Origin of the sequence: Bradyrhizobium sp. SRL28 (assembly GCF_018596315.1) — a bacterium.
Lineage (GTDB): Bacteria > Pseudomonadota > Alphaproteobacteria > Rhizobiales > Xanthobacteraceae > Bradyrhizobium.
Genome location: NZ_JAHEAG010000001.1, coordinates 568,192 through 674,035 on the forward strand (window position 1 = coordinate 568,192; position 105,844 = coordinate 674,035).

143 protein-coding genes, 1 tRNA gene and 1 pseudogene (2 of these 145 running past the window's edge) are annotated in these 105,844 nt (G+C 62.6%); 65 read left to right on the plus strand and 80 right to left on the minus strand.

Annotated features, from left to right (window positions below; genetic code table 11):
* Positions 1-1,311, plus strand: the 3' portion of a protein-coding gene (locus tag KIP88_RS02620) for a TROVE domain-containing protein (RefSeq protein WP_214486274.1). The gene continues 36 nt to the left of window position 1, outside the view; 1,311 of the gene's 1,347 nt are visible here — the last part of the coding sequence; its start codon lies off the left edge, out of view; its stop codon occupies positions 1,309-1,311.
* Positions 1,312-1,372: 61 nt separating this feature from the next.
* On the opposite strand, the gene KIP88_RS02625 is transcribed toward KIP88_RS02620, so the two are convergent.
* From KIP88_RS02625 to KIP88_RS02790, 34 genes are all read right to left on the minus strand, one after another.
* Positions 1,373-1,729, minus strand: coding sequence for a YfaZ family outer membrane protein (locus KIP88_RS02625; protein WP_214486275.1), 357 nt, complete (start codon positions 1,727-1,729; stop codon positions 1,373-1,375).
* A 1-nt stretch (position 1,730) separates the two neighbouring features.
* Positions 1,731-2,570: a hypothetical protein gene (locus tag KIP88_RS02630; protein ID WP_214486276.1), complete on the minus strand. Its 840-nt coding sequence runs from the start codon at positions 2,568-2,570 to the stop codon at positions 1,731-1,733.
* Between the two features lie 194 nt (positions 2,571-2,764).
* Positions 2,765-2,941 carry a hypothetical protein gene (locus KIP88_RS02635; RefSeq protein WP_214486277.1) on the minus strand — a complete coding sequence of 59 codons (177 nt, stop codon included), beginning with the start codon at positions 2,939-2,941 and terminating at the stop codon, positions 2,765-2,767.
* Between the two features lie 5 nt (positions 2,942-2,946).
* On the minus strand, positions 2,947-3,129 hold the full coding sequence (locus tag KIP88_RS02640; RefSeq protein WP_214486278.1) for a hypothetical protein: 183 nt from the start codon (positions 3,127-3,129) through the stop codon (positions 2,947-2,949).
* Positions 3,126-4,196: an N-acetylmuramoyl-L-alanine amidase gene (locus tag KIP88_RS02645; RefSeq protein WP_214486279.1), complete on the minus strand. Its 1,071-nt coding sequence runs from the start codon at positions 4,194-4,196 to the stop codon at positions 3,126-3,128. The genes KIP88_RS02640 and KIP88_RS02645 overlap by 4 nt, the downstream gene beginning before the upstream one ends.
* Positions 4,193-4,420, minus strand: coding sequence for a hypothetical protein (locus KIP88_RS02650; RefSeq protein WP_214486280.1), 228 nt, complete (start codon positions 4,418-4,420; stop codon positions 4,193-4,195). Before KIP88_RS02650 ends, KIP88_RS02645 begins: the two co-directional genes overlap by 4 nt.
* Complete coding sequence (locus KIP88_RS02655) at positions 4,420-4,686, minus strand: hypothetical protein (RefSeq protein ID WP_214486281.1); 267 nt, start codon at positions 4,684-4,686, stop codon at positions 4,420-4,422. Before KIP88_RS02655 ends, KIP88_RS02650 begins: the two co-directional genes overlap by 1 nt.
* The gene (locus KIP88_RS02660) at positions 4,683-5,756 is read right to left on the minus strand and encodes a hypothetical protein (protein ID WP_214486282.1); all 1,074 of its coding nucleotides are present in this window, start codon (positions 5,754-5,756) and stop codon (positions 4,683-4,685) included. Before KIP88_RS02660 ends, KIP88_RS02655 begins: the two co-directional genes overlap by 4 nt.
* Before the next feature lies 1 nt (position 5,757).
* Positions 5,758-7,284: a hypothetical protein gene (locus tag KIP88_RS02665; protein WP_214486283.1), complete on the minus strand. Its 1,527-nt coding sequence runs from the start codon at positions 7,282-7,284 to the stop codon at positions 5,758-5,760.
* Positions 7,281-7,625 (minus strand): hypothetical protein, encoded by a 345-nt coding sequence (locus KIP88_RS02670; protein ID WP_214486284.1) that lies wholly within the window; start codon positions 7,623-7,625, stop codon positions 7,281-7,283. Before KIP88_RS02670 ends, KIP88_RS02665 begins: the two co-directional genes overlap by 4 nt.
* Positions 7,626-7,632: 7 nt before the next feature.
* Positions 7,633-8,181, minus strand: coding sequence for a DUF4376 domain-containing protein (locus tag KIP88_RS02675; protein ID WP_214486285.1), 549 nt, complete (start codon positions 8,179-8,181; stop codon positions 7,633-7,635).
* On the minus strand, positions 8,174-9,517 hold the full coding sequence (locus KIP88_RS02680; RefSeq protein WP_214486286.1) for a hypothetical protein: 1,344 nt from the start codon (positions 9,515-9,517) through the stop codon (positions 8,174-8,176). The genes KIP88_RS02675 and KIP88_RS02680 overlap by 8 nt, the downstream gene beginning before the upstream one ends.
* Before the next feature lie 74 nt (positions 9,518-9,591).
* The gene (locus KIP88_RS02685; RefSeq protein ID WP_214486287.1) at positions 9,592-10,365 is read right to left on the minus strand and encodes a YmfQ family protein; all 774 of its coding nucleotides are present in this window, start codon (positions 10,363-10,365) and stop codon (positions 9,592-9,594) included.
* A complete protein-coding gene (locus KIP88_RS02690) occupies positions 10,362-11,468 on the minus strand; it encodes a baseplate J/gp47 family protein (RefSeq protein WP_214486288.1) in 1,107 nt (368 codons plus the stop codon). The genes KIP88_RS02685 and KIP88_RS02690 overlap by 4 nt, the downstream gene beginning before the upstream one ends.
* Positions 11,469-11,471: 3 nt before the next feature.
* The gene (locus tag KIP88_RS02695) at positions 11,472-11,984 is read right to left on the minus strand and encodes a phage GP46 family protein (protein ID WP_214486289.1); all 513 of its coding nucleotides are present in this window, start codon (positions 11,982-11,984) and stop codon (positions 11,472-11,474) included.
* Positions 11,977-12,996, minus strand: a complete 1,020-nt coding sequence (locus KIP88_RS02700; protein ID WP_214486290.1) for a phage baseplate assembly protein — start codon at positions 12,994-12,996, stop codon at positions 11,977-11,979. Before KIP88_RS02700 ends, KIP88_RS02695 begins: the two co-directional genes overlap by 8 nt.
* 5 nt (positions 12,997-13,001) lie before the next feature.
* Positions 13,002-14,153: a phage baseplate assembly protein gene (locus KIP88_RS02705; RefSeq protein ID WP_214486291.1), complete on the minus strand. Its 1,152-nt coding sequence runs from the start codon at positions 14,151-14,153 to the stop codon at positions 13,002-13,004.
* A gap of 1 nt (position 14,154) precedes the next feature.
* Positions 14,155-14,832: a hypothetical protein gene (locus KIP88_RS02710; RefSeq protein ID WP_214486292.1), complete on the minus strand. Its 678-nt coding sequence runs from the start codon at positions 14,830-14,832 to the stop codon at positions 14,155-14,157.
* Positions 14,829-15,488, minus strand: coding sequence for a DNA circularization N-terminal domain-containing protein (locus KIP88_RS02715; protein ID WP_214486293.1), 660 nt, complete (start codon positions 15,486-15,488; stop codon positions 14,829-14,831). Before KIP88_RS02715 ends, KIP88_RS02710 begins: the two co-directional genes overlap by 4 nt.
* A gap of 3 nt (positions 15,489-15,491) precedes the next feature.
* Positions 15,492-18,101, minus strand: coding sequence for a hypothetical protein (locus KIP88_RS02720; RefSeq protein ID WP_214486294.1), 2,610 nt, complete (start codon positions 18,099-18,101; stop codon positions 15,492-15,494).
* A complete protein-coding gene (locus tag KIP88_RS02725; RefSeq protein ID WP_214486295.1) occupies positions 18,101-20,497 on the minus strand; it encodes a hypothetical protein in 2,397 nt (798 codons plus the stop codon). Before KIP88_RS02725 ends, KIP88_RS02720 begins: the two co-directional genes overlap by 1 nt.
* Positions 20,490-20,642: a hypothetical protein gene (locus KIP88_RS02730; protein ID WP_214486296.1), complete on the minus strand. Its 153-nt coding sequence runs from the start codon at positions 20,640-20,642 to the stop codon at positions 20,490-20,492. The genes KIP88_RS02725 and KIP88_RS02730 overlap by 8 nt, the downstream gene beginning before the upstream one ends.
* Before the next feature lie 8 nt (positions 20,643-20,650).
* Positions 20,651-21,058 carry a phage tail assembly protein gene (locus KIP88_RS02735; protein ID WP_214486297.1) on the minus strand — a complete coding sequence of 136 codons (408 nt, stop codon included), beginning with the start codon at positions 21,056-21,058 and terminating at the stop codon, positions 20,651-20,653.
* A gap of 24 nt (positions 21,059-21,082) precedes the next feature.
* Complete coding sequence (locus KIP88_RS02740) at positions 21,083-21,484, minus strand: phage tail tube protein (protein WP_214486298.1); 402 nt, start codon at positions 21,482-21,484, stop codon at positions 21,083-21,085.
* A 45-nt stretch (positions 21,485-21,529) separates the two neighbouring features.
* Positions 21,530-23,098, minus strand: coding sequence for a phage tail sheath C-terminal domain-containing protein (locus tag KIP88_RS02745; protein WP_214486299.1), 1,569 nt, complete (start codon positions 23,096-23,098; stop codon positions 21,530-21,532).
* Between the two features lie 58 nt (positions 23,099-23,156).
* Positions 23,157-23,600 carry a hypothetical protein gene (locus KIP88_RS02750; protein WP_214486300.1) on the minus strand — a complete coding sequence of 148 codons (444 nt, stop codon included), beginning with the start codon at positions 23,598-23,600 and terminating at the stop codon, positions 23,157-23,159.
* Positions 23,539-24,258: a hypothetical protein gene (locus tag KIP88_RS02755; protein WP_214486301.1), complete on the minus strand. Its 720-nt coding sequence runs from the start codon at positions 24,256-24,258 to the stop codon at positions 23,539-23,541. The genes KIP88_RS02750 and KIP88_RS02755 overlap by 62 nt, the downstream gene beginning before the upstream one ends.
* Positions 24,255-24,623, minus strand: a complete 369-nt coding sequence (locus KIP88_RS02760; protein ID WP_214486302.1) for a hypothetical protein — start codon at positions 24,621-24,623, stop codon at positions 24,255-24,257. The genes KIP88_RS02755 and KIP88_RS02760 overlap by 4 nt, the downstream gene beginning before the upstream one ends.
* A complete protein-coding gene (locus KIP88_RS02765) occupies positions 24,614-24,973 on the minus strand; it encodes a hypothetical protein (RefSeq protein ID WP_214486303.1) in 360 nt (119 codons plus the stop codon). Before KIP88_RS02765 ends, KIP88_RS02760 begins: the two co-directional genes overlap by 10 nt.
* Positions 24,974-24,976: 3 nt before the next feature.
* Entirely contained in the window at positions 24,977-25,603 is a 627-nt protein-coding gene (locus tag KIP88_RS02770) for a hypothetical protein (RefSeq protein WP_214486304.1), read from the minus strand.
* Positions 25,604-25,606: 3 nt separating this feature from the next.
* Positions 25,607-27,202, minus strand: a complete 1,596-nt coding sequence (locus tag KIP88_RS02775; protein ID WP_214486305.1) for a hypothetical protein — start codon at positions 27,200-27,202, stop codon at positions 25,607-25,609.
* Positions 27,135-28,562 (minus strand): phage portal protein, encoded by a 1,428-nt coding sequence (locus KIP88_RS02780; protein WP_214486306.1) that lies wholly within the window; start codon positions 28,560-28,562, stop codon positions 27,135-27,137. Before KIP88_RS02780 ends, KIP88_RS02775 begins: the two co-directional genes overlap by 68 nt.
* A 1-nt stretch (position 28,563) precedes the next feature.
* Positions 28,564-28,869, minus strand: coding sequence for a hypothetical protein (locus KIP88_RS02785; protein ID WP_214486307.1), 306 nt, complete (start codon positions 28,867-28,869; stop codon positions 28,564-28,566).
* 60 nt (positions 28,870-28,929) lie between these two features.
* Entirely contained in the window at positions 28,930-31,158 is a 2,229-nt protein-coding gene (locus KIP88_RS02790; protein ID WP_214486308.1) for a phage major capsid protein, read from the minus strand.
* Positions 31,159-31,300: 142 nt separating this feature from the next.
* Here KIP88_RS02790 and KIP88_RS02795 point away from each other — a divergent pair, with 142 nt between their 5' ends.
* The 23 genes from KIP88_RS02795 (at position 31,301) to KIP88_RS02905 (ending at position 40,841) form a co-directional block, all read left to right on the plus strand.
* Complete coding sequence (locus KIP88_RS02795) at positions 31,301-31,759, plus strand: hypothetical protein (protein ID WP_214486309.1); 459 nt, start codon at positions 31,301-31,303, stop codon at positions 31,757-31,759.
* Positions 31,760-31,906: 147 nt separating this feature from the next.
* Positions 31,907-32,095 (plus strand): hypothetical protein, encoded by a 189-nt coding sequence (locus tag KIP88_RS02800; protein WP_214486310.1) that lies wholly within the window; start codon positions 31,907-31,909, stop codon positions 32,093-32,095.
* A gap of 11 nt (positions 32,096-32,106) precedes the next feature.
* Complete coding sequence (locus KIP88_RS02805; protein ID WP_214486311.1) at positions 32,107-32,724, plus strand: hypothetical protein; 618 nt, start codon at positions 32,107-32,109, stop codon at positions 32,722-32,724.
* A 3-nt stretch (positions 32,725-32,727) separates the two neighbouring features.
* The gene (locus tag KIP88_RS02810; RefSeq protein WP_214486312.1) at positions 32,728-32,952 is read left to right on the plus strand and encodes a hypothetical protein; all 225 of its coding nucleotides are present in this window, start codon (positions 32,728-32,730) and stop codon (positions 32,950-32,952) included.
* 17 nt (positions 32,953-32,969) lie between these two features.
* Entirely contained in the window at positions 32,970-33,527 is a 558-nt protein-coding gene (locus tag KIP88_RS02815; RefSeq protein ID WP_214486313.1) for a DUF4236 domain-containing protein, read from the plus strand.
* An 8-nt stretch (positions 33,528-33,535) separates the two neighbouring features.
* Positions 33,536-33,679, plus strand: coding sequence for a hypothetical protein (locus KIP88_RS02820; RefSeq protein WP_214486314.1), 144 nt, complete (start codon positions 33,536-33,538; stop codon positions 33,677-33,679).
* The gene (locus KIP88_RS02825; RefSeq protein WP_214486315.1) at positions 33,676-33,990 is read left to right on the plus strand and encodes a hypothetical protein; all 315 of its coding nucleotides are present in this window, start codon (positions 33,676-33,678) and stop codon (positions 33,988-33,990) included. The genes KIP88_RS02820 and KIP88_RS02825 overlap by 4 nt, the downstream gene beginning before the upstream one ends.
* 99 nt (positions 33,991-34,089) lie before the next feature.
* The gene (locus KIP88_RS02830) at positions 34,090-34,242 is read left to right on the plus strand and encodes a hypothetical protein (protein ID WP_214486316.1); all 153 of its coding nucleotides are present in this window, start codon (positions 34,090-34,092) and stop codon (positions 34,240-34,242) included.
* Entirely contained in the window at positions 34,242-34,631 is a 390-nt protein-coding gene (locus KIP88_RS02835) for a hypothetical protein (RefSeq protein WP_214486317.1), read from the plus strand. Before KIP88_RS02830 ends, KIP88_RS02835 begins: the two co-directional genes overlap by 1 nt.
* Complete coding sequence (locus KIP88_RS02840; RefSeq protein ID WP_214486318.1) at positions 34,631-35,536, plus strand: hypothetical protein; 906 nt, start codon at positions 34,631-34,633, stop codon at positions 35,534-35,536. The genes KIP88_RS02835 and KIP88_RS02840 overlap by 1 nt, the downstream gene beginning before the upstream one ends.
* A 35-nt stretch (positions 35,537-35,571) precedes the next feature.
* A complete protein-coding gene (locus tag KIP88_RS02845; protein ID WP_214486319.1) occupies positions 35,572-36,132 on the plus strand; it encodes a hypothetical protein in 561 nt (186 codons plus the stop codon).
* On the plus strand, positions 36,129-36,311 hold the full coding sequence (locus KIP88_RS02850) for a hypothetical protein (RefSeq protein ID WP_214486320.1): 183 nt from the start codon (positions 36,129-36,131) through the stop codon (positions 36,309-36,311). Before KIP88_RS02845 ends, KIP88_RS02850 begins: the two co-directional genes overlap by 4 nt.
* A 71-nt stretch (positions 36,312-36,382) precedes the next feature.
* Complete coding sequence (locus KIP88_RS02855) at positions 36,383-36,889, plus strand: HD domain-containing protein (RefSeq protein ID WP_214486321.1); 507 nt, start codon at positions 36,383-36,385, stop codon at positions 36,887-36,889.
* Between the two features lie 154 nt (positions 36,890-37,043).
* On the plus strand, positions 37,044-37,316 hold the full coding sequence (locus tag KIP88_RS02860; protein WP_214486322.1) for a hypothetical protein: 273 nt from the start codon (positions 37,044-37,046) through the stop codon (positions 37,314-37,316).
* A gap of 14 nt (positions 37,317-37,330) precedes the next feature.
* Entirely contained in the window at positions 37,331-37,771 is a 441-nt protein-coding gene (locus KIP88_RS02865; protein WP_214486323.1) for a hypothetical protein, read from the plus strand.
* On the plus strand, positions 37,768-37,977 hold the full coding sequence (locus KIP88_RS02870; protein ID WP_214486324.1) for a hypothetical protein: 210 nt from the start codon (positions 37,768-37,770) through the stop codon (positions 37,975-37,977). Before KIP88_RS02865 ends, KIP88_RS02870 begins: the two co-directional genes overlap by 4 nt.
* Positions 37,970-38,500, plus strand: a complete 531-nt coding sequence (locus KIP88_RS02875) for a hypothetical protein (RefSeq protein ID WP_214486325.1) — start codon at positions 37,970-37,972, stop codon at positions 38,498-38,500. Before KIP88_RS02870 ends, KIP88_RS02875 begins: the two co-directional genes overlap by 8 nt.
* Positions 38,500-38,853: a hypothetical protein gene (locus KIP88_RS02880; protein ID WP_214486326.1), complete on the plus strand. Its 354-nt coding sequence runs from the start codon at positions 38,500-38,502 to the stop codon at positions 38,851-38,853. The genes KIP88_RS02875 and KIP88_RS02880 overlap by 1 nt, the downstream gene beginning before the upstream one ends.
* 81 nt (positions 38,854-38,934) lie before the next feature.
* Positions 38,935-39,126, plus strand: coding sequence for a hypothetical protein (locus KIP88_RS02885; RefSeq protein WP_214486327.1), 192 nt, complete (start codon positions 38,935-38,937; stop codon positions 39,124-39,126).
* 78 nt (positions 39,127-39,204) lie between these two features.
* Positions 39,205-39,528 carry a hypothetical protein gene (locus KIP88_RS02890; protein WP_214486328.1) on the plus strand — a complete coding sequence of 108 codons (324 nt, stop codon included), beginning with the start codon at positions 39,205-39,207 and terminating at the stop codon, positions 39,526-39,528.
* 117 nt (positions 39,529-39,645) lie between these two features.
* Positions 39,646-40,314, plus strand: coding sequence for an SH3 domain-containing protein (locus tag KIP88_RS02895; RefSeq protein ID WP_214486329.1), 669 nt, complete (start codon positions 39,646-39,648; stop codon positions 40,312-40,314).
* Positions 40,315-40,366: 52 nt separating this feature from the next.
* The gene (locus KIP88_RS02900; protein WP_214486330.1) at positions 40,367-40,633 is read left to right on the plus strand and encodes a hypothetical protein; all 267 of its coding nucleotides are present in this window, start codon (positions 40,367-40,369) and stop codon (positions 40,631-40,633) included.
* A gap of 4 nt (positions 40,634-40,637) precedes the next feature.
* Complete coding sequence (locus KIP88_RS02905; protein ID WP_214486331.1) at positions 40,638-40,841, plus strand: hypothetical protein; 204 nt, start codon at positions 40,638-40,640, stop codon at positions 40,839-40,841.
* On the opposite strand, the gene KIP88_RS02910 is transcribed toward KIP88_RS02905, so the two are convergent.
* Genes KIP88_RS02910 through KIP88_RS02925 form a run of 4 tightly spaced genes read right to left on the minus strand, consistent with a single transcriptional unit; the run spans position 40,828 to position 46,617 of the window.
* Positions 40,828-42,483 (minus strand): hypothetical protein, encoded by a 1,656-nt coding sequence (locus tag KIP88_RS02910; RefSeq protein WP_214486332.1) that lies wholly within the window; start codon positions 42,481-42,483, stop codon positions 40,828-40,830. The genes KIP88_RS02905 and KIP88_RS02910 overlap by 14 nt on opposite strands.
* Positions 42,476-45,985, minus strand: a complete 3,510-nt coding sequence (locus tag KIP88_RS02915; RefSeq protein WP_214486333.1) for a hypothetical protein — start codon at positions 45,983-45,985, stop codon at positions 42,476-42,478. Before KIP88_RS02915 ends, KIP88_RS02910 begins: the two co-directional genes overlap by 8 nt.
* A gap of 3 nt (positions 45,986-45,988) precedes the next feature.
* On the minus strand, positions 45,989-46,384 hold the full coding sequence (locus KIP88_RS02920; RefSeq protein ID WP_214486334.1) for a hypothetical protein: 396 nt from the start codon (positions 46,382-46,384) through the stop codon (positions 45,989-45,991).
* A 14-nt stretch (positions 46,385-46,398) separates the two neighbouring features.
* Positions 46,399-46,617 (minus strand): hypothetical protein, encoded by a 219-nt coding sequence (locus KIP88_RS02925; RefSeq protein WP_214486335.1) that lies wholly within the window; start codon positions 46,615-46,617, stop codon positions 46,399-46,401.
* Between the two features lie 131 nt (positions 46,618-46,748).
* Here KIP88_RS02925 and KIP88_RS02930 point away from each other — a divergent pair, with 131 nt between their 5' ends.
* Positions 46,749-46,961 (plus strand): hypothetical protein, encoded by a 213-nt coding sequence (locus tag KIP88_RS02930; RefSeq protein WP_214486336.1) that lies wholly within the window; start codon positions 46,749-46,751, stop codon positions 46,959-46,961.
* Between the two features lie 10 nt (positions 46,962-46,971).
* On the opposite strand, the gene KIP88_RS02935 is transcribed toward KIP88_RS02930, so the two are convergent.
* The 14 genes from KIP88_RS02935 to KIP88_RS03000 form a co-directional block, all read right to left on the minus strand.
* The gene (locus KIP88_RS02935; protein ID WP_214486337.1) at positions 46,972-47,436 is read right to left on the minus strand and encodes a hypothetical protein; all 465 of its coding nucleotides are present in this window, start codon (positions 47,434-47,436) and stop codon (positions 46,972-46,974) included.
* A complete protein-coding gene (locus tag KIP88_RS02940) occupies positions 47,429-47,755 on the minus strand; it encodes a DUF6527 family protein (RefSeq protein WP_214486338.1) in 327 nt (108 codons plus the stop codon). The genes KIP88_RS02935 and KIP88_RS02940 overlap by 8 nt, the downstream gene beginning before the upstream one ends.
* A 2-nt stretch (positions 47,756-47,757) precedes the next feature.
* On the minus strand, positions 47,758-48,435 hold the full coding sequence (locus tag KIP88_RS02945; protein ID WP_214486339.1) for a hypothetical protein: 678 nt from the start codon (positions 48,433-48,435) through the stop codon (positions 47,758-47,760).
* Between the two features lie 53 nt (positions 48,436-48,488).
* On the minus strand, positions 48,489-48,710 hold the full coding sequence (locus tag KIP88_RS02950; protein ID WP_214486340.1) for a hypothetical protein: 222 nt from the start codon (positions 48,708-48,710) through the stop codon (positions 48,489-48,491).
* The gene (locus KIP88_RS02955) at positions 48,707-48,901 is read right to left on the minus strand and encodes a hypothetical protein (RefSeq protein ID WP_214486341.1); all 195 of its coding nucleotides are present in this window, start codon (positions 48,899-48,901) and stop codon (positions 48,707-48,709) included. Before KIP88_RS02955 ends, KIP88_RS02950 begins: the two co-directional genes overlap by 4 nt.
* A 64-nt stretch (positions 48,902-48,965) precedes the next feature.
* Complete coding sequence (locus KIP88_RS02960) at positions 48,966-49,958, minus strand: tetratricopeptide repeat protein (RefSeq protein ID WP_214486342.1); 993 nt, start codon at positions 49,956-49,958, stop codon at positions 48,966-48,968.
* Positions 49,955-50,500 (minus strand): class I SAM-dependent methyltransferase, encoded by a 546-nt coding sequence (locus KIP88_RS02965; protein ID WP_214486343.1) that lies wholly within the window; start codon positions 50,498-50,500, stop codon positions 49,955-49,957. The genes KIP88_RS02960 and KIP88_RS02965 overlap by 4 nt, the downstream gene beginning before the upstream one ends.
* Positions 50,501-50,603: 103 nt before the next feature.
* Complete coding sequence (locus tag KIP88_RS02970; RefSeq protein WP_214486344.1) at positions 50,604-50,810, minus strand: hypothetical protein; 207 nt, start codon at positions 50,808-50,810, stop codon at positions 50,604-50,606.
* Positions 50,807-52,357, minus strand: coding sequence for a terminase TerL endonuclease subunit (locus KIP88_RS02975; protein ID WP_308163191.1), 1,551 nt, complete (start codon positions 52,355-52,357; stop codon positions 50,807-50,809). The genes KIP88_RS02970 and KIP88_RS02975 overlap by 4 nt, the downstream gene beginning before the upstream one ends.
* Complete coding sequence (locus KIP88_RS02980; protein WP_214486345.1) at positions 52,354-52,524, minus strand: hypothetical protein; 171 nt, start codon at positions 52,522-52,524, stop codon at positions 52,354-52,356. Before KIP88_RS02980 ends, KIP88_RS02975 begins: the two co-directional genes overlap by 4 nt.
* On the minus strand, positions 52,521-52,997 hold the full coding sequence (locus KIP88_RS02985) for a hypothetical protein (protein WP_214486346.1): 477 nt from the start codon (positions 52,995-52,997) through the stop codon (positions 52,521-52,523). The genes KIP88_RS02980 and KIP88_RS02985 overlap by 4 nt, the downstream gene beginning before the upstream one ends.
* Positions 52,998-53,600: 603 nt before the next feature.
* Positions 53,601-53,921: an HNH endonuclease gene (locus KIP88_RS02990; RefSeq protein ID WP_214486347.1), complete on the minus strand. Its 321-nt coding sequence runs from the start codon at positions 53,919-53,921 to the stop codon at positions 53,601-53,603.
* Between the two features lie 205 nt (positions 53,922-54,126).
* Positions 54,127-54,690, minus strand: coding sequence for a transcription termination/antitermination protein NusG (locus KIP88_RS02995; protein ID WP_214486348.1), 564 nt, complete (start codon positions 54,688-54,690; stop codon positions 54,127-54,129).
* A gap of 370 nt (positions 54,691-55,060) precedes the next feature.
* Positions 55,061-55,342, minus strand: a complete 282-nt coding sequence (locus KIP88_RS03000; protein WP_214486349.1) for a hypothetical protein — start codon at positions 55,340-55,342, stop codon at positions 55,061-55,063.
* Between the two features lie 125 nt (positions 55,343-55,467).
* Here KIP88_RS03000 and KIP88_RS03005 point away from each other — a divergent pair, with 125 nt between their 5' ends.
* From KIP88_RS03005 to KIP88_RS03045, 9 genes are read left to right on the plus strand one after another with little or no spacing between them, the layout of a single operon-like run.
* A complete protein-coding gene (locus KIP88_RS03005; RefSeq protein ID WP_214486350.1) occupies positions 55,468-55,776 on the plus strand; it encodes a hypothetical protein in 309 nt (102 codons plus the stop codon).
* On the plus strand, positions 55,773-56,054 hold the full coding sequence (locus tag KIP88_RS03010) for a hypothetical protein (protein ID WP_214486351.1): 282 nt from the start codon (positions 55,773-55,775) through the stop codon (positions 56,052-56,054). Before KIP88_RS03005 ends, KIP88_RS03010 begins: the two co-directional genes overlap by 4 nt.
* Positions 56,051-56,311 (plus strand): hypothetical protein, encoded by a 261-nt coding sequence (locus KIP88_RS03015; protein ID WP_214486352.1) that lies wholly within the window; start codon positions 56,051-56,053, stop codon positions 56,309-56,311. The genes KIP88_RS03010 and KIP88_RS03015 overlap by 4 nt, the downstream gene beginning before the upstream one ends.
* Positions 56,298-56,708: a hypothetical protein gene (locus tag KIP88_RS03020; RefSeq protein ID WP_214486353.1), complete on the plus strand. Its 411-nt coding sequence runs from the start codon at positions 56,298-56,300 to the stop codon at positions 56,706-56,708. Before KIP88_RS03015 ends, KIP88_RS03020 begins: the two co-directional genes overlap by 14 nt.
* Before the next feature lie 3 nt (positions 56,709-56,711).
* Complete coding sequence (locus KIP88_RS03025; RefSeq protein WP_214486354.1) at positions 56,712-56,975, plus strand: hypothetical protein; 264 nt, start codon at positions 56,712-56,714, stop codon at positions 56,973-56,975.
* Position 56,976: 1 nt separating this feature from the next.
* On the plus strand, positions 56,977-57,144 hold the full coding sequence (locus KIP88_RS03030) for a hypothetical protein (RefSeq protein WP_214486355.1): 168 nt from the start codon (positions 56,977-56,979) through the stop codon (positions 57,142-57,144).
* Positions 57,141-57,359 (plus strand): hypothetical protein, encoded by a 219-nt coding sequence (locus tag KIP88_RS03035; RefSeq protein WP_214486356.1) that lies wholly within the window; start codon positions 57,141-57,143, stop codon positions 57,357-57,359. Before KIP88_RS03030 ends, KIP88_RS03035 begins: the two co-directional genes overlap by 4 nt.
* Complete coding sequence (locus KIP88_RS03040; protein WP_214486357.1) at positions 57,359-57,700, plus strand: hypothetical protein; 342 nt, start codon at positions 57,359-57,361, stop codon at positions 57,698-57,700. Before KIP88_RS03035 ends, KIP88_RS03040 begins: the two co-directional genes overlap by 1 nt.
* Positions 57,691-58,098 carry a hypothetical protein gene (locus KIP88_RS03045; protein ID WP_214486358.1) on the plus strand — a complete coding sequence of 136 codons (408 nt, stop codon included), beginning with the start codon at positions 57,691-57,693 and terminating at the stop codon, positions 58,096-58,098. Before KIP88_RS03040 ends, KIP88_RS03045 begins: the two co-directional genes overlap by 10 nt.
* Here the strand turns inward: KIP88_RS03045 and KIP88_RS03050 are convergent.
* From KIP88_RS03050 to KIP88_RS03120, 15 genes are all read right to left on the minus strand, one after another.
* Complete coding sequence (locus KIP88_RS03050; RefSeq protein ID WP_214486359.1) at positions 58,085-59,104, minus strand: helix-turn-helix domain-containing protein; 1,020 nt, start codon at positions 59,102-59,104, stop codon at positions 58,085-58,087. The genes KIP88_RS03045 and KIP88_RS03050 overlap by 14 nt on opposite strands.
* 130 nt (positions 59,105-59,234) lie before the next feature.
* The gene (locus KIP88_RS03055; RefSeq protein WP_214486360.1) at positions 59,235-59,645 is read right to left on the minus strand and encodes a helix-turn-helix domain-containing protein; all 411 of its coding nucleotides are present in this window, start codon (positions 59,643-59,645) and stop codon (positions 59,235-59,237) included.
* A 93-nt stretch (positions 59,646-59,738) separates the two neighbouring features.
* Positions 59,739-60,062 carry a hypothetical protein gene (locus tag KIP88_RS03060; RefSeq protein ID WP_214486361.1) on the minus strand — a complete coding sequence of 108 codons (324 nt, stop codon included), beginning with the start codon at positions 60,060-60,062 and terminating at the stop codon, positions 59,739-59,741.
* Positions 60,059-60,259, minus strand: a complete 201-nt coding sequence (locus tag KIP88_RS03065) for a hypothetical protein (RefSeq protein WP_214486362.1) — start codon at positions 60,257-60,259, stop codon at positions 60,059-60,061. The genes KIP88_RS03060 and KIP88_RS03065 overlap by 4 nt, the downstream gene beginning before the upstream one ends.
* Positions 60,256-60,927, minus strand: a complete 672-nt coding sequence (locus KIP88_RS03070) for a DNA-directed RNA polymerase subunit alpha C-terminal domain-containing protein (protein ID WP_214486363.1) — start codon at positions 60,925-60,927, stop codon at positions 60,256-60,258. Before KIP88_RS03070 ends, KIP88_RS03065 begins: the two co-directional genes overlap by 4 nt.
* Before the next feature lie 81 nt (positions 60,928-61,008).
* A complete protein-coding gene (locus KIP88_RS03075) occupies positions 61,009-63,102 on the minus strand; it encodes an AAA family ATPase (protein WP_214486364.1) in 2,094 nt (697 codons plus the stop codon).
* Positions 63,103-63,113: 11 nt separating this feature from the next.
* A complete protein-coding gene (locus KIP88_RS03080) occupies positions 63,114-63,563 on the minus strand; it encodes a GcrA family cell cycle regulator (RefSeq protein ID WP_283848476.1) in 450 nt (149 codons plus the stop codon).
* A gap of 12 nt (positions 63,564-63,575) precedes the next feature.
* Positions 63,576-64,016: a hypothetical protein gene (locus KIP88_RS03085; protein ID WP_214486366.1), complete on the minus strand. Its 441-nt coding sequence runs from the start codon at positions 64,014-64,016 to the stop codon at positions 63,576-63,578.
* Complete coding sequence (locus KIP88_RS03090; RefSeq protein WP_214486367.1) at positions 64,013-64,399, minus strand: hypothetical protein; 387 nt, start codon at positions 64,397-64,399, stop codon at positions 64,013-64,015. Before KIP88_RS03090 ends, KIP88_RS03085 begins: the two co-directional genes overlap by 4 nt.
* A gap of 427 nt (positions 64,400-64,826) precedes the next feature.
* On the minus strand, positions 64,827-65,138 hold the full coding sequence (locus tag KIP88_RS03095; protein ID WP_214486368.1) for a PriCT-2 domain-containing protein: 312 nt from the start codon (positions 65,136-65,138) through the stop codon (positions 64,827-64,829).
* Positions 65,139-65,534 carry a hypothetical protein gene (locus tag KIP88_RS03100; protein ID WP_214486369.1) on the minus strand — a complete coding sequence of 132 codons (396 nt, stop codon included), beginning with the start codon at positions 65,532-65,534 and terminating at the stop codon, positions 65,139-65,141. It lies immediately after the preceding gene.
* Positions 65,535-65,539: 5 nt separating this feature from the next.
* Entirely contained in the window at positions 65,540-66,115 is a 576-nt protein-coding gene (locus KIP88_RS03105; protein WP_214486370.1) for a hypothetical protein, read from the minus strand.
* Complete coding sequence (locus KIP88_RS03110; RefSeq protein ID WP_214486371.1) at positions 66,112-66,453, minus strand: hypothetical protein; 342 nt, start codon at positions 66,451-66,453, stop codon at positions 66,112-66,114. The genes KIP88_RS03105 and KIP88_RS03110 overlap by 4 nt, the downstream gene beginning before the upstream one ends.
* Positions 66,450-67,523, minus strand: coding sequence for a hypothetical protein (locus tag KIP88_RS03115; RefSeq protein WP_214486372.1), 1,074 nt, complete (start codon positions 67,521-67,523; stop codon positions 66,450-66,452). The genes KIP88_RS03110 and KIP88_RS03115 overlap by 4 nt, the downstream gene beginning before the upstream one ends.
* Before the next feature lie 15 nt (positions 67,524-67,538).
* Entirely contained in the window at positions 67,539-67,778 is a 240-nt protein-coding gene (locus KIP88_RS03120; protein ID WP_214486373.1) for a helix-turn-helix domain-containing protein, read from the minus strand.
* Between the two features lie 405 nt (positions 67,779-68,183).
* On the opposite strand from KIP88_RS03120, the gene KIP88_RS03125 reads away from it, so the two are divergent.
* From KIP88_RS03125 to KIP88_RS47795, 13 genes are all read left to right on the plus strand, one after another.
* Entirely contained in the window at positions 68,184-69,005 is an 822-nt protein-coding gene (locus tag KIP88_RS03125) for a hypothetical protein (RefSeq protein WP_214486374.1), read from the plus strand.
* The gene (locus tag KIP88_RS03130; RefSeq protein ID WP_214486375.1) at positions 69,002-69,817 is read left to right on the plus strand and encodes a hypothetical protein; all 816 of its coding nucleotides are present in this window, start codon (positions 69,002-69,004) and stop codon (positions 69,815-69,817) included. Before KIP88_RS03125 ends, KIP88_RS03130 begins: the two co-directional genes overlap by 4 nt.
* A complete protein-coding gene (locus tag KIP88_RS03135; RefSeq protein ID WP_214486376.1) occupies positions 69,817-70,236 on the plus strand; it encodes a hypothetical protein in 420 nt (139 codons plus the stop codon). Before KIP88_RS03130 ends, KIP88_RS03135 begins: the two co-directional genes overlap by 1 nt.
* A 155-nt stretch (positions 70,237-70,391) precedes the next feature.
* A complete protein-coding gene (locus tag KIP88_RS03140; protein ID WP_214486377.1) occupies positions 70,392-70,796 on the plus strand; it encodes a hypothetical protein in 405 nt (134 codons plus the stop codon).
* A gap of 12 nt (positions 70,797-70,808) precedes the next feature.
* A complete protein-coding gene (locus KIP88_RS03145) occupies positions 70,809-71,081 on the plus strand; it encodes a hypothetical protein (protein WP_214486378.1) in 273 nt (90 codons plus the stop codon).
* Positions 71,078-71,338, plus strand: coding sequence for a hypothetical protein (locus KIP88_RS03150; protein WP_214486379.1), 261 nt, complete (start codon positions 71,078-71,080; stop codon positions 71,336-71,338). The genes KIP88_RS03145 and KIP88_RS03150 overlap by 4 nt, the downstream gene beginning before the upstream one ends.
* Before the next feature lies 1 nt (position 71,339).
* Entirely contained in the window at positions 71,340-71,495 is a 156-nt protein-coding gene (locus KIP88_RS03155) for a hypothetical protein (RefSeq protein WP_214486380.1), read from the plus strand.
* Positions 71,492-71,887: a hypothetical protein gene (locus tag KIP88_RS03160; protein WP_214486381.1), complete on the plus strand. Its 396-nt coding sequence runs from the start codon at positions 71,492-71,494 to the stop codon at positions 71,885-71,887. Before KIP88_RS03155 ends, KIP88_RS03160 begins: the two co-directional genes overlap by 4 nt.
* A complete protein-coding gene (locus KIP88_RS03165; RefSeq protein ID WP_214486382.1) occupies positions 71,884-72,141 on the plus strand; it encodes an AlpA family transcriptional regulator in 258 nt (85 codons plus the stop codon). Before KIP88_RS03160 ends, KIP88_RS03165 begins: the two co-directional genes overlap by 4 nt.
* Before the next feature lie 17 nt (positions 72,142-72,158).
* Complete coding sequence (locus KIP88_RS03170; protein WP_214486383.1) at positions 72,159-72,383, plus strand: hypothetical protein; 225 nt, start codon at positions 72,159-72,161, stop codon at positions 72,381-72,383.
* Entirely contained in the window at positions 72,373-73,377 is a 1,005-nt protein-coding gene (locus tag KIP88_RS03175) for a hypothetical protein (RefSeq protein WP_214486384.1), read from the plus strand. The genes KIP88_RS03170 and KIP88_RS03175 overlap by 11 nt, the downstream gene beginning before the upstream one ends.
* A gap of 18 nt (positions 73,378-73,395) precedes the next feature.
* Positions 73,396-74,022 (plus strand): hypothetical protein, encoded by a 627-nt coding sequence (locus tag KIP88_RS03180; RefSeq protein ID WP_214486385.1) that lies wholly within the window; start codon positions 73,396-73,398, stop codon positions 74,020-74,022.
* An 18-nt stretch (positions 74,023-74,040) separates the two neighbouring features.
* A complete protein-coding gene (locus KIP88_RS47795) occupies positions 74,041-74,313 on the plus strand; it encodes a helix-turn-helix domain-containing protein (protein ID WP_214486386.1) in 273 nt (90 codons plus the stop codon).
* 11 nt (positions 74,314-74,324) lie between these two features.
* Here KIP88_RS47795 and KIP88_RS03190 read toward each other — a convergent pair whose 3' ends face one another.
* Positions 74,325-75,677: a hypothetical protein gene (locus tag KIP88_RS03190; RefSeq protein ID WP_214486387.1), complete on the minus strand. Its 1,353-nt coding sequence runs from the start codon at positions 75,675-75,677 to the stop codon at positions 74,325-74,327.
* Positions 75,678-75,958: 281 nt separating this feature from the next.
* Positions 75,959-76,033: transfer RNA gene (locus tag KIP88_RS03195), tRNA-Gln, on the minus strand.
* A gap of 287 nt (positions 76,034-76,320) precedes the next feature.
* Here KIP88_RS03195 and KIP88_RS03200 point away from each other — a divergent pair.
* Both KIP88_RS03200 and KIP88_RS03205 read left to right on the plus strand, forming a co-directional pair.
* On the plus strand, positions 76,321-78,102 hold the full coding sequence (locus KIP88_RS03200; RefSeq protein ID WP_214486388.1) for an acyl-CoA dehydrogenase: 1,782 nt from the start codon (positions 76,321-76,323) through the stop codon (positions 78,100-78,102).
* A gap of 223 nt (positions 78,103-78,325) precedes the next feature.
* Positions 78,326-79,702: a D-alanyl-D-alanine carboxypeptidase family protein gene (locus KIP88_RS03205; RefSeq protein WP_214486389.1), complete on the plus strand. Its 1,377-nt coding sequence runs from the start codon at positions 78,326-78,328 to the stop codon at positions 79,700-79,702.
* An 87-nt stretch (positions 79,703-79,789) separates the two neighbouring features.
* On the opposite strand, the gene KIP88_RS03210 is transcribed toward KIP88_RS03205, so the two are convergent.
* The 3 genes from KIP88_RS03210 to KIP88_RS03220 all read right to left on the minus strand — a co-directional run bounded on the left by KIP88_RS03210 (position 79,790) and on the right by KIP88_RS03220 (position 81,606).
* On the minus strand, positions 79,790-80,134 hold the full coding sequence (locus KIP88_RS03210) for a GcrA family cell cycle regulator (protein WP_214486390.1): 345 nt from the start codon (positions 80,132-80,134) through the stop codon (positions 79,790-79,792).
* 90 nt (positions 80,135-80,224) lie between these two features.
* Positions 80,225-81,418, minus strand: a complete 1,194-nt coding sequence (locus KIP88_RS03215) for a hypothetical protein (RefSeq protein WP_214486391.1) — start codon at positions 81,416-81,418, stop codon at positions 80,225-80,227.
* Entirely contained in the window at positions 81,415-81,606 is a 192-nt protein-coding gene (locus KIP88_RS03220) for a hypothetical protein (RefSeq protein ID WP_214486392.1), read from the minus strand. The genes KIP88_RS03215 and KIP88_RS03220 overlap by 4 nt, the downstream gene beginning before the upstream one ends.
* Positions 81,607-82,286: 680 nt before the next feature.
* Between KIP88_RS03220 and KIP88_RS03225 the strand changes: the two genes are divergently transcribed.
* Positions 82,287-82,502, plus strand: coding sequence for a hypothetical protein (locus tag KIP88_RS03225; RefSeq protein WP_213289303.1), 216 nt, complete (start codon positions 82,287-82,289; stop codon positions 82,500-82,502).
* Between the two features lie 1,002 nt (positions 82,503-83,504).
* Here KIP88_RS03225 and KIP88_RS03230 read toward each other — a convergent pair.
* On the minus strand, positions 83,505-84,320 hold the full coding sequence (locus KIP88_RS03230) for a hypothetical protein (RefSeq protein WP_214486393.1): 816 nt from the start codon (positions 84,318-84,320) through the stop codon (positions 83,505-83,507).
* Between the two features lie 393 nt (positions 84,321-84,713).
* On the minus strand, positions 84,714-85,145 hold the full coding sequence (locus KIP88_RS03235) for a CBS domain-containing protein (protein WP_214486394.1): 432 nt from the start codon (positions 85,143-85,145) through the stop codon (positions 84,714-84,716).
* Between the two features lie 176 nt (positions 85,146-85,321).
* On the opposite strand from KIP88_RS03235, the pseudogene KIP88_RS03240 reads away from it, so the two are divergent.
* A pseudogene (locus KIP88_RS03240) lies at positions 85,322-85,732 on the plus strand (F0F1 ATP synthase subunit epsilon).
* A 151-nt stretch (positions 85,733-85,883) separates the two neighbouring features.
* On the opposite strand, the gene KIP88_RS03245 reads toward KIP88_RS03240, so the two are convergent.
* Positions 85,884-86,090 carry a DUF1737 domain-containing protein gene (locus tag KIP88_RS03245; protein ID WP_214486635.1) on the minus strand — a complete coding sequence of 69 codons (207 nt, stop codon included), beginning with the start codon at positions 86,088-86,090 and terminating at the stop codon, positions 85,884-85,886.
* 111 nt (positions 86,091-86,201) lie between these two features.
* A complete protein-coding gene (locus KIP88_RS03250; protein ID WP_214486395.1) occupies positions 86,202-87,155 on the minus strand; it encodes a ring-cleaving dioxygenase in 954 nt (317 codons plus the stop codon).
* Between the two features lie 129 nt (positions 87,156-87,284).
* Here KIP88_RS03250 and KIP88_RS03255 point away from each other — a divergent pair, with 129 nt between their 5' ends.
* The 9 genes from KIP88_RS03255 (at position 87,285) to KIP88_RS03295 (ending at position 97,613) form a co-directional block, all read left to right on the plus strand.
* A complete protein-coding gene (locus KIP88_RS03255; protein WP_214486396.1) occupies positions 87,285-88,049 on the plus strand; it encodes a crotonase/enoyl-CoA hydratase family protein in 765 nt (254 codons plus the stop codon).
* Between the two features lie 168 nt (positions 88,050-88,217).
* Positions 88,218-89,882, plus strand: coding sequence for a bifunctional UDP-sugar hydrolase/5'-nucleotidase (locus tag KIP88_RS03260; protein ID WP_214486397.1), 1,665 nt, complete (start codon positions 88,218-88,220; stop codon positions 89,880-89,882).
* A gap of 89 nt (positions 89,883-89,971) precedes the next feature.
* Positions 89,972-90,898 (plus strand): histone deacetylase family protein, encoded by a 927-nt coding sequence (locus KIP88_RS03265; RefSeq protein ID WP_214486398.1) that lies wholly within the window; start codon positions 89,972-89,974, stop codon positions 90,896-90,898.
* A gap of 72 nt (positions 90,899-90,970) precedes the next feature.
* Positions 90,971-91,222: an exodeoxyribonuclease VII small subunit gene (locus KIP88_RS03270; protein ID WP_214486399.1), complete on the plus strand. Its 252-nt coding sequence runs from the start codon at positions 90,971-90,973 to the stop codon at positions 91,220-91,222.
* 190 nt (positions 91,223-91,412) lie between these two features.
* Complete coding sequence (locus KIP88_RS03275) at positions 91,413-92,711, plus strand: hypothetical protein (RefSeq protein ID WP_214486400.1); 1,299 nt, start codon at positions 91,413-91,415, stop codon at positions 92,709-92,711.
* Positions 92,712-93,040: 329 nt separating this feature from the next.
* Positions 93,041-94,987, plus strand: a complete 1,947-nt coding sequence (gene dxs, locus KIP88_RS03280) for a 1-deoxy-D-xylulose-5-phosphate synthase (RefSeq protein WP_214486401.1) — start codon at positions 93,041-93,043, stop codon at positions 94,985-94,987.
* 64 nt (positions 94,988-95,051) lie between these two features.
* The gene (locus KIP88_RS03285; RefSeq protein ID WP_214486402.1) at positions 95,052-95,615 is read left to right on the plus strand and encodes a nucleoside 2-deoxyribosyltransferase; all 564 of its coding nucleotides are present in this window, start codon (positions 95,052-95,054) and stop codon (positions 95,613-95,615) included.
* 2 nt (positions 95,616-95,617) lie between these two features.
* The gene (locus KIP88_RS03290; protein WP_214486403.1) at positions 95,618-96,373 is read left to right on the plus strand and encodes a TlyA family RNA methyltransferase; all 756 of its coding nucleotides are present in this window, start codon (positions 95,618-95,620) and stop codon (positions 96,371-96,373) included.
* Positions 96,366-97,613, plus strand: a complete 1,248-nt coding sequence (locus tag KIP88_RS03295; RefSeq protein WP_214486404.1) for a class I SAM-dependent RNA methyltransferase — start codon at positions 96,366-96,368, stop codon at positions 97,611-97,613. Before KIP88_RS03290 ends, KIP88_RS03295 begins: the two co-directional genes overlap by 8 nt.
* A gap of 184 nt (positions 97,614-97,797) precedes the next feature.
* On the opposite strand, the gene KIP88_RS03300 is transcribed toward KIP88_RS03295, so the two are convergent.
* The gene (locus tag KIP88_RS03300) at positions 97,798-98,670 is read right to left on the minus strand and encodes a DUF1194 domain-containing protein (protein ID WP_214486405.1); all 873 of its coding nucleotides are present in this window, start codon (positions 98,668-98,670) and stop codon (positions 97,798-97,800) included.
* A 197-nt stretch (positions 98,671-98,867) separates the two neighbouring features.
* Here KIP88_RS03300 and KIP88_RS03305 point away from each other — a divergent pair, with 197 nt between their 5' ends.
* Together KIP88_RS03305 and clpS are read left to right on the plus strand one after the other, a co-directional pair.
* Positions 98,868-99,308 carry a hypothetical protein gene (locus KIP88_RS03305; RefSeq protein WP_214486406.1) on the plus strand — a complete coding sequence of 147 codons (441 nt, stop codon included), beginning with the start codon at positions 98,868-98,870 and terminating at the stop codon, positions 99,306-99,308.
* Positions 99,309-99,354: 46 nt separating this feature from the next.
* Positions 99,355-99,660, plus strand: a complete 306-nt coding sequence (gene clpS, locus KIP88_RS03310; protein ID WP_214486407.1) for an ATP-dependent Clp protease adapter ClpS — start codon at positions 99,355-99,357, stop codon at positions 99,658-99,660.
* A gap of 46 nt (positions 99,661-99,706) precedes the next feature.
* Here the strand turns inward: clpS and KIP88_RS03315 are convergent, their stop codons facing one another.
* Positions 99,707-100,891, minus strand: coding sequence for an adenylate/guanylate cyclase domain-containing protein (locus KIP88_RS03315; RefSeq protein ID WP_214486408.1), 1,185 nt, complete (start codon positions 100,889-100,891; stop codon positions 99,707-99,709).
* Between the two features lie 120 nt (positions 100,892-101,011).
* Between KIP88_RS03315 and KIP88_RS03320 the strand changes: the two genes are divergently transcribed.
* Entirely contained in the window at positions 101,012-102,709 is a 1,698-nt protein-coding gene (locus KIP88_RS03320) for a GMC family oxidoreductase (RefSeq protein WP_214486409.1), read from the plus strand.
* Between the two features lie 82 nt (positions 102,710-102,791).
* Here the strand turns inward: KIP88_RS03320 and aroC are convergent, their stop codons facing one another.
* Both aroC and KIP88_RS03330 read right to left on the minus strand, forming a co-directional pair.
* Positions 102,792-103,880 (minus strand): chorismate synthase, encoded by a 1,089-nt coding sequence (gene aroC, locus KIP88_RS03325; RefSeq protein WP_214486410.1) that lies wholly within the window; start codon positions 103,878-103,880, stop codon positions 102,792-102,794.
* A gap of 129 nt (positions 103,881-104,009) precedes the next feature.
* Positions 104,010-104,609 (minus strand): histidine phosphatase family protein, encoded by a 600-nt coding sequence (locus KIP88_RS03330; RefSeq protein ID WP_214486411.1) that lies wholly within the window; start codon positions 104,607-104,609, stop codon positions 104,010-104,012.
* Positions 104,610-104,833: 224 nt separating this feature from the next.
* Here KIP88_RS03330 and KIP88_RS03335 point away from each other — a divergent pair, with 224 nt between their 5' ends.
* Positions 104,834-105,322: an RNA polymerase sigma factor gene (locus tag KIP88_RS03335; RefSeq protein ID WP_214486412.1), complete on the plus strand. Its 489-nt coding sequence runs from the start codon at positions 104,834-104,836 to the stop codon at positions 105,320-105,322.
* Between the two features lie 67 nt (positions 105,323-105,389).
* Positions 105,390-105,844: the 5' portion of an anti-sigma factor gene (locus tag KIP88_RS03340; protein WP_214486413.1), read on the plus strand. 316 nt of this gene lie beyond the right edge of the window; 455 of the gene's 771 nt are visible here — the first part of the coding sequence; the start codon lies at positions 105,390-105,392; its stop codon lies off the right edge, out of view.

Here is a 105,844-nt window from a genome sequence, read left to right on the forward strand (position 1 = left end):
ACCCACGAGGGCGCAACCGCCCATCCGATCAACGCCGAGCAGGCGCTGCGCCGCTCGGTGCTGTCCTGCCTCCTGTTTGAAAGGGAGTTCTATGAGGATGGCATCGAGATCTCCGAGCGCATCAAGACGCTGGCCGCAAGCGTGAAGCCCGAGATCGTGGCCGCACTCGCCGTCGAGGCGCGCAACGTCATGCATCTGCGTCACGTCCCGCTGCTCTTGCTGGAGGTGCTGTCGCGCACCGCCGCCGGTCGCACCGACGCGCTGGTCTCCAAGACCATCGGCGAGGTCATCGCGCGTGCCGACGAGATGGCCGAGTTCGTGGCGATCTACACGGCAGGCGGTGACCGTCGCACGGCGAAGGCTGGCCATGGCCACCAGTTCACCGCACAGGTGATGCGCGGGCTTGATCTGGCGCTGCGCCGCTTCGATGCCTACCAGCTCGCCAAGTACGACCGGGCTGGCAAGGTCAAGCTGCGCGATGTCTTCCGCATCGTGCGGCCGAAGCCGGACAACGAAGAGCAGGCGCAGTTCTTCAAGGCGGCCAAGGACGGCACCCTGCCCTCTCCCGATACGTGGGAGGTGGCGCTGTCCGGCGGAGCCGAGACCAAGAAGGAGGTGTTCGAACGACTCCTGACCAGCGACAAGCTGGGCTACCTCGCGCTGCTGCGCAATCTGCGCAACATGCACGAGGCTGGCGTGGACCGCGATCTGGTCAACGACAAGATTGCGCTTCGCAAGGGTGCGGCCCGCGTGCTGCCGTTCCGCTACGTCGCGGCGGCGCGAGCGGTGCCGTCATTCGAGCGCGCAATCGATGCGGCCCTTCTCGCCGCCATCGTTGAGCTGCCGAAGTTCGGCGGCCGGACGGCGCTGCTGGTCGATGTGTCCGGTTCGATGGACTACAAGCTGTCGGCGAAGTCGGATCTGACCCGGATGGATGCGGCGGCCTCGCTGGCCGCGATCTTCCCCGGCGACGACATCCGCCTGTTCACGTTCTCGGACAGCGTGGTTGAGGTCCCGGCGCGGCGTGGCATGGCTGGCATCGATGCGATCAGGTCGAGCCAGTTGCACAACGGCACCTATCTCGGTCGCGCGGTGACGTATCTGGCGATGCATGTGCCGCATGATCGTCTGGTGGTCATCACCGACGAGCAGAGCCACGATGCGGTGCCGCAGCCGCAGGATGGGCACGCCTACATGATCAACGTCGCCAGCAACCGCAACGGCGTTGGCTATGGCCACTGGACTCATATCGACGGGTTCAGCGAGAACGTGCTCCGCTTCATGCACGAGCATGAGGTTCAGCAGGCCTGAAAAAGGAAGGCCCGGCGTAGAGCCGGGCCTTTCTCACAATCAATCAATGAGAAGTTTCTGATCAGGGCAGATTGAGACCAACGCCAACACCAACGCCGATGTTGTTCGACAGACCGCTCGACACCGCCGCACCGTTGCCGATGGAAGCCGCACCGGAGATCGAGTTGGACTGACCAGCCGATGCGCCGACCGCAGAGGTCAGCGAACCTGCCGGGGTCTGCGTCGCAATGCCAGCACCGATGGAGGTGTTGGTGCCGGTGGCGAGAGAGCCCGCCGCCGCCGTGCCGGTCGAAGCTGCACCCGTCTGGGTATTGACGTGACCGAAGTTGAACCCGGTACCCAGCGAGAACTGGGCAGCGGAAGCCGGAGCCGACGCGAACGCGAGCGCGGCAACAGATGCGAGAAGTAGTTTCTTCATGTTAATCATCCTTCTTGGGTTGAGCCGACGTGGCAGAATCAATGGCCTGCACGGCGGGCGAATTAGCAACGGCGGTTGCCGGTGCTAAGGGTTTGACGCTCGCCCTCGGCTTGGCAGGCGCAATTGATTTTGTTGGATTGACGGAGGCAACGCGCAGGCGCGGTGGCTCGCCAGACCAATGCAAACACTTTTGCTTCGCGGAATTGTAGGACAGGCAATCCTTCTCGACGCCGTCGCGACCGTCGATCACGCGGATCGCGCCACTTGTACCGGCGTTCGATGACATTACGATCGGGGCTGCGCCACCGCGTGCGATGACAACCGGGCGGTAGCGCTCGCAGATGTCGGGCATGCTGGCGTAGATGTCCGGGCGCTGGCACAACCGCGCCACGGCGGCGGCCTTCAATCCGAAACTTGCTAAAGTGCGTGCATCGAGCCGCGCCTGACACCCTTCGTCCGTCATGGTCGAGCCGCCGCCGAGTCCAAAACCAGCCAGACTGATCATTCCGGAGGCGCTACCCAAGCAGGTTTCGAGCCCCGCAGCAGTGAGCGTTGTCGCGAGGCTAGGGTTGCTCTTGATGGTCTGGGTGCCGCTGACGCGCTGATTGATGTTGGAGGTGGTTGTGGCGGGGGTGCCGTTGATGGTGACGTTGGAGTCACCACCCTGCCCAGAGACGGCCACCGCGCCCGATTGCGAACTTGAATTGGCGATGCCGACGCCTGTACCTGTTGCGGTTTGCGCCAGTGCCGGGCTCGCGAGCAGGACAATAAATGACGCTGTCACAAATATTTTGCATGATTTTAACATCGTTAGAACACCCCTCTGCCAACTATCGATCAATTCTGAGATCGTAGTCGCAGAGAAGACGCAATGCAGTAGTGCCGCTGCAACACTGGCTTTTGTTCAGTGGTTCAGGGGAAGCTCGTCAACATCCCTTACAGATCGACGGCGTGTGCGGCTCGGCGGGTGGCAGTGCATCGAACTGCGACTCCCGGCCAGTGTAGCGCGCGGGTGCGTCCGGCCCCGCGTCCGCGTCAACGAATGGGACTCCCGAAGGCGTGCAGGCCGAGAATGCCGATCAGCAAAAACAGGATCGCCCAGCTGCCAAAAGGTGCCCATACTTGTCCTGATGGTCGCCACGGGTTCATGCCCCAAACGCCAAACACCAATGTCAGCACATAGATCAGCCAAAACCAAATGTTAGCACCCATGATTACTACTCCTTTTGCGATTCCTTCTCGATGATGTCAGCGACGGCATTCTCCATCTTCGCCAAATTGTGCAGCCCCTTCTTGAACCGATCCAAGCCCTGCGGGCTCGGGTCGGACATCAGCACGTCGAACATCTTGCAGAAGTTTTGCTGCACCGCCGCCTGCAGCACGGTGTCGAGATCGGTCACGACACCGGCACGCCGTTGACGATGATGGTGATGTCGCCGATCACCTCGACATCAATGCGGATGGTTGGCGGCGGCTTGACCGGCGGCGGTTCAGTCACCTCGCCCGGCGGCGGTTCGGTCACCATCTCGCCCTTGCCGCCGAGCACGGTCGCGATGGACTCGCAGATCTCATCGAAGCAGCTCTGGTAGGCATCCGCATCGGCGGTCGAATCCACGAACGCCGTCTCGATCAGCACACTCGGCATATCGGTGCCATTGAGGAACGCCAAATCGGTCCGCTTCTTGGCACCCCGGTCGATCAGATCACCAGCTTCCGCAATGGCGCTCGACAATTCGCCTGCGAGCGCTGACTGACTTACGAAAAGTACCTCACAGCCCATGGGCTTTGTCGTCTCGACATAGGCGTTAAAATGTACGCTCACATCGAGCTGGCGTTCGCGGCTATTATGGTACGAGACGATGCGGTCCAGATTTTCGCTTTGGGTCTGACTCGTGTCGTCGTGAAACACATCCACATCGACGCCGCGCGCTTCCAGCATCTCGGCGACGCGCTCGACCACGCGACGCGCTTCATCGACCTCATCGATGATGCCGGTCGCCCCGCGCACATACTTGCCGTGGCCTGAACTGATGACGATGGATTCATAGGGCATGGCTGGCACTCCCTGTTGTACCGGGAAGGTGACTTCGACCTCGTCGTCGGTCTCGATGCCGAGCGCGGTCATGAGGGCGGGCGAGATGTCGGCGAGTCGGTCGGTGTCTTGGTGCGGTCCCCAGTCGGCGGGATAGGCGAGCGCTTGTCTGCCCGTCTTGATCGCGCGCACGCGCGCCAGAGTCTGTAGCAACTCCGTCTTCGACGTAACGTCGTAATTCCATCGGCAAGCAATGTAAAAAGCGGAGTCAGCAGCCAGTCGCCGAGCCAACCCGGTTGTGCCGGGCGGCTGTTCGTCAAGGAAGAGGTGCGGCGCGTCATCGACGTCGTAAATGAACGCAAGACCCTCGTCAGGCGAGACGCCCGTGTCATTCGGTCCCCCAAACCATGAGACCTTGCCGCGAAGCCGGGTCATTGCTGCTTCTCCCTGCTGACGGGGTAGCAATTCGTCGCGAGTGAGCTGATCAGCTCCATCTGGTTCTTGTTGCGTTCGGCGGCGTTGCTGCTGACCTGTCCGAGCACATAGGCCGCGAACGCGAGGAACGCGCAATTGACCACCAGCAAGGCGAGCGCCAGCGGCACCGACTTCATCGCATCGACGGTGCTAACGATAACCTCAGTGCCTTCCTTGATGACCATCACCGTCTCCTCGCCAGCTTGGTCGCTGCGAACTCCACCAGCGTCAGCGGCGGCTCGCCCTCCATCGCGCGTATCCGGTTCTCGTGATCGAGCAACACTTCGTGCTCCATCGCGGTTTGTTGCGCTGGCGGATCGGTGAACGCCTTGATCGCCGGATCGCCCTCCTCCATCTCGACCACGTCATAGAGTTCTTGATCCTCGGCAGGATAGCCGCCGACGCCGACGATGGTCTGCGTACCCTTGAGAAACATCACCGGCACGATCATGCCATGTACTCCTTGCAGATCATTCCGCTCGCATTGTACTGGATCATCAGCGCCTGAACGTTCTGGTAGCTGAACTTGTAATCGACCGACGCGGTGGTGCCGGGAAAATCCAGAACACTCAATGTTGCACCAGCGATCAGATCGCCGGTCAGCGCCGAATAGACCGACGACGACACCAGCGCGGTGCTGCCGCGCCGGATCATCACCTGACCTTGCCCGTGCGTGGCTCCGGTGCGCAGATAGACGTAGCATTGTTGAACGGTCACCTCGACCGGATCAACCGCGCTCCAGCTATTCCATGTCTGGCCCAGCGTGCTGTCGGTCAGCGTGACAACGTTGCTGGTTGGACTGACCAAGCCGCGATGCGCCCGCATAAAGATCATGTCGCCCGGTCGTGACATGCCGTCGAGCAAGGTGGCGCAGATGCCGTTTGGCCCGATGTTCCACATACCCATCGTCGCCAGCCCCTGCTCCCACGCGAACCATCCGACCCACGTCCAGAACTTGTTGGGGGCCGCGACGTTACCGTAGAACGAAGCCGGGTTGTTGCCGGGCGGCGTCTCAATCGTAGCGGCCATGTGCTCAGGATAGCGCAGCAGGTAAGTGCCCAGCGTTGCCCAGTTGAGATTGTTGCGCACCGCCAGTCGCGGCGTGCCGTTGTCATCGAAGATCGCGACCCAGATGCGGAACGGGACGTTTGAGATCGTGCCCAGCGTCGCGCCAGCCGGGATCGTCACCGACAGCGGCGCGGTGATCGCACGTATGAGGTAGCCACCGGCTGGATGCGGCACGCGATAGAACACCGGGTTCGCTGGCGATGGCACGACACCCGACATATGCATGACGACAATCGTCAGCGCGTTGGCCGCTGGGGTTACGGAGAGCGCGCCCGTGAAGTTTGCCCCATCCTCGACACGCGACCACGTGCTCGACTTCCGGCCATACAGGAAGCCATCGGTCGGGGCTTCGGGGACGTTTGGTGCGCCGCCGATCTGCCACTTCTCGCCGTCCCACGTCCAGTTGTTGAAGACCTGACCGACGGTCGGCGTCGCTGGGAAGTTGAAGCCCATCTCACCCTCTCACAATGTGACCGACGATGCCGGGAGGTGCGCCAGCGTACAGCGTCGCGACGCCCGAACTGACCGAGCCACCGACCGTCGCGTAGTGATAGCCTTGCGTGAACGGGCCGCCCGCGAACATGCAGCCAATCGAACAGCCCACGTTAGTGCTTGCAGATGATCCGCCGCCAATCGTCTGGCTGGCACCGTCCCACATGATACCGACGAAGCTCGCCGCGCCTCCCGTGCCGTTGTAGACCTGCCCGTTGATCTGCATCGCAACGCCTTCGTCATCCCACAGCAGCATCTGCACGCGGGCTGCCGCTGCAATTTCGACCTGTGCTCCGATGTTGTTGAAGGTCAGGCCATTGAGAGGGCCGATGTTGGAGAACGTCATCGCGCGACGATTGTGGTAGCTGCGGACCCAACGCGCTGACGGCACATCGAAGAATGCCGGACCACCGCCGATATACACCATGCCGACCAGCGCGCGGGTGGCGTCGCCGGTCTTGGCTTTCGTCCCGTCCGCCAGAACAGCAGGCGCGGTCGTGCTGGCTTCTATCGATGACACCACGCCAGCGGTCGCCACCGCATAGATGTAATACGTCGTACTGACGGTCAGCCCGGTCGGCGCAAGCGTCAGGCTTCCAGTCGGCATCACGCAGTTGACGCCCGCGATGTAGAGGTACGCACCGCCATAGCGGTCCAGCGAAATGTTCGCGCCGGATTTCGTCAGCCTGACATCGCCTCTGGTGAGCACCGGCACGGCGGCATTCGAACCGGGAACGATGGCGACCCATGCGGTGCTGTCACCATCATTGTACTTCACCGCGAGCATGCCGCTGTCGCTCTCCCACCACAGCGCGGCATCGGGAGCCCCAATGGGCGGCGCGTCGGAGACGTAGACCGCCGACGTGCCTGCCGGTCCTTGAACGCCTTGGATGCCTTGCGCGCCCTGCGGCCCGATCAGCGACGTGCCTGCGGGCCAGCCACCGGAGACCTTCGGCCCGAACATGAAATGCGTGGTGGTGTTGATGTAGAAATTGCCGTCAACACCGACGCCGGAAGTCGGGTCGCTTGCGCCGTACAGCACGGTGTTGCCCGCGACGCCTTGGTTGCCTTGGACACCCTGCGGGCCTTCGATGCCCTGCGGTCCCTGCGGACCAATCATCGCTTGGCCTGCGGGCCACGTTCCGGACGCCTTCGGTCCATAGATGTAGGTGATCGTCGTATTGATGTAGAAGTTGCCGTTGACGCCCAGCGCGTTCGACGGCGCACCCGCGCCATAGAGCACAGTGTTGCCGTTGACGCCGGGAATGCCCTGCGGACCCTGCAATCCGGGGACGCCTTGCGGTCCTTGCGCGCCGACGTCGCCCTTGTCGCCCTTCTCGCCGATGCCGGGAGGGCCGGGCGGCCCCTGCTCCATGGTCTGGATGATGTCGATCTCTTCGTCCAGCGTCACGATAACCGTGCCGCCCTCGGTCGCGAGCGCGAGGTTGTCGTCCTGCTCGATTGAGAGTTCGTTGCTGAGGTCGTTCATCGCGTTGGCCCCGGATTGTTTTCGAGGGTGCCGGTCCAGACCCTGACCTTGAAGCCGCCGCGCGTGAAGATGTTGGAATGCGCGAATTCGCCGAGCGCCATCCGCTCCAGTTCGAGCTGCGAAATCCGCACCGTGAACTGACCCGCAGGCGGATCGGTGAAGACGATCTCCCCGGTGTCGCTGCCGAGCCGCATCACCGCGACATCATCCTTGGCGTTCCGCCGCAGCATCATCTCCATCACGCCGCCGGTCAGGTCGATCGGTACGAGCGCAATCGTCTGCCAGATGAAGGTCCGGTAGAAGTCGGCGTCGTTCTGGACGGTGATGTTGACGATCGCCATTGAAGCCTCACGGTGCTCGGAAGATGTCGATGACCTCTTGGCGCGTCTTCGCCGACAATGCCTTGCCATAGCGTTGCACGTACTTGTCCACCATCGCATGCATCGCCTGCACAACGCTCTCAAGCTGTGAACGGCTCAGCGCATTCACACTGCCATCCTTCGCGATCAGATGCGTATCATCCCCGGCAAGAACGGCGATCGTGATCATGCGGAACGTCAGTTCGTCGTAGGCATATTCAACGCCGTCTGCGGTAAAGCCCTCTCGCTCGACCATGTCGCGGTACTTCGCCGCGAATGCTGCAATGCCGACCGTCTTGCCGTAGGGCTCTACCACCTCCTGCAATGCGGCATCGGTTTGGTTGCCGCCAGCATCGCGCGGCCATTCGGTTGCGGGGCCGCCTTCCAAGAAAGCAAGATAGTCAGTGTCGGTCTCGTCAACGATCAGCTCACGCTTTGACGAATAGACGCGGCCATCCTCCGCCTTCCAGTACCACGTGAACGGTGCATATTCGCGCGCGATCCTGATGCCGTCAGAGACAGGCGTTAGCTCAGACATATTGACCTCCAGATGCGACTGTTCCGGCCATGTTGCCGGGATAATAGCTTGCGCCGCCACCACCGGAGGAGATGACGCCATTGGCTGTTGCGATGTACTTCTGGCCGGAGACATTTGCGAAACCGGCGTATGAGGTCCACGTCAGGTTCAATGCGCCGAACTGGCTGCTGCTGACGAAGTAGCCCACCGAGATCGCCACGTTGGTGTGCATGTAGAGCGGGTAGATCGCGGGCGAGCTTTCGACCGTGGCCGAGAAGAAGCAGGCGATGAAGCCGCCGCTGGCGTAGGGATTGCCGGGCGAACTGCCGTTAATGTACCAGTGATCGCCCATCACCATCGACGCGCCGCGCGTGACGCCGACCATGTAACCGGAGCAGAAGCCAAACTCGACGTCGCCCATTGTCAGGCGCACCCGATCAAGGAAGACACCGGCACAGGGATCGCCCGCATTGGAGCCGCTGCTGGTGAACTTGAAGCCGAACACTTGGGCTTGCCCAGCCCCGGAAATCTGCAATGCGGTGCGGTTGACCGATTGGACGACGACGTTGGCGGGCGTCGCGCGGTTGCCGAGATAAATCACGAAGCCAGAGCCGGTCGGCATGTACTGGATCGTGGTCTGGCCCGACGGCGTCGCGTAGGTGCCGTCAGCGACATGCACCGTGATGTTGAAGCCATTGAGGTTATACTTCGTCACCTCATTCGCGGCGCGCTGGATCGTCTTGAACGGGCCGTGAATGGTGCCGGTGACGAACGCCGCCGTGGTGCCGTCATAGGTGACATCGTTGCCAGTGGCGTTGTTGACGTAGATGTCCTTCGGCGCGGTCAGGAAGTTCGGCAGACCGGGGATGCCCTTCGAGCCGGTCGAGGACCAGACCATCTGGAAGTTGACGCCGTCGTACATCAGACAGACGATGGCATCTTCAATCAGGGCATCGGCGTCGAGCGCGGTGCCGTCGATGCGGACAATTGGCTTCGGCCCCAGCGCGTTGACATTCATCACCGATGGTCCGGTGTTGCTGTTGCCAACTTCGAAGATCACCATCAGGTATTTGTAGTAGGCGTTCGGTGCCGGATGCATCGTCACCTGATAGGCGTTCGCGGTGCCCGCATCGTCTTGCGCATTCATCAGCATCGACTGCACCGACTTCGAAAGCTGATGCAGATCGGTGTTGTCGGGGTTCACCAGCCCGGCATGCGTGATCAGGTTGACAATCTCGCGCTGCGGATACTCGATCGACGCCGCAGGCGGGATCGACCCCATCGTGCCGGTCGATGGATTGCCGTTGATGTACGGACCTTCGGGATCGCTGATGCCGTAGGGTTGATTGTATTTCATCGACGCGGTTCCTCTCTCCCAAAGGCAGCCGATGCCGCCGAGATGTCAGGCCAAAAAATTCGGTTGGTGGTTAGTTAGGGCGTCCCGGCCATGTCGCCGCCGGTTTCCAGATTCGAATAGTCAAAGATGATTTGCGTGTGCGCTGGCTTCCAGCGATTCAGCAGGCATTCCAGATCGTCGGCGAGACCGATGCGCAGATGCGGATCGACGCCGCACTGGCCTGACGCGCAGCGAAACCAGATCAGCTTCGCCTCGTGAACATGCACGGTCCAATAGAGGCGGTTCTCTGCAGGCCCGAGCCCGTAGTAGGGCCACTCCGACAGCTCGCCTTCCTTGACGTAGTCGTCGCCGTTCTCGTCCATGATCGGGTTGCCCCAATCATTGCGCATGATCGGATCGGGAGCGCCTGCGGCTCCGTAGACGCGCGCGTCACCGACGCGATCGATGCCGACGACGAAGGTGCGATATTCGGTGATCGTGATCGTGTAGCCGATCATCGCCGCGACTTCGATGAAGAACGCGCGCGATTGCGAGCCCTCCAGCGTCATCCGCATGATCAGCGCGAGCTGGCGTTCGGCGATCGACTGCGGTGCCTCGTAACACGGATCAGGCAGGCCCCAGTTGCGCTCCCAGTCCGGCAACAGCTCGATGGTGTAGCGCGGGTCACTCTCGCGTTCGAGCAGATCGGCGGCGCGGCTGTCAACGAAGCCCCAGTATTCGGCGATGCCGCGAACGGCGAGGTCGAGCGTGGTGCCCGGACGCTTCGGCCACGCCTGCCCCTGCGGGAGCAGGCTCATCAGCGCCGTGCCGTAGTCCTGACCGAGACGGCGAAGATGCCTATCGCTCATGGCGATTCAGCTTCCTGAAACGCGGTGGTCTCCTCAAATAGCAGCGTGCCGAGCACCGCCATGTGCCCGAGCGACGGCATCACGTAGTCCTCGGTCGGCAGCGTCATCTGGAATGACTGCACGGTCGGCGCGTTCATGATCGCGTAACTGATCCACGCCGCGTAAATCGTCTGGCCCGGTGCCGCCTTCTCGAACAGCATGTCGCGGATGCTTTCCTCGACCGCGCCCTGTGCGGTGTCCGGCACCAGATTCATCACGGTGACGTCGATGAACTGCTTGATCGGCGCGACCACGTAAGAGTCCTTGACGGTGACCGGGCGCATCAGGTCGATGTAGTCCTTCACCGCGATGACGTCGGTCGGATAGGGCCAGCCATCGTCGGCGGCGCGCAGCACGTCCATCAGGAAGCGCACCGTGATGGTGCCGATGCCCTGCTCTGGCGCGGCCCACGCGCGTGTGACGCCCGGCACCGCGAGCGCCCATGTGACGTAGTCGGCCTGTGCGCCGCCCATCGGCGGGTTTTGAATTCGGTGCAGGATGCGCTTGCGCAGATCGTCGTCGCTCTCGGTATCGACGCCACCCGTGATCAGACCGGAGACCACAGAGGTGACGCCGGGGATGTCGCTCATCAGCCCGAGCCGGGTGCCCGGTTCGAGGTTGCCGATGATCCCGGAGTCGAGAGCGCGCACATTGGCTGGCGTCGGCAAGGTGCCAACCACAATCTCTTCGGTGGTCTCGTAGCTGACGTTCTGCACGCCCACCAGCTGCGTCCCCATCGGGACCGTCGCGTTGGTGCCGTCTCCATTGAAGTCGGCCCAGCCCTCGGCGAAGGTCGCCTGCTTGCGCCCGATGGTACCGTCGGAATTGACCAGCCAGATCGCGCCGTGGCGATCGAGCCATTCGCCTTCGGCGGTGTCGGGCAACAGCTGCAACGACAGCCAGTCGATATACTGCAGCGTCAGATGGCACAGGCCGCCCTGCGCGTCAGAGAGCACGCGCAAGACCGAATTCGGAACGCTGGCGTCAGCGCCCGGCAACGACGCCCGGATGTTGTCCCGGACGAGGCCGCGCACCTCCTTGAGCGTTGGCGTTGACCAAGGCATTCGTCAGGCCCTCTCGATGTCGTATTCATTCCACAGGACTTGGAAGCGCATTTCGACCGGTCGCGTGGGTCCGCGATAGATCACGACCAGCGCATCGATCTGTTGCTTATCGACGCGCCACGCCTCGACGTCGTAGCTGGTGCAAATCTTGTGCGTGACGAAAGGCTGCAGCGCCTCGCTGATGTATTGCTCGACGCGGGTGATGGTCGCGCCCTCCGGGTCTTCCGGCCCGACGATCTTGGCGCGCTTCAACAGCCAGAGCTTGGTGCCGATCGGCCAGCCGTTGAACAGCTCCTCGGCATCCATGTCGCCCCACCAGCCCGCGCGATCGGTCGAGTCCGGATCAGGCAAGATGTCGGTCGCGGACGCGAGCCGGTCGGTGCCGAGCGCGACGACAACCGCCGTCACCAGCGCCTGCGTATCGTCCAGCGTGCCGTCTTGCAGCAGCGACCAATCGATCGGTATCTGATATTTCGGGAAGGCTTCCGGCGACTGCAGCAGGCGGATGTCAGGCATTGATCTTGCTTTCCAGTTCAGCGACGCGCCGCTCCAGCGCCGCCAGTCGCGCTTCCATCACTTCGAATAATTTTGGCTGCGACGGTTTGTAGCCAGTCGATACTTTTTCCGCCGTGGGCAGTGTGATGCCGGGTGGCAGCGTCACGCCGGGCGGCAATGGCGGCATCGGCAATGACGGCAGCGCCGGAATCGGGATTCCAAGCGCCGAGAAAATCGAGTCCACATAGCCCTTGGTCGTCAGATGCATCGAAGAAGATGGCGGCGCAGCAGTGACTTGCTTCATGAAGTGACCCAGACCGCCCGTGAACTTGTCGCCGAAAATCTGCACCAGCGGGCCGCCAGCTTTTGCCGCCGCTCCTGACCCCGGCTGAAAGCTGTGCAGCGGGGTCTTGTGTTCAATCGTTTGATCGTGGACGAGGTTGGTCTTGTCCTTGGTCATCTCAAGGAATTGCTTGCCCTCCTTGTCGTAGCGCTGCTTCTGACCCTTCTTGCGATTGCCGCCGCCGGACGAGCTGCTGCTGTCAGTGCTGCTCGCGGTCGTGGTCGCGCTCTTGCCGCTGCCGGACTGCTGATCATCCTGTGGCGGATCGAACAGCTGGAATTTCAGCTTCTTGTCGGTACGGCCTGTCATGAACATGCCGTCCTTGTTGAAGTGCAGCTGATGCTGAAGATGGTCGAAGACAGCCACGTCGCCGGGCTTCAGCTCCTTGAGCCGAAAGCGCCGATCATCCATCACAGCCGCGACCGGGAAGCTGCGGTTGCCGCCCAAGAAATTGATGTAGGCCTCGGCGCACTCCTCGATCTTGCCGTCCTTGCCCTTCTTCGCGGGCATGCATACCGAAGTGAAGCCATAGTTCTGCGGGCTCTCGATCTTCTCGCGGGCCTCGCCCTGCATGAACGAGCCCTTCATCTCCTGCATCATCGGGTTGTCGCTAATCTCATCGACGAGCGCGCGCGTGCCGCCGCTGGTGTAAGCAAAGAAACTCGAATTCAGCGGAGATTGCCGGTACATGGTTTTTATCCCTTAGCTTGCAATTCGGGCGGCAGCACCGGAGCCGACGTGCCGGGTTGGAAATCTGGCATCGCCTCTGCTGGCGGCTGCGGTACGCCGGGAGCGTTGCCGCCTTGGTACGATCTCTGGCCGAGTTTCCACGGCAACACGCATTCCAGCAGCGTCGTGGTCCCGGCTCGGCTGTCCTGCGCAAACGTCGCGGTCTGAATTTTCATCGCGAGATCAAGCGGGCACATCGGTGATTTGATGTAGACCAAGTCTCCGCAGTGCCACAGATCGACGCCGTTGCGCAGCCAACCCTGCACCGTGACGTTGGCGACGACCTGTGTACCGTCGGCCTGCAGCGCCTCGTAGTTGGCCCTTCGCTGCAGCTGCTCCGGAGACTTCACCGGCTGATCCGTTACGATCTCGATATACCTCAGCGCCTGATCCATCACGCCGCCGACCTTGGCGCGCATTTCGGCGGACTGCCGCTGCGTCTTCTCGTCCGAGACGGCAAACTGGCCGGTCAATGCGTACTCGTTGTACATCTGCTCGTTCGAGAACACGCACTGCATCTTCAGAATGTTGTCACCCTCGGTCAGCTGTTGAGTGACCGGGAAGGCGTGCTCTCCGATCAGCAGAAAATTTCCAAGATGGTCGGTGCCCATTGTCGCGCAGCCCATTCTGGCGATCCGGCTCGCAAGGTCCCACGTCAGCTCGCCGGGGTGAGCCTGCAGCCGCTCGAACACTTGCTTGTCCACCTCGCCGATCACCTTGAGCTGGCCACCGACTTGCGTGATGGCTTTCCTGATGGCGTCCTCGGCGTTCTTGTTGTCGAAATTATTCTTGTTGTCGCTCATCGGGACGCTGGACGTCGCCGGTCCCCATTGCTTGCCGACGCCGGACAGCTGGATGCCGTGCTCGGTCGAGGTGTACGCGACCTGACGGTTGGTGATGATGCCGGTGACAGCAAGCTGGCCGCCGAGCATGATTTCGCAGGGATCGCCGGGCTTGAACTGGAGCTTTGCCCACTCCATCGGCAGATCGCCTTCGGTCGAGGAAAACTTGAACATCGGCCAAGCCTGCTGCCAGCGGTGCTGGACCCAGACCGTCTCCCAGTCCTCGAACACCAGCGAGCCGAGAATAAGCTGGGCGACCTCTTGCGGATTTGGCATTTCAGAACGCCAGCGCCTGTCCCTCGCGTGGCGCGAAGGCTGGATGCACGACCTTGTTTTCCTCGCGCAGCTGGTCGGCCCGCGCCGCCGTGTCGTACAGCCGATGCGACAGCACCAGCGTCGGCCTCGGCGTGCCAAATTTGTAGCGCAGCATCTGCGGCAGCGGGCGCGCGGTCTCGTACATGTGAAAGGTCACCGCCGCGTGCAGCGACACCAGCGCAAAATAGACTTCCTGCGCCATCTCGTCGGCGGCAGTCTCCTCGGCCTCATCGAACGCGATGTTGAGTCGCCCGCGCAGCGCCACGACGTCGTCTCGGCTGGTGAATGTCAGCTGCAGGACCACCAGCGACATCTGCTGCAGGCTGAAGCGGATGCTGGAGTTCTTCAGCAGCGTCGCCACCAGCGACTCCGTCGCCTCGGCCAGAATAGTCTCGCGGACGTAATCGAACTCGCTCAGCGTCGCGCCGGAGGTGCGCGCCAGATCGAAGCAGTCGGACAGCTTCGCGGCGATCATGTTCTCGACGATAAAGACCTCGGCATGCGCTTTGATGTCGCCACAGGCGCGACGAAGGTCTGCCGCCTCACGCCCCTTGGTCTGGTCGCTCGTCGTCGCGAGCAGCAAGTCCGCCGCCAGCGAGACGATCTTCGCGCCTTCGCGAACGTCTGCGGTCGGGATCATGTTGCTACCGCCGGAGGGGCCGTGACGGTGGATGCCATCGCGGCCTTTTTCAGCTGAGCCTCGGCGTGAGCGATCCCAGCCGCATTGAGCTTGGTGGCGGCGTATTCCACTCCGGGCGGGCTCATGCGCGACCCGCTGACGGGAGCCTTGCCGTATTCGACAAAGCTCATGTCGAAAGAGCAGTAGCCACCAGCGCGGTTCTCTTCGGTGATGCGGTAGCGCGTGCACGCCACTTGCATGACGCCGAGCAGCGGCAGCTGTAGCTCGGACGGGCCGTCGGTCTCCAGTGCCGCGATCAGTGCGTCGCGCGCGATGGTGTAGTCCTTCTTCTTCAGATCGTCGCCATCGACGTCGCGCGGATAGACGACGATGTAGCCGCGAATGGTGAACTCGCGCGCGCGTCGCCCCATGTCTTCTGCGTACGGCACCTCCTTCTTCGGATATTCGTGCGGCACGATCCTGCGCCCGGACTCGCGCACCGCGCTGTCAACGTGAAACTTGGCATTGCGAAATCGCGCGGGCATCCACTTGCCGCGCCACGCGATGCCGGACTGCAGCTCGATGATCTTGGTCGCGCGCGCGGGCCTGAGACCCTGACCGGAGGCGACCGGCTGCGAGAGTTGTTGTGGTTGTGGCGGGACTACGACTGGGGGCATGTGCTACCTGTTTGCCATGTACTGTTTTGCGACGTCGTCAACGCTGGAGCCGCCGGTCGAGGTATGCGGGTTCTGTTCGATGGTCGTCATCGACCCCTTCTTGAACAGCTCGCTGCTGTCGGCGGCTTTCTCGGACGCGGTCTTGCCGCCGACCTGAACCTTGACGCTGCCCTTGGCGTCGATCTTGGTGTTGTCGTTGAGCGTGCCGCGATCGAGATCGGCGCGACTGCCGATCGATGCGGCAAACCCGGTGTTGGTGCCGCCGCCGCGAGAGTCGTACAGCGACGAGGGATAACCGCCGACGTTGGCGGCGTCTGTCTTGGGGGCCTTGCTCAGCGGGGTCCATTCGAGATGACCCCAGTCCTGCATTTTCGCGCCATCCTCCGGCGCGAGATTTCGCAGATGGTATTGCGCCTTCAGCGCTCGCCACTTGTCGGGGTTGGCCTTCGCCCACGCCGCGAGCGCCGGGCTGTTGTCAGGCCCGCTGCCGAAGCCACGCTCGATGTCGATGACGTTGCCGTAGGCGTGCTGCGACGCGCCGCCACCGTGGCGCTTTTGCCTGTTAGCGTAGACACCAGCAAAATCGCCGAGCGGAGCCCCGGCATCGGCGAGGCCCTTGAGAAATCCGACCATGTCCGGCCCGGCATATTTGTTTGCCGTGATCTCCTGCGGACCCTTGCCCTTCGGGATTCCGGTCGCGAATTTGTGCTGGGCCGCTGCGCTGCCGGGCGTAACATCGCCCATGCCCATCGCCGCAGCTTCCGGGCTTCCCATGAAATTGTATCGACCAACGCCAGCGTAGCCGGTGCTTCCTCCCGTCGTCGTCGCGGGGACAGCGCCATCGACCTTGCCGCCACTGAAAATCTTCTCGGCGTCAGCCTTCGAAACGCCTTCGCCGCCAGCACTCCCGGTGCTCGGGGCTGGCGCGGGGCTCCCATCCCCGTTACCACCGCCGCCGCGCCGACCACCGCGAAATCCTCCAGCTGGTCCACCTTGGTTTGGCTGATCGTAATTGCCGCCCCAGCCGCCGCTCGCGCCGCCGCCACCGAACCCGCCGCCGCCCTTGGTCTCGATGCGCTCATAGAAGTTGTTGAGCTTCTCCAGCTGCCCCGTCAGCTTCTCCATCTGACCGGTGTTGGCTTCGGTCTTGTCGGTCAGCTCCTGCGTCATGAATCCGACGCGCGTGCCAGAGACGTTGTCGTTGGCACCGAATTGCTTGAACCGATCTTGGATCGACTTCTTCACTTCATCCGGCTGCAGGCGCGACGGCTCCTGCCATTCCGGCGGCAGCACCGGAGCTGACGTGCCCGACTGAAAGTCTGGCAGATTGCCGCCTTGGCCGACCGCGCCCAGCTCTCCCGGCGTCGCCGTGTTGGCCAGACCTGAGGTGTCGTGCCCCATCTTGGCGGCCATCCACTCCAGAATATCTCGTATCGAGGACTCGCCCTTCTTGCCGAACAGCGCGTCGGCCCACCAGCCCTCATAGTCGCTCGGCGTCTTGATCGCCGCATACAGCGCCCCGATACTCTTAAGCTCTGCGCCGATCGCGTTGATGCCGCTCTTGATGTTGTCGATGTTCTTTTCAGCGAGTTCTAGAGCCTGCTTCAGCAACGGCAGCCCGGCCTTCAGAGCCTCCAGCTTGATCATTTCCATCTTGACGGTCATCGGATTCCAGATGTCCATCACGTCCTTCGACAGCTTCGCCAGCTTGGCGGCTTCCTGCTTGGCGGCCTCGGTCGGCGGCTTCAGCTCCGGCATGTCAATCAGGTTGATGGCGATGCCGAACTCGGAAAGAAACTTGTTGGCCTGCGCGCGAGCAACAGCGGGCATCGCACCCGACGCCAGCCATTGCTGCTCCAGCGATTTCGCGTATTTCACGGCGGCGTTGGTGAACTCGGTCGGGTCCATCACGCCGAGCGCATCGACCCAGTTGGCGTCAACGCCCTTGCTGACCAGCTTCTGCCTCAGCTCGGAGTTGCTCTTGTAGAGATCGAGCTGCGCTTGCTGGACGCCCTGAAACGTCCGGACCATCATCTCGGCTGATCCGCCGAACGCCTTCGCCTGATCCTGCGCGTTCTTCAGCTCGGCAAAGCTCATGCCCATGGTCCGTGCCGTGCGGTTCAGCTGGTCCATGTCCTTGGCGAGCTTGAACATCGATATGCCGTAGGCGGCAACTGCCGCGCCGACCGCCACGACGCCGATGCCAACCCCGATCAATGCCTGCGTCGAAATCCGTGCCACCGGGGTCAGCGACTTCATCGCCTCGCCGAGACCCTTCACGCCGCCCGCCGCGTCGTACAGGCTGAGCGCGATTTGCGGCAATCCGGCGGTGCCATCCCTCGCCGCCGTCGCCATCGCGCTGAGCGCGCGCCCGGTCTCGGCAGCATGCCGCTGCATCTCGCGCATCTCGGTGTTCAGAGAGCGCATCTTCGGCTGCGCGTTCTGCACGCCGGAAGCAAAGCTGGTCAGCCCGGTGGTCGCCGTCGCCAGCCCGGATGTCATCGTCTGCGCGGACTGCGTCAGCTGTCCGATCTCGCTGCGTATCCGCTGCAGCCCGACGCTCGCGCTGTCTACGAGATTGACTGTAAGGCGTAGCTCCTCAAACTCTGCCATCAGTTTGCCTTCGCAAGCTCTGCGGCGCGCTCGACCGTTGGGCCGATGCGTCTGGTCGTCTCGGTATTCTTGAATGGACCCGTGCCGCTGACCTCGACCTTGGTGCCAGCCGGGGCATCGACTTCAGCCTTGAGCCCTCCGGTGACCGATGGATTGTTCGCTGTCGTGGTGGACGCGCGATCGAGTTCAGCGCGATTTGCCGCCGCGACGCGCTCGCCTGCGGCCTCGTGCCTCGCGATTCTCCCACGGTTTACGCCAGCGTCGCGAAGCGGCCCGAAGTATGCGCCTGCGCCGTAGTTCGATCGCCCCGGCCAGCTGTCCTGTCCGCCGATCGCGTTGTCTTCGATGATCTTCTTTTTGAAAACATTGTTCATCGCCCTGATCTGGGCGTTGGGGTCGGTGACCTTTCCCTTGCCTCCCCACCGATCCAAATCTTTCTGCTCAAACTGATAGAGACCGGCGGTCCCGGTGTGACCGGCCTCGGAGGCGGGCGTCGTCGAGCCGCCACTCTCCTGCTGCGCCAGCTTGAATTGCAGCTTCGCCCATTCCTCGCGCGAGCCGGTCTTGATGCCAAAACGCGCGCCGTCCTTCGGTACGACGCCGATCAGTTCGCTCGGCACGTTGTTGTACAGGTTCTTGTAGAGATCGTTGTCGTTGATCTTGCCGCGCGCGCCCGACGTCCGCATGGGCGTGTCACCATATCGAGCGCTGCTGTCCTGTGCCCCGGTCACGGTTGCTCTGCTGGTTTCCGCCGGAGCAGCACTGTCACCAGAGCGGCTGCCGCCTCCGCCGCGCTCACCTCGACTGGCTCCGCCGTAGTTGCCGCCGCCACCGGAGAATGCCGCACCGCCGCCGAACAACGCGAGCCCGCTGCCGCCACCACCGCTGCCGCCACCAGCTCCGGTGCCGCCGCCGCCCAAGCTCTGCGCTTCCTGCCGATCGAAAAATGAGTTGAGCCGCGCGAGCTGCTGCGTCAGCTTGCCGGTCTCGGTGACATCATTTTCGGTCGCGTCCGCCAGCAATCCTTCCGGAGACTGAGCCTCGTCTCGACGGTCCTCGATGTTCTCCGATCGCCGCATCCACGACCAATCCCTGCCGCCTCCACCCCCAGCCCAGTCTGGCTCTCCGCCGCCGCCGGAAGGGCCAATGTCGGCGAATTTTTGAGCGCCGCCCGGCTTGCGCGTCACGGGTGCCAAATGACGCCGTATCGCCGGATCGAGGAAATCTACAATCTTGTCCTTGGTCTCCTGATCCTCACTCAGCTTGGTCAGCGTATCGATCGGGTGGTTGATCATGTCGAACACCCACTTGATCGTCTTGAAGACCTGCCCGACTGTCCGCATCTCGATCTTGATCTGCTCGATGATCGCGTCGGTGTGCTTCAGGGCTTCAACGAGATACGGCAGCTCCTCGTGCAAGCCCTCAAGCGCCATTTTCTCCAGCTTCACGCTCAGCGGGTTCCAGACCTCCATCACCTCGACACTGAGGACCTTGACCCGCTCCATGTCGGCGGCGGCTTCGGGCGACAGCGGTTTAAGCTCCGGCAGATCGCCGACCGTGACGCCGAACTCTTGGGCAAACTGCGCGGCCATCGCTGCGGCTGCACTGGTGGTCCAGCCCTGATCGGTCAGCGACTTTTCCAATCGCTTGGAGAAGCTGCGGATCATGTTGAAGGCTTCTCTCGGCTCTGCTGTCGAGAACGCCTTGATCCATTCCTCGCCGACGCCCTGCGTGAGCAGCTTGTTCTTCAGCTGCGAATTTCGGTTGAATAGATCGAGCTGCGCGGCCTGAATGCCCTGAAAATTTCTGGTGACGGTGTCTGCGGACTCGCCCACCGCCTTGGCCTGATCCTGTGCGCCCTTCAGCGTGGCGAAGCTGATCCCCAGCGTCTTCGACGTCTTTTCGAGCGCGTCCATCTCCTTGGCCATTCGGAAAACCGAAACGCCGTAAGCGATGGCGGCGGCACCGACAGCCACAACGCCGAGCGTGATGCCGCCCAGCGCCAGCGTGGCAACGCGCGCGGTGGGGCTGATCGCCGCCATGCCTTGAGCCATCTGGCTGACGCCGCGCGAAGCGTCCCAGAGCAGGATGGCCATTTGCGGCATGCCGGAGAAGCCCTGCTTAGCCAGCATTCCCATCTGGCTGAGCGCCCGCCCGGTGTCGGTAGCGGCGCGCTGCAACTCGCGCATCTGGACGTTGGCGGCCCGGACCTGTGGCGCGGCGGTCGCCGATGCATTGCCGAAAGCGACGACGGCAGTGGTGGACGCCGTGATCCCCGCCGCCATCTGATTGGTGGTGTTGATCAGCTGACCGAATTCGGAGCGCAGCCGCGACAGCCCCGCAGATGCGTTATCTACGAGGCTGACGGTAAGGCGTAGCTCCTCAAATTCAGCCATCGTCCTGCGCTGCCCTTTCGCGTCTCAGCTGATGCGACAGCTCGATGGTCCGCTCCAGATGGATGCGAACCTCGGATAGCGGCATGTCGAGGAATGTCGTCGGCGAGATTTTGTAGAAGTTGGCCAGCCGATAACAATCCAGCACGCCCTCTCCTACCAAGCTGTCGGGTCCGGGATAAAAAAACCGCGCAGCCTGTAGGCGCAGGAATTCCAGTCGCGAGGGTCCATCGCCTCGATGAACGGCGGCAGGATGCCGGACAGCGCCGACATCATCGTTGTCATCTTGCGTTCGAGGATGATGACGTCGCCGTCCTGATTGACGTGGCACGGATTGCCGTATCGATTGATGTCGCCGCCAGTCGGCTCGCGGAAGCTCAGCTCGTGCACGGTGTCGGCTCCTGACCGCACGCCGCGATGCAGCAGCTTGACCTTGACCGGCCAGACTTCCTTCGGCTGTTCGATTTGCTCGGGCTCGTTGTCGATGTCGATGATCGGGCCGGGTGTCTCGGGGAGCGGCTCAGCGTTTCTGACGAACCCCTCCCGGTCGTTTGGCTTGTTCATGTTTTTTCCTTTGGGTGTTGTTTGTTATCGCGCGGCCAGCTGGACCGGCGCGACCGGCATGTCGATCGCCATCTCCTCGCACCACAGCCCTTCCCAACGCACGCGCACCTGACCGTCGCGGGCGTTGGCTTCAAGGGCTGCCTTGCACGTCGCGCCGATCAGGCTGTACTGCCAACCGTTGGCGAGCTGTGCGACGACGTTGACATCGGTTGCGCCGTCAAGGTCTTCCAGCGCGAGCCCGCGCGTGGTCGAGATGTCGCCCTCGATGAAGGGCACACGCGGCAGCTCCTGATAGCCGTGCACGCCGTCCTGTCCGGCGATCATGGTTCGCTCGACCGGCGACGGCGAGACAGTGAAGTTGCCGCGCAGCGCGAGCATGTTGGAGCCGACATAGAGGTAGGCGATACCAGCAAATCTCTGGGCCATTGTTCACTCCTGAAATTTCGGGGAAGAGGATCGGAATTTCGGTTGCTAGCCGGTGCCACCGGCAGCAAGGCGAACGCCACCAGCGGTGATTTCGCTGTCCACCCCACGGTCGTACTGGAGACGAAATTGGGCTAAGACTGCGAAGACGCGGAGCTGATTGATGAGGTCCGGCGGATACAGCACGTTGACGCGGTTCGGATTGTTCGGATCGCGCTCGACCAACAGGTTGTTCTTGAACGACTTGGTGTCCTCGACCAGACCGTTGTACTCGTCCTGCCGATACTCGGCGACCAGCTCGGCCTTGATGATGCCGGGCGTGACGATCGCCTGACCGGGGCCGAAGCGGGTGCCGTCGTTGGCCAGCTTGTGCCTCGGGAATTTCGACGTGATGGCCTGCTTTTGGTTGCGCAACAGGCGCGCGAGCGTCGCCAGCGTCGTCACCAATTCGTACGCGTCATCGCCCTGCCCGTACAAATTAAGCTGATACGTCGTGGTCTCGCGAAGGATCATCGGCACGCCTTCGCTGCCCATCTCCTGCGTCGCAATGCCGTAGCCCGCGATTGCGTTCAGCTCCATGCGGTTGAAGCGCTCATGCAGCGGAGCTGCCAGAATGCCGTTCAGCGCCAGCGTCTGCAGCGGACGTGCCGGGTCGTTGGTCAAGCCGCGTGCGGCCTTCGCAGCGTATGCCGCCGTCCACTCGTAGACCGGCGACGGTGCCATCAGCTCGATGCCCATGATCGAGGTGACGCCAGAGTTGCGGGTCTCGCCGAACAGGATCATGTCGGCGTACGACGCGCGCTTCATCGAGAAAATATGGCCGTACAATTGCCGCATCCAGCCCCAGCGCCCGCTGTCCGAGAAACCATACTCGGTCTCCCACGCCAGCAGCGAGGTCGAGTCGGTGAACGGCATCGCCACGTATTCGAAAGTGCGTTCGCCGAGATTGGTGATCGCATCGTCGAACACCGGCACGCCCGCGCCGCCCGACAACATGCCCGAGCCGGAATAGGTGATGGTGACGCCGGTCGGAAGTTCCTCGCTGCCGATGCGACCGTAATAGCTGTCGCGCATGTCGATGTCGTTGCCGCTGGTGCCGGTCCAGTTGCACGTCAGCGTCACTTCAGTCGGGCCGCCCACCGAAGACACCGGCAGATCGAAGTCCTCGTTGATCGCCGCCGAGATTGCGACATTGATGTCGTTGAGCGTATCGCTCGCGCCGATGTTGATCGGCACATGGTGGCCGCCGATGTAGAGGTGGATGGTGCCCGCCTCGTGTCCGGTCGGGTCCACCGCCACGGTGACGGTGCCGCTCGCGGCGGTGCCAGCAGTCGGCTCATCGACCGGGAGCCCCCAGACCTCGTGCGCGAAGTTGTTGGCGAAGAACGCCGCGAACATGTTGGCGAGGTGCGAGCCCTGACCGAATTGCTTGTCGGCCTGCGCCTGCGTTCCGATCGGCAGCGCGACGTCTGGCACGGCGATGCCTTCAGCGGTCTTGATACCGACGAGCAGCGCGGGTTGGCGAATGGTCCAGATTCCAGCTTTCGACGGGTCCACTTCGGCCCAGAAAAGCGGAAGCCTCCAATTGGCAGGAATGCCAGCAAAGCTGATAGGCATGACTACATCTCCTTATTTTGCAGCCACGTCACAGCGCGCTGCGATCACGGGGGTTGGATCAGGCTGCCGACTGCGGCGGCTTCGATACCGGCGCAGGCTTGCCGTTGGATTCCGGCTGCGGCTCTGGCTGTGGCTCTGGCTGCGGCTCCGACTTCGACTCCGACTTCGGCTTGTTGGCCTCGGCCTGCTCGCGCGCGTTCTTGGTTTCGTCAGGCTCGGCACTTTCAGCGGAGCCGGGACCATCGAGACGGACGGAGCCGTCCTTGATGCGTCGCTTGGTGAAGGCATCGTTCGGCCACTCCACCGCCTCGCCGAGCGTCTCGCGGAAGCGGACGCCGCCGCCGGGATGGCGCAACGCGGCGCGCAACGCTTCGCTGCCCGCGTAGACCTTGACGGTCTTCGGCGGCCCGTCGATCACGCGCAGGCGCGCGAGCCTTGCCTCACGGATTTTCTTGCGGGGGTTTTCCGCCCGCTGCGGCACTTCGGTTTTGACTTCGACCATCGTCGCTTCCTTTCGTGGTTGCCGGTTCGAACGTGTACTCGGTGACAATGCGCTGCACTTCGTCCGCTGGCGGCATCGTGTCATCGTCGTCCAGCGGCACGGTCTCGACGCGCATCGACAGGAAATCGTCGAGGATGATCGGGGTGTAGTCGGCGCGATAGCGCAGCGTCTGCTCGTAGCGCAGCTCGCTCATCGGCGTTTCGTTGTTGAGCGGCGGATGATCGAAGAAGCGCCACGAACCGTTCATCAGCGCTTCGATCCGCACGTTGTCCGGATTGCCGATGCCGCCGGGATAGGCGCGGGTGTCGATCATGTTCATCAGGTACGGGTCGCGCCACAGCCAGTTCATGATGACCCAGTAGGCCTCGTTGAGCTTCTCCTGCGTCGCTTCCGGATCGTTGTTGATGATGACCACCGAGAAGCCGATGGTCAGGCTGTGGATCATGTCGATGTCGCCGTGGTTCGGGTCGCCGTCCGGCGTCATGTCCTCCTTGACCAGATAGACGCCGAGTGTCGGCAGCTGGTTGACCTGTGTCGGCAGCTGGCGGCTCTTGCGAATGGTGAAGCCCGCATAGAACGGCGCAGTCACCAGTTTTGCGAGCAGCATGTCGCGGATGACGAGGCCGTAGCTGAAGACCGTCGTGTCGGTCGCGGTCATGACGGTCTGGCGGTCACGATCTTGCGGATGACCAGCGTGGTCTCGCCGCCGCCGTTGGCCTCGGTGTCAACGACTTCATAATCGCCGACACCAATGTTGCCAGCGTCCGCGTCGGGCGGGATGTTGATGCGGTCGAGCTGCTCCGGGACGACGGTGAATTCGTCGTCGCGCACGTCGAGAATGGTCTGCTGATCGGAAATGATGGAGCCGTCCATCCCCGCCACGTCCACCGGGCGGGTGTCGTAAATGCCCCGTGCGCCATAGGCGGGCATGCCCGGCTGCGAAGCCAGCGGCGTGATCGTCACCGGGCGCGCGAACATGTCGAAGTTCGGCAGATAAACCAGCGTCGAGAAATTTACTGCCATTCGATGGCCTCCCTGCACATCTCCTTCATGCGGTCGAACAGTTGCTCGACCAGCTCGGGACGCAGGATCGGACGGCGTCCGCCAGAGACGCGGCGTCGAGCCTGCTTCCGTCTGCCGCCCTTGCCGCCGCCGGGCGCGTTGATGCGGGGCTTGCGCGAGCGCGGATAGACGAGAGTCGTGACCGACAGACCGGCCTGCTCGTCGATCTTCGGAAACTTCCGGTTCATGTCCTCGCGCTGCCAGTCCAAGAAAACGTCGGGCAGCTTTTGATCCAGCTCGGAGACGCGCTTCTGCATGTCCTCGAACTGTTGCAGCAGCTTTTCCGACTCGACCTTGACTTCGAACGGCACGGCTCAGATCCAGTGCCGGATGTAGTGGCCGAGCAGGCCCTCGACGGTCTGCCGCGTGTTGCTGCTGGCACCACCGCCGCCGCCGGTCGAGCTGCCGCTGGTCGGCGTGTGAAACATCACGCGCGCTTCCTTGTGCGCGATCATCTTGACGCCGGTCAGTGCCGCCGCCGCCTGTTCGGCCTTCGATGTCGAGACGATCAGCGCGCAGGCCTGCTTCAATGCATCCGGCACTTCGTCGGGGCACACATAGCCGCCCGTGTAGGTGACGATGATGGGCTCCTCGCGCGCGGTGAAGATCGACAGCTTGCCAGAACCCTCCTCCAGCTCGTAATCGATGCGATCTTTGCCGTTGGTGGTGACGCTCTCGACGTCTGCTTCCTTGACGGGCCAGTGCGTCAGATAGACCCGACGACTGCCAAGGCAGCGCCACGTCTCCTGCACCTTCTCCTTGGCGAACACGCGATTGCACAGCGTCGAGATGGTCGAGGAGCCGACGTCGATCAGCCATTCGAGTTGCGGGTCGGTCGCGCCCACGCCGGTCGGCAGGCCGAGCGCGACCTTCAGCTCGTCGAGCGAGATCAGGTCGGTCTCGTCTGCAGGCACCAGAATCTTGACGGTGACGTCGGCCATCGCTCACCTCGCCTCAAGGTGGAAGCGTTCGAAGATCCGGCGCAGCGGCAGCGGCTCGCCCTCACTGCGATCCGACATGATCGGCGTGGCGGAATAGTTTTCCTCGTCGATCTTCCAGTCGATAATCGAGACCGACGCGCCGGACAGGCCCTGCAGCCCTCGCTCGCCGCGCTCGCCCTTGTCGCCGCGCTTGCCTTGGCTCACGAGCAATTGCCAGCCAGCGCCGGGGCATGGTCCCGGATCGTCTTGCTTGGCGATGAAGCTGCTGCCGTTGAGCGCGACGAGGTCGAGCGCGCGGTAAGCGATCTGGGGATCGAACAGGCCCCGGACCTCGATCGACCGCCCGTCGTCGCCATCCGCGCCCGCCCGCGCGAGGCAGATCCAGTCCTTGCCGATGCCGGGCTCCTGCGCCGTGTCGCGCACCGCCTGATAGGTGCCGCCGTCAGCGGTCACGACATCGTCCTCGTAATGGACACCCGGCTCCCAGACCTTGACGCGCGGCAGCGCTCCCGTCAGGCCGCGCTCGCCACGCTCACCGGCCGGACCGGATTCACCACGGTCACCGGGGGTGCCCGCCTCGCCGCGCAAGCCCATCTTGCCGGGTTCACCCTGCAGGCCGCGTTCGCCGCGTTCGCCGCGATCACCCTTCAGCCCGATGCCGGGAATCCCTTGATCGCCCTTCTCGCCACGCTCGCCGGTCACACCGCGTTCGCCGGGCGCTCCGCGTTCGCCGGGCTCGCCCTTGATCGACAGGCCGGGCTCACCCCGGTCGCCCTTCTCACCGCGCTCACCGCGTTCGCCACGATCGCCAGCATCGCCTTTGACCGACAGGCCCGGTATGCCCTGCTCACCGCGCTCGCCACGATCGCCGGTCTTGCCGATCTGGCCGGGGATTCCCTGCAGCCCACGCTCGCCGCGCTCGCCGCGATCACCCTTGAGGCCGATGGGGCCGGGCTCGCCGTCCTTGCCGGGTAGGCCGGGCTCGCCGCGCTCGCCGGGATCTCCCTTGATGCTCAGTCCGGGCTCGCCCTTCTCGCCGTGCTCACCAGCTGCACCGGACTCGCCGCGCTCGCCGGGCAGGCCCTGCAAGCCCTGTTCACCGCGCTCGCCTGCATCGCCTTTCTCGCCAACCGCACCGGGTTCACCGGCAGCCCCCGGCTCACCGGGTATGCCGGGCTCACCGGGAATGCCGGGGTCTCCGATATGACCGGGCTCACCAGCCGGGCCGGGCTCGCCGCGCTCGCCATCCTTGCCGGGCGTTCCGGGGTCTCCCTGCTTGCCGACGCCGCCGGGGATGCCCTGCAGGCCGCGCTCACCGCGCTCACCACGGTCGCCCTTCATGCCGGGCGCACCGTCACGCAGGCTGGCCAGCTTCTCGCCAACCATTTTCTCCATCATGCTTTTCAGCTCGACGATCTCCGCGCGCAGCTCCGCCAGCGTGACCCGCCCCTGCGCCTCCATCAGTTCGCGCTCGCGCGTCCACTGCTTGCGGTGCGATGAGATGATCTGACCGAGCGCGTCGCGCAGCGCGTCAAGCGTTGCTTCGGTCATAATGGTCGGCGCGTGCGAGGATGGTTCGGAGTTCGGTTGCAACGACATCGCTGTAGTCCTTCGCCGAAGTTGGTTTATCCTCTGGCGGCTTCTCTGCCGGTTTCGGCAGTGCAAGCATTCCCGGTTGGGGCGGAGCGCCGGGCATACCGGGCGCGGACGGGATGCCAGCGGCAGCGCTCAGCGGCACGACTTGCTGTTGAACTCGGGGCTCGTCGCCGTATTCGACTTCGTCCAAACTCTCCGAAGCCCGCGCCTCGTTCGGCGAGAAAATGCCGCCCTGCACCGCCTGCGCGAGACCGGCGATTCTCTCCTTGAAGGCGGACCGCAACAGCGCCTTGGTGTCGAACTCGACATATTCGTCGGGCTGGCCCTTGAGGTTGAACAGCAGGCCGTAGGCGTCCTCGATGTGGTTGAGCGCGAAACCGAGACCGGACGCGACCCATTGCAACATCAGTGCCTCGGTCGAGCCCATGGTGGTGCCGCCGAGCCCAAGAATCTGCAGCGGTATCCGGAACGCCAGCGCGATGCGCTGTTCGGTCAGCTTCATGACCTCGGCGAGATCGGAGTCCTTGCTGTTCGACGCCAGCATCATCGGCTTCAGGCCTGCGGTCAGGATCGGCGTGCCGCCCGCTCTCAGCCCTTTCGACTGCTCGTCCCAGCGGTCGCGAATGAATTGCACCTGATCCTTGTCGAGGATCAGATCGGTGGTCAGCACCGCGCTCGGCCGCGCTTGGTTCATATAGAAGTTGATCTGCTGCGCCGTCATCGCGTTCGACTGCATGATGTCCTGCAGCGCCGAGCCGAGCGGCGTATCGCCCACCAGCGGATAGGGTATCCGCCGCCGCGATGCATGAAGCCGGATGTGGAGCACGTCGCGCGCTGGCACGATCAGTTGCTCTCTCACCTGTTTGTCGATGACGTCATTCCCGGCGAGCCGGTAGAAGATGTCGCCGGTCGATGCGATCTGCGGAGCCGACAGGCGCGAGTCCATCAGATGCAGCTCGTCGATCTCGAAACGATCGTTGCGCAGCGCCAGTGCGTAGGCGTTGCCTTCGTAGTACAGCCAGCGCGTCGCGTTCAGCATGAAGTCGGACGGCGACTGATAGCTGTTCGGATAGCGCAGGATGCGCGACAGCGCCGAGTTGGTGACGCGGTCGCGACCGTTCTTGTCGTTCATGCGCCAGTGATCGCCGGGGCACATCGCCACCGTCTGCGAATAGGCCGACAGGCACGCCTCTACCATCGCCGAGCTGTCGCCGCCGATTGGCTCGATGCCTGACTGCCAGAAATTCCACGGCGAACCGGCAGGCAGCCAGCCGCCGGTCACCGGGAGTTGGTAAGGACCATTGTGCCACTCGCCCTCTCCCTTGAGGAAAGGGCGAATGATCCGCTGGAGAAAGTTCGCCATCTCAGCTTTGCTGCTTCGGCGTCTCTTTCGGCGTCTCTTTTGCGGGCGTTGCGGCCCGCGTCTGGTAGTTGCCGCCCGAAGGCTTCGACGGTTCGGACTGCCGGGTGATCACCGTTTCGAATTTCGGCTCCGGTCCGCTGCCGTCGTCCTCGTGCGTCTCGATCGGCACGCCGAGCTTGGCGAGATCGCACTCTTCCTGCGTCGGGGTCGGCTTGCCCTGATGGGCATAAGCCTCCTCGACCGACTTCGCTTTCAACTCGGCACCCTTGGCCTGTTGCTCCTTGGCCTGCGCGGTTGCGTCTGCCATCTGATATTCCTTTTGGTTTGGGGATTGAGGGGACACTGCGGGGCGGACCCCGCAGCTAGATCACCACGTCACGCCAGCGATCCACGCGACCACGCCTTGACGGCGCAGCGCCCAGTTCATCGGCAGGATCAGCCGCAACGCGAGGCTGTCGGTCTGGAACATCGACTGCGCGGGTGCCGCGACAACCGGAGCCGTGCCAGCCGCCGCGAGTTGCTGCGGGTTGGTGTCTTCCATGTGCAGCGTCGCCTGATCGCTGATCTCGAACCGGGGCGTATCGCCGGACACCGAGACGTAGTCCGCTGCGTCGAGGCAGATCACGGTGCCGAGCGGCACGGTGCCCGACGTGATCAGCGGACGACCATTCAGCCTGCCAGCATTGACTTCGTCGCGGAACGGGAAGAGCCCGCCCGGCACCGGAGGCTGGATGAAGCTGATCGACAACGCCTGTTGCGGATTCATGATGAAGACCATGTTGCGGATGTTGCCGTTGGTCGCCGTCAGAATCGCGCCCGTCAGTTGCTTGAGATCGGTGACGAGGGCGTTGAACGCATTGGGCGGTGCTCCAATGGGCGTGGGCGTCAGACCAGCGACGCCGTTGCGCAGACCGGCGGGACGGATCGCCGTGGCCGCGTTGGTGTCGAGCAGCACGCTGTCGATGGAGATCGCAGTGTCCTGCTGGATGGCCTCGCGAAGCAGACCTTCGATGGCGGGCACGGAATGCTCGTCCATTTCGCGGGTCCACGTCGAGATCACGGCCATTTTCTTCGGGGTCAGCGTCTGGCTGGTGAACGCAGCCTGACGGACCGGGATCGGCGCACCTTCACCGACGAACGAACCGGCCACGGTCGGCGTCAGTGAGCGGGTCGGCACGATGATCCGGCCATTGCGGCCGAAGGTCAGCTTGAGACCCAGTGCCGACAGCGACGGATAGACCGACGCAGGCAACAGCGCGGGCATCATGTCGGCGACAATCTGCTGAACCAGTTCGGCGGCCCAGCCGGTGACCGTGGTCATGGCAGGAGCCGACGCCGCCTTCAGCGTCAGATCGCAGATCATGCGAGTCGCTTCGTCGTCGCCGTAGACTTTCTGGCGCGCGTCGTCGATGGAGACGCCCATCGAGCGGGCGAGCGCGCGGACCGTACCGGCGCGAACCAGAAACTCAATCGGGTCAACCGTCTTCGCCTTGAGGCTGAACGGCCGACGTTCGCCGCCCTTGCCGGTGATGACGCGGGTGTTGCCGTCGCCATTGCCGTCGCTGCTGGTCTTCGCCAGCCTGCCTTCGGATTCCTTCAGCGAAGCATAGAGCGCTTCCTGATCCGCGATCTTCTTGTTCAGCTCCTGCGTGGTTGCGAGATCGGCATCGGTGACGTTCTCGTCGTCAACGGCTTCAAGATGCGCGGTCAACTGATCGCGCAGCTCAACGAGCCGCTGTTCGTTCTGTTCGATTCTCTTGGTGAGGGGGGACATGATCCTGTTCTTTCGTACAGGAGGACTTTCGGCTTGCCCGCCGTTGAAACCGCGCTTCACCATGCTCTGGTCTTTTGTGTTGGCTTTCCCGCCAAAGACCAGCGCCGTGGTGGACGCGGAGATGTTGAGCGATCTTGCGACCGCCAATGCATTCGGATTCGCCGGGATGGAGACGAGGCTCGTCTCGACCAGCTCGGTTTGTTTGAAGCGCAGCCCGCTGCCGCCCTTTGTCAGCGGCTCGGACTTTCTCGGCAGGAAGCCGACTGACACGGCGCGCAGGATGTTCTGCTCGACCAGCGAAATGATCTCGTTGATCCGGTCAGACGTTCCCTTCTTGGCGAGCTGCAGATGGCCACGCAGCCTGCCGTCGCCGGTCCGCAGATTGATCCATTTGCCAATCGGGAAATTCGGATTGTGGTTGAACAGCGCGACCGGGTTGTTCTTGAAGTTCGCGAGATCCCAGCCATCGGCGTCGATCACATCGCCCATGCGGTCCGGCGTCGCATCCGACAGGATGAATTCCAGACCCTCGCCCGGCGTGACGTGCGTCTTGTGGACGACTTTGGCGGCGCGCTCTTCCCATGCCAGCGCGCAGGCATCTTCGTCGCCGGTCTCGCTGATGCAGTCCCGCATGAACTCGTCGCGGTTGTCGTAGTCATCCGGCGCGGCCTTCAGCGCCTTGTCCTTGTTGCGCCAGATGTCGAGACAGATCGCGACCGCCTGATCCTGATCACGCTTCTTGCCGTCCGGTCCCATCATTTCGGGAACGCAACGTGCCGAGAAGTCAGATTGGCTCTCTCCGGGCTTCGGTTTCATGGGCATGGCGAAAACCTCCGCGATTTCAGGGGCCTGCACCCCCAAAGATTCTTTGATAATTTGCTGTAGGCCGTATTGACCTATAGGTCGGAATGACCTATGTATTCCCTGTCGGCGGGTGGTCCGCCCCGGAAAAAAGGAGTTTCTGATGTACGTCTCTGAGTACGGTTCGCTCCGCGAGAAGATCGCGGCGGAAGGTCAGGCCCGGAAGGCCCGCGCCGTCGCGTTCGAAGCGGCGTTCGCCAAGGCCTCGGAGGCCGGTAAGGCGGCCGGTGAGGCGATCAAGCCCCGCGCCATGATGGTGGTCGAGCCGTCGAATCCGTTCGCCAAGGGCTACAGCGTGCCGAAAGCGATGTGGCATTGCTCGGAAGGCGCGTGCGGTTTCGCGTGGGTCAACGTCTCGCCCGGCAACTCGCCGTTCGCGAACTGGCTCAAGAAGAACAAGCTGGCGCGGAAGGCCTACGGCGGCGGCGTCGATATTTGGATCTCGGACTTCGGTCAGAGCATCGACCGTAAGGAAGCCTGCGCCCAAGCGATGGCGCGCGTGCTGAAGGAAGCACTCGGCGACGACAAGCTGTCGATCTACGCCTCCAGCCGGTTGGATTAACCGGCACCATCACCGGGCGCGGCATGGTGCTGCGCCCAGAAAGGAAAACAGGTGGAGTTCTTTATCGACGGGTTCGTACTGACCGCGCTCTACCTGATCCCCACCCTGATCGCGTTGCGTGTTTTGAACATCTGACAGGAGAACGAAGTGAAGAAGTTGAGTCCCAAGAAGGCGAAAGAGGCGCGCATCAATCGCGCGATTGTCGGGTTCATCATCCCGATCATGTCCATCCCGAAGCTCTGCAAGGAATTGGAAGCGGCAGTCGTGGCCGACGCATCTGACGCGGATCTGAAGGCAATCGTTGCCGGATTCCCCGGCGTGGTCGAGAGCAACTAGGAGTAACGAACGTGGGTTGGGTCTTTTTTCACAAGCCGAAAGGCGTCAAGGCGGTCGAGGCGATCAAGAACGGTTGCGGCGCTGCATGGCTCGAAAAGCACTTCGTGGCTGCGAGCGCGACGCGCGAGGCGGTGTTCATCGTGGCCAAATTCCACGAGCCTGAGAGCAAGGTCTATGTCCCCGACGCGGACGGCATGGTGCGGGCGCTGCTGGTCTACGCCATCAAGTCGGTGCCGAAGGACGAATACAATTTCGGCTACAAGGACATGGAAGAATCGATGGGGCCGTATGGCTGCCCCGCTCCGATGTCGATCATCGCCCAGTGCTCCGAGCTGCAAGATCCGATTGGTCCGCTGCCGGAATACTCCAGCCTGAAGAATGCGCGCGGTTACCGCGAGGGCTCGGCCGCACACGCGGCTCGCATGAAGCTGAAGCGTGGCCTGAAGCCCGGCAACAAGGTCGTGCTGCCCAAGGCGCTGCTGTTTCGGGACATCCCCTGCCAGCGCTTCACGGTCGAGATCTGCCGCGTCAAGGGTCGCAAGGGCAAGAGCACGGTGTTTCGTGCCGAGAACGGCATGCTGTGCGGACTGAGCGCGCGTAACCTTGAAGGCGCAGTGGTGGAGGCCTGACCGATGGCAACTGATCGCATGGTCCACAACTGGCTGCCCTACCCCAAGGGCAAACACTGGATTCACATCCCCGGCAACCCGGTCTGTCTGGTCCGCACCGAGCCGCTGGCGCAGGGCTATCTCTGGCAGCACGGCAAGCAATACGGCTTCGCCGACACGCTGGAGAAGGCCAAGGACTGGGCCGAGACCGCCCGCGAATACTTCCCCCGTCAACTACCAACCAACTGAGCAAAGGAGAACTTCACTTGGGACTTCGCTTTCGTAAACGAATTGGATTCGGCCCGTTCAAGATCAACCTGTCCGGCTCCGGCATCAGCCTGTCCGCTGGCGTGCGCGGTGCATCGGTCAACATCCCCATCGTCGGCCGTCGCAAACGCAAACCGTCCGTCTCGGTCGGCGTGCCCGGCACCGGCTTGTACTACACGCAATCCATCGGCGGCTCCGCCGCTGCCGCTCCGCCGCCACTGCCGGTGAACGTCGCCACCAAGGAACGCGACCGCTTGCTCAAGATCGCCTACGACCGGGCTGTGGCGGGCCAGCCCACGGAGGTCCGGGAGATCATGGCGTGCGCCGTGATCGCAGGGCAGCAGCATAACTGGAATGACGATGTCGCCGTCCATAACGCGGTCATGCAGGCCTTCCCCGATCTGACCGAGAGTCGCTTGAACGCGATCCTGTCTCCGCTGATCGTCGCGATCCGCGACGTCGGCGCGGAGCAGCGTGCTCTCGACCGCCGGGTTTTCTCGCGTGGCATCGCGGTGGGCGTAGTGATCGGCGTGCTCATCCTCGTTTACATTTTCTGAGCTAAGGCATGAGCATCGAAGACGAGGCCGACGAGATCCGCGAGCGGATCGAGGATCTGGACATCCTGCTGGAGACCCTCCAGCAGACGTCCGAAACGCTGGCGGTGTTTCTGAGGCCGCCCCAACCGATCAAGAAGGAGACCGTCCAATGACCCCGCACTGGCATGAACAGAATCCGTGGCGCGACCAGATCACCTACGTGCCGATTGAGCGGCTCGCCGAATGCGTCGCGGGCGGCACCATCAGCATGGGCACCCACGGCCCATCGGTGCCGTATGACGTCGCCTTCGTGCTGAAGCATTGGGCCAACTACGGCGACAAGCTCGACGCCTACATCCTGCCGCAGCCGCACGGTCGGCACTCAATCGGCATCCGCTACGGCGCGGAGGGCAGCGAGTATTTGTCGCCGCACAACGCGCACCCGCAAAAGACGCTGGCCCTGCTGGCCGAGTATCACAAATAACTGGCTTGAACTCACAATTGCATCATAGGTCACAATGGCCTATATAAGAACCAAGGCGCATGACGCGTCCAACCTGAGAGGAGAGAAAGTACCAACGCCATGTCACTAGAAGACATCACCAAACTGAGCGACGAGCAGCGCGCCGCACTGGTCGCGATCTCCCGCATGAACCGGCCGAATGCCAAGCAGCGTCGCGCGATGGAAGCGATTAAGCGGGCGTTCCGCGCGAGAGTGGAAGCGGAGGCCGCGTGATGACTGCCTCCTGCGCGCACTACGGCGTGGCATCGCTGGTGATCTACAACGGCCGGGTCAAGCACAACATTCTGGTGCTCGGTCCGAAGATGGATCACCCGCACCTCATCAATTCCGGCGACCGAGAATTTGCTGAAGCGCTTTGCAAGAAGATGCGCAAGGCGGCCGGGCAGGTTTCGATTCAGAACGAGATCAAGGCCTACACCGTGGTGCCGCTGCCGATGATCGAGGAAGCCGAGATCGCCGTCGCCGCACCCGTAGCTGCCGAGACGATGGACGTTCCGCGTCCGCCGCGCGGCATGTGGTGGAAGATGGAAAAGGAACGCGCGGTCGCAATCGCAAAAGCTATTGAAGTCGAGTCCTGCAGCGAAATGCAGGAAGCCGCGTGATGGGTGCCTTCACGGATCTTACCGAACAACGCTTCAACAAGCTGACCGTAACGGGGCGCGCCGAGAACAAAGGCAAACACCCGCGCTGGTACTGTGACTGCGATTGCGGCAACAAAACCATTGTTCACGCCGGGTCATTAAAGTCCGGCGGCACCAAAAGCTGCGGCTGCATCCTTCGCAAGAACTTCATTGACCTGACCGGCCAACGGTTCGGCAAGCTGACAGTCGTCAAGTGCGGCGAGAAGCAAGGAGTTCAGTGGCGCTGGCACTGTGCTTGCGATTGCGGGAACGAAACGGTCGTCGTTGGCAACGCCCTGAAGACCGGCAACACCAAAAGCTGCGGCTGCCTCATTGGAAACTTGGAGTTCACTGACCTGACCGGCCAACGGTTCGGCAAGTTGAAGGTCGTTGCTGGCGGCGCGACCGAAAGGAAAGGCGCTGGCTTGTGGCAGTGCGTCTGCGATTGTGGAAACGAAACCACTGTGAACGGTTATCGATTGCGATCTGACCTCGTTCGCAGTTGCGGCTGTCTTGCGGCGCTGCCACCCGGTGAAGCGGCAATCAATTTCGCATTCTCCAGCCATCGAAAGACTAACGCTGAAGCGCGCGGTTACAAATCAACGCTGACTCGCGACCAGTTTGCTGCCATCTGCAGTCAGAACTGCACCTATTGTGGCCAGCCTCCCTCGATGGTCTCGCGAAGCAAGCGTTCGAACGGTGACTTCCTCCGCAGCGGCATCGACCGCAAGGATAACAGCAAGGGCTACACCCCGGAGAATTCGGTGCCCTGCTGCAAGGAGTGCAACATCGTCAAGTCCGACCTGACCATGGAGGCGTGGCAATCGTACATTCTGCACGTCGCAATGGCCGCGATCAGGCGGCATCATAAACAGAACGGAGTTTAGAAGTGGGACGGATTACCGAGTTGACGTTCAAGGACATGACCGGCGAGCGCTACGGCAAGCTGGTCGTGATCGAGCGCGACAGGATGTCGGTCAAGTGGCTCTGCCGCTGCGATTGCGGAAACGAAAAGCTGTTCAATCCAAGCACGCTGCAGAATATCAAGAGCTGCGGTTGCGGCCCGCGAGGCAACTTCGCTGGGGTGAAGCGCGGACCGAATTTGAAAGCGCGACTCCCCAAGGGCGAGGCGGCGTTCAACCGGGTTTTCCATGCCCATAAGACGAACGCGAAGGTTCGCAAGCTGGAGCAATCGCTCACCCGCGAGCAGTTCAAGAAGCTCTGTTCGGGTAATTGCGTGTACTGCGACGCACCGCCCTCAACGGTCTCAAAGGCGAAGCACAGCGGCGACACTTTTGTTCGCAACGGCGTGGATCGCTGGGACAATAGCAAAGGCTACACGGTCGAGAACTCGGTCTCCTGCTGCACCATTTGCAATTACGGCAAGAAGCAGATGAGCGGCGAGGAGTGGCTGGCCTACCTTGATCGCCTCGCCAGATTTCAGTTTCCAGACGACTTCGCCAGCGAGGCGATGGCCGCGTGATCATCCTGATCGGCCTCTTCATCCTGCTCGTGCTGCTGTTCTGGTGCTGCCGTCGCGCCCCGGCGTACTACCCGCAACGCTGGGACTCCGATTGCGACGTCTACTGCGATCCGGATCTGATCGAGGGCGACGCCTGCAGCTACGACGACTGTGACGACGGCGGCGAATCGGACGATTAACCATTAGGAATTTGGTCCCTTGCGCCATAGGCCGAAACGGCCTATATTAACGATGAAAGGAGTACTGGGTTATGGAACCCTTGGTTAGGAAGGCCCATGCGTTCGCCGCCAAGGCGCACGCCGGGGTCTTCAGAATGTTTTCCGGGGAGCCCTACGTCGAGCACCCCATGCGGGTTGCGGCAATGCTGGCCGAGCTGGGCTTCGACCCTGACGTGGTCGCGGCTGGCGTCCTGCACGACGTGATCGAGGACTGCCCGGTCAGCGAGGCCGAGCTGGCGGCCGAATTCAGTCCCCGGATCGCCGCGCTGGTGGTCGAGGTGACGAACCCCGAGAAGATCCCCGGCATGAGCAAGGCCGCCCGGCTGGCTGGCATCGTCCAGCACCTTGCCGCCTCCTCCTATGCGGGCGCGTCGATCAAGCTGGCGGACATGCTGGACAACTCGTCCAACGTCTCCAGCGTCGCGCCTGAGTTCGCCAAGGGCTATCTGCCCAAGATGGCCGCCAAGCTGGCGGTGCTGGGCCACGGTCACCCGGAACTGCTCGCAAGGGTCAAAAAGAATCTCGAAAATATCGCGTAGGCCGTATTGACCTATAGGTCGGAATGACCTACATGAGGGGAGTGGAAAGGAGATCCCCCGTGTCATTGCTCTCGAAACTGGTTAACGGCGTTCTGAACTACTTGGTCGAGGCCTTCTTCGGAAGCCCGAAGTTCGTACCAGAGGAGGCCTGATCGTGGCGCACTGGTCCGATTACGACGAGCGCGAGGAGCGCGAAAGCCACCTCGCCTCCCCGGTCGAAGCGGTCGCCGAGTTCGCGGCCAACATCGGCGGCGAATATCCGGATCGCGCGTGGCTGCTGCATGACTTCGACGTCTGGGTCGCCAATCCGGCCTATGTCGGTCCGCCGGTCCCGCACCCCGAAAGCTACGACGAGGAAGATGACTTCATCGGTCCGCGTCAGCCCTATCAACCCCGGCCTTTGGCCGACGACGACATCCCGTTTTAACAGAGGAGATCCAAGTGCAACTTCTATCTGGCCACATCTCGCCCGAGTCAGCCTACGTGGTCGAGGACTACCCCTACGGCTTCAGGCTGCGGTGCAAGATCCGTTACTGGATCGAGTTCAAGCCGAAGAAGGGTTTCCGTTTCGTCTCGCAGACGTCGAACCCGAAGGTCGCTGGCCTTGTCTGGAATAAGCCGAAGGCCTCGGTCTACGCGATGTTCGGTGGCGCGATGTACCTCGACGAAAACGAGCACGTCCAGTTCGCCGCTCTCGGTGAGTACAGCTCTGGCGCGGAAGCCAAGGCGTGGCAGGAGCAGTATGGCGAGGCGGTGCCGGAAGTCGGCCGCGTGCTGCTGAACAAGTGGGTCGCCGCCAAGGTCGCCTACGATGCCAACAAGGGCGAGAAGCTGGGCGATGGTTTGCCCGCCGCCCGCAAGGCTTGGAGCGAAGCGCAATGAAGTCCGTGCGCGACAGAAAACTGGCTGCGGTCTGGAAGTACAAGCACCGCGACTACAAGGGCCGCATCAATGGCGTGCGCTACGTGATGGTCTACCGCAACGGCACCATGTCGGTGCCGCTGGCTGATCTGACCGACGCCGAAATCGAAGACGCTTTACCGGCCGCCGTCCGCGCGGCCTTCGCAGAGGAGAATCTCAATGCCTAAGAAGGACGACGAATACGGTCTGTTGATCGACCGGGTCAACGAATACGGCTCCGAGAAGGTCACGGTGCATGTCGTTCGCCGCCGCGAGGAAGACGGCAACGTGCCGCTCGGCTGCTCCGGCGATGGCGAGCTGTACGCAGGCTATGGCTGCCCGAAGCATCTGCTCGGCCTCGTGGTCGATGGGCTCGGCATGTACGGCTTCATCAGCGACACCGACGGCGCGCACATCGGTGGCGATGTCGAATTTCGCAGCGTCTTTTCCAGTGACGAGCGCAAACTCGGCCGCATGCTCAAGGCCATCAAGCGGGTCAATGTCCGGATCGAGAAGGACCGGTCCACCGAAGCTGGCGACAAGTTCATTTCGTTCGCCAAGGCGCTGAAGCTGTCGTTCGCGGTGGTCCGCATCGGCGAGCGCCGCCGAGATCCGGACTGGCGCTTCATGTCGATCGAGGAAGGTCGCAACCGCTACCGCCAGATGATCGAGGAAGCGAGCGCCGAAGTGCTGGCGCGGAAGGTGGCGTGATGGCTCCCCGAAAACTGACCGACGAAATGTACGCCAGCATTCCCGCCCTGATCGCGGAGGGCAAGCGCAAGCTGGAGATTGCTGAACAGTTCGGCGTCAAGCCGGGCACGCTACAGGTGATGTGCTGTCGCAAAGGCATATCGCTGCGCCCCGGCGGCAAGCGCAAGCCGCTCGTCGCCCTGTCGCTGCCTTCGCCGTTGCCGTTGAGCGACAAGACCCTGCGCGCTTTGCGCGACGCTGCCAAGGCCATGGGCACCGACGAAGTCAGCCTCGCTGGCCGACTGCTGGAAATCATCGCCAAGGACAATCTCTACAACGCCGTGCTCGATCCCGAAGAACTCGTCGCCGCCTGACCTTTCGCCCCTGCGCATCACGGTGCGCAGAACGAAGCGCCATCCCGGTGATCTTCAAACCAAACGGAGAAATGTAACTTAATGAAACGCGCTATCCTCGCACTGCTCGCCGTCCTCGCCCTCGCTGCCCCGGCATCCGCCACGCCCGGTGCTGTCAATGCGCAAGGCTGCCACGGCGCACGCGGCAAGATGGGCTACCACTGCCACGGCCACAACTCGACTTCGAAGTTTCGTTCCAGCAATCGCCGCTATGTCGCGTTCGGTCGCGGCTGACCCTTCGCCCCTGCACATCACGGTGTGCAGAACGAAGCGCCATTCCGGCCTTCATCAAACAGGAGACTACCGACAACCATGCGTAAACTTTTCACTGCCGCCGCGTTCGTTCTGCTGTCCACCGCTGCCTTCGCGAGCGATGAGACCAAGGACTGGTCCGACAAGGAAAACACCTGCGACAACGAAACCATCACCGAAGAAATGAAGGAGATGGCAGAGCAGAATCCGCTCGGCCCGCGTGTCATCTACGTCAAGGACGCGACCGAGATTAGCCGCAAGAAGGACGAACTGCGCTGCCGCATCACCGTGGTCCATAGCCGTGGCAAGCAGAACGGCACTTTCCGCTTCTTCAATCAGGACGGCCATTCGCTGACTGGCTGGAAGGCTGGCAACGGTCGCTGACGTTTCGACACTGTCGCCAGTGTGGCGGCAGCACGAAGCGCCATCCCGGACCTTCAACAGCAACAGGAGCACCACCAAACTATGAAACGATCTCTACTCGCCGCCGCTGCACTGCTGATGCTCAGCACCGTCGCGGCCTCCGCTTACGAAATAACGTGCGCCGCGCCGCGCGTCGCGCTCGGCGACGATCCTGCCGACAACAACCCGGTGGTCCGGGTCGATGTCAAATTCATTCCCGAAGAGCATTCGTGGCGCGTTTTTCACTATCGCCAAGACGGCCTCGTGGTCTCGCGCAGCGAGCAGTACGCCATTCAGGATGCCAGCACCGATAACAAGGCGCAGTGGCAAGGCTCGCTGAACCGTGCGCGGCATCTCTACATGGTCGGCGAGGTCAAGCGCATCGATGGCGCGATGGTCTATCTGGAGTGGTTGTACGACCGCAAGAAGAACAATCAGCTCGTGATGCACGCCGCCGCACGATGCGCCAACAAGACAACGCAGGCGTCGGTCGAATCAACGATGTGGTTTCAGGTCCCGCCCTACGCGAGCAACGGGATCTTGAATGTTCGCAGAGGCCCCGGCGTCAATCACGGGCTGGTCGGCGTGATCCCGGCCGGACAAGTCGTCAGCGCCTCGCGTTGCGTCCCGCGTGATGACGGCACCGTAGGCGCGGACTGGTGTCTGGTGACTTGGAACGGCATCACCGGCTGGGCCTCGCAAGCTGTTTTGCTGCCTCTTCAACAAGAATCGGCACCCGCTCCGCGCATCCCGCGACCGACGTCTTGACCATAGTCGGCCGTCTTGTCATTTTTGACAAAACGGCCTATATGGGTGATTCATGACAATGACATCTGACGAATATCGCGCCGCGCTCGACAAGCTTGGCATCAATCAGCAGGCCGCTGGCCGGTTCTTTGAAGTCGGCAGCCGCACCGCCCGGCGCTGGGCGCTGGGCGAGGCCCGCGTGCCCAACCCGGTGGCCATGATTCTCCAATTGATGCTAAAGAAGCGGCTCAAGGTGGAGATTCCGATCTGGAACGAACAGGCCCGCGATTTTGACTCGACCCAGATCTGGAAGCTCTCCGCTGAACGCAAGCTGGAGTAGCGCCATGGCAGAGCCATTCTATGCCGACTTCGACGGACTGCCCTCACGCACGAACGGGCGCGAGGCTTGGGTCTATAGCGGCGGCGTCTGGCGCGAGATCAACTCGACCTCGCATGGCGCAAACTCGCAGCCGCTAAGCAAGCAATCGTTCGACCAGTGCTTCCCCAACACCCCGCCGCTGCCGCCGGAAGCCTTCAAGGATTCGTAAATCGGCTGCGGCCATCGACGATCTCCCAGTCGGTGCCCTTGTAGCTGTCGAGCACGCCGCCGTAGAGCGCCTGCATCTTGGCGTCGAGCGCATCCTTCTCCGGACCCTTCGGCATCACCCGCGCCTTCTCGTACATCTCGTGGCCGCCGCGATTGGTCTTCGCATCCAGCATCTTGGTCTCGGTGATCTGCACCTCGCCGATCAGCCCGGTCTGGCGGTCGCGAAACAGCAGCGCCCGGTCGGTGTAGTTGGAGCCGGGGATCGTGCGCCACGGCTCGGCCAGCACCTCGTGCGTGCGCCCCAGCCTGCGGATGACCTCGTCGGCCTGATCCGGATGGGTGAGGATGAAGGCCCCGCGCGCGGTGTCGGTGACGCGGGCGGCCGGATCTGGCGCACGCTCGGCGATCTTCTGCAGCGTGCGGTCGATGCCCTTGGCGCTCGATGTCTTCGGCCCCGGATCTTTGAATTTGATGCCCATGTCGGCCGCGATCTTGCGCCCGGCCTCGGCGAAGCTCTTCTGCGCGATCGGCGCGGCGCGGATCACATCGTCGATGGTCTTGACGCTGGAGCCAGCCACCCAGTCGGCGCGTCGCGCCTTGACCTCGACGTCACCGCGCCCACGCACGCCCGGCCGATAACCGGCAATCGACGGCGCGGTCTTCATCTGCTCGGCGGTGCCCTCGTCGTAGTCGCTGACAGTGCGGCCATCGCCCCGCGTGTAGCTCAGCCGCTCGGGCGAGCTGTGGACCATGAACACGACGTCGGGCTCGCCGCCGTTGAATTCCTTGTAGGTCTGCTTGTCCCAGCCGTCCGGCTTGTAGGTCTCATTCCACGCCAGCCGCGCCACGGCCTTGAACCCGGACCGCGCATAGAGCGACGGCAGCGCGGTGTCAAAGGCGTCGAGGCGGCGACCGCCCTGCTCTACCGCGAGCTTGAGCGAATTGGCGGCGACGCCCTTGGTCATGTTGCCCGGATACTTGAACAGCGAGACAATGTCGTCGCCCTTGAGCGCGAAGCCAGACTTGCCGTCCGGCGACATGAACAGCCGCATGCCCTTGTATTCGTCGGGCTCGTAGACGTGGACGGAGGCACCGAATTCGCCGGTCTTGGCGCGCGTGATGGCGCTGTGGAAGGTCTTGGCACCCTCGGTGCCGCCGTGCTCGTAGAAGGTGGCGCTTTTCGAGCGCCAGATCGCGACTACATTCCGGCTTCGTTCAGCATCGCTAGGGCTTTCTCGGCTGAAAGCCCCGGATGGTTGGCCATCACTTCCTGCACCAGCTCCCGGTCCTCCGGGGACAGGCTTGCCAGCACCTTCTGATCCTCCGCCGTCGCCGACGAATTGTCCGCCTTCGGGTGAGCCTGCTGGGTGTCTGGGATGCTCTGTTTCATTCCATCCTCTATATAGGTCATTTTGTCCGCGCGCAACCAGTGCATCGGCGCGAGCCTTAACCTTGATCCAGCGCGCCGCGCGCAATTTGGCTTGCTGTGGCTCGACATACGCAGCACGGTGACGCGCACGGATCGGCCCCATGATCTTCTCGTCGATGGGATAGTCCACCGCGCGCAGGATCGGCCCGTGCAAATCGGCATCCTGCTTGTTGCCGTCCTTGTCGAGGTAAAAGAATTCGTTGGCTTCAGCCATGCTTCACCCGGCCGACATAATCGTCGAAGCGCTTCATCGCCTCGGCGTCCTTCAGATTGAGGACGCCGCTCCAGTTGGTGCCGAGCAGCAGATCCTTGCCGCGCGGGCTGTCCGCGACTTTCCAGATCGCCTTCGGATCGCGGTCGTGGATCGCATCAAGCAGCGGGTCTTCTTCGGCGTCGTCCAACTCCAGTTGCGGCTCTTCTTCGTCGTCCTCGTCGGGCTCGATCTCGATGTCGGCCAGACCTAGATCCACCGCGTGACGCAGCTTCTCCGCGTCGTCTTTCTGATCCCAGTATTCCTCCTGATACTCGGCGATGGAATCAGCCAGATAGGTCGGTGGGTCGATCTCGTCAGCTTCCTTCTCGGCCTTCTCGTTGAAGCCGTCGATCATTTCCTTTTCGAGCTGGTCGCGCATTTCCTGCGAGAGAAATTGCGACGGGTCGAGCGGCTCGATGCCGGGCAGTGTCTGCTGCGTCGGGTCATAGCCAGCGGGCTCCTGCAGCTTGTCGTCATCGAACGTCACTTCAGGATCGTCGCGACCGTCGCCGTACTTCGATTTGTAGTCGAGGCTGATCGCGGCAAAGAGCTGCTGATCGGTGTACGGGATCGGCGTGTCGCCTGCGTCCTCGCGGGTTTCGCGCGCGGCGGCGAAGGCCTCGGTCGCCCATTCCGGGATGCTGCCTTCGTTGTAGAGATCGACCAGCGAATTCTTGCTGTCCTCCAGCGCCTGTCCGCTCTCGCGCCAGTTCTGCTCCTCGCTCTCCAGAAATTCCGAGTAGGTGCTGCGCATCCAAGCATCGCGCACATCGGCCTGCCTGTCGCTCGACAGCATATTCCAGTCGTCGGCCTCGTAAGTGTCGAAGCCCGGTCGAGCGCTGCTGCTGCCGCCGCTGACCCTGCGCTCCAGCGAGGCGCGCAGCTCATTCCACGATTCCTGCGTCGGCACGTAGCCGTACTTGGCCCACGCATAGCCGCCGACATCGATGTTGGCGGTGACCCCGACTTTCTCGATGCCGAGTTCGCGGTAGGTCTCGACGTTGCCCGCGAGCATCTGCTTGCCCATGTCGGCCCCGCGAGAACCCCGGTTGAGCTGGAAGTAGGCGCTGTAAGCGCTCTTGTCATCGATGTTGATGTCGCGCGTGTAGGTGCCGACGTTGCTGCCTTGGTCGTTCTGGACGTTGCCGCTCAGACTGAACTTGCCGGTGATACCGTAGGCTTGGATTTTCATGTCGCCGTTGAGGCCGCCCATGAACTTCTGTTTGAACACCGCCGGATCTTCGCCGATGGTCTGATTCCATTTCTCGATCACGGCATCCTGCCGCGCCTTGTCGCCCTCGATGGCGATCTTGGCCTTGTCGAAATCTTCCTTCTTGGCCTTGCCCTTGCCCTTCGGCTTCGCCGAGCTGCCAGCGCCACCGCCGCCGCCGGGACCAAACTGGCCGCCGTCAGGCCCGCCCGCAGGCACGCGCGGGTGCTTGCCCTCGTCCCATTCCTTCGACGACCACGGCGCTGGCGCGCCCTCGCAGGCGAGGCAGACCTTGCCGCACGGCTCGATCAAGAGATCGGCGTCAGCCTCGGCCTCGATGGCGGCGCGGGTCACCAGCTCCTTCTTGCCGAGCTTCTCCGACTTGCGCCATTTGCGGGCGCAGACGCCGGGAGCCTTCTTCGCGCCGACGCATTTGGTCAGCGCGATGACGCAGCGATCCATGAAGGCGTCGCGCGTCTCGTCCTTTTCCGGCCACAGCTCGATTTCGGTTTGCTTCGGCTTCTTCGGCTTGCGCTCCAGCAGCGCCTGCGCCTGCGCGCGGATCGTCGGCCAGTCTAGCTCTTCAGCACCAGCTCGCCGTTCTTCTGTTCGAACAGCGTCCAGTCCTGCAGCTCTTCCGGCAGCTCCATCTCCAGCTCCGCCGTCCATGTCGGCAGCGGCAGGCCCCACGCCATCTCGATGTAGTTCTCGCGCGTCACCGGCACGCCCGCCTTGTTCATCAATTCGATAATGTCGTTCATGTTTGTCGAGCCCGATCAGCTTCGCGATTGCGCTGCGCGTTTGCTCCAGCGTCACCTTCGGATTGTCGTGGTAGGCGTGCCACGCCGCCTCGATGGCGTCCTGCGTTTTCTTGGAGGCGTTGCCGAAGGTGTCGCGTTTTACCACCCACACCGCCGATTGCAATTGGCGCGGCTGGATGCCCAGCTCCTTGGCCGCCTCGCGGTAGGCCTGCGCGTAGACCGGATAAAGCCCGGAGAGGCCGGTCTTGACCGACGCGCCCGCCGCCTCCCAGCCTTCCGGCTGATCGACCTTCATCGGCGTGTTGCCGAAATTATGCGACACCGCCACGGTCGAACCTGAGAGCTGCCGCAACAGCGCGGCTCCGACAGCGTGGGTGTCGATGGTGACGTCACCGTTGGCCGAATGCGGGTCGAGGATGTTGTTGTAGAACGAGCGCACCTTGTGCGCGGTCCCCATCGCATCGCTGATGATCTTCAGATCGCCGTTGGCTTCCAGCGCCCTCACCGCGTTGGTGATCGCGGGCAGCGACTGCCAGACCACTTTAGCAGGCGAGCCGTCCTTGTTGCGCGTCACCTCGCCCAGCGCGCCGTTCGGCAGCACGGTCCGGTAAGCCGGGTTGTTGTGGGTCTCGTCGTAGGTTCGAATCCACAGCGCCTTCTCGGCTGGGCTGGTCAGCTCGCCCAGCGTCTTGCCGCGCACCAGATCGACCACCTTCTGATTCTTCGCGGACCACAGCGTCTTGGACTTCTCGTCCATCTCTTTCGACCAGACGGTGCCCTGCTGTTTCTTGTAGGTCTGCAGCAGCATGTCCGCGATGTGGACGTTCTGATCCCAGTCCTTGGTCGGCGACAGCGCCGCATAGACGGCGGCGACGCTGGCGTCGTTGAAGCCATAGAGCTTGACGCGGTCATCGACCAGCGCACGGGCACCGTCGTACCAGACCTGAGTGGATTTGTCGGCGTACTGATAAAGGAATTTCAGATTGTCCTTCATCTGATCGACGATGTTGCTGACCGCCTCATCGGTCGAGCCGCTTAGATCCTCGGCGCGGAAGTTCGGATAGAAGTCGTCGTTCTTGAACAGGCCGATGTCGTGCTCGTAGCGCTCCGGTTCGAGCTTCATCGAGGCGACGTCAGGCTGTCCGTAGGCTGGCGGAGGCGCAGGATTTTTCTTCGTGCCCTTCGCTGTCGGGTTGCGCGACGCTATCGTGTTCGGATGTTCACCCTTGCTGCCGGGCAGCGGTGTAACGCCGCTCGCCTTCGCCAGAGCGCTGGCGGTGGCAACATTGGCTTTGGTCTTGGCCTCGACCTTGTCGGTGTCGATGTCGCCGCCGCCGCCTCCGGTGGTCCACCGTCCATGTTCGTCGCGCGGGTGCTCGCTCTCGTCGAACGGCTGCTTCTTCGCCAGCAGCCGTCGCGCCCGCGCCCGCGCGATGCGGAAGCGTTGCGCCAGCGTGAGTTGCGCCTCGGCCTGCGCGAGGACGCGGAGCATGGTCTATGGGCGGCGAGCGGCAGCGGGTGCGTCGGCACCACCGACGCCGCCCTCGATCACTTCGATGGCGACGGCGAACTGGCGGGCCTGCGCTTGCGGCACAGGGCTCTTGGCGGTGCCGGATCTGAACTTGATGAAGTTGATGTGGCGGCTCCAGTCGTCGCGGACGATGATCGCGGAATTGTCGCCGCGCACCACGATGGTAATCTCGTTGCCCGCCGCGTCGTACAGATTGTTGTAGCCGCTCGCGCCATCGGTCGAAATCTGGAACGTCATATTGGCATTGGTCCAGCCGCCGTCCGTGGTGATGCGGACGATGTTGCCCGCCGAGATGTCGATGCCGTCCGAGAGCGATTCACCGGCTTGGAAATGCGGGCCGTCGATGATTTGTAGCGTCATAGGTGTCTCCCTTGTCAGTCACTTTCCAGAACGATGATCGATGTCGGCACCTCGGGCGCGCGGACGCGCAGCGCCAGCTCGGTGGCGATGCAGGCCTTGCGTTCGATGCGGTTGTCGTAGAGGTGCGGGAATCGCGCGAGCCGCTCCAGCTCGGCGACGAGCTGCACCGAGTTCATGGATTTGTAGTTGGCCTGCCAGAGATCCGCAGACGGATATTCGTGTTGCTGCAGCATGGATGCCTCCTGCTGGCTTTTGGAAAGCGGCGTGCTATACAGTGAGCCATGGACAAACTGCCGCCATGGCTACTGGTGCTGATCGGAATGACGACAGGCGCTGCCGTGTTCGCGGCTGGAGCGATGACGCAATGGCATTAGGACCGGGCAAGTATGACGACCTCTGCACGCTGGTGCGCGAACAGCTCGGCATCGGCGATCACGGCGGCGGCGTGGTGCTGATCGTGGTCGGCGGTCCTGACGGCGGCGGTTTCGCCTGTCAGGCCGATCTGCAGACCACACTGGGACTGCCGGATCTGTTGGAGCATGTCGCGCAACAAATCCGCAAAGACGGAATCGGTTGATGTCGGTCTTTTAGATCGGCTGCGGTTCGCCGGTCGGCTGGATCGAGCCCGCCACCGCTTCGCCCGCGACGATCATGATGTCGCAGACCGTCAGCAGCTCGCGGGTGCCCTCGCCGAGATCGGCGTCAGCCCGCGCGCTCACCTGTGTGCGACCGATCGCCTTCGGGATCACCTTGCAGATGGTGTCGTCGCTGGCATCGACTTCGATGGTGGCGAGTTCTTCGTTGGCGGTGAACCACGTCACGTCGCCATCGACTTGCGCAGGATTGCCCGCGCCATCGACGTAGGAGACTTGCATCGTGACAGTGTGATCGGCAGGCAAATTGTACATGACGTGATCCCCTTCCATTGTGATCGCAAACTGTTCGTATTTGACCGTGACCAGCGTATGAACGCGCGGCAACGGCTCCTCACCGACTTCCATGACCTTCAGTACGTTGGCAAAGACGATCTCGACACGGGAGACCTCAACCATCGGTTCGCCTTTCCGGCCAGTCCGGCAGCTCGACGGTCTGGCCGTTCAGCGCGTGCGGGTTGTCGCTGCAGAACACGATCTGGCCGTTGGTGATGAAGTAGTGGCACAGCGTGTGCTGGTGGCCCTCTTCGTCGGTGGTGAAGCAGCGCACGGACGGTGTGAAGGTCGGGCGATCCATGTCGCCGTTGAAGCTCCACACCGCGCCGTTGCGATTTCGAATCCCGACTGCGATGCCGTGCGGCTCGTCGCAGGCGGGGCACCAGTGATGATAGCCGCGACCGGCGGCGTCGCTGTTGCCGCTGTACGGTCGCAGCTTCATCGCTACTTCGGTTCGGGAGTTTCGGGCAGTGTGTTGTCGGGGCGAGTCGGTGCGCCTCCGGGCAAGGTATTGTCGATGCCCGGCTTTGCGGGCGGCTTCTGCGCCCACGCCCACGCCAGCACACCGTTGACGTTGACGATCACCCACGCGCCTTCTTCGGTGTTGACGCTGGTCGGCGGCGTCGGCGGCACCGCTGCGGCATACACCTTCGGCTGCGCGTGCGGCGGCAGGCCCTGATCCGGTCGGGTCCATCCTCCACCGGGCAGGCTGTTGTCGATGCCGGGCTGCTCGCCGGGCAAGCCTTGATCCGGACGCACCGGAGCCCATGGCAGGCCTTGGTCGGGATGACCGCCGCCCGAGCCCGGCGGACGATTGCCCGGATGACCGGGCTGCACGGGCAAACCGTGATCGGGGTGACCCGGATGGAAGATCGGGCGACCGTAACCCGGATCGACCGCGCCAGAGCCCCAGCCACCGCCCCAGCCGGGCAGATAGTCGGGATAGATCGGACCGCCGCCCGGATGACCCGGTGCCCACGGCAGCGAATTGTCGGGGCGTCCCGGCGAGCCCGGCAGACCTTGGTCAGGACGCGGCCCGGAGCCCCAGCCACCGCCGAAGCCCGGCAGGCTGCCGACGTCGCCGCCGATGGGGATGATCACTGCAAGAGTTGGTTGTCGCATGCTGTTTCCTTTTTGAATGTTGGGGAGGGGGCCGCGCTGGTTTTGTGTCAGTCTCAGGTGATGCTTTTTTTGATTTTATTCTGTCGTCTGTAGACCACGTCGATGGTCCAGCCCCTGTCGTGGCAGTGTTTGCGCACGCGGTCGCGAGTCCATTTGCCGCGCTTCATGTAGCTGACGATCGGCGCGGTCTCGACCACGACGTTGTCGTGCAGGATGATGCCAGCGGTGAACGGTCTCGGCTCGGTGCAGTGGATTTGCGCGAGGATCTCGATCATGCGTCGTAGCTGACCTCGATGGTGAAGCTGTCGCCGTCCTCGTACTCGTCGGCGTGCTCCATCCAGAATTTGTTGAGCGCGTCGATGATGCGCGGCGTCAGTTGTACACTGGTGACCAGCATGCCGCCTGCGCCGAGCACGCGCATCGCTTCGGTCGGTGCCTGCACCACGGTGAATTCGATCACAGGCATTACTGCGTCACCAGCAGGATCATGGCGAGAACGAGCACCACGGCCACCACCGCCAACGCGACAGTTATTCCGGTTCGTTTGTCGAGATACATCGGAGCGCCTCGTTGATGCGTGCGAACGGCGCAGACCAATCGTTGGCGTCGCTCTGCCGGTAGGTCTTCAGGGTCGGATACCAGCGCTCGACGTGGTGCCAGCGCCAGTCCGACAGATAGGGCAGCAGCAGATGGGCGGAAGGATGGCCCATCGCACCGGCCAGATGTGCAGCTGCGGTGTCAACGCTGACGATGTGGTCCATCGCCTCGATGCGGTTGGCGACGTCTTCGAAGTCAGCGCCCGGCGGCAGCGGATCGACCCGCTCGTTGGCGATCGTGCCGGGCTGCAGGCTGTAGAGGTCGAAACCGTCGAGATCCGCGAGCTGCAGGAAGCGCTCCAGCGTGAACATGGTCTGGGTCCGGCCGCACCACGCGATGCCGATCTTGTCGCTTGCATTGACCGCAGCGGGTAACTGCGATCCGAGATAGGGCGCGGCCGGGATGTTGTCGGCGTTGATGCCCAGCACGCCCATCACCGCGAACAACGGCAGGCGGCAATCGTAGCCGGTCAGATCGTCCGGCACCCTGTCGGTGACCTCGACGGCGAAGCTCTTCGCGGTGCGGACCAGAGCGCGGTCGATCACCAGCGTGGCGTCGGCGCGGGCGCTGATCTCGTCGAGAAAGCGCATCGCCATGATGGCGTCGCCATGGCCCAGCTCGTGGTAGACCAGCAAGCGGGTCGCACGTTCGCCCTGCCACAGCGGCAGCGCGGTGATGCGGTCGATGTCGTTGCCGACAGGGCCGAAGCCGCGCCAGTGAAACAAGCGCCACGCCACCTCGTATTCCGGGAAGCCGCGCGCATAATCGCCGAGCGAGAGCAATGCGGTGGCACGGTTATAGCGGGCATATGGCTCGTTGGGGTCGATCTTCAGCGCCGCGTCGAAATTGACGATCGCGTGGTCGAACTGGTTCGCGTTGAAGTGCGCGATGCCGCGATGGACGTAGTGGTACGCAATCGGATTCATCGCCGTTCGAACACCAGCCACGTATTTTCAACGTGGGTGAGGTTGCGCCCCTGTGCCTGCAGCCGGTTCAGCACGCCGGTCACCTCCACGGTCGGGTTGCCGTAATCGTGCCAGATGATGAGGCCGCCGTGATTGATGATCGCGGCAGCCCAGACGCTGTCGGCCATCACTGCGCGCTTGCCGTGATCGCCGTCGATGAAGATGACGTCGGCGGCGTGCGGCAGCTCGGCACCGCGCAGCCGCAGCTCGAAACGCGGATCGTCCTTGACCAGTTGACCCGGTTCGCCCGGATGCTCGATCCGTTGCGCCGGGATCTCGAATTGATAGGCGGCGTGGACGTCGATGCCGATGTAGCGCTCGATGCTCGGGATGTTCTCCAGCACCGCGCGTGCGGTCAGTCCGACGTTGACGCCGATTTCGACCATGGTGTGCGGTTCGACGCTCTTGATCAGTGTCAGCAGCACCTCCTGCTCGCCGGGGTGCATGTACTGCCGCACGGTCGAGCCGGTGACGCCGAGTTCGGCTTTGGTGATGGTCTTCATGACGTCAGCGCCCGGAAGCCGGATGCCATGAACAGCGCGAACGCCAGCGCGTAGGATTGGTCGATCACGGCGGCGAGGCACAGGAAGAACAGCAGCGGCGCGCTCACGGCTCGGTCCGCAGCACTTCAACGGTCAGGCCTGCGGTGAGCACGATGGTCTCGTGGTCAGGGGCGATCTCCTTCCACAAATCCTTGATTCTTTGGGTCTGTTCCTTGGTGAGAAACAGCTCGGTTCGCACCACGAGCTTGTCGCCCGGCCGCAGCTCCAGTTTGGCAATCTCGAAACGGGTGACGTCGAAGTCTTTGATCATGCGATCAGCGTGGTCACATCCACCGGGCGCATCTGTTGCGCGACACCGACTGCCATCGCCAGCGCGACGAGGCCGTCAATGCGGCCACTGGACTTGTTCTTCGATAGCTTGCGGTTCGCATCGTCCTTACCTTCAACGACAGCGCAGGCCGCGCACATCGTCAGCACCGGGTGGTCGGCGTGGCAGAGCTGCTTGTCGCGGAGCAGCTCCTCCAGCGAGCGCAGCGCCGGGCTCATCGATTGCGTGCCCTGACCAAACTCGACGAAGCGGTCCTCGATCATGTTGACCGAGAAGCCTGCCTTCTCGAGCCACGGCTTCAGATGCGCCATGTTCCAGCGGTCGAACGCCAGCTTGCGAATGTTGTAGCGGTTGAACAGGTCGCGCAGGATCTTGGCGACGTATTCGTATTTGATGCTGTTGCCGTCACAGGTTTCGAGGAAGCCCTTTTGCGTCCACATATCGTAGGGTACGCGATCGGAGCGCGACTTCTCGGCGAGGCCCTCGGACGGCAGCCAGAACGTCGGCTTGACGTGCCACTTCTTGGCGTCGGGCTGGCCGATCAGCACCAGCGCGGTGAGATCAGCGACCGACGAGAGATCGAGCCCACCGTACAGCGGCGTGGTAGAGGCGAACGGCAGTACCTCGCCGCCGCAGCTCTTCCACACGCTCGGTGTGACGAAAGGGTTTGAGGCCTCCACGCGCTGATTGAGCACGAGGTTGCGAAACTCGGCTTCGCGGGCTGGCAGCCGTCGCGCATCCTCGGCCATGGCGAGGACTTCGGTCTTGTTCATGAAGATGTCGAGCGCCGGGTTGGCCTTGGCGATCGTCTCCTCATCGAACGGGTCGTCGTCCATCGGCGCAGTGTCGAAGCGCAGGATGGTGCGCGGATCGGCCCCCGTCGCGGCATCGTCGATCAGCATCGAGAGCAGATCAGCGTCGGATGGTGCCTGCGTCGAGATCACCACGGTCAGCGGTTCTTCCTGCGCGGCGGTCGAGGTCTCCATCGCTTCGTAGAGCGGGAAGCGCGGACCTTTGACCTGACCCAGCTCGTCGTGGATCGTCAGCACGGGCGACAGGCCGAACGCGGTACTGGTTTCGGCACTGAGCGCTTTGTACATGGTGCCGACGCCGGGGCATCGGAGTTCTTTCGCGCTTTCGCGGATCTTGACCACGCGGCGCAGCACCGGGCTCATCTTCACCATCTTCGATGCCCGGTCGAAAATGATCGCGGCTTGGTCTCTGGATTGCGCGCAGGAATAGATCGAGCCGTTCGGCCGATATTCCGGGCCGCACAGGTGCAGCAGCACGATGGCGGCGCACTCGACGCTCTTGGCGTTCTTGCGGCCTCTGGAGACGATGGCGCGGCGGGTACCTGCCGGGTTGCCGTAGATCGCGCGGAAATCGTCCTGCATGAACTCGGCCATCACCAGCGGCTCGCCGACGTGCTTGCCCTCGGGCAGGAACAGGTACTTCTCGCACCAGTCGATGTTGCGCTGGGCGCGCTCGGCCGGGGTCAGCGGCGGAGCGAGGATCGCGGCGTCGGTCACGGCAGCACCAGCACCGCGCCAACGATCACCAGCACCGCGCCAACGATCAGGGCGACGCTTGCCCAGTCGGTGCGCCGCCGCCAATCGCCGAAATCATCGAGCCAGTCGCGGGGCCGTCCGCGCAGCTGGTCCTGCTTGTCGGTGATCAGCTTCTCCAGATCGGTCATTGCCGCGTGCGCGACCCGGCCCGGTCTTCATCGCGGAGCTTCGATGCCCACGGCGGCTCCTCGACGTGCTCCTGCTTGACCTTCTCCCGCGTCCTGTCGGCGACGTCAGCGTCTGGAATCCGTTGCTGGCTGGTCAGGCGCAGGCGAACCATCATGGCCGTCATCGCCCTTCCCTCGCGATCGTGGAGGCTCTGCAGCTTCATCAGGCTGTTGAGGGCGTCCTCGTCGGTCGGATCGAGCAGCCCGGCCCGCACCTCCTGCAGGCACTGGCCAACCCAGCGGCTTTGGCAGATGTGGCGGCACAACTGCGCCAGCATCGGCCACGTCTCCGGGGGGAACCAGTCCGGGGGCATCCGATTGGTGAATTTGCGCCATTCGGTCCTTTCCTCCTCGGAAAGCTCCTCCAGCGGCTCAGGTTGTATCCCCGGAATGTCCGGTTTTACCTTTACGTCTTCAGGTTGTGGTTTTGTCATCTGGTTGTGTCCGGTTCCATACCTATTTCTTGGACAGTAGGTTCCTTCTAAAAACACCCTTCGGCGTAGAAGGATTTCCTTTTAAGGGAACTGCGCCGCCGCGCGGGAAAATAGTACCGCAGGAATTAATTCCACCTCCCCCCCGCCCCCTATGCCATCTACCCCCACCGGGGGAGGTCGCCTGTGCGTTCAATGGGTTAGCTTGGCACTTTGGCACACCCAACCCAAACCAACGCACCACGGGGCTCGCTAGAGAGGTATCATTCAAGGGCATGCAACCCTTTGATCTATATAGCTTATTTCGTTCGAGTTCCACGCTCCACAGCACCCCATAACTCATTGATATGGTTGAGCTATTTGGCACATAACATAGGCCGAAACGGCCTAGTATATCCTTCTCTGGAACTGGAACCCTATGAGGCCAATACAACCTGACCCTAAGGTCACATAAAGCTATACTCTCACACAAGTTGTGTTTTCAACACACAGGTAGAGTACATAGCAATATCAATAGGTTACATGCATACAGAGGGGTACATCACCCACACCCACAACCCCACATCACACAACGCTATAGGTGTGCATATAGCCTAGCAATATCAGCTACTTGACCCTGTTCCCATAGGTCGGATGCGCAGGATCTGTGGGCCAACCGTCCAGCCCTATGTCGGAGCGGAATCCCCGGTGTTCAGCAAACTTCTTACCGCTCTCGTGGCACTTTCGGCATAGTGACTGCAGCTCACCCAGCCAGAACCGATTCCAGTCTCCGCGATGGGGCTCGATATGGTCGGCGATGACGGCCTTCACGACGAGGCCCTTCTCCAGACAATGCGCGCACAGCGGATGGCTCTGCATCTGAAACCGGGCGCGCGTTTTCCATCGGCCGAGACCGTACCAATCGCGCGGGTTTTGGGGATGCAACATCAGCGCCTCGTTCAGTGAAGCGGATTAACGCGGTTTTACGATTGTCGTAAAACGAAGCCGCCAGAACCCGGCCATTCGCAGGGGACAAGCCGACAAAAGGCGCGAACGATGAAAGGCTAAATCGCTTGGGATCTGGCGGCTTTTTGCGGAGAAAAATACTGGCCTAAAGCCAGTGATGGAAACAAGCTCCGCAACTTTTGGTAGGTCAGAATGACCTACAATGTGCTGCGCTAAAAGCGGTCCTGTCTTGCCCACTAAATGTTTCGCGCTGAAAACGCAAACGATTTCTGGTAGGCGGTTTGAAGTCGGACGCAAGATCCTGAGTTGGGACAATGATGGTGACGGTTTGGCCGAGCATCTCGATCAGCACGCGCTCACGATCCTTGCCGCTCATCCCGGCGTAGATCACCTGTCGCCATTTCAGCGAACCGCGCAGGATGGTCAGCTTCTCACCGTCGCGAAACCGTGGTGGTGGCGGGAGTTGAATCAAACCGCCGCGTTCTCTGGCCTTCAGCTTCGCGATCTCCTTGCCTGAGATTGTTGCCGGGCTGTCGCCAGCCATGATCAAACCGCGCACCCCGAAGGTGGATGTGATCTGGCTCACTTCCGCGATTTGAGGGCAAAAAATATATCGCGGAAACAGTGCCGCGATTTTGCCGGTGATCTTTTTGAAGCGTGGAAGGTAGGGTCCGAGACCTTGAAGCCGGTGTTCGACGAAGGCCTCTTTCTGGGGGTTGGTGACAATCACAAGCCACTGCTCTGCCAGCATTACTACCCGTTCCCTTCCGCACAAAACCCTCGAACGAATTTCGGATGAACTCCGGGTTTTTAGGGCAAGCATTTGTGCGCAACCGAAGGTGTAGCGCAAATCGCGGCCTGTCTTCCGCGATTGCCCTAAAATCCCGGAGGGATTCGTTCTCGTCAATCGCGGAGGCCTTTTTCCGCGATTTCCGCGATTGCCTTTTCAAATCGCGGAAGCCTTGTTTTGCAGGGTTTGGCGATGTCCGAAAATAATTTTTACCAGATTGTATTTTTCCGCGATTTGCAGCGCAGCAAAACGCCTTCGTCACATTCACTCGGTGATTTTGCTGTGTCGCGCAACCCGAGCGCGCACGAAATTCCATGCGTAACGTGCATGGCTATTGGCCAACCAGCCGGGCGTTCAGACGCGGACTGCTCCAGCGGTCGGGCTGATTGATGGAGGCATCGGTGAAGTCGTCCGGGTTAAGGCGGCGGCCGAGCCGAGCCTCAAGGCACCCGATGCACAGGAAGTCCTTGGTCTCGAACATCGACATCGGCGGCATCCCGGCAGCGGCCCAGACGCGATCGTGGACCATGTACCATTCCGACGTTCGGGCACCTCGACGGCGGCGATCGTCCTTCGGTGCCGTATCGATGCCGCAATCGATGCAGAGACACATCGCGCGATCTCCAAATGCACGGTAGGCCGTTTTGTCGTTGCATAATCGTTGCACCATCTTAAAACTGTCAACACGCGAAACATTTTCCAAAAGCCAGTTGGCACTTTCGGCATAGCGGAGGAACCATGCACACCAAGGACATGCTGGCCGACGAGCTGATGAAGATCGGCCTGATGGACATGAGCCTGCAGGCGCGCGGCGGCTACTACCACGACTTCCTCTCGCCGCTCGATCTGCCCGAAGTGGCGCTCGTCACCGCGTTGGGCGCTGCCGCAACCGCACGCCCGGACAAGGCAATGGAGATCCGGGCGCTGTGCAACCGCGTGATCAACGGCGACTTCGACGCCAGCGCGGAAGAGAGCGACGAATGGGCCAAGTCGCAGGAGGGGCAGGACACCTTCCGCCAACTGATCAGGGACAGGGACAAGCCATGAAGATGTGGAATTGGATCGAGCGTCTCGTCCGCAAGCCCCAGCCCGTGGAATTGATCGTGATGCGGCTCGCCGACATGCACCGCTTTCACCCGGAGCAGATCACCGGCACATGCGCGAGCTGCGGCCATGTGGTCGGGATCTATCCGTCCGGACAGCAAGTGATGAAGCAATATCCCGACGTCAAATTGACCTGTTCAGTCTGCAAGACGCCGGGAGAGAATACACCGCTGGCACCCGGTGCCGAGTTCGAACCGTTTCAATCGATGCGCAAGCAATGAGCTATTGGTGGATGTCGTTCTGTGATCCTGACAGGCCCAAGGGCGACAAGTTTCTGGGCGCGCTGATCATCAGGGCCGACGATCACTTCGAAATGCTGAAGCGATCGTGGGCGCTTGAATTGAATCCGGGTGGCGAGGTCGCGTTCTTCGAAATACCAAAACAGTATGAGGCGCGCATCCCGTGCGACTGGATCGAGACCCGGCTGCTCACCAAACAGGAATGCCATGAATTCGAGAATAGACATGCAGATTCCTAAATTCGAAATCGGTGAGACCGTCTACAAGCACACCGGCAATTACGGCGGTCCCGGCATCGTCAGAGGCATCGCCAACGACAAGGGCCAACCGCTGCGCTATCTGGTCGGCCACGGCATCATGGGTGGTTACGGCGAGTTCTATCACGTCTATGCCGAAGGCAATTTGCGCGAGGTCGATCCCAACGCAGGCGATCTGCCGCCGCGCATGCTGCCGCCACAACGCACCGCGACCGGCAACGAGCTGCTCGATGCACTGGTCGAGGCGCACGTTCAGGTCGATATGCTGATGGCAATGGTGATCGGGCTCGACAAATCGTTCATGCCGTCGAAGTCGGCGCTGTGGCCCGAGATCGTGAAGCGCGTGGAGCTGATCCGAAAACACGAGGGCACACCCTAATCCATGGGCACCAACTCAACCGGCTGCACCGAATGGGAGCGTGATTTCGATCCCGTCACCGAGCAACCAAGGGAGATCGATATGACCTTTGCCGACGACCAACGACAAGGCAAGATCAACGCCTATATCGACGACTGGATGGTCAAGCTCAACGCGCGGGCCAAGGACTACCAGAAGCAGGGCCTGCCGGTGGAGGTCGCGATGGACCGCGCCACCTTCGACATCCGGATGGAGATCCGCAAGAGCCCACCGCTGAAGCTGGACTGATGTGGGGAAGCGACCGCAGCCGCAACCCACCAAGCGCGAGCGGCTGCACGATATTCTCGGACGTTACGGCGATGGCCTCCTCACCCGCGAACAATTCGAGGCGCTGATGAAGGCGCACAAACTGACCGACGACGACATCGATGCCTATTGCAGGGATGAACTGGAATGATGACCCGCGCTGAACATCTGGCATGGTGCAAGCGACGCGCGCTCGAATACATCGACGCGGGCGAACTCCAGCAAGGCGTCACCTCGATGATGTGCGACCTGTTCAAGCACGACGAGACCAAATCGGTCAGTGCGGCGAAGATGAAGCAGAGCTTGGAAGTGCAACTGTCCGGCGACCGCGATCAGGCGCGGCGCTTCATTGAAGGGTTCACCTGATGCCCTTCACCTGTCCGCGCTGCAAGAAGACCAGCCACCACCCGAAGGATGCGCAACACGGCTATTGCGGCCACTGCCACGAGTACACGCTGGCCGCGATGATCCTCGACATCAATCAGGAAGCGCTCGCGCGCGGCAAGCTGCCGATGTGGACCATCTTCGACAAGCCGCTGGATTTTCCCAATGGTCACATTGCACGCTGCTTCGAATACGATCAGCCCACCCAGTACGCCATCACAGGCGGGCTGGAGACGCTGCGCGAATGTCTGTCGCAATGCGGGCTGGTCTGCCTGATGCGCGGCGAGGAAGATCACCCGAGCGTGGTGGAGACGTGGACGTGATCACCGCAACCGATGCCGAGCTGGACGACCTCTATGAGCGCACCAAACTCGACCACGAGATCATCGTCGGCAGCGAGATCAGAATATTGATCGCCGAGATCCGGTACCATCGACGACACGAAGCTGAGCTACAGGAGCAACTGCGAATCGCCCAACGGTTGGAACGCATCGACACTTCGCTGGCCAAGCGCCTCGGCGACCACATCGCGCGTGATTCCGAGCTGAAGGGCTGGCTGCAGAACTGGCTCAACGCCTACAGCACCACCATCTTCCCGGAGCCGGATCTCAAGAAGGCCACTGAAGTGCTGAAGGCCAACGACATGACGATCGATTCACTGAGCGCTGAGATGGGACGCCACATCCTGACCCGCGTAATCGAGCACATCAGCAGAGAGTGAGCGTTTCATCTATCATGGCCGTTGTCGCCGAGAACCGCGTCAGCAATGGAAACGCCCAGATCGCCAGCAGGATACGCGCGTATTGCGCACGTTGCACCGTCTCGGATGGCCGCTCGCCAAACAGCCGCCGATATTCCTGCGTGAATTTGCCGGGCTGCAGGAAGCCATGCTGCTTGGCGACGTCGCGGACCAGAACGCGACCGCCCTGCTTAAGCACGCTGTGGACGGCCCCGAGCCGCTTGTTGCGGGAGAAAGTGATTGCGCCGATCCCCATCACGTCATGGAAGGCGCGGTGCAGGGTTCGCTTCGATACGTTGAAGACCGAGCACAGCTCAAAGATATGAACCGGCCGGGAGCCCGCCTCGGTCAGATAGCGGTCAACCTCGCGGACCAGCGCCATCGCCGACTGCTTCAGGCGCACAAATCCATCCTTGGCGCGGCTCAGCATCGGCCCGGTCGCCAGCTCCAGAAGGTTGAGCCGGTAGAACTCCATCGCCTCGGGCGTCAGCGTCGGGTCCTGCAGCGCCGTGAACAGAGTTTGGAAAGTGTCGGCCCGATAGGCAGCGGTTTGCGGATCGACCGCCAACACGTTCCCGACGTTGTTCCACAACTCGGCTGCGCCGGGCTGCAGGCCCTCCACAAAGCTGAACAGCTCGTCGGGCTCGATCAGCGCCACCGCATAGCGGTTGGCGTCCTCGCGGACGAAATAGAGTTCATGGCCGGGCGGGGTAATGATCTGGTCACCCGGTTTGGCCTCGACGTGGTTCACCAACGCAGGCCCGTCCTCGCCCGTCACGCTGAAGGCCCATCGACGCAGACTCAACGGCCCGCGCATCCGGATACCTTGCGTGTAGCTGCCGGTCGCTATGCCGATTGTGCCAACCTTCATGTGCTCGATGACGCCGGACATCACGCCGTTGCCGATCTGGACAATATCGACGGTCGAATCCTGAACAACGTGGCGCAATGCTTCAAAATCGGAGAATTCGACCCGGTTGATAGGCATGGCTGGCACAACGCTGGCTTTAGGACAGTTACAACCCCAGAGAGAAGAGTTTGATGCGTCTGGCGCACAAAAAGAAAAAAGCTGCTGTTAGTCCGCTCGTAAACAGCAGCTCTATTCTCGTTTGGAAAAATCATTCGTCAGATTTGGACAGTAGCGGACCGAGCACCGCGAACGCCTGCGACAGGATCAGTTCGAATTGGTCGCGGTGCGGCACGTTGGCCGCGTGGTCCCGCTCGATGTAAAAGCGATCCTCGATACGCTCGACCAACCCGTACCCGATCAGCGCATTGAGCCGCGTTAATACAGATGAACGCGGCATCTGGACACGCGATGCGACCTCGGTCGCGTTCATCGGATGGCCTTCGGCGTGACCGAGCATCACCGCGACCGCCACGAGGGTCAGATGGCAGTCGGGCTCGCTGGGCACCTTACCGGGCGGATAGATGCTGGCGTGGAACGCCATCGTCAGGTCGATGTACATCTGCGCCAGCGCGCGACGTCCATCCGGAATGGCCAGTGGAATCTGCGGTGTTGCGATCATGAAGCATATCCTCCGCGAGAGCTTGCCACTTTCTCCCGATGATTTGCTGTTAGACCCTTGATCCAGATCAAGCAACCCCAATATGGCCAAAAATCATATAGGCCGATCCGGCTCAGCCAGCCGGTCCACCACCACGCCGATGATCGACGAAGGTTGATCCTGACTGTCGCGGGTCAGAGCATGCCGAATTGTGTCAAGCGACACCCCGTGCTGCAGGCACATCGACACCAGCACTGCCCCATCGCGCGCAATCGCCTCGACCTGTTCGCCGCTCTTGCCGCCACTGATGAACACCTCGCCGGGCGTATCATCCGGGTAATACCCCACCGTGATGACGTGGCTCTTCGACAGCCCGCCGAAGTCGATCTCGAACGTCTCGCAGCGGCGGCGCATTGAGAGAGCTTTTCGTTCTGTCATTTCTCGTCCCTCAACAGGATCGCCGCGCGCCGGATCTTCTCGCCCGGCCGCTTCTCCGCGCGCGCCATCACGATGCCCCACACGACTCGCCTGACGTGCCAGCGCCCGTTGCCCTGCTTGGTGCACAGCGCCCAGCAGCCATGATTGCCCGCGCGCTTGTAGCCGGGCTGCTTGATGATGGCGTCCAACTCGCTCATGGCCGCGCCTCGGCCGGTTGCTTGCGCGCTTCGAAATCGCGCTTCAATTCCTCAAGGCACAATTTCCAGTCCCGGATCGATGTCCGTCCAAAATTCGGGAAGCGAAGCAGATCCGAATCCTTCAGCTTCATCACATCGCCCACGGTCTTGCACTCACTAACCCAGCGCCCGCCCTCATAGCGGCCGTTCTTCAAGCAGTTGGAGACGCGCGTCGGCAGATCGAGCGATTCAAGCGGCACGTCCTCGATGCGCTCGGCGGCCTGAACTGCGGCCTGTTGTTCTTCCTGCTTCCCGATCTTGCGTTCGGTCCAGATGACGATGCAGCGGACCCGGTCCGCTGAAATGCCGTATTCGCCGCCGAGCTTGCGCAACGTGGTCTTCTCGGCGCGGTAGCGTCGGGCAATTTCAGCGTCGCGCTCGCGATGGTCGGTTGGACCGTTCTTGGTTTCGAGGCCATAGCGCTTGCGGATGTAGTTGATCATCCCGGAGGCGTGCCACGGCAGTTCGACGTGATGCGCCCTTTGCACAGTGGCGACCACCTCGCCCGGCAGCATCCCCATCCGCAACAGCTTCAGGATCGTCGGCAGATATTCTTTCAGGTAGCCGGTGTACTCGTATGGCTTCGGCGGCGGCGCTGGCGTCTCGTATCCACAGTTGGGGCACTTCATGGCTTGTCCCTCAGTTGTTGACCTCTTTCCGATAATCGAAGCGCGCAACCTTCACCACGACAGCAGGGCGACAGTGATGCGTCATATCCTATCCTCGCTCACCAGCGTGCCCGGCCGGTTGGCATCGACCACGCGCAGGCACTTGCGCTCCTTGCCCTTCGATGCCGGGATGACGGTATCGACCTCGATCAGCAGGCCGGACTTCAGCCAAGTGTCGATCACCTTCTGCGGCTCGTTCTCCTTGCACGCCACGAGGCTACTGATGACGTGGCCTGCCCAGCGCTTGTTGCCCTCGCCGCGTCTGGTCTTGCAGAACAGATTGCCGGTCGGCTTTGAATCCTTGCCGATCTCGCCGATCGCGATGGCGTCGAGGATCTTGTTGGCCAGCTCGTTGGTGATGCGCGAGAAGATGCCTTCGGGCAGCCACGGCACCAGCACGCCGACTTCGTCCGGCGGCTCGGTGTCGTCGCCGTTCGGCAGCGTGATCGACTTCTTGCTGAACCACTTGGCCGCGAACGTCACCAGCGCCTGATTGGCCTTGGCGTCGTCGAAGCGCAGATATTTGTGGCGCTCCTCCTCCTCGACCTCGTAGATGACGGCCTCTTCCTTGGTCATGACGAACAGGGTCGAGACGATGCGGGCGACGCCGACCAGCGCGCTGCCGCCACGCGCACTGTCCATGTTGCCAGCCTCGGCCCCGAATTTCCGAGTGTGATGCACCAGCATCACCGCAGCTCCGGTCTCGCGCGCGATCCTGCGCCACAGCACCGCCGCCCATTTCAGTTCGCTGTTTGAGTTCTCGTCGCCCTCGAATGTCTCGGCGAACGGATCGACCACCAGCACGTCGAAGCCATACTCCAGCACGGTCGCGATCAACCGCTCCACCATCGGCTGCGCCACCACGGTCTTGGTGCGGCTGTCGGCCTTGGCAATGATGATGTCGCCGGGGGCTTCAGCGATGGCGAGCCGCTCGCGCAGCTCGGCATAGGTCGTGATCTCCATCTCCTCGCAGGCGGCATAGAGCCGCCGCCGCATCTCGTCGGTGTCGTCCTCGGAATTGATCACCAGTACCTTGCACGCCTTGCGCGGTCGCCAACCGCCCCACGCCATGCTGGTGCTCATCATGAGCGCCATCTGCAGCGTCAGCAGGCTCTTGCCGCTTCCCGGCGGTGCGACGAGGATCGAGACATTGCGCCGCAACAGCAGCCCCGGCACCACCCATTGCCGACGCGGGATGTCCTTGCCTTCAATCGGAAACGGAAACAGCAGCGGCACCGAGACAACGCCGCTCGCGGCCTGCTCGAACCAGTCCGGCGTCTTCTCGATCAACTCATAGAGCTGTTCGGCGGTCCCGCCGCGCTCGATCCAGTTGCTGACGTCGCCCTTCAGGGGCATCTCCGGCCAGTGCTTCCACAATTCGAGCACCCGGACCTTTGCCGCGATGCCCTGCAGCCCTTGCGCGACCGCCTGACCGTGGTCCTGCCCCGGCAGGATCGGACGACCGTCGGGATGAAACATCGGCTCCTTGGTCTTCGGGTGGGTCTTCTGGGGGTCTCTGTCGGGGATGATGACGACGTCGGCCCCGCGAAAGAATTCGCTCAGCTCGTCGCGCCATTTTCCGGCACCGCCGGGGTTGCACGAGGCCGGGATGCCGAGCTTCCACAGCCGGTCCACGTCCTTCTCGCCCTCGACGATGCACACGACCTTGTCGTCGTTGTCGAGGAGCTGCGGCAGCCGGTACGGCACATGGCGGATGCCCTTGACGGACCACGCCCAGCCGCCGTTGCCATCGGGCCGCCGCTGCCGGAAATCCTTGGGCTCGAAACGGCAGACCTGAAACAACAGGTTGCCGCCCTCATCGGTGTAGTCATAGGTGGCGATGATCGAGGCGCGCGGCGCGACACCGTTGCTCTGCACCGTGTCGTAGACGAAGCCGTGGCTCTTCAGCCAGTCGAGCCGTTCCGTTCCGGTGAGCTTGGTCTCGCGCGTGACGAGGTCGAGAACACCGCCGCCTTCTTCGACTTCGTGGTCATACCAAGTGCCGTTGCGCAGATCGACCGAGAACGAACCATGCGAACCATAGCGCAGCTCGACAGCCGACGACATTGCCCGATTGGGCTCGCCGAAAAACGACTGGGCTAATGGCCCTATGATCTGCGCGAACTCGGACGCCATCAACGATCATTTCATTTCGGTATGCGAGGCCACACCATGTCGGCGTGACGTCCGCAGTAGGGTCGGCCTTCGGAAAGGCTGGCATTGGGGTAACCGCAGTACAAACGCTGATGGTGCAGAGCGCGCATATCCCAGAGCGGAAAACGACAGGAGCAATCGATGAGATCGTTGATCGGGCAGCTATAGTCGAGATCGGGGATGGGCTCTGGCTTGGGAATGATCGTCGCAGTCGCGCGACGGCGCTTCTTCTTCGGTGGATCTCTGGCGGCTCTGAGCGAGACCTTGCAGGCAACGATCTCGACCCGCTTCGGCAAGCACATGCGCCGGGCTTTGCCGATCGCCGCGTTGCGCGTCACGCCGATGTCGGCGGCGATCAGCGAGAACGACAACCCGTCCCGGTACAACGCCTCCAGCCGCTCCATGCGGTCTTCGTTCCAATCGGTGATGTTGCACGTTTCCATGTCCGCACCTTTTCATTGCACCTTCATCCCCCTCAAAATCCTCCAATCGACCAGCGCCTGCACCGCCTGCTCGTAGGACCAGCACAGCGCGACGCCGTGGCCTGACGCGCCCATGAAGGAGAGAAAGTCGGACTGCTCCTCCGACACGACGCCGCCCTTGCGCTTCAGCTCCAGCCAGCAGACCTTGCCGCTGGCGTGGAAGAAACCGAAATCGGCAACGCCGGACTTCGCGCCCATGCGCTGCAGCCGCACGCCGGTCAGTGACACGCGCTTGCCCTTGATGATCTGGTGCTCGCGCAGCTCGCCGGACGGATAATGAAACCAGTACCAGTCCGGCATGATCCAGCGCCGGATTGTGTCGGCGAGCGCGCAATGCGTCTGAAACTCCAGCGGCGGCGGCAGTTGCGTGCCGCGCTGACGCTTGCCTTTGAAGAGGTTGAGCTGGCCGGTCATGCTGCGGTTCGCTCCATGTCCTTGACAATGCCGTAGAGGCGGCCGACTTCCTTCCGAAGCGATGTGAGTTCTTGAGAAGGAGCCTCGACAGGCAGCGCGGATGGTTTATCGATCTCCGCAATCGCTACGATCTCTTCAATCAGAATCTCGGTCAGCAGATAGTCGCCGTCGCCGGGCGGCCTGTGGAGACAAAAGAATTCCGAATCGATGTCGTACTCGGTGACGGCCAATCCAACAAAAGTCTTCCCGCCGCGAATAGTTATCTCCCACCAGCACCCCTCGCACACCTTGCGTTTCAGGCAATTGTCAGCGCCGTCAATCTCACAGCAACGATGCGATCTGAGGCCTTCGATGGTCCGAAGAAATTGCCTGATGTTCATCACGCCCTCCGAGCCGCAATTGGAGGAGCCCAACGATAGCCGTTCATCGTCTGATGCCAGCGCGCGTGACAGCGCGGACACAGCGGAGCGGTTGGCCATTCATCCCAATCATCGAACACACTGACAGGTGCCCAATGATGCCTTTCAACGCCATCGTTGCTGCCGCAGCGAACGCAAAATGTTTTCGCATCGACATAGTTTCTGAAGAGCGGCGCACCGGAGCGGTCAGACTCTGACAGCTTGGTATGTGCAATCGCGCCGCCGCAGAGCTGGCCACAGTCGGCACACATCAGTCTATAGCTTCGAACGGCGTTCGCCTGAATGACGGCAACGATGCCGTATCTCCGGTTTGAACAACGGCACGGCATAGTCCGATACATCTCAAGACCGCGAGCGCGAAGTTCGTGGGCGTCGAACGTGACCAAATTCATCACCACCGCCCTCCAGTCTCTGCGAAGTGAAACAGTGTACCGATAGTGATCGGCCGACGACCATCGCCACCGTCAACTGTGTAGCGCCGCCAAAACCCCCATTTGTACCAACAACCATCACGGCCCGGATACTTCGTCTCCGATTGCGCGGACCAAGTATCGAACAGATCAAATCCATCATCGCCAAGAGCGCTGTAAATAGCTGCGCCGACGCGCCACCACACATCCTGCGAGCAATCTGGCGAAATCCGCCACAAGGCATCCTCAATGTCCTGATGCGTCACGCCGCGTTTCTTTCGATGGCCGGTCATTTAGAACATGCTCTGTTGCTGTGTGCCGCCTCGGATTGCGTTCTCGACGCAAAGCCGGTGCGCCCATCGATTGGATCTCTCTGGCAGCGAGATACCGTGGCCGCCGCCGCCAGCGCGTTGCATGACCCAGCCCGCTGTCCATTGATGGATGCCGTCTGACTGCGTGTTGAGTTCGTTGCCGCAAAACTCGCAAGATGCTCGGAAGCGAGCGGGAATCGGAATCGGGCGCGGGGCCTGCTCCATTGGGATCTCCTCCGGTTTTGCTTCAGCGATATGCGCGGCGCAGTACCACGTCCCGAGTCTGCCCTTCAGGAAACTGAAGCCGACGCCGCGCGAGCCCCACGCGCCGCAATGGCAGTAGTGCAGGAAGCGCCCATGTTCGTCGAAGCCGATCATGGCGATCACTCGATCAGATGTGGCCCGCCGTAGCCGCGCGATTGACGGGCACGGTCGGCGAGCTTGGCTTGGATGGCGGTGATGTCGAGCGCGGGCATCATGGTGTCGATGCCGGGCATGCTGCGCAGGAATTCGATGGCCGCCGTGCTCGACAGGCCGTGCGCGATCACCTCGGTCTGCGCCTGCACGGATGCCTGCTCGATCTGGACGCGCGCGACTTTCTCCAGCGCGTCGATCTCGGCCTTGGCGACCCGGCGCAACTCGGCCCGGCGGCCCTGATATTCGTTCTCGCCCCGGCGCGCCCATGAGAAGCCGAGCTGCGGCTGGAATTCCTTGGGGATGCCGAGCTTGTCGGCTTCGGCCGCTACCTTCTCCATCGCCTCCTTGGCCGCCTGCTGCGCCACCTCGACCGCCGCGCGCCAGACCTCGTTGGTGTTGAACGCATGCACCGCCGAAACCTGTTGCTCGAATTCCGCCAGCATCGCCGCCGAGCGCTGTTCGGCCGCCGTCTTGGCCACCTTCTCGCGCTGCTTGATCAGCCGGATCAGATCCTCGCGCTCGCCTTTGGTCATCGCGTTCATCGTTGCTCGACCTTGTGTACGGCGACCATCGCTTCCTGAATGAGATGGAGCGCTTTTTCGAGCGCAACGCGGGCGCGCCATGTCTCGCGATTGGCCTGCCACAACTCAAACGGCGACGGGTACGGGGCGCGGGGCGGCAACTCAGCTTCGGGCGCGGGTGCGGTCTCGGCAAAGCGCTGACCGGTGTTGATCTCGGAGATGCGACCGCCGTTGATCAGGAAGCACGCGGCGATGTCGCTTTGCTTGTCGCCCCGCTTCAGCATGCCTTTGACCAGCGCTGCAATCTCTTCGTCGAGCCGGTCAGGATCGGCTTCTGCGCGCTCAATGCGAATGTTCATTCGGCGGCCTCCTCGATCTCGTCGTCGTCGATGGCTGCGTCTTCCGGTGGTGCATCAACGAACCTGATGCCCGGCAACAGATCCGGGTCGCGCGCGAAGTCCCACACCAGCCAGACGTGATTCATCTTCGGGGCCGGGCTCCACGTCTTGCCATCGGCCGCCATCGATGCCGCAAGCTCGGCCTCCTCTTCCGGCGTCATCCATCGCGCCCGATAACGCGGCACGATCAGAACGTCGAAGCTCGGACTGCCGGTCATGTCGGCGATCTTCCGCCCGGCGATCCACGGCAGCGGCAGCAACATCGCAACCAGCGCCTTGCGCTGTTCGGCAAGCTCAAGCGTCTTGCGCACGAACGCAGCAGCCAATCGTCCCCAAGGCGGATTGGTGATGATGGCGTCGGTGCCGGGAAACATTTCGGTCGCGGTGAGCAGATCGAGCTGCGCGATGTCTTCACGCCGTGGTGCGATGTCGGTGCCTGCGCAGACCGCGACGCCAGCGGCCTTCAACTGATCGAGCATCAGCCCGCAACCGGCAGACGGCTCCCACACCATGCGCGCTGTCAGAGCAGGAATCGCCGCGATCAGCGACTTGACGAGACGCGGGTCGATGGTGTCCCACGCTTCATTGGCGCGCGTGATGCGCTCGGAGCCGTAGAACTCGGAGCCGCTGTCGTCGTCTTCGTCGTCGCCCTCTTCTTCCGTCTTACGATTATCGTAAAACAGCTTTCTCACAATCAATTCGGGCGAGTAGGAATCCAATTCAGCGAACCGAGCCGCGATCTCGTCGTCCCAGTTTTCGCCCAGCTTGATCAGTGCGGCGCGATCTTGGTGACTCACCTCGGCGTAGGCACTGCTGTCCACCCATGCACCAAAGGCGATGTTCGCCGGATAGCGTCGCTTGGCCTCGGCCAGACCGTGCGCCATCGGCTCGATCTGCTCCTTCAGCTTCTTGGTGCCGCGCGTGAATTCGCGCGCCGCTGTTTCTCCGACAGCTATAAGATCGTTGGGCAGTTCAGCCAGCGGCTGGCGTCCCACAGTGGTGTCGAGCCGGTCGTCCGCCCGTTGCCGCATGTCCTGTCCTTGCCTTTACGCATCAGCCTTGATCTCGACAAAGCCCCATAGTTTGTCCGGCGCGTCTGCGCCCTGCTCGTTCAGCTTGGCAATCATGATCTTGTAATACTTGGTCGGGAATCGTTGACGTCGGCGCTTCCAGTTGCACACCGCCGCCACATCCTGATTGTCGCAGAGCTGACCGACAGCCGCCAAGCCACCCAGCTCTTCGACGACCGCGTCGAACGTCTTCAGGATTCGGTGACCGTTGTGCATCCCGTGATCTTGCTCGCTTGCCAAAAGCCAGCAACAGAAAGATATGGCGCAAAACAGCACGAGACGGTGCAAGACGACACGAGACGATGCAGGACGGAATCGAACGATACGAAACGATCCAACGTGACACGAAAAAATTTTCGCTGGCACTATCGGCATAGCCGCCGACATTGTTTCGACACTGCAACGAGATGATGTGGAAACACGCTATAGGGTTCACTGCAACATTTTCTTGACAGCGAAATTGATCATCCTATCTTCACGATCCGCAATCGGTTGTGTCGGACGCACGCCGGTTGTTCACGAAGACCGGACTCTTAAAAAATCCCTGAAAAGCCATCGCCAAACATGATGGATCTGGCGCGCTGAACAGCGCGTGCCGGTGGGAACGGGAGAAGTGCGTCCATGGCGCTCAGCGTCGAACAGCAGGCGAAGCGTGCGTTCAAGATGACAGCCTCGATGCTGCCGATCCTGATGCACGGCGACGAGGCCGCGCTGCTCAAGCTGTACCGTGAAGAGATCGGGGAACTGGAGCGCGAGCCGCCCACCTACGCGATGGAGCTGGGCTCGCACGTCGAGCCCTTCATGCTCGACCGGCTGGAGCGAACCACCGGCCACGCCATCACCCTGCGCGGCGAGGTCGTCGATCATCCCACCATTCCGGAGTTCTGCTGCACGCTGGATGGTTATCGATCCTTCGACGACGCCATTATCGAGAACAAGTTTCTCGCGCCGTTCCGCCACAGAGAAGAATTTGCCGCCTACTACTATCCGCAGGCGCTGGCGCAAATGCGCTGCGTCGGTGCGGCGCGCTGCATCCTGCATGTCGGTCGCGGCACCAGCGAGCCCGAAGAGTTCAATCTCACGCCGAAGCCCGACGATGCGGTCGCCGCTGCCTACGAGGCCGAGATGTGGGCGCGTGTCGAGGCGTTCCGACAATGCCTGCGCACGTTCACACCGCCGGTCGATATGCCAAAAGTGCCAGCGCCGGAATTCTGGCGGACGGTTGATCTCACGCAAGAGCCGCTTCCGAATTGGGGCCACGTCATGCTGCCGACGTTGCAGATCTTTGAGGACACGCGCGAGGCCGCTGAAGAGCACGAGAAGTCTGGCAAGGAGGCCCGCACGCTGGTGCCTGACGACGTCGCCATCGTGCTGACGCCAGAGCACCGGCTGTCGCGCAACAAGAAAGGCGTCATTTCGATCCGGAGGAGAAACGCGGCATGAACCAGCTCACGACAACCCCCACTGACACGCGCGCCAATCTCGATCTGGCGCGAGCCTTCGCCGATTCCAAGATGGTGCCGGAGCATTTCAAGAAATCGATCGGCGACTGCTACATCGCCATCGGTCTGGCGGCGCGCTACCGCATGGACCCGTGGACGCTGATGCAGGAGATGTACATCATTCAGGGCAAGCCGATGATGTCCGGCAAGCTCTCGGCTGCGATCCTCAACAACTCGCTCGCCGAGCCGCTGCGCCCGGAGTATTCCGGCGCAGGCGATGACCGCACCATCGTGCTGACCGGCCGTCCGGAGGGTGAGGACAGGCCGCTGTCGGTCGAGCTGAAGGTCAAGGACGCCCGCACTCAAAACGAGCAGTGGAAAAAGAACGTGGACCAGATGCTGATGTACAGCGCAGCGCGGATGTGGGGCCGCCGCTACACGCCGGACATCCTGCTCGGCATCGTGTTCGACGATGAGGAGATTCCCGGCGTCACCGCGCCAGCACAACGAACGCCGATTGCATCGCCGCCGACGCAGCCCAAGGGCGACATCATCGACCAGTTGACCGGCGAGGTGCTCGACAGTCCGGCCGAGCTGCAGCTCACGCAGGACGAGAAATGGCATGACTGGGGCAAGCGCTTTGTCACCGCCGTCCGCACCTCGCCCGACATCGACTCCGCCGATCAGTGGCTCGCCGCCAACGCCGAGATCATCGCCAAGTGCGAGAAAGAGAACACCAAGGTCCACGGCAACATTCTCGCCGCCGTGAAGGATTTCAAACTCAGCCTGTTGAATCAGGGGGAAGGCACCTGATGACGTGCGGCAAGTTTTCAGTTGGCAAGGGCGGCATCCTGCTGCCGATGGACGACGGCGCGAAGGCAATCACCAGTCACGTCGGCGAGACGCTCGACGTCGAGGTCGCGTGGGACCGTGACCCGATCTATCACCGCCGGGTGTTCGCGACGATGCGCGATCTCGCCAAGGAGACCGGCCAGACGCCGGAATGGATGCGCGCCCAGCTGCTGGTTTACTGCGGCCTGTTCAACATCGTCGGCGATCTCAACGGCAAGCACGTTGTCGCCGTCAACTCGATGTCGCGACATTCGATGCGCGACGAGGAGCTGCGCCATTTCTGGGATGATGCGAAGGAGCATGTGGTGACGCGCGTGCTGCCGCTGATTCACAACGAGACTGTACGAGATCGACTGCTGACCGCAGTCACATCGTTCTGATCCTGAAAGGAAGGGACCAGAATCCGAAGCCCGTCGCCGGGCCGCGTCCGCAACGCGGCCCCATACAAGCCCCCAGCCCCATGGGGTCGTGTTGTAGGTCCGGTGGCGGGTGGAGGATGACCAGCGTAACCACCAACGAGGAAAGCAAAAGGCACATGACACAATCCAACGGACACGCAGTTCACTTCCAGCCCGCCTCTGAAGAGGCGCTCGTCAACGACATCAAGGAGATGGCCGCCAAGATCCGGCAGCCGCTCACGGTACTGGAGAAGGTCCGCGATCCCGACGCTTCGTTCGAACAGAAGTCGCACACCTTGATGCTGGAGTCGGTGGACAAGATCACGAGCGCATGGGTCGATGAACTGGTCTCGCTCCGCGACAACAGCAAGGTGATCGAGGAGATGGTCAAGGAGCAGGCCGACAAGGTGAAGGGCGAGATGACGCGGCTGCATCTGCTTGGCGTGCAGGCGATGCGCGAGGCCCAGCGCGGCCACGAGGTGCTGCAGAACCTCGGCAACGAACTCGACGCGATGATGGCGGGACACGCCAAGACGCATTGATGGTGAAGGTGGATGACGACTCCGGCCCGATACCGCGCTTTGAAATGGTTTCACGATCACGAAGCGCTCGGGCCGGATGAAGTGTTCACCCGCAAGCCGCCGACGACGCGGATGCATAGGTTGATGGCGAAGGACGGTCATGTGGCGCTGGTGCCAGTCGGCCAGTTCGGGTTCAGCAAATGGGTGCTGACGCCAGAGGGAAGAAGGGTGCTGGAGGAACAGCCGAGCGTGAGGCGACGAAGCCTACCGCGAATCCACAAGGCAAAAGAGGATGCGAGTCTATGAAGCAACCCGCCCACACCATCGAACTGACACCATGGCAGAGCGCCAGTATCGGCGTTCGCGTCGTCTGTGAAGCCACCAACGCGATGCTATGGCCGCTGCAGCCCGACGACCGGATGACGGCGCTGATCAGCCTATTGGCCAACCATATCTGTGACGTCGCCGAGAACGACGACCAGATCGACGCCATCATCGACGTGCTGCGCATGCAATTGAAAATGAGTCTGGCGGCGGAATCGCCGCCGCTGCAGAGCAACTGAAGTGGAGCGCAAGAAGATCGTCGCTGCGCTCGACGACCACGATTACGAGCAGTTGGAGCTGCTGGCGAAGATGCACAAGATCAAGGTCCCCGAGATGGTGCGCCGGATCATCAAGGCGCATCTCGACGGGCGGAGGATGCAGGAGCCCACGCCATGACGCCGATACCGGGCAAGCCCTTCATGATCGTCGGCGCGGTGGCGCTGGCGGGCCTCGTCGCGGGCGCGGTCGCCAGTTCACGCGAGCCGACACCGGCACCGGCCGCATCGCCGGGCGTGGTGACGAGAACAGCATTCGACGAGCGGTTCGACGTGCCGGACGACTTCCCGCTGCTGAGGAAGACGGACCGGCTCATGGAGCCGGTCGTGATTCCGCTGAAGACCGAACTCGTGATGGTGCAGCCTGAAGCCCTGATCGATGTCAAGAAGAAGACCGAGCCGAAGAAGACGGAGAAGCCGACGATGGTTGCGACCAGCGAGCATAACCTCTGCACGCGGCACAACATGCACAAGGTCTGGGTTACGTCGCGGCGGTGGAGGTGTCGGAGATGAGCATGACAAATGACGAGGATCGCGTGCGGGAGATGATCTCCGCCGGTCAGGTGCTGGACATGATCCCGATTGATCGCTCGACGCTGCTTCGGCTGGAGAGCGACGGTCTGTTTCCGCAGGGACACTTCCTGTCGTCCCGCAAGAAGCTCTGGTTTCGTGATGAGGTGGTGAAATGGCAACGGGATTTGCAGGACCCGGACTCCGAATTGTCGAAAGCGGTGCGAGCCAAATTGTCGAAGACCAAGGGCGAGTGAGATGGGGCCAGCCGCGCATGCTGACGAAATCGGAAAAGCGTCGGCAGCATGCGAATGCTGGTTTTACCCTTCCGGCATTTTCCCGGCGTTACGGCCTGACCATCGGCAAGGTCCGGCGCGCGGTGAAGCGCGGGGAAATTCGCACGGTGCAGTTCGCCGGACTGGAGCGCATCACACCGGCCGAAGCCAAGCGCGTGGCCGAGCTGTTCGGACTGAAGGAGCGCGACGACGATGACGGCTAAAGACGCAACCGTTCGCGAGATTCTGGATGCCGGGTTGAGCGCGGCGACGGCCGGGCTCGACATCGTCAAGCAGACTCAGGGAGAGCAGAAGCTGGCGGAACGCGACGAGGATGGACCGCGCATGAAGGCGTGGCTGAACCGGCACGCGAGACCGGCACCGCCGCCGCTGAACAACGCCGCCGACATGGGCGATGTGATCGGTTGCGTCGTCGCGAGCGAACGCGCAGGCCGCCCGGTCACGGCAGGCGCGGCGCTGGTGCGGCTGCGGATGCGCTACGACAATCTCGATCTGCCGGAATTGGCGAGCGATGAGCAGAGCTGGCTGGCGTTCGCCACCAAGCATGTGCCGCTGCCAGCGGAGCGGGTCGCCGAGCTGATCGGCAGGATGGTGCATCACGGCGGCACCATGCGCTGCACGAAGTGCGGCACCTTCACCCGGTGCGCCTGCGGCTGTGGCAGGCCCTACGTCAGCGAGCACCGCTGGGGCATGCCGGTCGAGACGGAGGAGCCCGTCAAGGTGACCCCGGTTCAGCCGCCCAGCGCCATGGAGCGCGCCGCCGCTGCCATCGCCGCCCACCCCGAGAAATCGAACCGAGTCATCGCAGCCGAAATAGATGTGGCAGAACCGACAGTTAGGCGGGCTCGGCAGCGGATCAGGGATGCCGGTGGCGATGACGCAGTTGATGACGCAGTTGGGCGTATCGGCCGGGACGGTCGCCGCCGCAGGCTGCCGGGGACGACCGCCTCGTTCCAGCTCCCCGATCCTGACCGCGACCTGATTCAGGACATGCATCCTGACGCAATCACGGAAGAGCAACGCTGGCAGTGGAGCGCCGCCAACGCGGCGGGTGATGCCATCGCCATGCGAGCGTTCTGGAGCCGTGAGTTCGGCGACTGGGGACGATTCAAACCACCACCGGAGTTGCTCACCTTGGCGCAGGAGGCGGTGGCTGCATGGCAATCATTGGCGACCGATCTGGAGGAAGGACTCTAAAACATCAGGAGAGAGAAAATGGCGAAGAAGAAGCAGCGACGCAGACATCAAACAGCCCGCATTTACTATGGTCCTGAAGGTCGCGAGACGTCGATGTGGTGGACCGTCTCCGTCACCGACGCGAAGAAGACGGTAGCGATCAACGGCACCACCATGGCCGCACTCCGAGCCCATCGCGGCGTCACCATCGGCTGCGCATTGTCGATGGCTGGCATGGATAATGTCGAGCAATTCGGTCACGAGGTGTATCTGATCTCGGTCACCAAGAGCACACTGCTTGCTGTTGACCGGCTCAACAAGGATGGCAGCCCGGCGCACGCCGTTCGTTATGGGCACACCTACGGCGACATTGTTGACCTGAACGACAGCGGCAAGCTGAAAAAAATGGTCAAGGAGCATCCTGAAATCATGGAGCGCTCTTTTAGTCTGAAGCCCCCGCGCAAGCGTCCGACCGGTCCTCATAATGTGCCGAGCAACCAAGCACGCGGCGACACCACAACGAAACGCACCTACACCCATCAAAAAGGCGCGCTGGACCGGGCCGTGAAGGCTGGGCGAATCTCGCCGAGTGCAGCCGAGCAAATGTCGCGGGCAATGAGCAGGCGTAAACCGAAGGCGCAGCAATCGGAGACGAGTCACGCCTGACGAGGATGAGGTGAATCCGTGACAGCCAAGAAGCGGAGGCAACGCAAGATGCTGCAGAAGTCACCGCGTAGCCAGCCACCAGTGCCAGCAACCGGGTTGAAGTTTCTGACCCGGAAGGAGGCCGCGCGCGAATTGCGGGTGTCGCTGGCGACGCTGGATCGCATGATCGGCCGGGGGCAGTTGAAGGCCAAGAAGCATGGCCACTCGACGTTCGTGATGGCCACGGAAGTCGAGCGCTACATCAACGAGCTGCCGGATCTGCAACCGCGCGCCAGTGGTGACGCGCGGTGATGATGGCCGCATCAAGCAACCGCTCGCAGCTTGGCTGGAGCCCGCCCGATGAAACGCGCCCATGCGGTGTGGATGCCGACGCGCGGCTTCCAGAGCCGGTCTCGGCGATAGCGGCGCTTGACCTCGTCACCGGGATTGTGCGCCATGCAGTAGCCGATGGCGTCCGGGTTGAACTTCGCGGTCTCGTCATCGTCCTGCAACTGGTTTTCCGCCCACGTCTGGAACGTGGCGCGAAAGCCGTGCGGCGTCGCCATTCGCTCCATCGTCCACACCACGAGATCGCGCATGGTGTTCTCGCTGATCGGCTTGTCGAACGTCACTTGTCCGGTGTCGCGGTCAACGCCGGGAAACAGCAGACCCACCGGCTTGCCGGGGAAAGTTTCCTTGAGGTAGGCGATCTGCTCCTGCAGCACCTCGACCAAACGCGGCACCATCGGCAGCACGAAGTCGTGGCCGTCGTCATCGACCTTCATCAGCTCATTCGGCACCTTCCATTGCGGACCGGGCCGGTCGGGATCTTCATCGCCGATAAAGTCGAGGTGATCGATGTGCAGATAGCGCACCGGGTTGGTGCGCAGATTGGACAGGATCAGCGCCTCTGTCGCGCGGGCCGACTGGCTCTTGATGGCGCGCAGCTCGATCATGAACGACGGCATGTCCCGATACTTGAGCGCCTTCATCGGACCGCCCCTCGCGCCCGGCGGCCTCTTCTTGGGCTCGCCCAGCACGGCCACGATGGCGGCGCGGCTGGCGGGCTCGTTCTTGGGCCGCAGCTCTTCCTGCCCGGCCGCCGCGATGACGCGAGCGATCAGGGCGCGAATTTCTTCGGCCATCGTCGGCGTCTTGTCCCAGATCGGTCGCAGCACATCGAGCACTTGCGTGGTGGCGATGGTCTCGATGGGCAGCGGGTTAATGGCCTCGCAGTACATCGGGATGATGTTGATGTATCCCTTGGCGTCCTTGGCGTTCTTGCGCTTGGCGGCCCAGTTCTTCACGAGCGGCGTGCCGTAGGTTTCGAACGTCGGCCCGCTCTTGCGGCGGCCTGCGCCCTTGAGCGATCCGCCCGGATATTTTCCTCGGCCGATGTCCTCGTGAATCTTGGCGTGGCTGGTGAGCGCGCTGGTGTAGGAGATGTCGTGCGCGCTGCCGAGCGGCACGCGCTTGATGGCGCGCTTCTGGCCCGGCTTGAGCAGATGCGGCGGCACTTCCCACGGCGAGTACCACAGGCGGCTGTCGCCGACGACCATGAGCTGCAGGCCGTTGTCGTCGGTGTAGTAGCGCTGCTTGCGCTTGCCTTTGCCGTCCGGGCCGCCGTCCGGCAGCGACGCGAAGTCAGTCTTCGGCCCGATCTTCGGGGCTTTCACGATGGTGGTCTCCTTTGTTTTGACTCACACGGTGGGTGTTCAATCCGCGCTGTGATTTGGCTGGTTTTCGTCGCACCCCGGTTCGACTGGGAGCCGGTTCGACTGGGCAACCTATACCGTGAGTCAAATTTTGACGCAAGGGCCTGTTTCGATCTGCAGCGAGCTGCGGCGAGCTGTGGCGTTAAGATGCGAGAAGTCGCTGCGGCACAGGGGTTTCTTGTGTTCTTGCAGCGGCTATGTGAGGAAGGTTGAGGCGTTCTGATGCGGTTTGATGTTACCGATGGCTGGGGCGGGAGGGATCGAACCTCCGAATGGCGGAATCAAAATCCGCTGCCTTACCGCTTGGCTACGCCCCAACTGGCAGAACCGGAACGCGCGCGGACGATGCGCCCTGCGCGAACTGGTTCGGACAACGCCGGTCTATAGAGGGACTTCAGCCATTTCAACAGGCTGGAATCGCGAATTTTGCCCCGAAATCCGCCCCCGGAAGCGTGAGCCTTTATATAGGGACCGTTTACGCGAGAATCCGCAGCCGGTTTCGCGGCCCCGGCGCGGCCGAATACCGCCCGGCGGAGAGTTGAGAGAACCCTGGTTTCGTGGGAAGACGGCGGCAGCATATTGCCCAAAAAGCGAGATTTTCGTCATGACCTACCGCGCCCCGATCTCCGACATCCTGCTCGCGCTCAACCACGGCGCGGGCCTGCAGGCGGCCGTGAAGGCCGGCCATTACGGCGACTTCGACGGCGACATCACCGCAGCCGTACTGGAAGAAGCCGGAAAATTCGCCGGCGACGTGCTGGCGCCGCTGAACAGGGTGGGCGACGAACACGGCATCAAGCTTGGAGACAACAAGGTGACGACCGCGCCCGGCTGGCCGGACGCCTATCAGCGCTGGATCGCCGCCGGGTGGAACGCGGTGTCGGGCCCGGAAGCTTTTGGCGGCCAGGGCCTGCCGATGGCGATCAACGCCGCCTGCACCGAAATCTGGAGCGCGTCGAACATCGCCTTCGGCCTTTGCCCGCTGCTGACACTCTCCGCCATCGAGGCGCTCGATGCCCATGGCAGCGAGGAGTTGAAAAAGATCTATCTGGAGAAGCTCGTCTCCGGCGAATGGACCGGCACCATGCAGCTCACCGAGCCGCAGGCCGGCTCCGACGTCGGCGCGCTGCGCACCCGCGCCGAGCGGGCGCCCGACGGCAGCTATCGCATCAAGGGCAGCAAAATCTTCATCACCTATGGCGACCACGACATGACCGACAACATCGTGCATTTCGTGCTGGCCCGCCTGCCCGATGCGCCCGCGGGCACCAAGGGCATTTCGCTGTTCCTGATTCCGAAATTCATGGTCAATGCCGACGGCTCGCTGGGCGCGCGCAACGACATCTATCCGTCCGGCGTCGAGCACAAGCTCGGCATGCACGCCTCCCCCACCTGCACCATGACGATGGGCGATCACGGCGGCGCCATTGGCTATCTGATCGGCGAGGAAAACAAGGGCATGCTTTGCATGTTCACGATGATGAACCAGGCCCGCCTCGGCGTCGGCCTCGAAGGCGTCGGTATTGCCGACCGCGCCTACCAGCAGGCGCTGGCCTTTGCGCAGGAACGCAAGCAGGGCCGCGCTGTCGGAAAAAAGGGCGACGGGCTCGACCCGATCATCGTGCATCCCGACGTCAAGCGCATGCTGCTCCAGATGCGCAGCCTGACGGCCGCGGCGCGCTCGATCTGCTACGCCACCGCGGTGGCGATGGATGTGTCGGTGCGCGCCAAGGACGCCAAGGTGCGCTCAGACGCCGCCGCGCGCGGCGCGCTGCTCACGCCGATCGCAAAAGCCTTCTCCACCGACATCGGCAATGAAGTGAGCTATCTCGGCGTGCAAGTCCACGGCGGCATGGGCTTCATCGAGGAGACCGGCGCCGCGCAGCATTACCGCGACGCGCGCATCACCACGATCTATGAGGGCACCAACGGCATCCAGTCGATCGACCTCGTGACGCGCAAACTCGCGGCAAACGGCGGCGCATCCGTCTGGGCCCTGCTCGATGAACTGGGTGGCATCGTCAAGCAGGTCGAGACCTCGAACGATCCCGCCTTCGGCACGACAGGCGCCAAGCTGCGCGACGCGCTCGGCTCGCTGGAGCGCGCCAGCAAGTGGCTGCTGGAGCGCGTGGCGTCTGCGCCGAACGACGCGCTCGCCGGCGCCACGCCATATCTGCGGCTGTTCGGTTCGACGCTCGGCGGCTGCATGCTGGCCGGCGAAGCGCTCGCCGCGAAGAGCAATGGCGATGCCGGTGATCCGCAGCGCTACGTGACGGTGGCGCGGTTCTTTGCGGAGAACATCACCGTGCAGGCGGGATCGCTGGAGAAGACGGTGACCGACAGTGCGGAAGCCGTGAACGGCGCGGATGCGGTGTTGCTGGGGTAAGCGCATTCGTGCGGCTTGCTCGGATTAGCGGCTCGCACGCATCCGTCACAGAATGGCACAGCAAGTTCCATGCTGCGCTCGTGGTATTGAAGCAACACCTTTAAAAAATGAACGGCCCCGTAGCTTCCCGCCGTTGCGCATTCATTTCGTAATCCGAAGAATGAGCGCCATCGCGTGCTTGGCTATGTAATCAGGCTCATGCGGAGCCTTGGGAGGCCGGATCATGGACCCATGGCGATTGGCGACGACGGCGCAGCGCCGAATCAACGCTCTCGCGGGCGTGGCTCTCGCGAGTTGTGTTCTCGCCTGGCTCGCAGGCTTCGGTGCGGCCACCGAGCACGTCGGCGCATCCATCGAGAACGCCGGCGCGAAGTCAATCGTGGAACGCCACGAACCAACTCTCATCGCAAGCACCGAGCCCACGGTCATACCGCAGGCGACCGTCGTAGCGAACGCTGCGATCGGCGATGGTGCGATGGCAACGGCCGCCGAAGCCACGCCGCAGAAAGCCACCGACACGACGGCAAGCCTGGACGAGCCGAAAACTTTTGTCGTGGCCTCGTTGCCGGATTCGTCGCAGGCATTGCCGCCCGCAGCACCGTCCGCCGAGCGCGCGCAGGCGAGCGCGCCTGATCCTGCGCCAGCGAAAGCCGCCGAGACGACGGCAAGCCCGGATGAACCGAAACCTTTTATCGTGGCCTCGCTGACCGATCCGTCGCAGGTATTTCCGCCCGAGGGCGCGACGGCAAACGCACCTGATGCCGTGCCCGACAATGCCCAGCAGGTGATCACCACCATCGAAATCAACGAGGAGTGCCTGGTCGCGGAGATCTGCATCGATCGGTACCTGTGGGCCCTCTATGAGCGGGCGCCAAAGGTCGATGCCATCAAGGTGCATGAACGGCGCAAAGTGACGATCAAGCGCAAGGGCAAAACGAAAACTGTCACCAGGACCTTCACCAGGCGTGTCGACGAGGACTTTACCTGGAAGGACCCGAAGGCCGCTGAAAGAGCCGGCATGTCGATGATGGACTATGTGATCGGCGGCATGGACCGGAAGTTCAAGATCAAGCTGTTTCACACCCTTCACGCCGCTGAGCAGGCCGGACTGCAGCCCGGCATCACCAGCGCGTTCCGCGACGACTACCGTCAGGGAATCGCAAGCGGCCTGAAGGCGGCGACCGATCGGTCCTACCATGGCGGCAGTACCCGTGGCGGCTATGGCCGCGGGCTTGCGGCCGACATTGTGAGCGTCAAGGGCAACAGCCGCGGGCAGCGATGGGTCTCTACCGAGAAGCTCTGGAAGTGGATCGACGCAAACGGCAAGGACTATGGAATCGGTCGGCCCTATCTCGACAGGGATCCGCCCCACGTCGCACCGACCGACGGCCAGGAATATGTCTCCCGCCGCGGCGGAGCGAAAACCGAGGTCGCGGAAGCGAAGACCAGGAAAACCCAGGTCGCAGAAGCGAAGGTCAAGAAGAGCAGCCGGCAGGCTGCGCGGAACGATCGCAGCAAGACGAAGCAGACCAAGGCCGCTAAAATTGCCGCCGCTAAAATCGCGAAGACCGCGAAATTCGCGAGAGCCAGGACCATGTAACCGGTTCAAGCTCGCGCAACTTCCGCCGCTCACGCTCCTCTCGGGAGCGGAGCCTTACCGATCCTTTCGACCAGACGGCGCCAAGAGTCAGCCCGTATTCCTGACCGCATTCGCCAGCATGGCGTAAAGCTCGCGCTTGGTGAATTCCTTGGTCGGCGTCGCGACCGGCTTTGGCTTAGACACCTTGGGCTTCGACACCACCCTGTCCACCGGCTGGGCACAGGCTGCCGCCGACGCCGGCCTTCGCGTCCGCACTGCCACGATCTTGGGGTTGGCCGTTGGCGGCTTGTGACCCCGCTTGTGGCCAAGGCGCTTCAACTTGGCGCTCACTGCGTTGCGGCTGTAGCCAAGCCGACTTGCGATCTGACCGGCACTGTGGCCAGCCGCCCAGAGCTCTTTGAGCAGTGCTACGTCTTTCGCATCCCAACTCATGGGAGATACTTATACGCCGAATGTCGGCTTTAGGCGAGTCGTTGCTGATGATGCGTCGGCCGATGATTCATCTCGTCGTTAATGCAGCCATCACCAGCTCTGGGAATTGGCGACCGCGGTCGCCTCTCGCCTCGGCTCGCCAGCTCGCGAGCCAGCCGCCGCGACCGTCAAGGCAATCGCTGCGGGATCGCAGCACAGCACCATCAAGAGTATCAGCCATCGAACCGCGACTTCGGGCGCGACGCCGGCCATCATCGCAAGATACTGGATCGGGCCCGCGGAGGCTTCGATACGCGAACGCTCGCCGGCCAGCGCCGCGCGTTGCGCCTGCAGCCCGACCAGCGTTGCGGTCGCCGCCTGCCGCTGCGTATCCAGCCCATCCCGCGTCACACGCTGCTGTGTTGCGATGTTGATCGCCCGCGTCACCCGGCCGAGCCGCGTCGATTCGTCCACGGCCCGGTCGATCTGCGCAATGCGGCCGTCGAGGTCGGCAACGAGCGCCGATTGCGCCCTGACGCGTGCGTCGATCGCTTCGATGCGCTCGGTGACGCCGGAACGCGACGTGGCCGCCACGCTGACATGCGCCTCGACCAGCTTGCCGAACACGCCGGCGGCGTTGATGAGTGCGAGGCCGGCGACCAGCGCCACCAAAACCGTCCGCATTTTCCAGTTGGTCCGGCGCCAATGCGCGGCCAGCCATCCGGCGATCACCAACTTGCCGGCTTCCATGGTGGCGGCGAGCACCATGACCGCGACCGGATCACCGGGAAATATCTCGGCCATGCCCGCGACCGAAAAATAGGCAGCAACCGTCGCCAGCGCGAGTGCTGCGACAAGGGCAAAGGCGCGGCTGGTGCGTGCGCGTTCCGGCGTAGCGGTAACGGCCTCCAGCACGGCGGGTGTTGCCTCCGGCACGGCGGTGGGTGCGGCTTCCGGCACGGTGGGTGCTGCGGAAACCGTCAGCGGCTCGAGCGGCGGGTTGGGCGGCTCCGGCTCGAAATTGGCCTTGGTTGCCTCCGTTGCCTTGGCCTTGACGGCCTTGGTCGCCCTGGTCGCTTTGGTACGACCGGCCGCCGAAGCGGAGCGGCTGCCTTTCTTGGCTGCCAGGGGCGCCTTGCCCGATGGTTCTACGCCGAGGTCTTCGGCGGGTGTTGCCACTAATCTTGGCGTGCGATTTGAGGCGTTGGCCCAGGCGTCAAGCTGATGCCTGATGCGCACAGCATCGCTGTCGCCCTCCGTCGGTTCGGTCGCGGCGATCGCCTGCGTGGTTGCACGGCGTGTCATATGGCCCCCCGCCCCGTAAGGGCGAAAGCCAGCTTCTCCTCGGCGAAGAACTGAAGTGCGCCGTAGCCTTCCGTGTCGACGGCATATCTAAAGCTTCCGTCAACGGTCGGAAACACGGCGACAACCGTGCCCGACTCGTGATCGTTGGCTACGTTTTCGACTTGCTCGCCAATCGCAAACTTCGACATCGAAAACTCCTTTCCGGATTCGTCGATGCGATTATATCTCCACGCGCCGGCCATCGCTTCTTAACGATGTACCTTCCGCAAATTAGGATGACGGTTGTTGCACTATTGTCTCATCCTGCTCTCTGACCGGAACCGCTTTACACGTGGAACGCGAAACGAACATGGCGCGATGTCCGGATTGAGTCTGAAGTGCGTTTCGAGGTGCAAACCGGTCGATCAATTTGAATTTGCGGGTTCGTGCTCTCGCTCTTCGAGTGTGCCCGATTTGTAGGATGGGTGGAGCGCAGCGATACCCATCAATTGCTGCCCGGGACAGTGATGGGTTTCGCTGCGCTCTATCCATCCTACGAAGTGTGCGATTTCTGCTGCTGCTAGCGTCACGGCGCGCCCAAACACGGCAATCAAAACTGTTGCAGCGTTAAGACAGTTATGGCCATTCCGGTACGATCCCGTAGTTCTACGCTTTGCGAATCGTCCACGTCCGCCCCTACTCTCACCGCAGCTTGCATTCACTAGCGTTGCTGGTGTCCGTCCCGCGCAAAAAGCACGGCTACGGAAGAGTTGCGTTTTTGCCGGGCAATTCGCCTAAGGGGCGTCCAAAAAAAACGGCGTGCACCAATGTTGGCATGAACCCTGCATTGGCTGAACGAACTGGATATTCCTTATCAACGAAGGTCGCCATGCTCGTCACTCTCGTCGCCGTTCTCTGCAACAGCCAGCTTTGTCTCGAAAAGGTCGTCACCACCAGTGACCAGTCCGGCATCACCATGAGCGCCTGCGCGGTCAACGCGCAGATTGGAATTGCCGACTGGCTCGCCAAGGGGCCGTATCGCGAATGGCGATTGCAGCGCTACAAGTGTGTGCTCGGGAAATACGTTCCGAAGAACGAAGCCTGAGCCGCAGACTACCTCGCGCTGGCGCGGTTCTTTGCCTGATATAACGAACTTGTTTGCGTCAACGTTCGTAAACATGACCTTGCCTTCTCGCGGCGCGACTTGCGCCCGAGGCTTGCTGGAATCCTTCCCTCAAAACAGAGGGAGCAGGGAATGCCGGGTGCTTGCTGCACCCGCGGTCTCGTGTGCAAGAGATGGAGTGAGATGCGCACACGAGCATACAGGTACAGCCGGAGCACTCCGGCATTCCCTGCGCAATGGTTTGACGGCTTATGCCGCGCTCTCCCTGGAGACGAATTCGTCTTGCCTCCATCGCTGCCGGCTTGATGGCGGATCGATCCGGTCGGATCAAATTCGCCACCGGCAGCTTGACATCAGCCACGGATGCCAGGACCACACGGTTTTGCCGTACGCAACACCCGTCTTCGTCAAGAGGCTTCGCCGGGGCTCAAGTAAAAGCCCGTCGAAGCTTTAGCGAAGGCGGAAGCGTCGTTCGTCTGCGCGCTGTTGTTCACTCACGGCAAAGCCGCCTGCGAACACGCTTCACGCCGACGCTGCTGCGTCCACCGCATCCCACCCCGCGTCCGTGACGACTCGCGATCCGCCCCTCGTGAGGGATGAGACGGCGGAATTGATAGTGCTGATTTGGGGTGGCCGAGAAGGAAATTGTTTTTTCGGAAGGGACTGGACGGGGCAAATCACCATGAAAACATTGTAGAAAATCGCTGCATCGCGCATCCCTCCCGTGGAGCGAGCAGTCGAAAGCACAGCTTCAGCGTACTGGTCAGCCCGTAGGATGGGTGGAGCGAAGCGATACCATCGATGACGGCTCGGACGGTGATGGGTTTCACTCCACTCTACCCGTCCTACGAGAGCTACGAAATCGGCGTCAGACGGTAGCCCGCATGAGCGCAGCGATATGCGGGAATAAGGCCCCGGATGTCGCTCCGCTCATCCGGGCTACGCTAGCTGCCAGTTGGCCGCGGCTTTAAGCGGCCGGGCGCATTAGCGCACTGACCATGGCCATGCCAATAACGGTTGCGGTTTTTTGGCTTGCGGCCGCGTCGGGTTTTGCGTCTGGCCGACAGTGGCCGGCTGCCGCGGACGCGGCAGTGGTATTTCGGGCATCACCTTTGGCACTTCGGTCGTCACCTTTGGCTCTTCAGGCATCATCTTTGACGCTTCGGGCATCGCCTTTGGCTCTGAAGCGCTGCCGATGACGCGGGCGAGTTGTTCCTGGCTTGCGTTGACCTGCTCGGTAAGCGTCTGGTTTTCGCGCGCCAACTGGATCTGGGTCGCATTGATCTGGTCGACGATACCCTTGTTGCGCGACGTTTCTTCCCGGCTCGCCGCAAACTGGCTCGTGAGATTTTCATTGTCGCGGACCAATTGTTCTTGTCTCACCTTGAGCTCTTCGACCGTTTGCCTCAAGTCAGCGAGATCGCGCGCCATCGGTTGGAGCTGCTGCGCCAGTTCGGAAGACATGGCAACAGCAGCCGACGCGACGTCTTTCGGCGCAGCGGCTTCCGGCGCCGCCTGTGTCAGAGGTTTTGGATCTGAGCGGGCCATCATTGCCGTATCGGCGGAGGATGACCACCACCAGGCAGCGACGCCAATGAATGCTGCCGACAGAGAGCCGACGAAAGCCACATAGCGCCAATCCGCCAATCGATGACTCGCTGCCGGCGGTGGGCGAGACGTCTTCATGTTGGTCGGCGGGGCCGAAGGACTGATTCCCACTTCGCGCGCCAGGTTCGAAAGCTGCTGCTCCAAGCTCCCGGCCTGCCCTGCCGCGAACGTTTCGTTCAGCGTGGAAGCCATTTGGTGCTCCGTATCAAATGCAATGGCACCCGCCCGAGAGCGATCCGCACATCTGCGCTACGGCGAGCTAACACTGACGTTTAACGCAGCCGAGAAGGCGGAACTATGTTCACGGCCGGAGAACTACGGAAGGAACTCTGACCCTTCGCGGGCGCGATGCGTTCGTTGCCAAGTTCCTTGCCCCTGCTCCAAAGCCGAAGGCCCGCGCCCACATACGCGAAGCGCACAGCCCGTAGGATGCGGTGGAGCGACTTATCCGCCGTAGCTCAACGAGCGAAGGCGGAAGCGATACCCATCGATGACGGCTCGGACGGTGATGGGTTTCGCTGCGCTCTACCCATCCTACGCGAGCTGCGAAATCGGCGTCAGACGGTAGCCACTGACAATCCAGCGTTAGCGTGCAGCGATGTAGGCATCGCGCAGGACGTTGGTTTCAAGCTGCAGATCGTCCAGACGATATTTGACCACGTCGCCGATGCTGATTATCCCGGCGAGCTTGCCGTCATGGACAACCGGCATGTGGCGCACGCGGTGCCGGGTCATCAGGTCCATCACGTGAGAAACAGTTTCGGCTGGCGATACGGTGATCACGCCATGTCGCATGATTTCGCTCACAGACATCGATGTGGCGGTCTCGCCGTGGCGAGAAATCGCGAGAACGATTTCACGTTCAGAAATGAGACCAAGAACTTCGTCACCGCGCGTTACCACCAGAGCGCCAATATTTTTTGCACGCAGCCAGTCCGCCGCTCGCTTGACGCTAACATCCGGGGCGATTGTTGCGACGTCGGTTCCCTTTTTCTTCAGAATGCTTTCCACGGACATAGCACCCTCCAATCGCAGCCGTCGTTGTGATACTTGCCTTGGCCTTTGCAGAGGTTCATGATTTCAAAGAGTGGCTCCAATGCGCGGCCGTCCCGGGACGAAATCTGGCCGTCGCCTGCCTCGCGGTCGTGCGCGAGCGAAATCTATCACAAGGTTCGAGTGATTGGGGAGTTACAATGTCAACTTTCAAAGCAAACCTTGTATCGCCTGAAAAACTCTTGTTTTCAGACGAGGTGGATCAGGTCGACTTGCCGGGCCTGGAAGGCGATTTCGGCGTTCTGGCCGGCCATACGCCGATCGTTGCGGCGCTGCGCCCGGGGATCGTAGACATTAGAACCGCTGACGTCAGGCAGAGATTTGTAGTGCTGGGAGGGCTGGCTGAATTTTCGAGGGAGGAACTCACCATTCTTGCGGACACTGCCTGACCAGTTGAGGAGTTTGATCTTGCTGACCTCACGGCCCGCATCGAACAAATGCAGGATAACTTGACGAAGATTACGATCGACAAAGAACTTGATCGTGCCATCGAACAGCTCGATCATTACAAAGCCGTCCACAAGAGCTTGACCCTGACCACGGCCTTTTAGCCGCAGGAAATCGATTCAACAGACGGGCCTCGTTTTCTGCCACGTCAGGCCGACCGCGCCGAAAATCCTGACAGCGGGCAGCCCGCATGAGCGCAACGACATGCGGGGAGAGCAAACCCCGGATGTCGCTGCGCTCATCCGGGCTACGGTTCTACAGCTTCGACAAATCCATTTCGGGATCGTAAGCCTTGCCTTCGACGTCCTTGGTGATGACTTGCCCGCAGATCACTTCGCCGCGCAACTGGTCGAATGTCAGAGTCGGTTGCCCGTAAAGCTGCCACCCGCGATTCAGAGCATCGGTCACCCGATGGCAGAATGCGGCGTCATCCTTGCCGGTGAGATATCGGTAGACCTTCATGATGCCCTCGACACGTTCGAACAAGTTTTGGCTCGGCTTCGTAGGGTGGGTTAGCGAAGCGTAACCCACCGAATTCTCGCGAGGCGGCGGATTACGCTACGCTAATCCGCCCTACGAAATCGGCTTCAGCCCCGCCTCGATCGCGGCGCGTCGCGGTTCCAGGAATGGCGGCAACGCCAGTTTTTCACCGAGCGTTTCCATCGGTTCATCAGTCGCAAAGCCCGGGCCGTCGGTGGCGATCTCGAACAGGATGCCGTTGGGCTCGCGGAAATAGAGGCTGCGGAAATAGAAGCGGTCGATCTCGCCGCTGTTGGGGACGCGAAGCTCGTTCAGGCGCTGCGTCCAGGCGTGGTACTGCGCCTCATCTGGCGTGCGAAACGCGACGTGGTGGACGCCGCCGGCGCCCTGACGCGCGACGGGCGAATCCTTGTCTTCGAGCACGTGCAGTTCGGCGGCGGGACTGCTCTCTCCGCCTGCCTCGCCCATCTCGAACACATGAACCTCCGCGCCGTGGGCGACATAGTCGCGCACGCGGCGCATGTTCATCACCTCGGTCAGCACGAAGGCGGTGCGCGAAAGGTCGTGCACGGTCAGCACGATCGGGCCGAGGCCGCGGATCTGGTGCTCCACCGGCACCGGGCTGCGCTCCCACGGCGAGGCGGCGCCCGCGGCCCCATCGTCGATCAGCACCAGCCGCTGACCCTCGCCGTCCTCGAACGGCAGCGTCAGCCGGCCGTCGACCTCGACGATATCGGGGGTCACGGCGCCGGCCTTTCTCAGCCGATCCCGCCAGTAGCCGAGGGTCGCCTCGCCGGCCACGCGCAAGCCCGTGCGCGAGATCGAATTGGTTCCGCGCCGCTCGGGCGCGGCCGGGAAATCGAAGAAGGTGAGATCGGTGCCGGGATTGGCTTTGCCGTCGGCATAGAACAGGTGGTAGGCGCTGACGTCGTCCTGGTTGACGGTCTTCTTGACCAGCCGCATGCCGAGCAGGCCGGTGTAGAACGCCAAATTCTCCCTCGGCTTCGCCGAGATTGCGGTCAGATGATGAATTCCGCCTAGCTGCATTGCATTATCCTCGTAGTCACATCCCCGAAAAATTCGCAGGGAATGGTTGGGCCCTTTGCCGGATCATGTAGGATGTCGCCGGATGATTGGCCAGCGGCACCGTCGCAGCCTGCTTTTAGGGGCAAGTTCATGACCGGGCACCTCATTGTGTCGGACGAAGATGCGACGCGCATCATCAAGCTGCGGCGGCCCGAGAAAAAGAACGCATTCACCCAGGACATGTATCGCGGGATGAGCGACGCCATCGACAAGGCGCAGAACAATCCCGATATCCGCTGCATCATCATAACAGGCGGTTCGGGCGTGTTCACCGCCGGCAACGATCTCGAGGATTTTCTGAAAGAGAGCACCTCGAATACCGATGTGCCACGCGCCACCTCCAACGCCGTAAAATTCCTTTATTCGCTGGCGCACAACGTCAAGCCGATCATCGCCGCCGTGGACGGCGTCGCGATCGGCATCGGCACCACCATGCTGTTCCATTGCGACTATGTGCTCGCCAGCACGACCGCGACCTTTTCGACGCCGTTCATCAATCTCGGGCTGGTGCCGGAAGGCGCATCCAGCCTGTTGATGCCGCGCACCATGGGCCACCAGCGCGCCTTCGCCATGCTGGTGATGGGACGCAAGTTTTCCGCGGACGAGGCGCGCGAGGCGGGCTTCGTCAATGTGGTGGTGGCCCCCGGACACACCGAAGCCGAGGCGCGCAAGGTGGCCCGCGAGATCTGCGCGCTGCCGGCCGAAGCGGTCGCGATCTCGCGAAAACTGCTGAAGCTGCCGCCGGAGGACATGACGCGGCGGATCGACCAGGAGAGCCATCTGTTCGGCGAGCGGATGCACTCGAAGGAAGCGGTGGCGGCGTTCACGGCGTTTTTTGAGCGGAAGAAGGGGTAGCCGAAACGCACGCTTTTGCCTCATCGTCATTGCGAGCGCAGCGAAGCAATCCATCGCGCCGCATCAAGAAAGAATGTTGCTTCGTCGCTGCGCTCCCTTGCACAAACGCTTCGCGTTTGTCGCAGGCAATGACGCGGAAACACCAAGCCACCAACCTGTGTCAGTGTCATGAGCCCCCTCCTCCGTCCCATCCTTGCCTTGGCGATCATGCTGGCGCTTGCCGCATCATCGTTCGCCCAAACCCCGCCGCCCGTCGATCTGCGCATTCTCGCGATCAACGATTTTCACGGCTACCTTCGTCCGCCGCCGGGCGGGATCATTATCGCCGATCCCGAGGACAGGACGAAGAAGATCACCGTTCCCGCCGGCGGCGCCGAACATATGGCGACGCTGGTCGGCCAGCTTCGCGAGGGACATAAGAACTCGATCTTCGTCGCCGCCGGCGACCTGATCGGCGCCAGTCCGTTTCTGTCGGCGATGTTCCATGACGAGCCGACGATCGAGGCGCTGTCGATGATGGGGCTGGATATTTCCTCGGTCGGCAACCACGAATTCGACGAGGGCAAGGACGAACTCCTGCGCATGCAGCATGGCGGCTGCCACCCGGTCGACCAATGCCAGGGACCGCATCCGTTTAAGGGAGCGAAATTTCGCTATCTCGCCGCCAGCACGTTCGAGAAGAGCAGCGGCAAGACTGTATTTCCTCCTTACGAAATCCGCGCGTTCGACGGCATTCCAGTCGCCTTCATCGGCCTGACCCTGAAGGGCACGCCAGGCCTCGTCTCGCCGGTCGGCATTGCCGGCCTCGAATTTCGCGACGAAGCCGCGACGGTGAATGCGCTGACCCCGGAACTGAAGGCACGCGGCGTCGAGGCCATCGTCGTCCTGATCCACGAAGGCGGATTGCCGACCGGGGACTACAACGAGTGCCCTGGCATTTCGGGCCCAATCGTCGACATCGTCAAAAAGTTCGACAAGGCGGTGGACGTGGTGGTCACCGGCCACACCCACCGCGCCTATGTCTGCGAGATCGACGGGCGGCTCGTCACGTCAGGCGACAAATACGGCACACTCGTCACCGCGATCGACCTCAAGCTTGATCCGGCAACGCGCGACGTCATCAGCGCCAAGGCCGACAACAGCATCGTGCGATCAGCCACGCTCGCGAAGAACGCCGGGCAAACCGCGCTGATCGAATCCTACGACAGGCTGGCCGCGCCGATCGCCAACCGCCCCGCGGGCTCGGTGACCGCAACGCTGTCGCGTGTGCCCAACGCAGCCGGCGAAAGCCCGCTCGGCGACATCATCGCGGACGCGCAACTCGCCGCGACCAGCGCTGAAGCGAAAGGCGGCGCGGTCATCGCCTTCACCAATCCCGGCGGCGTGCGCGCCGACGTAACGCGCAGAGAGGACGGCGCGGTGACCTATGGCGACCTGTTCGCCAGCCAGCCGTTCCGCAATCAACTGGTGACGATCACGCTGACCGGAAAACAGATCAAGGACATGCTGGAGCTGCAATGGCTCGATCCGAAGCGGCCAAGGATCCTGCAGGTGTCGAAGGGTTTTTCTTACACATGGGACGCCAGCCGGCCTGACGGCGAACGCGTGCTGCCTGAGCGGATGTCACTGAACGGGCAACCGGTCGATCCCGCCGCAAGCTATCGCGTCACGGTCAACAATTTCCTGTTCGTCGGCGGCGACGGCTTTACCGTGCTCACGGAGGGAACCGCACCGCAGATCGGTGTCTACGACGTCGACGCGCTGCATGCCTATTTTGGGGCGAACAGCCCGATCGGCCCGACCGCCGCCGACCGCATTGTCAGGATCAACTGAGCGGAATGCCGTGGGCCTTTCCGAGCGGCTCCTAACGGCCTAGATTAGCCGATCCCTTGCCGGCGCGCGCCTTAACGCCAGGATCTTGCATGACACTCCTTCTGACCCATTCTGCCTGTCTCGACCATGTCACGCCCCCGGGGCATCCGGAACGTCCCGACCGGTTGCGCGCGGTTGCCGAGGTGCTGGGAGAAGAGCGCTTCAAGCCGCTCACGCGCAGCGAGGCGCCGGAAGGCAATCTGGATTCCGTCACGCTGTGCCATGGCGAGCATTATGTCGGCGAGCTCCGGCATATCGCCCCCCAGAGCGGGATGATCTATATCGACGGCGACACCTCGATGTCGCCGGGCACCTGGGAAGCGGTGATGCGCGGCGTCGGCGGCGCGGTGGCGGCAACCGATGCTGTCATGTCCGGCGCCCATCAGAACGCCTTCGTCGCGGTGCGCCCGCCCGGTCACCATGCCGAGGTCTCGAAGCCGATGGGCTTCTGCTTCTTCGATAATGTCGCTATTGCGGCACGCCACGCCCAGCGCAAATACGGCATCGGTCGCGCCGCGATCGTCGATTTCGACGTCCATCACGGCAACGGCACACAGGACATCTTCTGGCACGATCCGACCGTGATGTATTGCTCGACGCACCAGATGCCGCTGTTTCCGGGCACCGGCGCCAGCGGCGAACGCGGCGAGCACGACACCATCGTCAATGCGCCGCTGGCTTCCGAGGACGGCAGCGCCAAGTTCCGCGCAGCGTTCGAAAACCTGATCCTGCCGCAGTTGCAGAAATTCTCGCCGGAACTGGTGATCATCTCCGCAGGCTTCGACGCGCATCACCGCGATCCGCTGGCCTCGCTCAATCTCAGGGCGGATGATTTCGGCTGGGTCACGCGCAAGCTGATGGATGTGGCCGACGCCAGCGCAGGTGGCCGGGTTGTCTCGGTGCTGGAAGGCGGCTACGACCTGCAGGGGCTGAAAGAGTCGGTTGCGGCGCATGTCACCGCATTGATGCGCGCGTAAACCCCGCCACAATAGGCGCGCAAAATTGTTATTTGATTCTGCGCTCTTACGGGGCGCATTCGGGAACTCGATATGGCCGAAAATACCCAGATGGACGTCAAAAAACTCTCCTTCGAGCGCGCGATCGAGGAGCTCGAATCGATCGTGAAGCGGCTCGAGGACGGCAAGGTGCCGCTCGAGGAATCGGTCACGATTTATGAGCGCGGCGAGGCGCTGAAGCGCCGCTGCGAAGAATTGCTGCGGCAGGCCGAGGCCCGCGTCGACAAGATCACCACCGACGCCAGCGGCCAGGTCACCGGAACCGAGCCGCTCGACGTGCAGTGATTCGGCCGGCCGGAATATCGCCCCCCGCCGGGCCCCCCTCGCAGAATCGAGAGAATATGGGGCGAACGGCACTCGCCTCCCCACTGAAAAGCTGAATGGCCGGCCAATTTGGCAGCCGATTTAGTCACCGATTTAGTTCTTGGCGCCCTGCCCAGCCTGTTATAGTCGGCCACCACCCCGGGGACAGTACGTGCGCGTTCAGCACCGCCATATCATCTATATTCAGGGCTACGATCCGCGCGGGCTGGCGCAATATTACCGCATGTTCCGGACCGAACTGCGCAAGTTTGGCCGGCTCTACCAGCTCCAGGCCACCATCAGCCGGCCCAAGGTCGCTGCCGACGACGAAATCGCGTCCTGGACCATCGATACCAAGGCAGAGGATTGGCAGACCCGCACGGCCTACGATTTCCTCCGGTTCGAGGATTTCATCCAGCAGGATTTGGCGTCGCCGATCTGGCGCACGGTGTTCAGCGCGGTGTGGATCTACTGGCGCCTGGTCTTCGCCGGCACCATCGCCCGCTTCGGCAAGGCGAACTGGCGTTTTGCAACTTTCATCACCTATCCGCATTTGATGCTGTTGCTGGAAGCCGCGGGCGCCGCAGCCATCGCCTTTGTCTTCGAGAAGGGGATGAATGCGCTCGGCATTCCCGACATTTTCAGCATCGCCATCGCGATCGCCCTGTTCGTCGTCCTGCTCGGCACCGTGCTGAAATACACGGAAAACACCACCTACGTGCTCTATCTGCTATGCGACACGATCTGGACCTGGGAGTTCTCGCGTCGCGAGCGCCCGGAATGGGACCAGCGCATCGATCGCTTCGCGCAGCATCTGGTCAAGACCGCCAAAAGCACCGACGCCGAAGAAATCGTCATCGTCGGCCACAGCTCCGGATCGTTCCTGTCGACGGAAGTGCTGGCGCGCGCGCTGAAGCTCGATCCCGCGCTCGGCCGTCACGGTCCGCAGATCGTGCTGCTGACGATCGGCGGCAATTTCCCGATCGTCGGCTATCACGCCGTGTCGAGAGAATTCCGCGACCATCTGCGGATGCTGGCGGTCGAGCCGTCGATCGACTGGATCGACTGCCAGGCCCGCAAGGACGTGATGAATTTCTACCAGTTCGATCCGATCACGGGCCACGGCATCGACGTCGGCGCTGCCAGGCGCAACCCGAAGATCGTGCCGGTCCGCTTCCGCGACATCATCCACCCCGAACATTACGAAAAATTTCGCTGGCAGTTCTTCCGCGTGCATTTCCAGTTCGTGATGGCCAACGAACGGCCCAACGCCTATGACTTCTTCATGATCGTCTGCGGACCGGTCCCGCTCAGCGCGCGCATGGCCGTCCCCGACGCCGCGCTTGACGTCGCCACCGGCGATTCCGGGGTGCGCGATTGGGCCTGGAAAAGGATCGAGGCGGCTACGACAGCGGCCGCAAGTGCCGCCGATTCGAGCAAACTGGAACCATCCGCCCGCCGCAGCGGTTGAAAAATCTAGGTTTTTGGTTACCTGCCCCCAGGAAGCAATCCCGCTCGGCGGGTTGGCTTTGGCGACTGCTTTGGTGTAAAGGTTGCGGTTCTATGGGGTTGGGGAGCAGCCTGCCCGCCAACTTTCGACGGCAGCAAGCGCTTCAAATAGCTAAAGAAACTGAACCGGGAAGGGTTTAGAAGCTACTAACGTGATGCATATCACATGGTTTAAGCCGGAGTGCATCTAGGCTTTCTAATCAGGTACCGGCCCGCCGAGATGGCACCGGGGTCTGGAATTTCACGGCGCGGTTAACGCGCTTCCCGTCTCGCGTCGGGCCTCGCCCTGACATGCAAAATTGGAACATCGCTGTGACCACATTTAGTAAAACGCCGCTTCTCGATACCATCCGCACACCCGACGATCTACGCAAGCTCAAGATCGAGCAGGTGCGTCAGGTCGCGGACGAACTCCGCCAGGAAACCATCGACGCCGTTTCGGTGACCGGTGGGCACTTCGGCGCCGGCCTCGGCGTCGTGGAACTCACCACCGCGATCCACTACATCTTCGATACGCCGCGCGACCGCCTGATCTGGGACGTCGGCCACCAGGCCTACCCGCACAAGATCCTGACCGGCCGCCGCGACCGCATCCGCACGCTGCGCACCGCCGGTGGCCTTTCCGGCTTCACCAAGCGCACCGAGAGCGACTACGATCCGTTCGGCGCTGCGCACTCCTCGACCTCGATTTCGGCCGGCCTCGGCATGGCAGTGGCGCGCGACCTCTCCGGCGGCAAGAACAACGTCATCTCCGTGATCGGCGACGGCTCGATGTCCGCGGGCATGGCCTATGAAGCCATGAACAATGCCGGTGCGATGAACTCGCGCCTGATCGTGATCCTCAACGACAATGACATGTCGATTGCCCCGCCGGTCGGCGCGATGAGCGCCTATCTGTCCCGCCTTTATTCCGGCAAGACCTACCGCTCGCTGCGCGAGGCGGCCAAACAGATCAACAAGCGTCTGCCAAAAATCCTCGCCAACCGCGCCAACCGCGTCGAGGAATATTCCCGCGGCTTCATGATGGACGGCGGCACGCTGTTCGAGGAGCTCGGCTTCTACTACGTCGGCCCGATCGACGGCCATAACCTCGACCATCTGCTGCCGGTGCTGAAGAACGTCCGCGACATGGAAACCGGCCCGATCCTGGTTCATGTCGTCACGCAGAAGGGCAAGGGCTACGGCCCGGCGGAAGCTTCCGCCGACAAGTATCACGCCGTGGTCAAGTTCGACGTCGCCACCGGCGCGCAGGCGAAAGCCAAGCCGAATGCGCCGGCCTATCAGAACGTGTTCGGCCAGAGCCTCGTCAAGGAAGCCGAGAAGGACGACAAGATCGTCGCCATCACTGCGGCGATGCCGTCCGGCACCGGCGTCGACATCTTCAACAAGGCGTTCCCCGACAGGACTTTCGACGTCGGCATTGCCGAGCAGCATGCGGTGACGTTTGCGGCGGGTCTTGCCACCGAAGGCTACAAGCCGTTCTGCGCGATCTACTCGACCTTCCTGCAGCGCGGCTATGACCAGGTGGTCCACGACGTCGCGATCCAGAGCCTGCCTGTACGTTTTGCCATCGACCGCGCCGGCCTGGTCGGCGCCGACGGCGCCACCCATGCAGGCTCCTTCGACAACGCCTATCTCGGCTGCCTGCCGAACTTCGTGATCATGGCCGCGTCCGACGAGGCGGAACTCGTCAACATGGTCGCGACGCAGGTCGCGATCAACGACCGCCCGAGCGCGGTGCGCTATCCGCGCGGCGAAGGCCGCGGCGTCGAAATGCCCGAGGTCGGCACGCCGCTCGAAATCGGCAAGGGCCGCATCGTTCGCCAGGGCAACAAGATCGCCCTGCTCTCGTTCGGCACGCGCATGGCCGAATGCGAAAAGGCGGCCGACGAACTCGCCGCCCACGGCCTCTCGACGACCATCGCCGACGCGCGCTTCTTGAAGCCGCTCGACGTCGATCTGGTGCTGAAGCTGGCGCGCGACCACGAGGTGCTGCTCACCATCGAGGAAGGCTCGATCGGCGGCTTCGGTTCGCACGTGATGCAGACGCTGTCCGACCACGGCATGCTCGACGGCGGTTTGCGGATGCGCGCGATGATCCTGCCCGACGAGTTCATCGACCATGACTCGCCGAATGCGATGTATGCCCATGCCGGACTCGACGCCAAGGGCATCGTCGCCAAGGTGTTCGATGCGCTCGGCAAGGACTACAAGACCGAGACCGTCAAGCTCGCCTGAGGCACAGCCGCTTCGGTTCTGACTTGATCAGAACCGAAGATCTGGCTCTTTCGCCGGTAATCCCATGAAGATCTATCTGGCAGGTCCCGATGTGTTCCTGCCGGACGCCATCGAGATCGGGCGGCGCAAGGCCGCGATCTGCGCCCGCCATGGCCTGACCGGGCTCTATCCGCTCGACAATGCGGTCGATCTTTCGGCCGCCGATGCTTCGCTTGCGATCTTTGAGGGCAACGAGGCCATGATGGACGCAGCCGACGCGATCATCGCCAACCTTACGCCGTTTCGCGGCCCCAGTGCCGACGCCGGCACCGTCTATGAACTCGGCTACATGGCCGGGCGCGGCAAGCTCTGCTTCGCCTACAGCAACGATCCCGCTGACTATGCCGAGCGGGTTGCGCGATCCTTTGCGGTCACGAAAGCCAGTGGCGGCCATCTGATCGACGATGACGGACTGACGGTCGAGGATTTCGGACTGCCTGACAATCTCATGATGATCCACACGCTCGATCTGCATGGTGCTAGAATGGTGACGCCGCGGCAGCGGCCTCTGGATATCTGGCACGATCTGACCTCGTTCGAGACCTGCGTTCGTCTGGCGGCGGATCGCGCCATCGGCAAATCGGGCTGACCTTGGCGAAGACGAGCAACAGCGAAACCTCTCCCCGCAAGCGCGTGGACGTGCTCCTGGTCGAGCGCGGCCTGTTCGAAAGCCGCGCCCGCGCTCGCGCCGCGATCGACGCCGGCGGCGTCACCGCCGACGGCAGGCCCGTGTTGAAGGCCTCGGAGCTGATCGCAGCCAATGCCGAATTGTCCGCGCAGCCCGCGCACCCCTACGTCTCGCGCGGCGGCGTCAAGCTCGCCGGCGCCCTGGAACTGTATCCGATTGAGATCGAGGACCATGTCTGCCTCGACGTCGGCGCCTCCACCGGCGGCTTCACCGAGGTGCTGCTGCAAAACGGCGCGAGCCTCGTCTTCGCCATCGATGTCGGGCACGACCAGTTGCATCCCTCGCTGCGCAATCACCCCAAGATCGTGTCGATGGAAGAAACCGATATCCGCAAGTTCGAGGGCAAGCGGCTGCCGGCACGGCCCGATATCGTCGTCATCGACGTCAGCTTCATTTCCCTGAAGGCGGTGCTGCCGGTGGCGCTGTCGCTGGCAGCCGCGCCAATGCATCTGCTGGCGCTGATCAAGCCGCAATTCGAGGCGGAGCGGAAACACTCCAAGCACGGCATCATCCGCAACGCGATGGTGCATCAGGAAATATGCGACGATATCTCGGCGTTCGCCGCCTCGCTCGGCTGCACCGATATCCAGGTGTTTCCCTCGCCGATCACCGGCGGCGACGGCAATATCGAATTCTTCATGGGCGCGCGCCGTGGCTGACAGCGAGCGTCTCGTCATCGACCATGTCGGCCATCACGGCGACGGCGTCGCTATCGCCGGCGGCGGCAACATCTATGTGCCGTACACGCTGGGCGGCGAAACGATCGAGGCCGCTGCGGTTCCCGGCCACCATCCCGACCGCCGGCGATTGATCAACGTCGAGGCCGCGAGCGTGGAGCGGATCGCGCCGTTCTGTCCGCATTTCGGCGTCTGCGGCGGCTGCGCGATCCAGCATTGGGACGCCGGCCCTTATCGCGCCTGGAAGCGCGAGCTCGTGGTGACGACGCTGGCGCAGGCGGGAATCGATTGCGAGGTGGCGCCCCTGCTCGATGCCCATGGCGCGGGCCGCCGGCGCATCACCCTGCACGGGCGGATGGGAACGCACGACGTCCTTAAGGTCGGCTATGCGGCGGCAGGATCGCACGACATCATTCCGATCGACCGCTGCCCGATCCTGGACCCGCATCTCGGCGGCGCGATCGAGGCGGCCTGGGCGATCGCCGAGCCGCTGATTTCGATGGGCAAGCCGCTCGACATCCAGATCACCGCGACCAATAGCGGGCTCGATGTCGATGTGCGCGGCTCCGGCCCGCTGTCATCCGCCTTGATCACCAGGCTGTCGCGCATCGCGGAACAGCATCGGCTGGCGCGGCTGACGCGCCACGGCGAACTGGTGCTGATGCGAACGCCGCCGGTCATTTCCATCGGCGCCGCACAGGTGGCGCTGCCGCCCGGCTCGTTCCTGCAGGCAACGATAGCGGGCGAGGAAACGCTGGCGGCGCTGGTGTCAGAGCATTGCAAGCGCGGAAAATACATCGCCGACCTGTTCTGCGGCGTCGGCCCCTTCGCGCTGCGGCTGGCGGCAAAGTCGCGTATCGCCGCCTTCGACAGCGACGCCGGCGCGGTCACAGCCTTGCAGAAGGCCGCGACTTCCACCTCAGGACTGAAGCCGGTCAAGGCCGAGGCGCGCGATCTTTTTCGCCGTCCGCTGATGCCGCAGGAGTTGCGCGACTACGACACGGTCGTGTTCGATCCGCCGCGGCAGGGCGCACAGGCGCAGGTGACGCAATTGGCTGCGAGCAAGGTGCCGACGGTGGTCGCGGTGTCCTGCAACGTCACGACGTTCGCGCGCGACGCGAAGATCCTGATCGATGGCGGCTACAGAATCGAAGGCGTCACGCCGGTCGATCAGTTTCGCCACACACCGCATGTGGAGCTGGTGGCAAGGTTTAGGCGGTAAGCGCCCTGTCTTCACCCTCCCCTGGAGGGGGAGGGTCGGCTCGCATGAGCGTAGCGAAATGCGAGACGGGGTGGGGTGACGGTCTCTCCACTCGGGCGCTGTTGGATGTGGAGAGACCTTCACCCCACCCCGCCGCGCGTTGCACGCGCGTCGACCCTCCCCCTCCAGGGGAGGGTAAGAACGATCACCTTCCCCAGCGGTCCTGCCAGATCTTTTCGCCGATCATGCAATTGACGCGCGGCTCCCTGCCGGCGGCAGGCACGACGGGGCGCTCCGGGGTGCGGCCTGCGATTTCGAGCAGCAGCTTGGTACGGATCGCTTCCTTGAACTTGTCGCGGTCCTTGATCGTGACGACGAAGGAGCCGGGGCCGCCGATGACGCAGTCCTCGTAATAGAAATCGAGGTTGTCGATATCCATGGTGGAGTAAGACGGCTCCTTCACCATGATCGGCAAGCCGTTGATGACGATGCCCTTTCCCACCGCGGCGTCGCGCGCGATGACGACCGGTGCGCCGTTGTTGTTCGGGCCGTCGCCTGAAATATCGATCACCCGCCGCAGGCCGCGGTGCGGGTTCTCGTCGAACAGCGGCATGGCGAAGTTGATCGCACCCGAGATCGAGGTGCGCGAGGCGCGGCGGATCGGGGTCTTGACGATTTCATTGGCGACGGCGTCGGCCGTTTCGGGCCCGTCGATCACGCGCCAGGGGATGATGATCTTCTGGTCGGTGGATGCCGCCCATTCGAAATAGGTGATCGCGATCCGGCCGTTCGGACCGGTCTTCAGCGCCTGCAAAAATTCCTTGGAGACGATCGCCTGCGCGTAACCCTCCCGCTGCAGCGCGAGTTCATCCAGGTCCATCGAATAGGAAACGTCGACGGCGAGGACGAGTTCGACGTCGACGGTCGGATTGGTTTCCTTGTCGGCCAGTTGACGGCTGACGGCGTTCGGCTGGTGGCCCGGCCGGTTCGTCTGATACGGCGCGGCAATACCCGCCACATCGCCGCCGGCGAGCACGCCCGCGATAAGCACGACCCCGATCGAGACATACCAGCGCATAGCGGCCCTCCCGTCGAACGACAGTGATGGTGACATGCAAAACGGCCAACGCAAAGCGCTGAAATCATTTGTTCTTCACATTCGGGTTAGGATCAGGCTTCGTCCACAGCCGGCCTGCTCGGCAGGTTCCCGCGCAGCGATGAGCCTGTGCGCTACCGAATTGAATGATTAGCGCGACAGACGCGACGCTCGCGGAAATGCTGATCGCGGGCGAAGGCGGCCCGGCCGATCCCAAGCGCGCGCTGTCGCTGCTGAAAGGCACGTCCGATAGCTGGATGGCAAAAGGGATGCTCGGGCAGCTCACCCTCGATGGCAAACTGGTGCCGCGCGACATTCAGGAGGCGGTCAACCTGATCGACCGCGCCAGCTCCTACGACTTTAACGCCCGCATGCAGGTCGTGCGGCTGCTTGCTGAATTTCCGCAAACGCGGGTCGGCCATCCCAAGCGCACGCTCTACGATGCCGTTGAAGCCGCGGAACTCGACGAACCCGGTGCGATGGAGGCCCTGATCGAGCTGAAACTCTCGGCAAACGCCCAGTTTCAGGACCGGCCTGGAGCCTGTAAACTGATCGAGACGGCCGTCAGCCGCGGCGATCAGACCATGGCGCACCGTCTGGCGGACTGCCGCGCCAACTGAGCGCGGCGGGCCCGCCGGAATTCGCTCGCTTCGGGACTATGCTGGAATGGCTGATACCACCGCCACGCCAAAAACAAAGGTCAAAACCAAGACCGAGCGGCCGCGCCTGCACAAGGTGATCCTGATCAACGACGACTACACGCCGCGCGAATTCGTCGTCACGGTGCTGAAGGCCGAATTCCGCATGACCGAGGACCAGGCCCACAAGGTGATGATAACCGCGCACCGGCGCGGCGTCTGCGTGGTTGCCGTGTTCACCAAGGACGTCGCCGAGACCAAGGCGACCCGCGCCACCGACGCCGGCCGCGCCAAGGGCTACCCGCTGTTGTTCACGACCGAGCCGGAAGAGTGACATCTCCGTAGCCCGGATGGAGCGCAGCGTAATTCGGGCTACGGCATCACGCCGCCGACGTCTCGTCGGCCAGACCATAGACGCGCGCGGCCTTGGCGAAGCCGGCGACCGGAAACTCACCGAGATCGCTCCAGCCTCCCCGGCAAATGCCGGCAAACCCTTCTGACGCCACGATGGTGCGCTTGGTTTGGCTGGCGATCTTTTCCAGCCGCGCCGCCAGATTCACCGCCGGTCCAATGCAGGTGAAGTCGAGCCGGTTGCCGCCGCCGATATTGCCATAGAGAATCCGTCCGACATGCAGCGCGACGCCGAAGCGAAATCGTTCGACGGCGTCGCCGATCGGGTACTGCAAGTCGGCGACGCTGGCGCGGGATTCCTGGGCGGCTTCGAGGACCCGAGAGCAAACCTGCTGCTCGTCGCCGACATATTCGTCGATCGGGAAAACCGCGAGCAGGCCGTCGCCCATATATTTCAGCACTTCGCCGCCATGATTCCGGATCGCGGTCACCTGGCAGTCGAAGTAATTGTTCAGGACGTCGACCACGGTTTCCGCCGGCACGCGATCGGACAATGAGGTGAAGCCGCGCAGGTCGGACAGCCAGATCGCGGCATTCATCGTCTCGGTGTGGCCGCGCCTGATCTGGCCACCGAGGATACGCTCGCCGGCGCGGTTGCCGACATAGGTGTCCAGCAGGCTCGCCGCCATGCGGCGCCAGTTGATGATCTCGATCACCCGCGATAGCGGCGTGATCAGCCCATGCAGGGCCGCCATCTGTTCTTCGGTGAAGCCACCGGCCTGCTTGGTGGTCCAGCTCGTGGCATGAATGGTGCCGTCGGTAAAAAACAGCGGCAGCGCGGTGTAATCGGTGACACCCTCGGCGCGGAGATCCTCGATAATCGGAAAGCGCTTGCTTGCGGGGTCGTCGATGCGGGCGTGAACTTCCAGCCCCTCCTGGAAAACGATCTTCAGGGGGCTGTTGTGAAAATCCGGAGATTCCAGAATTCCGAAATCGACTGTTCCGACCTCGACCTCGGCGCCCGGCTTCCAGATGAAATTGCGCCCGTAAATTTCGGGATGCAGGGTGCGGACGAAGACGCCGACGCGCCACAACGGCAGCCCGGCCGCGACCATCCGTTCGCAGCACTCGGCCATAAATCGGGTCGGGCTGGTTGCCGACCTCCCGCCGTCAATCAGCCAATCGATCAGCTTTTGCAGTTCTGAGGCATTCATGGCGCCGGTATTTGCCGCGCAACTGCAGCGCGCGTCAAGCGCGCTCCCACGACAGCCGGCGTGACCCGGCGACGGAGCTGAGCTAGCTTTACGGCGCAAAAACAAAAGGAAACGTCAAAAGTGTACGACATCATCATCGTCGGCGGCGGATCAGCGGGCTCGGTCATGGCCCACCGGCTATCCACTGGGAGTGCCAACAAAGTCCTGCTCTGCGAAGCAGGCCAGGACATGCCGCCCGGCAACGAGCCGCCCGAGATCCGCGACAGCTATTCAGGACTGGCCTATTTCGATCCGCGCTTCCACTGGACCGAACTGAAGGTCACCACCCAGGTCGTCAGCCACAACAACCCCGATGAAGGCCGCCCGCCGCTGCGCAAGTATGAGCAGGCGCGCGTGTTGGGCGGCGGGTCCTCCATCAACGGTCAGATGGCCAATCGCGGCGCGCCGACCGATTACGCGGAGTGGGAAGCCCGCGGCGCCGCGGGCTGGAACTGGAAGGACGTGCTGCCCTACTTCAAGAAGGTCGAGCGCGACCTCGATTTCGACGGGCCGTTCCACGGCAAAGACGGCCGTATCCCGGTCCGCCGCATTCCGCAGGCGCATTGGACCCGGCATTCGCAAGCGATGGGCGAGGCCTGCAAGCTCGCCGGCTTTGCGTTCCTGCCCGACCAGAACGGCGAGTTCACAGACGGCTACTTCCCCGTGACACACTCCAATCAGGACGAGCAACGTGTCTCGGCCGCGATGGGCTATCTCGATCGCGAAACGCGTAAGCGCGCCAACCTGACCATATCGACCAACACGCAGGTCAGGGAGTTGCTGTTCGAGGGCACGCAATGCGTCGGCGTGAAAGCGCTGGTCGATGGAAGGGAACAGGAATTCCGTGGTCGCGAAATCATTCTTTCATGTGGCGCGATTCATTCGCCGGCGCATCTCTTGCGCGCCGGCATCGGACCGGTCGGGCATCTGAAGGAGATGGGCATTCCGGTCCTGACGGGCCTCGCGGGTGTCGGCCAGGGTCTGATGGATCATCCGTCGATCGCGTTGTCGTCCTATGTCCGCCGTGGCGCGCGCATGAACGAGCACACCAGACGCCACATCCAGATGGGGCTGCGCTATTCCTCGGGGCTTCCGGGCGTACCTGCCGGCGACATGTTCGTCGCCGTTCTCACCAAGTCGGCCTGGCACTCGGTCGGCGAGCAGATCGCCTCGCTGCTCACCTTCGTCAACAAGACCTATTCCGAGACCGGGCAGGTCAAACTCGCCTCGCGCGACCCGCGCGCAGAACCAGTTGTCGAGTTCAACCTGCTGTCCGACAGGCGCGATCTCGACCGCCTGATGAGCGGCTTTCGCAAGATGGCGGCGCTGCAGATGAGCGCGCCGCTCAAGGCGGTCACCGACAAGCCATTCCCGGCCTCGTATTCCGACCGCGTGCGAAAGATCGGCGTGGTCAATACCAAGAACAAGGTCCTCACCGCCATTGCCGCTGTCCTGATGGACGGGCCGGCGGCGCTGCGTCACGCCATGATCGACAATTTCATCGTCGAAGGTTTTACGTTCGAGCAGGTCATGAGCGACGACGAGGCGCTCGAAGCCTTCGTGCGCAAGGCGGCGATCGGCGTGTGGCATGCCTCGTGCTCATGCCGGATGGGCCGCGCGGACGATCCGATGGCGGTTGTCGATACGCAAGGCCGGGTCAAGGGCGTGCAGGGTTTGCGCGTGGTCGATGCCTCGATCTTCCCGGTGGTGCCATGCGCCAACACCAATTTTCCGGTCCTGATGGCGGCGGAAAAGATCGCAGACGCCATGAGTCTGTAGGGCGGATTGAGCCGAAGGCGTAATCCGCCGCGTTGCGGTCCTTGAAGGCGGATTACGCTAACGCTAATCCGCCCTACAAAATCTACCCGCCGACCTGCCCGCGATGGCGCAGGAAGTGATCCGCCAGCACGCAGGCCATCATCGCCTCGCCTACCGGCACCGCGCGGATGCCGACGCAGGGGTCGTGGCGGCCCTTGGTCATGATGTCGGTATCGGCGCCCGCGCGATCCACCGTCTTGCGCGGCGACAGGATCGAGGAGGTCGGCTTCACCGCGAAGCGCACCACCACCGGCTGGCCGGTCGAGATGCCGCCGAGCACGCCGCCGGCATTGTTGGAAAGAAACCGCGTGCCGTTATTGCCGGTGCGCATCTCGTCGGCGTTTTCCTCGCCGGACAACTCGGCGGCGCCAAAGCCCGCGCCGATCTCGACGCCCTTCACCGCGTTGATGCTCATCATCGCGGCCGCCAGCTCGCCGTCGAGCTTGGCATAGATCGGCGCACCCCACCCCGCCGGCACGCCTTCAGCCACCACTTCGATGACGGCGCCGATCGAGGAGCCGCTCTTGCGGATGCCGTCGAGATATTGCTCGAAGAACGCGGCCTTGTCCTTATCCGGGCAATTGAACGGATTGCGCGCGATCTCGTCCCAGTCCCATTTGTCGCGGTCGATCTTGTGCGGGCCCATCTGCACCAGCGCGCCGCGCACCTTCACGTCAGGCAGGATTTTGCGCGCGATGGCACCGGCCGCCACGCGCGTAGCCGTCTCGCGCGCCGACGAACGGCCGCCGCCACGATAGTCGCGCAGGCCGTATTTGGCCTCATAGGTGAGGTCGGCGTGGCCGGGGCGAAACTTGTCCTTGATCTCGGAATAGTCCTTGGAGCGCTGATCGGTGTTCTCGATCAGCAGCGCGATCGGCGTCCCCGTCGTCACCTGCACGCCTGTCTCGGGATGGGCCATCACGCCGGACAGGATCTTTACCGCGTCCGGCTCCTGGCGCTGGGTGGTGAAGCGCGATTGTCCCGGACGGCGGCGATCGAGATCGTGCTGGATGTCCTCATTGGTCAGCGGGATCAGCGGCGGGCAGCCATCGACCACGCAGCCGATCGCGATCCCGTGGCTCTCGCCGAAGGTCGTGACCCGGAACAGATGGCCGAAGGTGTTGTGGGACATTTGGCTCGCTTGGCTCGTAAGTCAGTTCTGACTGTCGTAACGCGCGGGGAAACGGTGGTCAAACTCGCAACCGTCATTCCGGGGCGATGCGAAGCATCGAACCCGGAATGACGGTGTTAAACATCGCCCTTAACTATACTTCCGCAAACCCCCGTCGCGGAACACGTAGACCGCGCCCTGTTCGATCAATAGGTCGGCGGCGCTCTGCGGTGTCTCGATGCCCAGCGCCACCATCAGCGCCCGGGCCGTGCCGCCATGGGCCACGGCGACGGTGTCGCCCTTCACGGAATCGTACCAGTCGCGCATCCGGGCCTGCACTTCCGCGTAGGTCTCGCCGCCTTCCGGCGCCATCGTCCATTTCGCCGTCAGCCGCCTGGCATACAGCACGGGATCGGCGGCCTGCATCTCGGCCAGCGTCGAGCCCTCCCAGACGCCGTAGCCGATCTCGCGCAGGCGGTCGTCGAGCGCATATTCTTCCGGCGGCAGCTCCAAGGCGCTGCGCACCAATTCCATCGTTGAGCGCGCACGGCCGAGCGGGCTGGCGACGAACGGCAGCGAAGACTTGTCGCGGCCATCGCGCTTGAGGAGATCGGCCAGAACATTGCCGGCATGGGCCGCCTGCCTGCGGCCGAGATCGTTCAGCGGAATGTCCTGCGCACCCTGCAGCCTTCCTTCCGCATTCCACGACGTCTCGCCATGGCGGATGTAGTAGATCACGGGGGCGGGCATCGGACTATCAGGCTATTCCTTCGCAACCGAATTGGAGAGCGAGATAGCTTCCCAGTTCGGCTTGGAGGTACACCAGCACTCCGGCGCGGTCGAGCCTAAATCGGCTTCCGGATTAACGCCGCTTCAGGTAGGCCTCAATGCTGGAATAGACACCCCGATTGGGTGTTATGTTGGGTAAGGCGTTCGCGCCTCATGACTCTTGCAACTCTTGCAATCTGGTACTGATGAGCGCGTTTCGTCAAAGTGTCGAAGCCATGATTCCGGCGCTCCGCCGCTATGCACGTGCGCTCGCGCGCGATGCCGACATCGCCGACGATCTGGTGCAGGACACGCTGGTGCGCGCGTTGCGTTCGGAACGGCTGTTTCTCGGCGGCGACGTCAGGAGCTGGCTCTATACGATCCTGACCAATTTGAACAAGAACCGGCGGCGGTCGCTGGCGCGGCGGCCGCAATTCATGCCGCTGCTCGACAACAACCCCGACGCCAGCGGCACCGAGGCGGAGGGCCGCGACATCGCCCGCGCGCTCGCAAGTCTGGTGGAAGAGCAGCGCTCCGTGCTGCTGCTGGTGATGCTGGAAGGACTGAGTTACCGCGAGGTCGCCGACATCCAGGGCGTGCCGATCGGCACCGTAATGTCCCGGCTTGCCCGCGCACGCGCGCATGTCAAAGCTTCGCTCGAAGGCGAGCGTACGGCGCTGCGGCGGGTGAAATGAAGAAAACGTAACGTACAGGCGGATCAGAGACTAGACGCAGGATCAGGAAGAGACAGAGACGACAACGATGACCGATCGCAACATTCCCGTCACCGAAGACGAGCTGCATGCTTACGTCGACAACGAGCTGCCGGCGGAACGCCGCGGCGATGTCGAGGCGTGGCTCGCCTCGCATCCCGACGATGCCGCGCGGGTGCAGTCGTGGCGCACGATGGCGGAAGCGCTGCATGCCCGGTACGATTCCATTGTCGACGAAGCGGTGCCGAAGCGGCTCGAGATCGAGCGGCTGGTGCAACAGCCGCGCAAATGGGTGTACGGCGCGATCGCGGCCACGCTGGCGGCGTTCATCGTCGGCGGTGGCGTCGGCTGGCTCGCGCGCGGCGCGACGGCAGCGCCCTCGGCCTTCCAAAACCTGACGGTGCACGCGATCGAAGCGCACCGGCTTTACGTGGTGGAAGTGCGCCATCCCGTCGAGGTGCCGGGCAGCGAACGCAGCCATCTGCAGCAGTGGCTGACCAAGCG

Excerpts from the sequence above, each read along its gene's own strand:
- KIP88_RS02625 (WP_214486275.1), bottom strand. The coding sequence starts at position 1,729 with ATGAAGAAACTACTTCTCGCATCTGTTGCCGCGCTCGCGTTCGCGTCG.
- KIP88_RS02635 (WP_214486277.1), bottom strand. The coding sequence starts at position 2,941 with ATGGGTGCTAACATTTGGTTTTGGCTGATCTATGTGCTGACATTGGTG.
- KIP88_RS02645 (WP_214486279.1), bottom strand. The coding sequence starts at position 4,196 with ATGACCCGGCTTCGCGGCAAGGTCTCATGGTTTGGGGGACCGAATGAC.
- KIP88_RS02650 (WP_214486280.1), bottom strand. The coding sequence starts at position 4,420 with ATGGTCATCAAGGAAGGCACTGAGGTTATCGTTAGCACCGTCGATGCG.
- KIP88_RS02655 (WP_214486281.1), bottom strand. The coding sequence starts at position 4,686 with ATGATCGTGCCGGTGATGTTTCTCAAGGGTACGCAGACCATCGTCGGC.
- KIP88_RS02660 (WP_214486282.1), bottom strand. The coding sequence starts at position 5,756 with ATGGGCTTCAACTTCCCAGCGACGCCGACCGTCGGTCAGGTCTTCAAC.
- KIP88_RS02665 (WP_214486283.1), bottom strand. The coding sequence starts at position 7,284 with ATGAACGACCTCAGCAACGAACTCTCAATCGAGCAGGACGACAACCTC.
- KIP88_RS02670 (WP_214486284.1), bottom strand. The coding sequence starts at position 7,625 with ATGGCGATCGTCAACATCACCGTCCAGAACGACGCCGACTTCTACCGG.
- KIP88_RS02675 (WP_214486285.1), bottom strand. The coding sequence starts at position 8,181 with ATGTCTGAGCTAACGCCTGTCTCTGACGGCATCAGGATCGCGCGCGAA.
- KIP88_RS02680 (WP_214486286.1), bottom strand. The coding sequence starts at position 9,517 with ATGAAATACAATCAACCCTACGGCATCAGCGATCCCGAAGGTCCGTAC.
- KIP88_RS02685 (WP_214486287.1), bottom strand. The coding sequence starts at position 10,365 with ATGAGCGATAGGCATCTTCGCCGTCTCGGTCAGGACTACGGCACGGCG.
- KIP88_RS02690 (WP_214486288.1), bottom strand. The coding sequence starts at position 11,468 with ATGCCTTGGTCAACGCCAACGCTCAAGGAGGTGCGCGGCCTCGTCCGG.
- KIP88_RS02695 (WP_214486289.1), bottom strand. The coding sequence starts at position 11,984 with ATGCCTGACATCCGCCTGCTGCAGTCGCCGGAAGCCTTCCCGAAATAT.
- KIP88_RS02700 (WP_214486290.1), bottom strand. The coding sequence starts at position 12,996 with ATGTACCGGCAATCTCCGCTGAATTCGAGTTTCTTTGCTTACACCAGC.
- KIP88_RS02705 (WP_214486291.1), bottom strand. The coding sequence starts at position 14,153 with ATGCCAAATCCGCAAGAGGTCGCCCAGCTTATTCTCGGCTCGCTGGTG.
- KIP88_RS02710 (WP_214486292.1), bottom strand. The coding sequence starts at position 14,832 with ATGATCCCGACCGCAGACGTTCGCGAAGGCGCGAAGATCGTCTCGCTG.
- KIP88_RS02715 (WP_214486293.1), bottom strand. The coding sequence starts at position 15,488 with ATGCCCCCAGTCGTAGTCCCGCCACAACCACAACAACTCTCGCAGCCG.
- KIP88_RS02720 (WP_214486294.1), bottom strand. The coding sequence starts at position 18,101 with ATGGCAGAGTTTGAGGAGCTACGCCTTACAGTCAATCTCGTAGACAGC.
- KIP88_RS02725 (WP_214486295.1), bottom strand. The coding sequence starts at position 20,497 with ATGGCTGAATTTGAGGAGCTACGCCTTACCGTCAGCCTCGTAGATAAC.
- KIP88_RS02735 (WP_214486297.1), bottom strand. The coding sequence starts at position 21,058 with ATGAACAAGCCAAACGACCGGGAGGGGTTCGTCAGAAACGCTGAGCCG.
- KIP88_RS02740 (WP_214486298.1), bottom strand. The coding sequence starts at position 21,484 with ATGGCCCAGAGATTTGCTGGTATCGCCTACCTCTATGTCGGCTCCAAC.
- KIP88_RS02745 (WP_214486299.1), bottom strand. The coding sequence starts at position 23,098 with ATGCCTATCAGCTTTGCTGGCATTCCTGCCAATTGGAGGCTTCCGCTT.
- KIP88_RS02750 (WP_214486300.1), bottom strand. The coding sequence starts at position 23,600 with ATGGTCGAAGTCAAAACCGAAGTGCCGCAGCGGGCGGAAAACCCCCGC.
- KIP88_RS02755 (WP_214486301.1), bottom strand. The coding sequence starts at position 24,258 with ATGACCGCGACCGACACGACGGTCTTCAGCTACGGCCTCGTCATCCGC.
- KIP88_RS02760 (WP_214486302.1), bottom strand. The coding sequence starts at position 24,623 with ATGGCAGTAAATTTCTCGACGCTGGTTTATCTGCCGAACTTCGACATG.
- KIP88_RS02770 (WP_214486304.1), bottom strand. The coding sequence starts at position 25,603 with ATGGCCGACGTCACCGTCAAGATTCTGGTGCCTGCAGACGAGACCGAC.
- KIP88_RS02775 (WP_214486305.1), bottom strand. The coding sequence starts at position 27,202 with ATGTCGTTGCAACCGAACTCCGAACCATCCTCGCACGCGCCGACCATT.
- KIP88_RS02780 (WP_214486306.1), bottom strand. The coding sequence starts at position 28,562 with ATGGCGAACTTTCTCCAGCGGATCATTCGCCCTTTCCTCAAGGGAGAG.
- KIP88_RS02785 (WP_214486307.1), bottom strand. The coding sequence starts at position 28,869 with ATGGCAGACGCAACCGCGCAGGCCAAGGAGCAACAGGCCAAGGGTGCC.
- KIP88_RS02790 (WP_214486308.1), bottom strand. The coding sequence starts at position 31,158 with ATGCCCATGAAACCGAAGCCCGGAGAGAGCCAATCTGACTTCTCGGCA.
- KIP88_RS02795 (WP_214486309.1), top strand. The coding sequence starts at position 31,301 with ATGTACGTCTCTGAGTACGGTTCGCTCCGCGAGAAGATCGCGGCGGAA.
- KIP88_RS02810 (WP_214486312.1), top strand. The coding sequence starts at position 32,728 with ATGGCAACTGATCGCATGGTCCACAACTGGCTGCCCTACCCCAAGGGC.
- KIP88_RS02820 (WP_214486314.1), top strand. The coding sequence starts at position 33,536 with ATGAGCATCGAAGACGAGGCCGACGAGATCCGCGAGCGGATCGAGGAT.
- KIP88_RS02825 (WP_214486315.1), top strand. The coding sequence starts at position 33,676 with ATGACCCCGCACTGGCATGAACAGAATCCGTGGCGCGACCAGATCACC.
- KIP88_RS02830 (WP_214486316.1), top strand. The coding sequence starts at position 34,090 with ATGTCACTAGAAGACATCACCAAACTGAGCGACGAGCAGCGCGCCGCA.
- KIP88_RS02835 (WP_214486317.1), top strand. The coding sequence starts at position 34,242 with ATGACTGCCTCCTGCGCGCACTACGGCGTGGCATCGCTGGTGATCTAC.
- KIP88_RS02840 (WP_214486318.1), top strand. The coding sequence starts at position 34,631 with ATGGGTGCCTTCACGGATCTTACCGAACAACGCTTCAACAAGCTGACC.
- KIP88_RS02845 (WP_214486319.1), top strand. The coding sequence starts at position 35,572 with ATGACCGGCGAGCGCTACGGCAAGCTGGTCGTGATCGAGCGCGACAGG.
- KIP88_RS02855 (WP_214486321.1), top strand. The coding sequence starts at position 36,383 with ATGGAACCCTTGGTTAGGAAGGCCCATGCGTTCGCCGCCAAGGCGCAC.
- KIP88_RS02870 (WP_214486324.1), top strand. The coding sequence starts at position 37,768 with ATGAAGTCCGTGCGCGACAGAAAACTGGCTGCGGTCTGGAAGTACAAG.
- KIP88_RS02875 (WP_214486325.1), top strand. The coding sequence starts at position 37,970 with ATGCCTAAGAAGGACGACGAATACGGTCTGTTGATCGACCGGGTCAAC.
- KIP88_RS02880 (WP_214486326.1), top strand. The coding sequence starts at position 38,500 with ATGGCTCCCCGAAAACTGACCGACGAAATGTACGCCAGCATTCCCGCC.
- KIP88_RS02885 (WP_214486327.1), top strand. The coding sequence starts at position 38,935 with ATGAAACGCGCTATCCTCGCACTGCTCGCCGTCCTCGCCCTCGCTGCC.
- KIP88_RS02890 (WP_214486328.1), top strand. The coding sequence starts at position 39,205 with ATGCGTAAACTTTTCACTGCCGCCGCGTTCGTTCTGCTGTCCACCGCT.
- KIP88_RS02895 (WP_214486329.1), top strand. The coding sequence starts at position 39,646 with ATGCTCAGCACCGTCGCGGCCTCCGCTTACGAAATAACGTGCGCCGCG.
- KIP88_RS02900 (WP_214486330.1), top strand. The coding sequence starts at position 40,367 with ATGACAATGACATCTGACGAATATCGCGCCGCGCTCGACAAGCTTGGC.
- KIP88_RS02905 (WP_214486331.1), top strand. The coding sequence starts at position 40,638 with ATGGCAGAGCCATTCTATGCCGACTTCGACGGACTGCCCTCACGCACG.
- KIP88_RS02910 (WP_214486332.1), bottom strand. The coding sequence starts at position 42,483 with ATGGCTGAAGCCAACGAATTCTTTTACCTCGACAAGGACGGCAACAAG.
- KIP88_RS02915 (WP_214486333.1), bottom strand. The coding sequence starts at position 45,985 with ATGCTCCGCGTCCTCGCGCAGGCCGAGGCGCAACTCACGCTGGCGCAA.
- KIP88_RS02920 (WP_214486334.1), bottom strand. The coding sequence starts at position 46,384 with ATGACGCTACAAATCATCGACGGCCCGCATTTCCAAGCCGGTGAATCG.
- KIP88_RS02925 (WP_214486335.1), bottom strand. The coding sequence starts at position 46,617 with ATGCTGCAGCAACACGAATATCCGTCTGCGGATCTCTGGCAGGCCAAC.
- KIP88_RS02930 (WP_214486336.1), top strand. The coding sequence starts at position 46,749 with ATGGCATTAGGACCGGGCAAGTATGACGACCTCTGCACGCTGGTGCGC.
- KIP88_RS02935 (WP_214486337.1), bottom strand. The coding sequence starts at position 47,436 with ATGGTTGAGGTCTCCCGTGTCGAGATCGTCTTTGCCAACGTACTGAAG.
- KIP88_RS02940 (WP_214486338.1), bottom strand. The coding sequence starts at position 47,755 with ATGAAGCTGCGACCGTACAGCGGCAACAGCGACGCCGCCGGTCGCGGC.
- KIP88_RS02945 (WP_214486339.1), bottom strand. The coding sequence starts at position 48,435 with ATGCGACAACCAACTCTTGCAGTGATCATCCCCATCGGCGGCGACGTC.
- KIP88_RS02950 (WP_214486340.1), bottom strand. The coding sequence starts at position 48,710 with ATGATCGAGATCCTCGCGCAAATCCACTGCACCGAGCCGAGACCGTTC.
- KIP88_RS02955 (WP_214486341.1), bottom strand. The coding sequence starts at position 48,901 with ATGCCTGTGATCGAATTCACCGTGGTGCAGGCACCGACCGAAGCGATG.
- KIP88_RS02960 (WP_214486342.1), bottom strand. The coding sequence starts at position 49,958 with ATGAATCCGATTGCGTACCACTACGTCCATCGCGGCATCGCGCACTTC.
- KIP88_RS02965 (WP_214486343.1), bottom strand. The coding sequence starts at position 50,500 with ATGAAGACCATCACCAAAGCCGAACTCGGCGTCACCGGCTCGACCGTG.
- KIP88_RS02970 (WP_214486344.1), bottom strand. The coding sequence starts at position 50,810 with ATGATCAAAGACTTCGACGTCACCCGTTTCGAGATTGCCAAACTGGAG.
- KIP88_RS02980 (WP_214486345.1), bottom strand. The coding sequence starts at position 52,524 with ATGACCGATCTGGAGAAGCTGATCACCGACAAGCAGGACCAGCTGCGC.
- KIP88_RS02985 (WP_214486346.1), bottom strand. The coding sequence starts at position 52,997 with ATGACAAAACCACAACCTGAAGACGTAAAGGTAAAACCGGACATTCCG.
- KIP88_RS02990 (WP_214486347.1), bottom strand. The coding sequence starts at position 53,921 with ATGTTGCATCCCCAAAACCCGCGCGATTGGTACGGTCTCGGCCGATGG.
- KIP88_RS02995 (WP_214486348.1), bottom strand. The coding sequence starts at position 54,690 with ATGCTGGCAGAGCAGTGGCTTGTGATTGTCACCAACCCCCAGAAAGAG.
- KIP88_RS03000 (WP_214486349.1), bottom strand. The coding sequence starts at position 55,342 with ATGTGTCTCTGCATCGATTGCGGCATCGATACGGCACCGAAGGACGAT.
- KIP88_RS03005 (WP_214486350.1), top strand. The coding sequence starts at position 55,468 with ATGCACACCAAGGACATGCTGGCCGACGAGCTGATGAAGATCGGCCTG.
- KIP88_RS03010 (WP_214486351.1), top strand. The coding sequence starts at position 55,773 with ATGAAGATGTGGAATTGGATCGAGCGTCTCGTCCGCAAGCCCCAGCCC.
- KIP88_RS03015 (WP_214486352.1), top strand. The coding sequence starts at position 56,051 with ATGAGCTATTGGTGGATGTCGTTCTGTGATCCTGACAGGCCCAAGGGC.
- KIP88_RS03020 (WP_214486353.1), top strand. The coding sequence starts at position 56,298 with ATGCAGATTCCTAAATTCGAAATCGGTGAGACCGTCTACAAGCACACC.
- KIP88_RS03025 (WP_214486354.1), top strand. The coding sequence starts at position 56,712 with ATGGGCACCAACTCAACCGGCTGCACCGAATGGGAGCGTGATTTCGAT.
- KIP88_RS03035 (WP_214486356.1), top strand. The coding sequence starts at position 57,141 with ATGATGACCCGCGCTGAACATCTGGCATGGTGCAAGCGACGCGCGCTC.
- KIP88_RS03040 (WP_214486357.1), top strand. The coding sequence starts at position 57,359 with ATGCCCTTCACCTGTCCGCGCTGCAAGAAGACCAGCCACCACCCGAAG.
- KIP88_RS03050 (WP_214486359.1), bottom strand. The coding sequence starts at position 59,104 with ATGCCTATCAACCGGGTCGAATTCTCCGATTTTGAAGCATTGCGCCAC.
- KIP88_RS03055 (WP_214486360.1), bottom strand. The coding sequence starts at position 59,645 with ATGATCGCAACACCGCAGATTCCACTGGCCATTCCGGATGGACGTCGC.
- KIP88_RS03060 (WP_214486361.1), bottom strand. The coding sequence starts at position 60,062 with ATGACAGAACGAAAAGCTCTCTCAATGCGCCGCCGCTGCGAGACGTTC.
- KIP88_RS03065 (WP_214486362.1), bottom strand. The coding sequence starts at position 60,259 with ATGAGCGAGTTGGACGCCATCATCAAGCAGCCCGGCTACAAGCGCGCG.
- KIP88_RS03070 (WP_214486363.1), bottom strand. The coding sequence starts at position 60,927 with ATGAAGTGCCCCAACTGTGGATACGAGACGCCAGCGCCGCCGCCGAAG.
- KIP88_RS03075 (WP_214486364.1), bottom strand. The coding sequence starts at position 63,102 with ATGGCGTCCGAGTTCGCGCAGATCATAGGGCCATTAGCCCAGTCGTTT.
- KIP88_RS03080 (WP_283848476.1), bottom strand. The coding sequence starts at position 63,563 with ATGGAAACGTGCAACATCACCGATTGGAACGAAGACCGCATGGAGCGG.
- KIP88_RS03085 (WP_214486366.1), bottom strand. The coding sequence starts at position 64,016 with ATGACCGGCCAGCTCAACCTCTTCAAAGGCAAGCGTCAGCGCGGCACG.
- KIP88_RS03095 (WP_214486368.1), bottom strand. The coding sequence starts at position 65,138 with ATGACCGGCCATCGAAAGAAACGCGGCGTGACGCATCAGGACATTGAG.
- KIP88_RS03100 (WP_214486369.1), bottom strand. The coding sequence starts at position 65,534 with ATGATCGGCTTCGACGAACATGGGCGCTTCCTGCACTACTGCCATTGC.
- KIP88_RS03105 (WP_214486370.1), bottom strand. The coding sequence starts at position 66,115 with ATGAACGCGATGACCAAAGGCGAGCGCGAGGATCTGATCCGGCTGATC.
- KIP88_RS03110 (WP_214486371.1), bottom strand. The coding sequence starts at position 66,453 with ATGAACATTCGCATTGAGCGCGCAGAAGCCGATCCTGACCGGCTCGAC.
- KIP88_RS03115 (WP_214486372.1), bottom strand. The coding sequence starts at position 67,523 with ATGCGGCAACGGGCGGACGACCGGCTCGACACCACTGTGGGACGCCAG.
- KIP88_RS03120 (WP_214486373.1), bottom strand. The coding sequence starts at position 67,778 with ATGCACAACGGTCACCGAATCCTGAAGACGTTCGACGCGGTCGTCGAA.
- KIP88_RS03125 (WP_214486374.1), top strand. The coding sequence starts at position 68,184 with ATGGCGCTCAGCGTCGAACAGCAGGCGAAGCGTGCGTTCAAGATGACA.
- KIP88_RS03130 (WP_214486375.1), top strand. The coding sequence starts at position 69,002 with ATGAACCAGCTCACGACAACCCCCACTGACACGCGCGCCAATCTCGAT.
- KIP88_RS03135 (WP_214486376.1), top strand. The coding sequence starts at position 69,817 with ATGACGTGCGGCAAGTTTTCAGTTGGCAAGGGCGGCATCCTGCTGCCG.
- KIP88_RS03140 (WP_214486377.1), top strand. The coding sequence starts at position 70,392 with ATGACACAATCCAACGGACACGCAGTTCACTTCCAGCCCGCCTCTGAA.
- KIP88_RS03145 (WP_214486378.1), top strand. The coding sequence starts at position 70,809 with ATGACGACTCCGGCCCGATACCGCGCTTTGAAATGGTTTCACGATCAC.
- KIP88_RS03150 (WP_214486379.1), top strand. The coding sequence starts at position 71,078 with ATGAAGCAACCCGCCCACACCATCGAACTGACACCATGGCAGAGCGCC.
- KIP88_RS03160 (WP_214486381.1), top strand. The coding sequence starts at position 71,492 with ATGACGCCGATACCGGGCAAGCCCTTCATGATCGTCGGCGCGGTGGCG.
- KIP88_RS03165 (WP_214486382.1), top strand. The coding sequence starts at position 71,884 with ATGAGCATGACAAATGACGAGGATCGCGTGCGGGAGATGATCTCCGCC.
- KIP88_RS03170 (WP_214486383.1), top strand. The coding sequence starts at position 72,159 with ATGCTGACGAAATCGGAAAAGCGTCGGCAGCATGCGAATGCTGGTTTT.
- KIP88_RS03175 (WP_214486384.1), top strand. The coding sequence starts at position 72,373 with ATGACGGCTAAAGACGCAACCGTTCGCGAGATTCTGGATGCCGGGTTG.
- KIP88_RS03180 (WP_214486385.1), top strand. The coding sequence starts at position 73,396 with ATGGCGAAGAAGAAGCAGCGACGCAGACATCAAACAGCCCGCATTTAC.
- KIP88_RS03200 (WP_214486388.1), top strand. The coding sequence starts at position 76,321 with ATGACCTACCGCGCCCCGATCTCCGACATCCTGCTCGCGCTCAACCAC.
- KIP88_RS03205 (WP_214486389.1), top strand. The coding sequence starts at position 78,326 with ATGGACCCATGGCGATTGGCGACGACGGCGCAGCGCCGAATCAACGCT.
- KIP88_RS03210 (WP_214486390.1), bottom strand. The coding sequence starts at position 80,134 with ATGAGTTGGGATGCGAAAGACGTAGCACTGCTCAAAGAGCTCTGGGCG.
- KIP88_RS03215 (WP_214486391.1), bottom strand. The coding sequence starts at position 81,418 with ATGACACGCCGTGCAACCACGCAGGCGATCGCCGCGACCGAACCGACG.
- KIP88_RS03220 (WP_214486392.1), bottom strand. The coding sequence starts at position 81,606 with ATGTCGAAGTTTGCGATTGGCGAGCAAGTCGAAAACGTAGCCAACGAT.
- KIP88_RS03225 (WP_213289303.1), top strand. The coding sequence starts at position 82,287 with ATGCTCGTCACTCTCGTCGCCGTTCTCTGCAACAGCCAGCTTTGTCTC.
- KIP88_RS03230 (WP_214486393.1), bottom strand. The coding sequence starts at position 84,320 with ATGGCTTCCACGCTGAACGAAACGTTCGCGGCAGGGCAGGCCGGGAGC.
- KIP88_RS03235 (WP_214486394.1), bottom strand. The coding sequence starts at position 85,145 with ATGTCCGTGGAAAGCATTCTGAAGAAAAAGGGAACCGACGTCGCAACA.
- KIP88_RS03245 (WP_214486635.1), bottom strand. The coding sequence starts at position 86,090 with ATGAAGGTCTACCGATATCTCACCGGCAAGGATGACGCCGCATTCTGC.
- KIP88_RS03250 (WP_214486395.1), bottom strand. The coding sequence starts at position 87,155 with ATGCAGCTAGGCGGAATTCATCATCTGACCGCAATCTCGGCGAAGCCG.
- KIP88_RS03255 (WP_214486396.1), top strand. The coding sequence starts at position 87,285 with ATGACCGGGCACCTCATTGTGTCGGACGAAGATGCGACGCGCATCATC.
- KIP88_RS03260 (WP_214486397.1), top strand. The coding sequence starts at position 88,218 with ATGAGCCCCCTCCTCCGTCCCATCCTTGCCTTGGCGATCATGCTGGCG.
- KIP88_RS03265 (WP_214486398.1), top strand. The coding sequence starts at position 89,972 with ATGACACTCCTTCTGACCCATTCTGCCTGTCTCGACCATGTCACGCCC.
- KIP88_RS03270 (WP_214486399.1), top strand. The coding sequence starts at position 90,971 with ATGGCCGAAAATACCCAGATGGACGTCAAAAAACTCTCCTTCGAGCGC.
- dxs (WP_214486401.1), top strand. The coding sequence starts at position 93,041 with ATGCAAAATTGGAACATCGCTGTGACCACATTTAGTAAAACGCCGCTT.
- KIP88_RS03285 (WP_214486402.1), top strand. The coding sequence starts at position 95,052 with ATGAAGATCTATCTGGCAGGTCCCGATGTGTTCCTGCCGGACGCCATC.
- KIP88_RS03300 (WP_214486405.1), bottom strand. The coding sequence starts at position 98,670 with ATGCGCTGGTATGTCTCGATCGGGGTCGTGCTTATCGCGGGCGTGCTC.
- KIP88_RS03305 (WP_214486406.1), top strand. The coding sequence starts at position 98,868 with ATGCTGATCGCGGGCGAAGGCGGCCCGGCCGATCCCAAGCGCGCGCTG.
- clpS (WP_214486407.1), top strand. The coding sequence starts at position 99,355 with ATGGCTGATACCACCGCCACGCCAAAAACAAAGGTCAAAACCAAGACC.
- KIP88_RS03315 (WP_214486408.1), bottom strand. The coding sequence starts at position 100,891 with ATGAATGCCTCAGAACTGCAAAAGCTGATCGATTGGCTGATTGACGGC.
- aroC (WP_214486410.1), bottom strand. The coding sequence starts at position 103,880 with ATGTCCCACAACACCTTCGGCCATCTGTTCCGGGTCACGACCTTCGGC.
- KIP88_RS03330 (WP_214486411.1), bottom strand. The coding sequence starts at position 104,609 with ATGCCCGCCCCCGTGATCTACTACATCCGCCATGGCGAGACGTCGTGG.
- KIP88_RS03335 (WP_214486412.1), top strand. The coding sequence starts at position 104,834 with ATGAGCGCGTTTCGTCAAAGTGTCGAAGCCATGATTCCGGCGCTCCGC.